73 protein-coding genes and 2 pseudogenes (2 of these 75 running past the window's edge) are annotated in these 115343 nt (G+C 71.0%); 24 read left to right on the forward strand and 51 right to left on the reverse strand.

Annotated elements, in window-relative coordinates; all coding sequences use genetic code 11:
• From ACWPN7_RS26620 to ACWPN7_RS26685, 14 genes and pseudogenes are all read right to left on the reverse strand, one after another.
• Positions 1 to 8354, reverse strand: partial view of an SDR family NAD(P)-dependent oxidoreductase gene (locus ACWPN7_RS26620; protein WP_492273511.1) — the beginning only. 13831 nt of this gene lie to the left of the window's left edge; only the first 8354 of its 22185 coding nucleotides appear in the window; the start codon lies at positions 8352 to 8354; the stop codon falls past the left edge of the window.
• A complete protein-coding gene (locus ACWPN7_RS26625) occupies positions 8351 to 8773 on the reverse strand; it encodes an acyl carrier protein (protein ID WP_492273512.1) in 423 nt (140 codons plus the stop codon). The genes ACWPN7_RS26620 and ACWPN7_RS26625 overlap by 4 nt, the downstream gene beginning before the upstream one ends.
• A 310-nt stretch (positions 8774 to 9083) precedes the next feature.
• Positions 9084 to 24752 (reverse strand): annotated as a pseudogene (locus ACWPN7_RS26630) (SDR family NAD(P)-dependent oxidoreductase); the annotation flags it as partial.
• A 42-nt stretch (positions 24753 to 24794) separates the two neighbouring features.
• On the reverse strand, positions 24795 to 26084 hold the full coding sequence (locus tag ACWPN7_RS26635; protein ID WP_451997038.1) for a flavin-containing monooxygenase: 1290 nt from the start codon (positions 26082 to 26084) through the stop codon (positions 24795 to 24797).
• Positions 26085 to 26117: 33 nt separating this feature from the next.
• A complete protein-coding gene (locus ACWPN7_RS26640; protein ID WP_349619259.1) occupies positions 26118 to 27527 on the reverse strand; it encodes an NAD(P)/FAD-dependent oxidoreductase in 1410 nt (469 codons plus the stop codon).
• Positions 27528 to 27577: 50 nt separating this feature from the next.
• Positions 27578 to 28594, reverse strand: coding sequence for a Pnap_2097 family protein (locus tag ACWPN7_RS26645; RefSeq protein ID WP_492273513.1), 1017 nt, complete (start codon positions 28592 to 28594; stop codon positions 27578 to 27580).
• 208 nt (positions 28595 to 28802) lie between these two features.
• Complete coding sequence (locus ACWPN7_RS26650; protein WP_459196217.1) at positions 28803 to 29585, reverse strand: enoyl-CoA hydratase-related protein; 783 nt, start codon at positions 29583 to 29585, stop codon at positions 28803 to 28805.
• A 12-nt stretch (positions 29586 to 29597) separates the two neighbouring features.
• Positions 29598 to 29861: a phosphopantetheine-binding protein gene (locus tag ACWPN7_RS26655; RefSeq protein ID WP_040137366.1), complete on the reverse strand. Its 264-nt coding sequence runs from the start codon at positions 29859 to 29861 to the stop codon at positions 29598 to 29600.
• Positions 29858 to 30250 (reverse strand): hypothetical protein, encoded by a 393-nt coding sequence (locus ACWPN7_RS26660; RefSeq protein ID WP_200775457.1) that lies wholly within the window; start codon positions 30248 to 30250, stop codon positions 29858 to 29860. Before ACWPN7_RS26660 ends, ACWPN7_RS26655 begins: the two co-directional genes overlap by 4 nt.
• Positions 30247 to 43197 carry an SDR family NAD(P)-dependent oxidoreductase gene (locus tag ACWPN7_RS26665; protein ID WP_459196218.1) on the reverse strand — a complete coding sequence of 4317 codons (12951 nt, stop codon included), beginning with the start codon at positions 43195 to 43197 and terminating at the stop codon, positions 30247 to 30249. Before ACWPN7_RS26665 ends, ACWPN7_RS26660 begins: the two co-directional genes overlap by 4 nt.
• 67 nt (positions 43198 to 43264) lie before the next feature.
• The gene (gene fabD, locus ACWPN7_RS26670; protein WP_492273514.1) at positions 43265 to 45964 is read right to left on the reverse strand and encodes an ACP S-malonyltransferase; all 2700 of its coding nucleotides are present in this window, start codon (positions 45962 to 45964) and stop codon (positions 43265 to 43267) included.
• 254 nt (positions 45965 to 46218) lie between these two features.
• Entirely contained in the window at positions 46219 to 46467 is a 249-nt protein-coding gene (locus ACWPN7_RS26675; protein ID WP_200776042.1) for a DUF6200 domain-containing protein, read from the reverse strand.
• A gap of 172 nt (positions 46468 to 46639) precedes the next feature.
• Positions 46640 to 46999 carry a DUF6312 domain-containing protein gene (locus ACWPN7_RS26680; RefSeq protein ID WP_200776043.1) on the reverse strand — a complete coding sequence of 120 codons (360 nt, stop codon included), beginning with the start codon at positions 46997 to 46999 and terminating at the stop codon, positions 46640 to 46642.
• Positions 47000 to 47300: 301 nt separating this feature from the next.
• Positions 47301 to 47450, reverse strand: coding sequence for a hypothetical protein (locus ACWPN7_RS26685; RefSeq protein ID WP_456529187.1), 150 nt, complete (start codon positions 47448 to 47450; stop codon positions 47301 to 47303).
• A gap of 149 nt (positions 47451 to 47599) precedes the next feature.
• Between ACWPN7_RS26685 and tauA the strand changes: the two genes are divergently transcribed.
• The 10 genes from tauA (at position 47600) to ACWPN7_RS26735 (ending at position 57238) form a co-directional block, all read left to right on the forward strand.
• Entirely contained in the window at positions 47600 to 48601 is a 1002-nt protein-coding gene (gene tauA, locus ACWPN7_RS26690; RefSeq protein ID WP_456521825.1) for a taurine ABC transporter substrate-binding protein, read from the forward strand.
• A 25-nt stretch (positions 48602 to 48626) separates the two neighbouring features.
• Positions 48627 to 49430: a taurine ABC transporter ATP-binding protein gene (locus ACWPN7_RS26695; protein ID WP_040137360.1), complete on the forward strand. Its 804-nt coding sequence runs from the start codon at positions 48627 to 48629 to the stop codon at positions 49428 to 49430.
• Entirely contained in the window at positions 49427 to 50281 is an 855-nt protein-coding gene (locus tag ACWPN7_RS26700; protein ID WP_040137359.1) for an ABC transporter permease subunit, read from the forward strand. Before ACWPN7_RS26695 ends, ACWPN7_RS26700 begins: the two co-directional genes overlap by 4 nt.
• Positions 50282 to 50309: 28 nt before the next feature.
• Complete coding sequence (gene betC / locus ACWPN7_RS26705; RefSeq protein WP_459196220.1) at positions 50310 to 51875, forward strand: choline-sulfatase; 1566 nt, start codon at positions 50310 to 50312, stop codon at positions 51873 to 51875.
• A 30-nt stretch (positions 51876 to 51905) separates the two neighbouring features.
• The gene (gene tauD / locus ACWPN7_RS26710) at positions 51906 to 52763 is read left to right on the forward strand and encodes a taurine dioxygenase (RefSeq protein ID WP_040137357.1); all 858 of its coding nucleotides are present in this window, start codon (positions 51906 to 51908) and stop codon (positions 52761 to 52763) included.
• Between the two features lie 46 nt (positions 52764 to 52809).
• Positions 52810 to 53796: an aliphatic sulfonate ABC transporter substrate-binding protein gene (locus ACWPN7_RS26715; protein ID WP_103039410.1), complete on the forward strand. Its 987-nt coding sequence runs from the start codon at positions 52810 to 52812 to the stop codon at positions 53794 to 53796.
• Positions 53797 to 53808: 12 nt separating this feature from the next.
• Positions 53809 to 54657 carry an ABC transporter permease gene (locus tag ACWPN7_RS26720; RefSeq protein WP_137118704.1) on the forward strand — a complete coding sequence of 283 codons (849 nt, stop codon included), beginning with the start codon at positions 53809 to 53811 and terminating at the stop codon, positions 54655 to 54657.
• 4 nt (positions 54658 to 54661) lie between these two features.
• Positions 54662 to 55435: an ABC transporter ATP-binding protein gene (locus tag ACWPN7_RS26725; protein ID WP_459196221.1), complete on the forward strand. Its 774-nt coding sequence runs from the start codon at positions 54662 to 54664 to the stop codon at positions 55433 to 55435.
• A gap of 217 nt (positions 55436 to 55652) precedes the next feature.
• Positions 55653 to 56567, forward strand: a complete 915-nt coding sequence (locus ACWPN7_RS26730; RefSeq protein ID WP_459196222.1) for an aldo/keto reductase — start codon at positions 55653 to 55655, stop codon at positions 56565 to 56567.
• Positions 56567 to 57238 (forward strand): DUF6064 family protein, encoded by a 672-nt coding sequence (locus ACWPN7_RS26735; protein WP_459196223.1) that lies wholly within the window; start codon positions 56567 to 56569, stop codon positions 57236 to 57238. The genes ACWPN7_RS26730 and ACWPN7_RS26735 overlap by 1 nt, the downstream gene beginning before the upstream one ends.
• Before the next feature lie 48 nt (positions 57239 to 57286).
• Here the strand turns inward: ACWPN7_RS26735 and ACWPN7_RS26740 are convergent, their stop codons facing one another.
• From ACWPN7_RS26740 to ACWPN7_RS26775, 8 genes are all read right to left on the reverse strand, one after another.
• Positions 57287 to 59203, reverse strand: a complete 1917-nt coding sequence (locus ACWPN7_RS26740; RefSeq protein ID WP_459196224.1) for a nitric oxide reductase activation protein NorD — start codon at positions 59201 to 59203, stop codon at positions 57287 to 57289.
• 21 nt (positions 59204 to 59224) lie between these two features.
• Complete coding sequence (locus ACWPN7_RS26745) at positions 59225 to 60037, reverse strand: CbbQ/NirQ/NorQ/GpvN family protein (RefSeq protein ID WP_035684008.1); 813 nt, start codon at positions 60035 to 60037, stop codon at positions 59225 to 59227.
• Between the two features lie 88 nt (positions 60038 to 60125).
• On the reverse strand, positions 60126 to 61478 hold the full coding sequence (locus tag ACWPN7_RS26750) for a cbb3-type cytochrome c oxidase subunit I (RefSeq protein ID WP_459196225.1): 1353 nt from the start codon (positions 61476 to 61478) through the stop codon (positions 60126 to 60128).
• 16 nt (positions 61479 to 61494) lie between these two features.
• Entirely contained in the window at positions 61495 to 61947 is a 453-nt protein-coding gene (locus tag ACWPN7_RS26755) for a c-type cytochrome (RefSeq protein ID WP_040137349.1), read from the reverse strand.
• A gap of 304 nt (positions 61948 to 62251) precedes the next feature.
• Complete coding sequence (locus tag ACWPN7_RS26760; RefSeq protein ID WP_103039405.1) at positions 62252 to 63124, reverse strand: ParB/RepB/Spo0J family partition protein; 873 nt, start codon at positions 63122 to 63124, stop codon at positions 62252 to 62254.
• Positions 63114 to 64133, reverse strand: a complete 1020-nt coding sequence (locus ACWPN7_RS26765; RefSeq protein ID WP_040137347.1) for an AAA family ATPase — start codon at positions 64131 to 64133, stop codon at positions 63114 to 63116. The genes ACWPN7_RS26760 and ACWPN7_RS26765 overlap by 11 nt, the downstream gene beginning before the upstream one ends.
• A gap of 98 nt (positions 64134 to 64231) precedes the next feature.
• The gene (locus tag ACWPN7_RS26770) at positions 64232 to 64816 is read right to left on the reverse strand and encodes a hypothetical protein (protein ID WP_459196226.1); all 585 of its coding nucleotides are present in this window, start codon (positions 64814 to 64816) and stop codon (positions 64232 to 64234) included.
• A gap of 10 nt (positions 64817 to 64826) precedes the next feature.
• Positions 64827 to 65666 (reverse strand): helix-turn-helix domain-containing protein, encoded by an 840-nt coding sequence (locus ACWPN7_RS26775; protein ID WP_459196227.1) that lies wholly within the window; start codon positions 65664 to 65666, stop codon positions 64827 to 64829.
• A 749-nt stretch (positions 65667 to 66415) separates the two neighbouring features.
• On the opposite strand from ACWPN7_RS26775, the gene ACWPN7_RS26780 reads away from it, so the two are divergent.
• Positions 66416 to 67714, forward strand: a complete 1299-nt coding sequence (locus ACWPN7_RS26780) for a plasmid replication protein (protein WP_456524457.1) — start codon at positions 66416 to 66418, stop codon at positions 67712 to 67714.
• A 61-nt stretch (positions 67715 to 67775) separates the two neighbouring features.
• On the opposite strand, the gene ACWPN7_RS26785 is transcribed toward ACWPN7_RS26780, so the two are convergent.
• Entirely contained in the window at positions 67776 to 68132 is a 357-nt protein-coding gene (locus tag ACWPN7_RS26785; RefSeq protein ID WP_040137720.1) for a helix-turn-helix domain-containing protein, read from the reverse strand.
• Positions 68133 to 68300: 168 nt separating this feature from the next.
• Positions 68301 to 68921, reverse strand: a complete 621-nt coding sequence (locus tag ACWPN7_RS26790; protein ID WP_459196228.1) for a TetR/AcrR family transcriptional regulator — start codon at positions 68919 to 68921, stop codon at positions 68301 to 68303.
• 76 nt (positions 68922 to 68997) lie between these two features.
• On the opposite strand from ACWPN7_RS26790, the gene ACWPN7_RS26795 reads away from it, so the two are divergent.
• Both ACWPN7_RS26795 and ACWPN7_RS26800 read left to right on the forward strand, forming a co-directional pair.
• Positions 68998 to 70221, forward strand: a complete 1224-nt coding sequence (locus ACWPN7_RS26795) for a serine hydrolase domain-containing protein (protein ID WP_456510814.1) — start codon at positions 68998 to 69000, stop codon at positions 70219 to 70221.
• A 189-nt stretch (positions 70222 to 70410) separates the two neighbouring features.
• Positions 70411 to 70617 (forward strand): hypothetical protein, encoded by a 207-nt coding sequence (locus ACWPN7_RS26800; protein ID WP_040137717.1) that lies wholly within the window; start codon positions 70411 to 70413, stop codon positions 70615 to 70617.
• Positions 70618 to 70658: 41 nt separating this feature from the next.
• Here ACWPN7_RS26800 and ACWPN7_RS26805 read toward each other — a convergent pair whose 3' ends face one another.
• The 11 genes from ACWPN7_RS26805 to dapA form a co-directional block, all read right to left on the reverse strand.
• A complete protein-coding gene (locus tag ACWPN7_RS26805; protein ID WP_456524454.1) occupies positions 70659 to 72206 on the reverse strand; it encodes a PepSY-associated TM helix domain-containing protein in 1548 nt (515 codons plus the stop codon).
• Positions 72203 to 72493, reverse strand: coding sequence for a hypothetical protein (locus ACWPN7_RS26810; RefSeq protein WP_051658698.1), 291 nt, complete (start codon positions 72491 to 72493; stop codon positions 72203 to 72205). The genes ACWPN7_RS26805 and ACWPN7_RS26810 overlap by 4 nt, the downstream gene beginning before the upstream one ends.
• Positions 72490 to 74967 (reverse strand): TonB-dependent siderophore receptor, encoded by a 2478-nt coding sequence (locus ACWPN7_RS26815; RefSeq protein ID WP_459196229.1) that lies wholly within the window; start codon positions 74965 to 74967, stop codon positions 72490 to 72492. The genes ACWPN7_RS26810 and ACWPN7_RS26815 overlap by 4 nt, the downstream gene beginning before the upstream one ends.
• Positions 74968 to 75141: 174 nt before the next feature.
• Positions 75142 to 76164: a FecR family protein gene (locus ACWPN7_RS26820; protein WP_459196230.1), complete on the reverse strand. Its 1023-nt coding sequence runs from the start codon at positions 76162 to 76164 to the stop codon at positions 75142 to 75144.
• On the reverse strand, positions 76161 to 76736 hold the full coding sequence (locus ACWPN7_RS26825; protein WP_407824724.1) for an RNA polymerase sigma factor: 576 nt from the start codon (positions 76734 to 76736) through the stop codon (positions 76161 to 76163). Before ACWPN7_RS26825 ends, ACWPN7_RS26820 begins: the two co-directional genes overlap by 4 nt.
• Positions 76737 to 76954: 218 nt before the next feature.
• Positions 76955 to 77371, reverse strand: coding sequence for a DUF3830 family protein (locus tag ACWPN7_RS26830; protein WP_040137713.1), 417 nt, complete (start codon positions 77369 to 77371; stop codon positions 76955 to 76957).
• 96 nt (positions 77372 to 77467) lie between these two features.
• Positions 77468 to 78892 (reverse strand): dihydropyrimidinase, encoded by a 1425-nt coding sequence (gene hydA, locus ACWPN7_RS26835; protein WP_040137712.1) that lies wholly within the window; start codon positions 78890 to 78892, stop codon positions 77468 to 77470.
• A 145-nt stretch (positions 78893 to 79037) separates the two neighbouring features.
• Positions 79038 to 79721: a GntR family transcriptional regulator gene (locus ACWPN7_RS26840; RefSeq protein ID WP_459196231.1), complete on the reverse strand. Its 684-nt coding sequence runs from the start codon at positions 79719 to 79721 to the stop codon at positions 79038 to 79040.
• Positions 79722 to 79731: 10 nt separating this feature from the next.
• Complete coding sequence (locus ACWPN7_RS26845) at positions 79732 to 80427, reverse strand: amino acid ABC transporter permease (protein WP_094305872.1); 696 nt, start codon at positions 80425 to 80427, stop codon at positions 79732 to 79734.
• Positions 80428 to 80499: 72 nt separating this feature from the next.
• Positions 80500 to 81327, reverse strand: coding sequence for an ABC transporter substrate-binding protein (locus ACWPN7_RS26850; protein ID WP_040137710.1), 828 nt, complete (start codon positions 81325 to 81327; stop codon positions 80500 to 80502).
• Positions 81328 to 81361: 34 nt separating this feature from the next.
• Complete coding sequence (gene dapA, locus ACWPN7_RS26855) at positions 81362 to 82255, reverse strand: 4-hydroxy-tetrahydrodipicolinate synthase (protein WP_040137709.1); 894 nt, start codon at positions 82253 to 82255, stop codon at positions 81362 to 81364.
• A 139-nt stretch (positions 82256 to 82394) separates the two neighbouring features.
• Between dapA and ACWPN7_RS26860 the strand changes: the two genes are divergently transcribed.
• The 3 genes from ACWPN7_RS26860 to ACWPN7_RS26870 all read left to right on the forward strand — a co-directional run bounded on the left by ACWPN7_RS26860 (position 82395) and on the right by ACWPN7_RS26870 (position 86930).
• Positions 82395 to 85349 carry an FAD-dependent oxidoreductase gene (locus ACWPN7_RS26860; protein ID WP_459196232.1) on the forward strand — a complete coding sequence of 985 codons (2955 nt, stop codon included), beginning with the start codon at positions 82395 to 82397 and terminating at the stop codon, positions 85347 to 85349.
• A gap of 62 nt (positions 85350 to 85411) precedes the next feature.
• Positions 85412 to 86140, forward strand: a complete 729-nt coding sequence (locus tag ACWPN7_RS26865) for an amino acid ABC transporter ATP-binding protein (RefSeq protein ID WP_407824727.1) — start codon at positions 85412 to 85414, stop codon at positions 86138 to 86140.
• 112 nt (positions 86141 to 86252) lie between these two features.
• On the forward strand, positions 86253 to 86930 hold the full coding sequence (locus ACWPN7_RS26870; protein WP_081863413.1) for a GntR family transcriptional regulator: 678 nt from the start codon (positions 86253 to 86255) through the stop codon (positions 86928 to 86930).
• A 6-nt stretch (positions 86931 to 86936) separates the two neighbouring features.
• On the opposite strand, the gene xylB is transcribed toward ACWPN7_RS26870, so the two are convergent.
• The 7 genes from xylB to ACWPN7_RS26905 form a co-directional block, all read right to left on the reverse strand.
• Positions 86937 to 88412, reverse strand: a complete 1476-nt coding sequence (gene xylB / locus ACWPN7_RS26875) for a xylulokinase (RefSeq protein WP_459196233.1) — start codon at positions 88410 to 88412, stop codon at positions 86937 to 86939.
• Positions 88413 to 88440: 28 nt separating this feature from the next.
• Positions 88441 to 89748, reverse strand: a complete 1308-nt coding sequence (gene xylA / locus ACWPN7_RS26880; RefSeq protein WP_459196234.1) for a xylose isomerase — start codon at positions 89746 to 89748, stop codon at positions 88441 to 88443.
• Between the two features lie 11 nt (positions 89749 to 89759).
• Positions 89760 to 90935, reverse strand: a complete 1176-nt coding sequence (locus tag ACWPN7_RS26885; protein WP_459196235.1) for a Gfo/Idh/MocA family protein — start codon at positions 90933 to 90935, stop codon at positions 89760 to 89762.
• A 13-nt stretch (positions 90936 to 90948) separates the two neighbouring features.
• Positions 90949 to 92004, reverse strand: coding sequence for a sugar phosphate isomerase/epimerase family protein (locus ACWPN7_RS26890; RefSeq protein ID WP_459196236.1), 1056 nt, complete (start codon positions 92002 to 92004; stop codon positions 90949 to 90951).
• 78 nt (positions 92005 to 92082) lie between these two features.
• Positions 92083 to 93036, reverse strand: coding sequence for a substrate-binding domain-containing protein (locus ACWPN7_RS26895; protein ID WP_040137702.1), 954 nt, complete (start codon positions 93034 to 93036; stop codon positions 92083 to 92085).
• Positions 93037 to 93063: 27 nt separating this feature from the next.
• Positions 93064 to 94068, reverse strand: a complete 1005-nt coding sequence (locus tag ACWPN7_RS26900) for an ABC transporter permease (protein WP_454019923.1) — start codon at positions 94066 to 94068, stop codon at positions 93064 to 93066.
• Entirely contained in the window at positions 94046 to 95605 is a 1560-nt protein-coding gene (locus ACWPN7_RS26905) for a sugar ABC transporter ATP-binding protein (protein ID WP_349619233.1), read from the reverse strand. Before ACWPN7_RS26905 ends, ACWPN7_RS26900 begins: the two co-directional genes overlap by 23 nt.
• A 189-nt stretch (positions 95606 to 95794) precedes the next feature.
• Between ACWPN7_RS26905 and ACWPN7_RS26910 the strand changes: the two genes are divergently transcribed.
• Complete coding sequence (locus ACWPN7_RS26910; RefSeq protein WP_451996504.1) at positions 95795 to 96973, forward strand: ROK family protein; 1179 nt, start codon at positions 95795 to 95797, stop codon at positions 96971 to 96973.
• 112 nt (positions 96974 to 97085) lie between these two features.
• Here ACWPN7_RS26910 and ACWPN7_RS26915 read toward each other — a convergent pair whose 3' ends face one another.
• The 8 genes and pseudogenes from ACWPN7_RS26915 to ACWPN7_RS26950 form a co-directional block, all read right to left on the reverse strand.
• Complete coding sequence (locus tag ACWPN7_RS26915; RefSeq protein ID WP_040137700.1) at positions 97086 to 97388, reverse strand: PAAR domain-containing protein; 303 nt, start codon at positions 97386 to 97388, stop codon at positions 97086 to 97088.
• Positions 97385 to 98629 carry a type VI secretion system-associated protein TagF gene (gene tagF, locus ACWPN7_RS26920; RefSeq protein WP_492273515.1) on the reverse strand — a complete coding sequence of 415 codons (1245 nt, stop codon included), beginning with the start codon at positions 98627 to 98629 and terminating at the stop codon, positions 97385 to 97387. Before tagF ends, ACWPN7_RS26915 begins: the two co-directional genes overlap by 4 nt.
• Positions 98611 to 99366: a type VI secretion IcmF C-terminal domain-containing protein gene (locus tag ACWPN7_RS26925; protein ID WP_492273531.1), complete on the reverse strand. Its 756-nt coding sequence runs from the start codon at positions 99364 to 99366 to the stop codon at positions 98611 to 98613. Before ACWPN7_RS26925 ends, tagF begins: the two co-directional genes overlap by 19 nt.
• 378 nt (positions 99367 to 99744) lie before the next feature.
• Positions 99745 to 102174: pseudogene (gene tssM / locus ACWPN7_RS26930) on the reverse strand (type VI secretion system membrane subunit TssM); the annotation flags it as partial.
• Positions 102175 to 102244: 70 nt separating this feature from the next.
• On the reverse strand, positions 102245 to 103819 hold the full coding sequence (gene icmH, locus ACWPN7_RS26935) for a type IVB secretion system protein IcmH/DotU (RefSeq protein WP_407824736.1): 1575 nt from the start codon (positions 103817 to 103819) through the stop codon (positions 102245 to 102247).
• A gap of 6 nt (positions 103820 to 103825) precedes the next feature.
• On the reverse strand, positions 103826 to 105160 hold the full coding sequence (gene tssK, locus ACWPN7_RS26940; RefSeq protein WP_103039389.1) for a type VI secretion system baseplate subunit TssK: 1335 nt from the start codon (positions 105158 to 105160) through the stop codon (positions 103826 to 103828).
• Positions 105161 to 105204: 44 nt separating this feature from the next.
• Complete coding sequence (gene tagH / locus ACWPN7_RS26945; protein WP_459196239.1) at positions 105205 to 106473, reverse strand: type VI secretion system-associated FHA domain protein TagH; 1269 nt, start codon at positions 106471 to 106473, stop codon at positions 105205 to 105207.
• Positions 106470 to 107102: a DUF6931 family protein gene (locus tag ACWPN7_RS26950; protein ID WP_459196240.1), complete on the reverse strand. Its 633-nt coding sequence runs from the start codon at positions 107100 to 107102 to the stop codon at positions 106470 to 106472. Before ACWPN7_RS26950 ends, tagH begins: the two co-directional genes overlap by 4 nt.
• A 319-nt stretch (positions 107103 to 107421) precedes the next feature.
• Here ACWPN7_RS26950 and tssB point away from each other — a divergent pair, with 319 nt between their 5' ends.
• The 7 genes from tssB to ACWPN7_RS26985 are packed head-to-tail and all read left to right on the forward strand — an operon-like array spanning position 107422 to position 114623.
• Entirely contained in the window at positions 107422 to 107955 is a 534-nt protein-coding gene (gene tssB / locus ACWPN7_RS26955; RefSeq protein ID WP_103039386.1) for a type VI secretion system contractile sheath small subunit, read from the forward strand.
• The gene (gene tssC / locus ACWPN7_RS26960) at positions 107952 to 109457 is read left to right on the forward strand and encodes a type VI secretion system contractile sheath large subunit (RefSeq protein ID WP_201043561.1); all 1506 of its coding nucleotides are present in this window, start codon (positions 107952 to 107954) and stop codon (positions 109455 to 109457) included. Before tssB ends, tssC (ACWPN7_RS26960) begins: the two co-directional genes overlap by 4 nt.
• Before the next feature lie 3 nt (positions 109458 to 109460).
• Positions 109461 to 110861, forward strand: coding sequence for a type VI secretion system contractile sheath large subunit (gene tssC / locus ACWPN7_RS26965; RefSeq protein ID WP_459196241.1), 1401 nt, complete (start codon positions 109461 to 109463; stop codon positions 110859 to 110861).
• Positions 110862 to 110903: 42 nt separating this feature from the next.
• Positions 110904 to 111404 (forward strand): type VI secretion system baseplate subunit TssE, encoded by a 501-nt coding sequence (gene tssE / locus ACWPN7_RS26970; protein WP_040137693.1) that lies wholly within the window; start codon positions 110904 to 110906, stop codon positions 111402 to 111404.
• Entirely contained in the window at positions 111401 to 113212 is a 1812-nt protein-coding gene (gene tssF, locus ACWPN7_RS26975) for a type VI secretion system baseplate subunit TssF (protein WP_459196242.1), read from the forward strand. Before tssE ends, tssF begins: the two co-directional genes overlap by 4 nt.
• On the forward strand, positions 113176 to 114192 hold the full coding sequence (tssG, locus tag ACWPN7_RS26980; RefSeq protein ID WP_459196243.1) for a type VI secretion system baseplate subunit TssG: 1017 nt from the start codon (positions 113176 to 113178) through the stop codon (positions 114190 to 114192). The genes tssF and tssG overlap by 37 nt, the downstream gene beginning before the upstream one ends.
• A gap of 20 nt (positions 114193 to 114212) precedes the next feature.
• Positions 114213 to 114623 (forward strand): hypothetical protein, encoded by a 411-nt coding sequence (locus ACWPN7_RS26985; protein WP_459196244.1) that lies wholly within the window; start codon positions 114213 to 114215, stop codon positions 114621 to 114623.
• Between the two features lie 597 nt (positions 114624 to 115220).
• Here ACWPN7_RS26985 and ACWPN7_RS26990 read toward each other — a convergent pair.
• Positions 115221 to 115343 carry the 3' end of a hypothetical protein gene (locus ACWPN7_RS26990; RefSeq protein ID WP_459196245.1) on the reverse strand. It continues 516 nt past the right edge of the window, so only the last 123 of its 639 coding nucleotides appear in the window; its start codon lies off the right edge, out of view — the gene reads right to left on this strand; its stop codon occupies positions 115221 to 115223.

Here is a 115343-nt window from a genome sequence, read left to right on the forward strand (position 1 = left end):
CCGATGCCGGCGGGCACCGGAAGGCCACCCGCGTCGGCGGTGATCAGCGGAACGACGCACTGCAACGCCCCGTCCAGCAGAGCCGGATGCAACTCCACCCCTTCGCCGCCCGCCGGGAAGCCCGCTGGAACGTCCGCCGAAATGTCCGCCGCGGGCGCATCCTCGGCGAGGCGCAGGCGTGCCAGAAGCTCGCCCTCCCCCAGATGCACGGATTCGACCGTCCGGTAGGACGGGCCGCAGGTCAGCCCCTGCCGGCCGAGCCGGTCGTAGAAGTCCTCCGCCGTCAGCACGGTGGGGCACGCCGCGGCGACGGCCGCCACCGCAAGCGGGGTGGAGCCGGGCGCTTCGGCGGCGTCCGGGAATTCGGCCCGCCCGTGAACGCGCCGCCGCCCCGCCGCGTCGTGCGACGCCAGCTCGGCCAGGGTGGCGGTCCCGGCCCCTGTCCGGGTCAGGGACAGCGCGACCGCGCGTCCGGCGGTCTCCAGGACGAGCGGTTCCGGCCAGACCACCGACCGGATGTGCCGCGCGCGGCGTCCGGCCAGGGCGCAGGCGGCGCGGATCATCTCCAGGCAGGCCGCGCCGGGAAGCACGGCGGTGCCGTGGATGCGATGGTCGCGCAGCAGCGGGGTGCCCGCGGCCAGCGTCGCGGCGAAGCTCAGCCCGCCGAAGCCCGACATGTTGCGATGAACCAGCGGATGCAGCGCCGCCATCCCGGCTTCCGCCGGGCGAGGGAGGCGGATCCAATGGCGCTCCCCGGCGAATTTCTGCCCCGGCAGGGACAGCGGGCGTCGCCCCCGGTTGACCGGCAGCCGGCGCCAGTCCACCGCGGCACCGTCCGCCCATGCCCGCGCCAGCACCGCCAGATCGCCGGACGCCAGCGCCGCGTCGATGCGGGCCTGCAGGCGCCGGGCGTCCTCGCCGCGTGGCGGCTCGGCGGCGCCCGCGTCGCCGGTGACGAGATCCGCCACCGGGCGCCCGGCGGCGATCTCCTCCAGCTTGCGGCACAGGCCGTCCAGGCTGTCGGCAAGGACGACCAGCCGTGAATCCAGCGCGTTGCGGCCGCATTGCAGGGTGAACGCGACGTCGGCCAGGTCGGGGACCGGCGTTTCGCGCAGGCGGGCGGCCAGGGCCGCCGCCATGGCCGGAATCCGGTCGGCGGAGGGGGCGGACAGGGGGATGAGATGCGGTCCGGCGGCTAGGGCGGGCGATGCCGCGGCCTCGGGCGGCTCCTCGACCACCAGATGGGCGTTGGCGCCCCCGGCCCCGAACGAGCTGATGCCGGCGCGGCGCGGCGCCGCGGCGCCGTCCCCCGCATCGGGCCGCCGCCAGGGTTCGAGCCGCGTCTGAAGGGCGAAGGGCGATCCGGCGAAATCGATCCTGGGATTGACCGGCTCGGCGTTCAGCGTGGGGACCAGCAGGCCGTGCCTCATCATCATCACGACCTTGATCAGGCCGGCCACCCCCGCCGCCGATTCCAGATGGCCGATGTTCGACTTGAGCGAGCCCAGCGCACAGGGCGCGGAACGGTCCCCGCCGCGGGCGAAGGCGCGCGTCAGCGCGGCAACCTCGATCGGGTCGCCCAGCACCGTTCCGGTGCCGTGGGCCTCCAGATAGCCGACCGTCGCCGGATCGACGCCGGCATGCTCCAGCGCGTCGGCCACCAGCCGGGCCTGGGCGTTGGGGCTGGGCACCGTGAAGCCGCTGGTCCGCCCCCCCGCGTTGACCGCAGACCCGAGGATCACGGCGTCGATCCGGTCGCCGTCGGCCAGCGCGCGGGACAGCGGCTTCAGCAGCACCGCCCCGACCCCCTCGCCGTCCACGAACCCGTCCGCGGCGGCGCCGAAGCTGTGGCAGCGGTCGCCGCGCGACAGCATGTTCATCGCCGACATGCGGATGTAGTGCAGCGGGTGCAGGATCAGGTTCACCCCGCCCGCCACGGCGACCGCGCATTCGCCGCGGCGCAGGCTTTCGCAGGCGAGGTGGACCGCGGTCAGCGACGAGGAGCAGGCGGTGTCCACCGCCATGCTCGGCCCCTGGAGATCGAGGGTGTAGGAGACGCGGTTGGCCACCGACCAGTGGGCCGACAGCGCGTCGGCGGCTCCCCCCGCCGCCGCCGGGCGGTGGACGAAGGCTTCCGCGCCGAGGAGGCCGTAATGCGTGTTCATGACGCCGACGAACACGCCGGCGCGGCGCTCCACCGCGTCGAGGGCGACGGATGTGCAGCCGGCGTCCTCCAGCAGCGACCAGACGGTTTCCAGGAACAGCCGCTCCTGCGGGTCCATCCGCGCCGCCTCGCGCGGGGAAATCCCGAAGAAGCGGGCGTCGAACCGGTCGGCATCGTCGAGGAACCCGCCCCACCGCGTGTAGGATTTTCCGGGCTCCGTCGCGTCGGGGTCGAAATGATCCGGCCAGCGCCAGCGCTCGGGCGGAACCTCGCGGATACTGCTGCGGCCCTGCGCCAGGTTGGTCCACAGCGCGTCCGGAGTGGCGGCGCCGGGAAAGCGTCCGGCCATGCCGATGACGGCGATGGCTTCGTCGCGGGCCGCCGCGGCCGGCGGGGAGGCGGCCGGGGAGGCGGGCGGCTCCGCCGCCGCGGACTGGGGGGCGGGGACGGACAGGGACGGCGCCAGCAGGGCGGCGAAGCGCGCCGGGTGGTCGTTCAGAAGGCGCGCGGCGAGCGCGGCGACGGTGTTCGTTTCGAACAGGAGGCTGGACGGAAGACGGCCGAAATCCTGCTCCAGACGCTTGCCGACGTCCATCACCACCAGGGAATCCACCCCGTAGCGGTCGAAGGTCTGGTCGTCGCGGATGCGTCCGGGGGCGATCTTCAGAACCGCCGCCAGATGCGCGCGGACATGGTCGCGCGCCGCGTCCTCCAGGCCGCCGGAGACGGGGGCGGGGGCGGGGGCGGAGGCGGGAGCGGGGTCCGCCCTCCTCTCCTCCGGGCGCGCCGCAGCCAGGGCGCCGGCCTCGTTCCCGGTCTCCCCGCTGCTCGGCGCCAGCACCACGCCGTCGCTCCAGCCGGCCAGCACCCGGCTTCCGGGATCGGTTGCGGCGTCTCCCGCGATGGCGGCGTCCGGCGCTCCGAGCACCGTGACTTCCGCGAACCCGGCGTGGTCGAGCTGGGACCTCCAGGCCCCCTCCGGCAGCAGCGGCGAGCCGGGAAGGCGGCAGCCGGCGTCCTCGAACAGCCACCAGCCCGTCGTCTGGCCGAAGGTGACCGTCGCGAAGTCGCGGCGCTCGACCGCCTCGTTCAGCACCAGCAGGCCGTTGCGGCGCAGCAGCCGCTTCAGCCGGCGCAGGGTGGCGGAGATGCGGCGGGTGGCGTGGACGACGTTGGTTCCCACGATCAGGTCGAAGGAATCCGCGTCGAACCCCTGCTCCTCGGGCTCCTGCTCCAGGTCGAAGGTGCGGAACTCCAGCGCCTCCCCGTAGCCGGCGAAACGCGCGCGGGCGTGGTTGAGGAAGGCCGGGGAAATGTCGGTGTAGCAGTAGCTGATCCGGTCGGTCAGGCCCGACAGGGCGGCCAGAACCGCCGCCGATGTGCCGCCCGTGCCCGCCCCGACCTCCAGAATCCGCAGCCGCCCGGCGAAGCCTGCGTCCAGATGCCCCCGGACGAAGGCGGCGATCACCGCGGCGGTGACGCCGTTCATGTGATCGGCGACGGCGTTCCCCTGATAGATCCCGGCCACCGCATCGATGGAACCGTCGGGGAACAGCACTCCCATGGGATCGGCGCGTCCGGCCAGCACCGCGGTCAGGATGCGGGCGCAGTCCCGCAGCAGCGACAGATGGACGGCGACCTCGGGATGGCGGATGGCGGCGGCGTCGCGCCGCGCGTCGAGACCGGCCAGCCGGTCCGCCAGCCCCGGCTCGTCCAGGCCGGGCGCGCCGGCATAGACGGCCTCCGCCCCCTCCCCGGCGACCGTCACGAATCCGGCACGCCGCAGCGCGTCGAGGAGTGCGTCGAACAGCCGCTCGAACCGCGGCACCACGCCCAGCCGTTCCGCCAGCGACGCGCGCGTCGCGGCGTCGCCCGGCCGCCGGAACAGGCCGGCGTCGCGCATCGCGCGCAGCAGCGTCCAGCCGGTCAGCTCCTCCACCGCCCGGATCGCCGTGGAGCAGGCGGCGGCGGCGGCGCGGGACATGGGCACCGGCGTCACCGCCAGCGCGCTCCGGGCCGGGCCGGGCGGCAGGCTGGCGGGCCGCAGCGTGGCGCGCTGCGCGGAGTCGATGCCCATGTCGCTGGTGCCGCGCGCGGACAGGCGGACGGCGGCGACCTGGGCCACGCCGAGCGCCAGCGCGCGTTCGACCGCGGCCATGCCCTCCGCCGCGGAAATCGACCCGACGCCGAGATCGGCCAGCCGGCGGCGGTAGTCTTCCCCCGCGACGATGCCGGTTTCGCCCCAGTAGCCCCAGTTGACGACGGTCACCGGGAAGGGTGCGGCGGCGGCGAAGGCGCGGGCGTGGGTGTCGGCGAACACGCTGCCGGCGGCGTAGTTGCTCTGCCCGCGCGCGCAGACGAAGGACTGGGCCGACGAGAAGAAGGCCATGAAGTCCAGCGGCTCGCCGCGCAGCGCGTCGCAGAACACCGCCGTGCCCGCGACCTTGGCGGCCATGACGGCGGTGAGGGCCGCTTCGTCCAGCCGGTCCAGCGCCCGGTCGTCGAGCACCAGGGCCGAATGGACGGCGCCGTGGATCGCGCCGAACCGCCGCCGGGTCTCGCGCACCGCGGCCGCCATGGCCGCCGGGTCGGTCACGTCGGCGGACAGGTAGACGGCGCTCCCCCCGGCCCCGGCGATGGCGTCGAGCCGCTCGCGGATCGCCCCGTCCAGCGGGCGCCGTCCGATCCAGGCCAGCCGGGCGCCATGGACGGCGGCCAGATGCCGGCTCAGCGCGAAGCCCAGCCCGCCGGCCCCGCCGACGATCAGATAGACTCCGCCCGTCCGGAACGGTCCCTTCGCGCCGGGCGCGGGCGGCAGGGCCGCCGGCACCAGCCAGCGCCGGTACCACAGCCCCTGCCGCAGGATCAGGTCGTCGCCCGAGTCCGGAGCGATGGCCAGGATGGCCGCGGCGGCCTCCGGGTCTCCGGGAACGGCGTCGAGGCAGGCGACCGTCCAGGCCGGCCGCTCCCGCGCGACCGAGAGCGCCAGCCCGCGGGCGGACGCGCCGTCGGGATGCACGGGCGGCGCCCAGCCCGGCGCGTGCGCGCCCTGCGTGATCACCGTGACGCCGAGCCGCCGGTCGTCGTAGCCCAGGCGGCCCAACGCCTTGAACAGCCGGAACAGCGACAGGACGCCCCGTTCCTGCCCGTCGGCCAAGCCGGCGGCGGAATCGGAAGCGGTCACGAACAGGATCTCGCCGATCTCCCCGGCTCCCACGAGCGCCCCCCCAAGCGCTTCTGCGGCGTCCGGCGCCACGGGCAGCGCCACGCGCAGGACCCGACGCCCGGCCAGCCGGCGCTCCAGCGCCTCGGCCAGCGCCCCGTCGAGGCCGCGGCCGTCCGCCGGGGCGACCAGCAGCACGGCCTTCCGCCGCTCGCCCGCCGCCCGCGGCTGATGCTCCGACCAGCAGGGCTGGAAGAACAGGCCGTCCAGCGGGTCGTGCCCTTCCCGCAGCGCGACTCCCTGCAGTCGCAAGCTGACCCGGCCCGCCTCGTCCAGCACGGCGACCGTGTAGCGGTCGGCGCCGGTGCGGCGGACATGGGCGAAGGCGCGGGATGGCGGCGCGCCGAGGATGTCGACGGAAGCCACCGCGAAGGGAAGCAGCGGAGGTGCGCCGGAACGGTCCGGGTCCGCGGCGAGCAGCCCGGCGATGGCCTGGAGGGCGCCGTCCAGCACGCCCAGCCGGTCGCCCCGCCCGCCAAGGTCCGGCTGCTCCAGCTCCGCGAGCGTCTCGCCCTCGCCGACCCAGAGCCGGCGCAGGGCGCGGTAATAAGGTCCGTAGGCGATCCCGGCCCGCTCGAACCGCTCGTAGAGCGCTTCACCTTCGAGCGGAGTGCCGGCCCGCCCGCGCAGGGCGTCGGGGTCTTGCGCGGACTCGTCGCCAACCGCTGGGCCAACCGCCGGGCCGGCCGTCACCCAGGCTTCCGCGTGATCGACCGTCTCCTCTCCCCGGCGGGTGAAGAGGCGCAGCCGCACGCCCGCCTCCTCTCCGGCGCGCGACAGGCCGATGAACAGGTCGTCCGGCCCGGAGAGGGTCAGCAGCCGCAGCCATGCGAGGTTCGACACCCGGAACGGGGGGTGCAGGCCGAAGGCCGCATCCATCGCGGCGACCGCAAGCTCCAGGGTCGCCACGCCGGGCAGCGCGACGCGCCCGCCCACTTGGTGGTCGCCCAGCCATGGCTCGGCGGGGTCCAGCCGCAAGCGGAACACCAGCTCCGGCCCATCGAGGCTGCGGGCATCGAGACGCAGCCCCGGCGCGCCCGCGGCGGGCGTCCAGTCCGCTTCCAGCGGGTCCGCCGGAAGCCAGTGGCGTTCCCGGGCGAAGGGATAATGCGGCAGGTCGATCAGCGGCGGGCGGTCGGACGGTGCAACCAGCGCCCGCCAGTCCACCTCCGCCCCGCCGGCCCAGCGCCGGGCCAGCTCCCAGCGCTCGCCGTCACCCCGGCCCGCCACGGCGTCCCCGGCGGCATCCCCGGCGGCCACACGCTCCAGCGCCGCCACGGCCTCCTCCAGCGAGTCCGCGACGAAGGCGACGCGGTGCTCCAGCGGCTCCCGCCCGACCTGCAGGGTCCAGGCCAGGGACGCCAGACGCAGGCCGGGATCAAGGGCGGCGGCGGCGTCGGGGTCCGCCAGATGATCGCGCAGTCGGCGCGCGTGCTGCGACAGCGCGTCCTCCGTCGCCGCCGACAGGACGACGATCCCGAGGGTGCCGGCCAGGGCCGCCGCGCCCGGCACCGCGCCCTCCCCGTCCCATCCGGGAAACTCCTCGACCACGAGGTGGGCGTTGGCCCCGCCGGCCCCGAAGGAGCTGACCGCGGCGCGGCGCCGATCCACCCCCGCGTCCCCGCCCTCCGGCGGCTGCGGAAGAGGCCAGGAGGCGAGATGGCGCTGAACGACGAAGGGCGACCGGGCGATGTCCATCTTCGGGTTCAGGGTGTCGGCGTGCAGCGTCGGCACCAGTTCGCCGTGCCGCATCTGCAGCAGCACCTTGGTGAGCCCGGCGATGCCCGCCGCCGATTCCAGATGGCCGATGTTGGACTTGACCGACCCGATGGCGCAGAAGCCGGTGTCCCCGGTGAAGCCGCGCCAGGCGCGGGTCAGCGCCGCGATCTCGATCGGGTCGCCCAGCGCGGTCCCGGTCCCGTGCGCCTCCACATAGCCGATGCTGCGCGGGTCGATCCCGGCGTCGTCCAGCGCCGCCGTGATCAGGCCGGCCTGCGCCGCCGGGTTCGGCACGGTGTAGCCGCCGGTCTTGCCCCCCGCGTTGATCGCGGTGCCGAGGATCACCCCATGGATGCGGTCGCCGTCCGCGATCGCCTGGGGCAGGGGCTTCAGCAGCACGGCCCCGACCCCTTCGCCGTCGACGAAGCCGTCGGCGTCGGCGCTGAAGGCCTTGCAGCGGTCGTCCGCCGTCAGCATGCGCAGACGGCACAGCCGGCGGTAATGGCTGGGATGCAGGATCAGGTTCACCCCGCCGGCGATGGCCGCGTCGCACTCGCCCGCCCGCAGACTCTGGCAGGCGAGATGGATGGCGGTCAGCGACGAGGAGCAGGCGGTGTCCACGGCGATGCTCGGGCCGCGGAAGTCGAAGCAGTAGGAGACGCGGTTGGCGACGGCGTGATGGTCGGAGAAGCCAGCCCCCCCGGCGCCGCGGAACTGCGCCTCCAGCCCGAGCGCGCCGTAATGGCCGTTCATCACGCCGGCGAACACGCCGACGCGCGAGTCCGCCCCGGACAGGGCCGCACGGGTGTAGCCGGCGTTCTCCAGCACCATCCACACGGTTTCCAGGAACAGGCGCTCCTGCGGGTCCATCACCTCCGCCTCGCGCGGCGACAGGCCGAACAGCAGGGGGTCGAAGCGGTCCACCCCGTCGAGGAAGCCGCCCCAGCGCGAATAGCTCCCGCCCTCGCCCAGGCGGTCGGCCGAGAAGTCGCGGCGCCAGTCCCAGCGGTCGCGCGGAATCTCGGTGACGCAGTTGTCGCCGCGCCGCAGCCTCTCCCAGAACCGTTCCAGCGTCGGCGCGCCGGGATAGCGGCCCGCGATCCCGACGATCGCCACATCGCGTCCGGCGGCGTCCGACAGCTCCTCCAGCAGGCCGGCGAGCATGTCGCGCCGGGCGTCGCCGTCACCGTTGCCGTCGCTCGGATCGTCGGGCAGGACATGGGAGGAGGATTGATCGTAGGGGCTCAACGCAGGCTCCTTCTGCCGAGCATCTGCCGCAGCAGCTGCTCCACCTTGTCGTCAGGGAGATTTTCCACCCGCGCGCGCATCGCGGACCGGCTCCGCTCGTCCGGCCGCCGCCGGGGCTGGTTCGACCGCGCCGCCTGGGCCAGGGCAACGGAAGACGGGGCGACGGAGGACGGGGCGGCCGGGGCCGGTGGAATGGAGGTCGGCGAAATGGGAGCCGGCGAAGCGGAGACCGCGACCGGCAGCGGCTCCACCGGTGCGGGGGCGGGAGCCGCCGCCGGGGACAGCAGGCGGGCCAGCGTCTCGCCATGGGTCGCCAGCAGATGGTCGGCCAGCTTCGCCGCGGTCGGATGCTCGAACAGCAGCGTCGCCGGCACCGGCCCCAGATCCTGCTCGAACCGGCCGTTGATGGTCAGCGCCACCAGCGAGTTCGACGCCGTGGACCTCGAAGGTCTGGTTGGTGCGGATCTGCGCGGGATCGATCTTCAGGACCTCGCCGAGGACGCCGCGCACATAGTCGGTCACCCGGCCAGGAAGCCCCGCGCCGTCCGTCTCGCCCCCCGTTCCGGGGACCGCTGCGTCGGCCGCCCGCGTCACCACCGCCGTCGCGGGCGGCGGCACGGCCCCCGCCGGCTGCGACGCGGCGTCCCGCGAGGCGAGCAGGACGATCTGCGTGCCGCGACCCGGCTTGCCGTCGGGCAGGTCGAAGCAGCGGACGCCGGAGAAGCCCTGCCCGTCCAGAATCCGGCGCCAGCCCGCCTCGTCGAGCAGCGGCGTGTGCGGGATGCGTTCGGCGGGATCGTCGAACGCCCACCACCCGCCGGTCAGGCCGAAGGTCAGCGTGGCGAAGTCCCGGATGCGGCAGCCCTCGTTGAGGATCAGCACGCCGCCCGGCTTGAGCAGGCGCCGCACCCGGTCGAGCGTGCGGCGGATGTCGCGGGTGGCGTGCAGCACGTTGCTGGCGATCACCGCGTCGGCGCTGCCTTCGGGAACGGCGGCGATGCCGTCGTCGCGGTCGACGTCGAGTTCCGCGAATTCCAGGAACGGATAGGCGGCTGCAAAGCGGGTCCGCCCATGATCGGTGAAGGCCTTCGACAGGTCGGTGTAGAGGTAGCGCAGGGGACGGCCCAGCGCCGCCAGCCGTTCGAGGACGAAGGCGCTCGTCCCGCCGGTGCCCGCCCCGATCTCGACCACCAGGGGCCGCTCCGCCGTCGAGCCGCCGACCACGCCCGCCGCCGCCGAGGCGGCCAGACGGTGGAAGTAGTCGGCCACGCAGTCGCCGCGGTAGATGCCTTCGAGAAGGTCCATGCGGCCCTGCGGGAACATCACGTCCATGTGCCCGCGGCGACCGGTCAGAACCTCCGGATAGGCATCGACGCAGGCCCGGAGCAGGGTGACATGGGGCCGGGCGACCGGATGCTCGTCGCCGAAGCGGGCGACGGCCTCCGCGAGCGCGGCGCGCCCGGAGTCCGGCGGCTCGTCCGGCGATCCCACCGCCGCGCCTCCCCGCAACCGGCCATCCTCCAGACGGCAGAGGCCGGCCCGCAGCAGGATGTCGATCAGGCCGTCGAACAGCCGGCGGTAGGACGGCAGGATGCCCAGCCGGCGGAACAGCCCTTCGACCGTCTCCTCCGCATCCGGTGCGGCGAAGGCGCCCATGCGGCGCAGCGCGTCGTGCACCAGCCTTGCGGCCAGCCCGTCCAGCGCCCGCGAGGCCCGCTCGTAACCCAGGAGCTGGCCCTCATCGACCGCCGGACTCTCGATCCGCAGGGTGGAAACCGCGGCCTCCCCGGCGGCGCCGGTCATGCTGCGGCGCAGCTCCTCGCTGGCCCACACCGCCATGACCTGGACCTCGTCGTGGGCCAGCACGCGGTCGACCGCGTCGGCGCCCTGGCGCGGCGTGATCGAGCCGAGCCCCAGCGCCGCCATGCGGCGGGCGTAATCGGAGGAGGCCACCACGCCGACCGTCCCCCAATAGCCCCAGTTGACGATGCGGACCGGGTATCCGGCCTTGCGGGCCAGCCAGCGCGCGAAGGCGTCGTTGAAGGTGGAGGCCGCGGCGTAGTTGCTCTGGCCGGCGCTGCCCTCGAAGGACTGCGCCGAGGAGAAGAACATCATGACGTCGAGCGGCGCCCCGCCCAGCGCGTGCTGGAGCCGGACCGCGCCGTGCAGCTTCGGCCCGAGCGCCGCGAGGAAGGCGTCCTCGGACATGTTCTGGAGCGTGCGGTCTTCCAGGACCAGCGCGGAATGGATGACGCCGTGGATGGTGCCGAACCGCCGCCGCGCCTGCTCCACCGCCTGGACCGCCCCGTCGCCGCGGGCGATGTCGGCCTGGACGTACAGCACCTCGCCGCCGGCGGCCTCGATCTCCGCGGCCAGCCGCCTGCGCCGCTCGTCCAGGGGGCCGCGGCCGACCCAGACCAGCTTCGCCCGGGCCCGGGCGGCGAGATGGCGGCTGATCTCGACGCCGATCCCGCCGGCCCCGCCGACGATCAGGTAGGTGCCGCCGACCCGCCAGGGCGTTTCCCGGACCGGCTCCAGCCGCGCCTCCACCAGGACCCGCACGTAACGCCGCCCGCCGCGCAGGGCGACATCCTCGCCGCGGCCGAGCGGCGGTTCGGCGTCCAGCGCGTCCAGCCAGCGCGCGGGGGCGGTCTCGGCCCGGCTGACGTCCAGGCAGGCGACCTGCCAGCGGCCGAACTCCTTGGCCACCGCCTTGGCGAGGCCGTGCAGCCCGGCGGCCATCGGGTTGAGGCGCTCGTCACCGGTCACGTCATGGACATCGGCGGTCAGCACGCCGAGGCGGAGCGGATGGGTCGCCAGACCGGCCTCGCCCAGCGCCTTGACGGTGCGGAACAGCGACAGGAGCCCGCGCTCCTGCGCAGGGTGCGCGTCGCCGGTCCGGATGGCCTCCTCCGCGGTGCCCGGAGCGACGCCGGACAGATGGTAGACGCGGTCCGGGGCGGCCTGCGCGATGCGGCGGCGGAGCACGCCGTCGAAATCCGGCTCGCCGGCCACCAGAACGGTCACGTCGTCGCCCGGGTGGCGCGCCCGCAAGGCGTCGCCCAGGTCGGGGCCTTCCGGGGACCGGATCACCAGCACGCGACGCGGGCCGGAAACGGCCTCGGGCCGCCACGGGCGTTCGCCGGCCGGACGCTCGACCCAGCCCGGACGATAGAAGAAGCCTTCCAGCGGATCGCGCATCGGACGCAGGGTCACGTCGGCCATGCGCACGCAGGGCCGCCCCTCGCGGTCGAGCAGGGTCACGTCGAAGCGCTGCGGGCCGGCCAGCCGCAGGTGGGCGAAGCCGCCGCTCGGCGTGGCGCGGAGCACGTCCACCGCATCCACCGAGAAGGGCAGCAGCACGCCCGTTCCGCCCTCCTCGCGCACGAAGCCGGCGATGCCCTGGAGCGCGGAGTCCATCGGCCCCGGATGCAGCGGACGGCCCGCGCCGCCCCCGTCCACGGGAAGCAGTTCCACCAGCGATTCGTCGCGGCTTCCCCAGACCCGGCCGATCCCGCGGAAGTATCCCGCGTAATCGACGCCCAGCCGGCTGTAGTCCTCATAGACCCGCGCGCCGTCGAGGGTCCGCGGCAGGCGGCGCTTCAGCGTCTCCACATCGACGGCCTGATCCGCCGCAACGTCCAGCGGCCGGATCTCGCCGCGGGCGTGGACCACCGGCTGCTCGCCTTCCCCGGTCCCGGTGATCGCGAAGGAGGTGATCGCGAAGGAGGTGATCGCGAAGGACGTGATCGCGAAGGACAGGCCGTCCTCCCGGCGGGACAGAGTCACGCGCAGCCCGGCCCCGGCACCCGACACCTCCATGGGCTGCAGCCAGTGCACGCGGGAAAGCCGCAGCGGGCGGTCGCCCAGCACCCGCGCCGCCGCCGCGTGCGCCAGCTCCAGATAGCCGACCCCCGGCACGATCCCGCGGCCCAGCACCCGGTGGTCGCGCACCAGCGGGTCGTCCACCGGTATCCGGCGCAGGAAGCTCAACCCCCCGTCCAGGCTGGCGGCGAAGTCGGGGACCAGACCGGCGCCGTCCGCGGCATCGCCGGAACGGACCGCCAGCGACGGGGCGGTCGGCAATGGGGCCGCCGGCTCGGGAGCGATCCAATGGCGGTCGCCGGCGAAGGGATACGTCGGAAGCGCGATGCGCCGGGCCGCGACGCCGTCGAAGAGGGCCTTCCAGTCCGGGTCGAAGCCATGGACGTAGGCATCGGCCAGCCGCTCCAGCGCCGCACGGTCCGCCGCGGGGACCGGGAGCCCGGCGGGCAGGTTCGGCACCACCCCGGCGCCGTCGCCACCGTCGTGACGGAAGCCGCCATCCGGCGTCCGGCCGTCCGCCAGCGCGCCCAGGCCGGCCACGAGTTCCGCGCAGTCGCGCACGACCAGCGCCGCGCGCACGGCGAAGTGGCTGCGCCCCGCCGACAGGGTGACGGCGACATCCTCCAGGGCCGCGTCGCGTCCCGGCCCCTCCAGCCAGACCGCGAGATCGGCGGCGCGCCGCTGCAGGGCCGGGGCGGTCTTCGCCGACAGCGGGACGAGGCACAGGGGCAGACGGCGGCCAGCGACGGGCCGCTCCGGCGCTTCCTCGATCACCGCGTGGGCGTTGGTCCCGCTGAAGCCGAAGGAACTGACCGCGGCCATGCGGCGGTGCCCGGCGGGTGGGGTCCAATCCTCCGCCGCCGTGCAGACCCGGAAGGGGCTGTCCGCGAAATCGATGTGCGGGTTTGGTTGCGTGTAGTGCAGCGACGGCGGCAGCTTGCGGTGCTTCAGCGCCAGCAGCACCTTGATCACCGCCGCGACGCCCGCGGCCATGTTGGAATGGCCGATGTTGGTCTTCACCGAGCCGATCGGGATTGAACCGGCGGGAATCGAACCGGCGGGGTGGGGCCCGCGGTCGCCCGCGGCTCCGAAGGCCTCCGTCAGGCCCTTGATCTCGATCGGGTCGCCGAGCGCGGTTCCGGTGCCATGCGCCTCGACATAGGAAACGGCGCGCGGATCGATGCCGGCGCGTCGGTGCACCTCGCGGATCAGCCGCGCCTGCGAGCGCGCGCTGGGCGCGGAGATGCCGTTGGTCTTGCCGTCCTGGTTGCAGGCGATGCCGCGGATGACGCCGTGGATGGGGTCGCCGTCCGCCAGCGCCCGGTCGAGCGCCTTCAGCACGACCACACCCACGCCCTCGCCCATCACGATCCCGTCGGCAGCGGCGTCGAAGCTGCGGCAGCGCCCGGTCGGCGACAGCACCCCCGCCTTGCCGCTGACCACGTTCAGGTCGGGGGTCACCATCAGGAAGACCCCGCCGGCCAGCGCCATGTCGCAGTCGCCGGCGGCGATCCCGCGGCAGGCCAGCGCGATCGACACCAGCGACGACGAACAGGCGGAATCGACCGCCACGCTGGGCCCCTGGAGGTCGAGGAAATAGGCGATGCGGCCGGCCAGCACGCTGTTCGACAGGCCGGTGAGCGCGTGCGCCGTGCGGCGGCTGCCGACCAGCCGGGCGTAATCGCCCGTGTTGGCGCCGACGAAGACCCCGCAGCGGCTCCCCGCCAGCGCGCGGTCGCCGTAGCCGGCGTTCTCCAGCGCCTTCCAGGATTCCTCCAGGAACAGCCGCTGCTCGGGGTTGATCATCTCCGCTTCGAGCGGGGAGATGTTGAAGAAGGCGGCGTCGAACCGGTCGATTCCGTCGAGGCACCCGGCCCGGCGGCTGCCGCCGGTGGCGTCCCAGCGCTCCGCCGGGACCTCGCCGACGCTGTCCACGCCGTCCATGAGGTTGCGCCAGAAGTGGTCGGCGTCCGGCGCGCCCGGAAAGCGGCAGGACAGGCCGATGACGGCGATCGGCGTGTCCACCGCGGCCCGAACCGGCGCGGCCTGAACCGGTGGGGCCTGAACCGGCGGGGCCTGAACCGGCGGGGCTGCCGCCGGCTCCTCCACGCGGGGGGCGGGCACGGGCGCGGCGGTCTGCGGCCCGGGCCGCAGGGCGAGGCGGGCGCGGGCGGGGGGATGCGCGTCCAGCACCGGACCCTGTATCCGGTCCGCCGCCGGAATCGGGCGGCCAACCAACTGCACCCGCGGCGGCCGGGCGGGTTCCGCTGCGCGAGTGGCTGCGGCCACCGGAGCAATCGGCGCCGGCACGGACGGATGGCGCGCCGCCAGGGCCCCGCGCAGGGCGTCGGCCAAGGCCGCCGGGGTCGGGTGGTCGTAGAGCGCCGCTGCGTCCAGCTCCAGCCCGAAGGCCCGGTTGACCTCCCGGATGATCTCCACGCCGCTGATGGAATCCACGCCCATCTCGGCGAAGGTCGCCGCGGGAACGATCTGGTCGAGATGGACGATGTCGCGCAGGATGCCGGACAGCCTGGACGGTATCGCGTCCAGGTCGGCGGGCGGCGGAGCGGACGGTGCGGGTGGTGCCGGCACGACTGGGGTCACCGCCGCGGGAGCCGGCAGGGCGGTTTCGAGGGCGGATTCCAGGGCAACCCCGATGGCCGCTTCGAGGGCCGCTTCGAGGGCCGCCGGGGTCGGGTGGTCGTAGAGCGCCGCCGCGTCCAGCTCCAGCCCGAAGGCGCGGTTGACCTCCCGGATGATCTCCACGCCGCTGATGGAATCCACGCCCATCTCGGCGAAGGTCGCCGCGGGAGCGATCTGGTCGAGATGGACGATGTCGCGCAGGATGCCGGACAGCGTCGCCGACACCGCCTTTGCCCCGGCTCCGGCGGGGAGCCGCCGCGGCTCCGGCACCGCCGGAGGCGGAACCGCCGGTGACGGCAGGGGGCTGGCGCTTCCAGCCGCAGGCCGAAGGGCGATGCGCCCCGGGCGCGGCGGCGCCGCAGGGATGACCGCGGTGGGAGCGGCGACGGGCCGCGGCGCCTCGACGGGAACCGGCGGGACGGGGCGGGCCTGAAGTTGGGCTGCGGGTTGGGCCGGGGTATCCATGGTGGGCGTTTCCGGGATCAACGGGTAGCGCGCTCCGGCGAACGGATAGCTTGGCAGCGGCACGCGTCGGGCGCCCGTGACGGTCCAATCCGCGGCACCGCCCGCCGCCCAGCGGCGCGCCGCGGCATCGAGCGCACTGCCGGTCGTCCCGCACACCGCCGGCAGGGCGCCGGTTTCCGGCAGGCCCCGCAAGGCCGCGGCGAGCGTCCGCCGGTCACCGGCGATCACCGCCAGCCGGGCCGCCATCGGCTCCCGCCCGGTGGTCAGGGTGTGGCTGATGTCCCGCAGCGCCGGCAGATCGTCGCCGGCCCGCTCGATGAAGGCAGCGACATCCCGGGCGAGCGCGCGCAGATGGGTGTCGTCCCGCGCCGCAAGAGAGAATATCCACGGCCCGGCATCCGCCACCGGCGGGTGCGCCGTCCGCGGCGCCTCCCCGATCACCACATGGGCGTTGGTGCCGCCGAAACCGAAGGAGCTGACCCCCGCCCGCCGCGGCCGTCCGTCCGCCGGCCAGGGCTGGGTGCCGCGGACGATGCGGAACGGAGTGCCCGAGAGCTGGATCAGCGGGTTGACCTGGTCGAGGTTGGGCGTTCCCGGCAGCGTGCCGTGGCGCATCGCCATTACCACCTTGACGATGCCGGCGATGCCGGCGGCCGGCTCCAGATGGCCGATGTTGGTCTTGACCGAACCGATCCCGCAACTGTCCGGCGCATCGCTTCCGCCGGCGCGCATGCGGGCGAAGGCCGTGCGGATGCCGTCGATCTCCACCGGATCGCCGAGCCGGGTGCCGGTGCCGTGCAGTTCGAGGAAGCCGATGGCGTCGGCCCCGATGCCGGCGTCGGCCACGGCGGCCTCGATCAGCGCGGCCTGCGCCTGCGCGTTGGGCGCCGTGAGCGAGGTGGCCTTGCCCCCGTGGTTCACGGCGCTGCCGAGGATCACCCCGTGGACGTGGTCGCGATCGGCCAGCGCGGCGGCCAGCGGCTTCAGCACCAGCACGCAGACGCCCTCGCCCTTGACGAAGCCGTCGGCGGTGGAGTCGAAGGTGCGGCAGCGACCCCGGGGCGACAGGATTCCCATCTGGCTGGCTGCGATCATCCCCTCGGCGGAGGTGATGAGGCTGACGCCGCCGGCCAGGGCCATCTCGCATTCGCCGTCGCGCAGCAGGCGCACCGCCCGGTCCACCGCCACCAGGCTTGACGAGCAGGCGGTGTCCAGAACCTCCGCCGATCCGCGCAGATCGAAGAAGCGCGCCACGCGCTCCGCCAGATGGGCGGGGCGGCACAGGTCGGACTGGCTGTCGGCGATCTGCGCGCCGGCGAACACGGCCACCCGCCGCCCGGCCAGCGCGGAGGCGCGGTAGCCGGCGTCCTCCACCGCCTTCCAGCAGGTTTCCAAGAACAGCCGCTCCTGCGGGGCCATCCGCAGGGCGTCGGACGGCGACAGGCCGAAGAAGTCCGCCTCGAAACGGTCGGCGCCCTCGATGAATCCGCCCCAGCGGGAGACCGACCGGCCCCGCGCCACCTCCGGCCCGCCGTAGTCCCGCCGCCAGTCCCAGCGCTCCGCCGGGATTTCGCCGATCAGGTCGCGGCAGGCCTCCAGGTTGCGCCAGAAGCCGTCGATGTCCGGCGAGCCGGGGAAACGGCCGCTCATGCCGACGATGGCGATGGCACCGGAGGGGGCATCCGGAGCGGCGCCGAGAAGCGGCGCGGACGGTTCGCTCCGCGGCGGCGGGGTTTCGGAGAGGACGGGCGCGGTCACCGCGGGGGCCTCGACCGGAGCCTCGTCCGAAGCGGGAGCCGGCGGGGCGTAGCGCGCGTCCAGAACCGCCGGCCATTCCGCCAGGATGTGGCGGGTCAGGCTGTCGAGGTCGCCGTGGCTGAAGAAGGTGGTGGGCGACAGCGCGATGCCGAGGCCGGCGTTGAGCCGGTCCGCCAGATCGGACAGCATCAGGGAATCCAGCCCCAGGTCGCCCAGATGGCCGGCCCTCTCCACCGTTTCCACCGGCACCGACGCGCTCTGCGCGATGCCGTGCAGGATGTCCCGGCGCAGGCGGTCGGCAATCGGCGCGCCGTCGGTGGGCGGCGCGGTCGGCGGAACGGGGGTAGCGGCCGGCGGGGCGGCCGCGGCCCGGCGGGGGCCGGCGATGCCGCGCGTCGCGAACAGGCGGGCGGCGCGCTCCGGCTCGCCCTTCAGCAACAGGACGTTGCTTCGGCCGGACCGCAGGACCCGGTCGAAAAGCTCCGCCCCCTCCGCCGATTCCAGGGCGGCGAGGCCGGCGGTGCGGAGATAGAGATCCTCCGCCGCCGCCTCGGTGTGCATTCCCCCGTCCCGCCACAGCGGCCAGCCGATGGAGAGGGTCCGGCCCTGCCGCCGGCCGCGCTGCCGCTCGCCCTCGCGCCAGAGGCCCCAAGCGGACTGGAAGCGGTTCGCGACCGCGTAGTCGCACTGTCCGAAATCGCCCAGCTCCGCCGAGACGGACGAGAACACCGCGAAGAAGTCCAGCGGCAGGTCCGCGGTCGCGCGGTCCAGCGCCACCGTGCCGTCCAGCTTGGGCGCCAGCGTGGCGGCGAACTCCTCCGGCGTCTTGGCGGTCAGCGGACGCCCGGTGAAGGCGCCCGCCGCGTGGATCACCCCGTGCAGGGCGCCGAAGCGCTCCACCACCTCGGCGACCGCCGCGCCCAGGGACGCCGCGTCGGTGACGTCGGCCTGCCGGTAGCTGAAGACCGGCCCGGCCAGGGACACCGCCTCCGGCGCGGAACGCCCGACCAGCACCACCTGCCCGGCTCCGCGCGCCGCCAGATGGCGCGCCATGATCCGGCCCAGAGCCCCGGCGCCGCCGGTGATCAGGTAGACGCCGCCCGTCCGGATGGCCACGCCGTCGCCACTTGGCGCCAGCGCCGTGGACACCGGCCCCAGGACCGCCAGTGTCCGGACGCGGCGCACCACGGTGCCGCCCTCCCCGCCGCCCGGCTTCAGCCGGTAGGCGACCTCGGGCTCCGGCGACGCCAGCTCCCCGCACAGCCGGGCCGCCAAAGCCGCATCCCCGATCGACGGGTCCACGCGCAGGCAGGTCACGCCGAGGTTGGGCAGCAGCGGCTTGACCGACGGTGCGTAGGCCGCCACCGCGTCGAAGACGGCCGCGCCCGCGTCGGCGGAATCCTCGGTGCCGCGCCACACGAACAGCAGCCGGACGAGGTCCCGGTGCCCGGCGTCGATCACCGCCCGCAGGATGTGCCGGACGGCATGGATCCCCTGCACCGCCGGGTCCGTCGGCAGGCGCCCGGCCCAGGCCACCACGATGGCCGCCGGCCCCGCACCGCGCGACACCGCGTCCTGGATCAGCGACCGGTAATGGGCGGCGTCCGCCGGATCGATCTCCGCCCGTCCGCCGCCGTGACGCAGGGCCGTCCCCGGCGTCACCAGAAGCGCCGGTCCGAGCCCGCCGGCCAGACGGTCACCGGCCAAACGATCGCCAGCCAAGCGATCATCGGCGTCGAACAGCCAGACCGGGCCGGCATCCCTGCCGTCTGCCGGCGGGACCGGCGGCGCATCCTGCCACCGCGCCTCGGCGGCCAGGATCGCGACCCCACCCTCTCCGGCGGCCACCGGCGGCGACGCCGGTGGACGGACCGGCGTTCCGGCCGCGGCACGGAAGGCGCTGCGGGACAGCGGATAGGTCGGAAGGGACGCGAAGCGGGCGCCGCTCCCCTCGTTCAGCCGCTCCCAGTCGGGATCGGAGCCGATCACGTAGAGCTGGGCCAGAGCCGACGCCTTCTCGCGCCGACCGGCCTCGTCCAGGTCCGGCGCCCGCAGATCCGCGACGAGCTGCCGGCACACCGCACCCAGCACCGCGTTCTCGGCGGCCCGCCCAACCCAGGCGAGATCCGCCGCCCCCCGCTCCAACACCGCGTCGAGCAGCCCGCACAGATGGTCGTGGTCGCGGACGACCAGAGCCGCGCGCTCGGCGAAATGCATCCGCCCGACCTGGAGGGTGCGGGCGATGTCGGCCATCGGCACCGCCGCTCCCGGCCCATCCAGCCAGCCGCGCAGATCGGCGAGGCGGCGGCGCAGCGCCTCCGGCTTGCGGGCCGAGACCGGCAGCACGGACCACGGTTGTTCCGCCGGGCGGTCGGGAAGGGCCGGCGCCTCCTCGATCACCACATGGGCGTTGGTGCCGCTGAAGCCGAAGGAGCTGACCGCGGCCCGCCGCGGCCCGCCGCCCGCCGGCCAGTCGCGGCTGACGGTGTTGACGAAGAAGGGACTGGAGGCGAAGTCGATCTGCTCGTTGGGCCGTTCGAAGTTCAGCGAGGCCGGGATGCGGCGGTGCGTCAGCGACAGCAGCGCCTTGACGAAGCCGGTGATCCCGGCCGCCGTCGCGGCGTGCCCGATGTTGGTCTTGACCGATCCCAGGGCGCAGAACTGGCGGCGGTCGGTGAAGGCGCGGAAGCTGCGGGTCAGCGCTTCCACCTCGATGGGATCGCCGAGGCTGGTGCCGGTGCCGTGGGCCTCGACGCTGCCGATGGTCCCGGGATCGATCCCGAAGCGGCGGTAGACGGACTCCGTCAGGGCCGCCTGGGCCAGCGGGTTCGGCGCGGTGATTCCGTTGGTGCGTCCGTCCTGGTTGACGCCGGTGGCCTTGATCACGCCCAGGATGTTGTCGCCGTCGGCGACCGCGCGGGCGAGCGGCTTGAGGACCACCGCCGCCACCGCCTCACCGGCGACGAAGCCGTCCGCGCCGGCGTCGAACGCCTTGCAGCGCCCGTCCGGAGCCAGCATGCGGCCGTTGCTGGCCAGGATGTGGAAGGTCGGGGTGACGTTCAGGAACGCTCCGCCGGCCAGGACGATGTCCGTCTCGCCGGCCAGCAGGCTCTGGCAGCCGAGATGGATGGCGACCAGCGAGGAGGAGCAGGCGGTCTCCACCGCGAGGCTCGGCCCGTCGAGGTCCAGCAGATAGGAGATGCGGGCGGCCAGGACCGAGCTGGTGTTCCCCCAGAAGGACTGCGCCCCCATGGGCACGCCGTTCTGGATCATCCAGGTCAGGTAGTCGCCGCCGCCCGCCCCGACGAAGACGCCGCAGCGCAGGCCGCCGCAGCCGGGCCGCGCGTAGCCCGCATCCTCCAGCGCCGCCCAGGCCTGCTCCAGGAACAGCCGGTGCTGCGGGTCCGACAGCTCCGCCTCGCGCCCGGTGATGTTGAAGAACTCCGCGTCGAACAGGTCCACGGCGTCGAGGAAGCCGCCGCGGGTGGTGTAGGTGCGATCGAGCTTGCGGGGATCGGGGTCGTAGTGGGACTCCGCCGGCCAGCGGTCGGGCGGAACCTCGCCGATGGCGCAGCGCCCGGCGTCCAGCATCTCCCAGAACGCCTCGACGCTCGCCGCGCCGGGGAATCGCCCGGCCATGCCGATCACCGCGATGTCGGACGAGGCTGGTTGGGACGGCGCCAATTGGGACGGCCCCAACTGGGACGACAGCGGGGCCGCGACGGCTGAAACGGCGGCCGCTGCGGGCTTTACGGCGGGCGTTCCGGCGGCGATGCCGAGCCGCTGCGCCAGGGCCGCCCCGTGGGTCGCCCCGAGGTGACGGCTCAGCCGGTCGATGGAGGCGTGCTCGAACAGGACGGTCGGCTTCAGGGAAACGCCCAGCTCGCCGGCCAGCGCCGCCACCACCTCGCTCCCGACGAAGCTGTCCAGCCCGTATTCGAAGAAGGGGCGGCTGGTGTCGATGCGCTCGGCGCTCTCGTCCAGGGAGCGGCACACCTGATCCAGGATGCGGGCGCGGATCGCCTGGACGAGCGGGTCCCGCAGCGCCGCGGACGGCTCGGCCACCGGCGCGGGCGGCGCCGGCTCGGCCACGGGAGGAGGGGGAGCCGCCGATGGTTCGATCACCCCGTCGCTGTCCGCCGCCAGGATGCACTGGACGTGCGCGTCGCCCTGCCCGTCGCCGGTCACGCGAAGCCCGTGGAAGCCCCGCTCCGCGAGCACGCGGCGCCATCCCGCCACGTCGAGCAGCGGCGAGCCGCCCAGCCGCAGGTCGCGGTCGCGCCACAGCCACCAGCCGTCGAGAAGGCCGAAGGTGATCGCCAGGAAGGTCTGCGCCGCCGTGGCCTCGCACAGGACCAGCCGCCCGCCCGGCTTGAGCAGCGCCTTCGCATGGCCGACCGCGGCCCTGACGTCGCTGGTGGCGTGCAGGACGTTGGACGCCACCACCACGTCGAAGGACCCGGGTTCGAAGCCCTGCGCCGCCGGGTCCCGCTCGATGTCCAGCGTCTGGAACACCAGCTCCGCGCCGCTCCGCGCGAAGCGCTGCCGGCCGTGCCGCAGGAAACCGCGGGACACGTCGGTGTAGACGTAGCGCACGCGGCGCCCCCAGGGGGCCAGCGCCTCCAGCACCGGTTCGGTGGTGGCGCCGGTGCCCGCCCCGATCTCCAGCACCGACAGCGCGCCGTCCGGCGTCCCCTCCAGCCGCTCGCGGATCGTCCGGGCCACCGCCTCGTTGAAGGGGCGGGTCAGCGCCCCGCCCTGGTAGACCGGCTTGACCAGCCGCAGGGTGCCGTCGGGGAACAGGACGTCCGATGCGGCGGTGCGGCCCGCCAGGAGGTCGGGAATCGCCAGGGCGCCGTGACGCGCCAGACGGAGATGCGCGTGCAGCTCCGGCGGATGCCCGGCGAGGAAGGCGTCCTCGTCCATGGGCCAGGGGGCCGGCGCCGCGTCGACGATGCCCGCGGCGGCGATCCGCTCGCCGTCGCGGCGGAGCAGACCGCCGGCGATCAGCCGCCCGATCAGGGCGTCGAAGACCGGCTCCGCCGCCGGAACCAGCCCGATCGACCGCCGGAGCCGGGCCGGGTCGTGGCTCTCGCCCGGACGGACGAAGACACCCATCGCCCGGAAGGCCGCCCCGAGCAGCCAGATGCACACCTCTTCGAGCCGGGAAACCAGGGTCCGGTAGGCCGGAGCGTCGAGCGTCGGGAGCCTGTTCCCTCCCTCCGCCCCTGCGGCGGCGGGCCGGGGGTCCGACGCCGGGGCCGCGCCCGCGGCCTTGAACCAGTGGCGCGTGCGGGCGAACGGGTAGCCGGGGAGACGGAGCCGGCGCGGGGCGGTTCCCCGATGCAGGGCCGCCCAGTCCACCGCCCCGCCGGCAACCCAGCGCGCCGCGACGGCGTCCGGCCCGGTGGCCGGCGGGACGGACGGTCCGTCATCCCTTCCGCCGTCCGTCGTTCCGCTGTTTACGGCTCCGCGATGAATCCCGGAGCCGGCGGTGCCGCCCCGCAGGCCCCGCAGCGTCGCGCGAAGCTCCGCCATGTCGCGCGCCACGAAGGCCAGCCGATGCTCCAGCGCCTCGCGGCCCGCCTGCAGCGTCCAGGCGATGTCAGCCAGACCGTGGCCAGCGGAATCCGGGCCGTCGAGATGGTCGAGCAGGGCCGCGGCCTGGGCGTCGAGCCGGTCGCCGCTGCGCGCCGACAGCACGATCACCTGTGGGCCTCGGCCGGGCGACCCGGCGCCCGCCGGCATCGGCGGTGGCTCCTCGACCACCACATGGCCGTTGGCGCCCCCGAAGCCGAAGGAGCTGATGCCGGCGCGCCGCGGCCACGGGCGGGCGGTCGCCGGATCGTTGGCCACAGGCCAGGCCGTGGCTTCGGCGGCCAGCCGGAACGGCGTGCCCCGGAGGTCGATCGCCGGATTGACCCGGTCGAGATGAAGGCTCGCCGGGATGCGGCCATGGCGCATGGACAGCAGGACCTTGGCCAGCGCCGCGATGCCGGAGGCGGTTTCCAGGCTGCCGACATTGGACTTGACCGATCCCACCACGCAGTGGGGCTGGTCCGGCGGCGCCGCGCCGCGCTGCCGGCGGAGCGTCGCGAAGGCGCGGACAAGCGCCTCGGCCTCAACGCGGTCGCCCAGCTCGGAGCCGATGCCGTAAGCCTCGATGCAGGTGATGGAGGCCGGATCGATGCCGGCGTCGGCATAGGCCCTGACCAGCACGTCGGTCTGCGCCTCGCCGCTCGGGCTGGTCAGGGAGCCGGCGCGGCCGCCGTGGTTGACGGCGCTGCCGAGGATCACCCCATGGATGGGGTCGCCGTCGGCGAGGGCCTTGTCCAACGGCTTCAGGACGATCGCACCGACGCCTTCACCGCGGACGAAGCCGTCGGCTCCGGCGGCGAAGGGGCGGCAGCGCCCGGACGCGCTCAGCATGCCGGCCTTGCGGAAGGCGTCCGACACCCGGTCGTGCAGCACGAGGTTGGCGCCGCCCACGATCGCCATGGTGCAGTCGCCGGCGGCCAGCGCGCGGACCGCGTTGTGCAACGCCACCAGCACGCTGGAGCAGGCGGTGTTGACCACCTCGCTCGGCCCCTTGAGATCGAGCGTGTGGGAAATGCGGTTGGCCGCGATGGAATGGGCCATGCCGGTCGCCATGAACGGATCGACCGCCGCCGAGCCGGCGATGCTGAGGTCGAGATAGTCGGTGGTGGCGATGCCGACGAACACGCCGGTCGACGTCCCGGCAAGGCTGGAGGGCGTGATCGCCGCGTCCTCCAGCGCATGCCAGACGGCCTGCAGCAGCAGACGCTGCTGCGGGTCCATGGCCGCGGCCTCCCGCGGGGAAATGCGGAAGAAGGCGGCGTCGAAACGGTCGACGTCGGCGATCAGGGCGCCCCGTCCCGGCAGGCCGCGCTCCGCCGCCGGAGCATCGACCAGATCCGTGCCCGCCGCGAGGTGCCCCCAGAACGCGCCCAGGTCGGGCGAGCCCGGCAGCACCGCCGCCATGCCGACGACCGCCACGCCGGACCCGTGCGCCGTTGTTGACGCCGTTGCCGACGCCGCTGCCGGCGCTCTCGCCGGAACCGGCGGAGGGGCGACCGGCGGCGGAACCGGAGAGCCCGCCCGCTTCTCGGCGTTCCGCCAGAGATTCTCCATGTCGAACCCGCCGCCCGCCGCAGGCCCGGCCTCCCGGCGCGGTCGCAGCGGCGGCTCCACCGGGCCGGAAGCGGGCGCAGGGGCCGCGCCGGCCGGCGCCGCGCCCAGCCCGGCCCGGACCAGGGCCGCGCCGTGGTTGTCCACCACATGGGCGACGACGCCCCGCAGATCGCGGAACTCGAACAGCACGGTCGGCGACAGCTCGATGCCGAAGCGATCCTGGAGCCGCCCGGTGAATTCGGAAGCGATGATGGAGTTCAGGCCGTAATCGGCCACGGGCCGGCGCAAATCCAGATCGTCCGGCGCGATGCCCAGAAGGTCGCCGGCCATCGCGGCGAACACCGCCTCGAAGGCGTTGCGGAGGCCCGCATCACCGGGCGCGTTCCGCGGCCCGTCCGTCGCGGACCCCGCCACCGCCGCATCGGCCGCAAGCCCGGTGGCCGGTTCGGCGGCCGGTTCGACGGGCGGAGTCAGGGCCGCCTGGAGCAAGGTCACCGCCTCGTCCTCGGAGATTTCGAGAGTGGCCGTGCGTTCCAGAATGTCGCGTATGTCCATTGCCTCTCGACCCCATCCCTCCCAGCCCGCGAAACCGGCGGCTCAGCCTTCCAGCTTGGTCCGCAGGAAGTTGAGCAGCTTGATGAATTTCCAAAGATCGACTTCGATGTCGTGCCGATCGGAGCGCAGGAAGTGGTCCTGGCCGAGGTCGGGGCCGGGGCCGCGGCACATCTCGCGGACGACCCTGAAGCTCGGCGTCTGCCGCTCCATGGCGTGCACGTAGGCGGACAGCATGGCGCTGCTCGCGTTCGAGACGTTGCCGAAGCCGCCGGCGGCGTTCCGCGTGCCGACGAAGCACAGCGTCTCGTGGTCCGGGTGGAAGATCGCGGCGAAAAGCTCGGGCCGCAGCCCCCGCCACGTCACCAGACCCTCGGGCAGGAACGGGCAGGACATGCGGTAGCCGGTGGCGTAGACGATGACGTCCACCTCGGCGCGGCTGCCGTCGGCGAACAGCACGCTGTCGCCCTGCAATTCCCGGACGTCGGGCTTCGCCACGATGTCGCCGTGGGCGATGTGGTGGAGCACCAGCGAGTTCATGATGGGATGGGACTGGTCGACACCGTAGTCCGGTTTCGGCAGCCCGTAATCGGACGGGTCGCAGCCGACCAGCTTCAGCACTTCGCCGACATGGGCCCACAGCTCGTTCCGGTCGGCGAAGCGGCGCGGGAGATCCATCAGCCAGTCCTGCGTGGGCCGCCCGTCCACAAACTTGGGCATGTAGTGGTAGGGACGCCGCGTGCTGTGATGGACGGTCTTCGCCACCGCAGTGGCGTCCACCGCGATGTCGCACCCCGAATTGCCGCCGCCAACCACCAGGACGCGCTTGCCGCGCAGGATGTCGGCGCCGAGATAATCGGCGGCGTGCAGGGAGGTGCCCCGGAATTCTCCGGGATAGGACGGCGTCCGCGGCTCCCGCTGGAGGCCCGTGGCCACGAACAGGCCGGCATACCGCTTCTCGACCCCGTCGGTGGTGGTGACCCGCCAGCGGCGCCCCTCCGGCTGCACGGCTTCGACGCGGCTTCCGAACCGGGCGTGCTCGTAGAGGCCGAAATGCCGCGCCATGTCGCGGAGGTAGGCCAGGAACAGGCGGTGGTTCGGATAGACCGGATAGTCGTCCGGCATCGGATAGTCGCTGAACTGGGTGTTCTTCTTCGACGAGATCAGATGGGTGGATTCATAGACCCGGCCGGCCCTGGTCCCGAAGTTCCACACGCCGCCGAAATCGCCCTCCTGCTCGATGACTTCGAACGGGATGCCGTTCTGCTTGAAGGTCTTGGCCAGACCGATGCCGGACGGCCCGCCGCCGATGATGCCGTAAATGTCTTCAGCCATAGTCGTCTGCCACATGCTGCCGGATGACGGGGTTTAGCGGGACGGCGCCGGCACGACGCCGGGAACCGGTCGGGGGGCGCGGAACATCCGCCAGAAGGCGCGCCGCATCAGCCTGCCGTTCAGCACCTCGGCCGGCGGCTTGATCATGTGCATCACCTCCATGAGCCCGCGGGCGAGTTCCGGGTCCTCGGCCGCCATGCGGTTGATCGCGACGGAGAAGCGGCGGAACAGCCAGAGCCACGGCTCGCGCAGGAGCCAGCGCTGGAACCGGGACTGCACGGCGATGGTCGTGCCGGGCCACAGCGAATCCCCCAGCGCCGCCATGATCCAGGGCGTGGCGTAGACCTCCCGCGGCAAGCGCTGGAGATGGCTGCGCACCGCCGCGGACAGCGGGTCGGGTCCCGAAGCCCGCGCCAGCGAATCGCCCAGCGTGAGGGCGCTCAGCGCCGCCAGCGTGATGCCCTGGCCGTAGATCGGGTTGAGCGTGCCGACCACGTCGCCCATCGGCAGGTAGCGGTCCGGGAGGTTCGGCACCCGCTCGAAATGGCGGACCCGGTTGGGCGCCTGCCGGAAGGTGTAGATCGGCGACAGCGGCTTGGCCGCGCTGAACCAGGCATGGAATTCCGGGGTGCGCAGCGACTTCGCAAGCTCCAGGAATCCCGCGTCGTCGTCGGGCACGGACTTCAGGCCGATGGTCGCCAGGCCGCCGATGTAGCGGTCGCCCTCGATGGGGAAGATCGCCGCGCTCAGCGGATCGTCCGGCGCCTTCGGCTGCGTCGAGATCAGCTTCCAGCCGGGGGACGCGTCCTTCGGGGCCTCGTACCAGCGGCAGCTGTAGGCGAGGTGGCAATCGACCACGCTTTCCGGCGGCGCGGCGCAGCCGATCTCCTCCAGCCACTTCAGGGAGGCCGACGCACGGCCGCTGGTGTCGACGACGAGGTCGCCGTAGATTTCGCTGTCCCCGCTGTCGCGGGCGACCCGCACCCCGGTGACCGCCCGGCGGGAGGGATCGGTCAGCAACCCCTTGACCGCGCAGCCCTCCTCCATGCGCACGTTGGGCAGGCGCAGCAGGTGGTCGCGCACATGCCAGTCGAGAAGCGCGCGCGTGCTGCCCCGCACCAGCAGCCGGTCGGAGGTGTAGTCGGGCAGCCAGCCGAACGGCCCGTTGACCCGCGCCCCTTCCGACCACTGGAAGCAGACGGCTCCCGCCGCCTCCAGGTCCGGTCCGAGCCCGGGAAACAGGCGTTCGAGTTCCATCCGCCCGCGGGCGAGGATCAGGTGGACGTGCCAGCCCTGCGGCTGCCCTTTGCGCAACGCCGGCCCGTCGCCGTAACGGTCGCGCTCCAGAACGGTGACATGGGCGAAGGATTCGGAAAGCACCCGCGCGGCCAGCATTCCGGAAATGCTTCCGCCGATGACGATGGCATGGTTACCGATCGGCATGTCGAACATCCTTGTCGTCGAGCCGGCGTGTCCGGCGGAAAGCCGGGCGATCAGGGTTTCCCGAGCCAGTGGAAGGCGTGGGCGCTTGAGGGCCGGACCAGTTGCTTGATGGTGAAGAGATCCGCGATCCGGACGCCGTCGCTGTTGCGCAGGAGCGTCGCCATGGTCGCGACGCGCTGGCCGTCGAGCCACTCCCTGGACCGCAGGACGTAGGTCAGCCGCTCGCCGGCATCGGCGTTGCCGTAGTAGAAGACGTCCCGCGCGCAGGTGACGCTTGCCAGGGCCCAGTCGTCGCCGCGCTCGAGCTGTCCGACCTCCGCTCCGGCCTCCGCGTTGAAGAAGGCGCGCTCGCCGATGTCGGCGATGCGGTGGTACGACGCGAAGTAGAGCAGCCCGACACCGTTGAGGTCGCAGTAGGGATCGACCTCGTGCTCCAGCGTGAAGAGGGAGTCCTCGGTCCAGTGGAAGGGATGGCCCCCGAGGACGAGCGCCGGGCCGGACACCAGCGCCATGCCGTCCAGGGCGCGCGCCTTGACCTGCTGGTACTGCTGGCCAAGCGGCGGCAGGACGTGGTGCTGCGGGCTGCGGGCCCTCTCCATGCCCAGCGGGGCCGAGCGGGCGAGACCCTTGTTGTCGGTGTGCCGCGCGACGAAGGCCGATACCATCGACACCCGCACCGAGGCCTCGGGCTTGGAGAAGGTGGTTTCGCTGAAGTAGCGGCGGTCGCCGAAGCGGCTGAGGGCCGGGTGGACGGCCAACGCGTCGCCCTCGCCGAACTCACCGAGATGGCCGGAGGCGACGATCCGCATGCGCAGGAAACTGGCGTAAAGCCGATCGGCCGAGCGGTCGAGGATGGCCTGGGAAGGAACGCCGAGATCATTGCAGATCATGCGCCAATGGATGTCGCCCGCTTCTTTCGCAAGCCATCGTTCGGACATCGCTCCGGAAAGGATTTGGGGCATGCCCATGACGACGCCGAGCGGAATTGGCATGCGCTCGGGGAGAGTGCGGCTGTAACCGATATCGTCACCAAGCCGGATATCCTGCAATTTCTCGATCAGATGCATGGCGAGTCCTCCCACAATGCATAGATTTATATACGTATAGACTTATGCGTGCGTGTATGTGCATTGTGATATGCATCCTATCAGAGAAATTTTGATCGTTCTATGCGAAAAATCATTCCTCTATCACGTAATATTGCACACAAATGCGCTAATTACATGACCAACACTCAACTCATACATATGCCCGTCATACCGGAGCGGGAAACGTTCAAGGACGGTTCCAAGGGAATCTCTGGTAGCGGACGTAATCGGTGATGGCCTCACGGACCCGGGCGTCCGCCATCAGCCGGTCGGTCTCCATGACGGCCCGTTCTTCCCGCTCCGGATCGATCGCCCCGATGGCGCGGAAGTAGCGTTTGATATCGCCGACGGTGGCGGGGGCCAGCCGCCCGGCCTTGACCGACAGACGGCGCAGAACCTCCTCCGGGGTTTCCGTCACCTGATCCACCAGCCCCAGGGACAAGGCCTCCGGCGCGGCGATCAGCTCCGTCGTCAATGCCAGCCGGTACGCCGCCTGGAAGCCCGTGCGCCGGAGCACATAGAGGCCGACGCAGGCCGGGACGAGGCCCCAGACCGCTTCCGGCAGGCTGAACTGCGAGCGCGGCGTGGCCACGGCGACGTCGCTCGCCGCCACGAAGCCGAGGCCACCGGCCATGGCGGCGCCGTCCACCACGGCAACCACCAGGCGCGGGAACAGCGTCAGGCGCCGCAGCGTCTCGATGTACAGCCGTGCCGAATGGTCCGGCTCCGGCCCGCCGCCCGGCCGGTCGCCGGCTTCCAGGAGATCCTGAAGGTCCAGGCCCTTGCAGAAGACGCCGTCGCGGCCTTCGATGACCACCAGACGGGGCCGGGATTCGGCCTCGATCCGGTCGAGCACGGCGTTCAGCTCGGCCAGCAGGCGCATGTTGAACGCGTTTCCGCGCCCTGGCCGGTCGAAGGTGACGGTGGCCCGGTCGGCATCGTCCCGGACGAGCAGCGTCGTTTCGGTCATGGTCCTGTCCGGTCAGCGGCGGCAGCGGGCGAAAAGAAGGTCGGCCAGCGCGCCGATGTTGGGGACGGCGGCGAACGCCACCAGCGGGGTCAGCCCGTCCAGCCGGTTCTCCGCGATCAGCTCCTCCATGGTCATGGTCAGGATGTCGGTGCGGTCGATCGAATCGGCGCCCAGCTGCTTCAGATGCACCGTCTCGGTGACGGCTTCGGGAGGCACGTGTGGCAGCACCCGCGCGATCTGCGCCCGGATCACGTCGAGGACATGGTCCCGGCTCATCGGCCGTCCCCCTGGGAGGCGGCGGTGTCCGCGGGCACCCGGTGCATGACGATCTCCGACCCGTTGGACGACCGGAACACCGCCGTGCGGAGGTCGACCGACAGGATCTGGTTTCCGCTGTCCGTTCCCGCGAGCCCCGGCACGGACGACTCCGTGAAGTGGAACTGCATGACCGCGTCCTCGACGGTCCACGTGCCGCGCGAGTGGAACGGAGACTGGTTTTCGCCCATGGTGATCGTGCCGTCCGTCGAGAACGTCATGTCCGGGCGAAAGACGGAGATGTACGACATGTCCATCCCCTTGTTGGTCTCTTCCGCCGAGAACGTTCCGGTCAGCAGCGTGATGAGTTGCTCGGTGTCGGGCAGGGTGCCCCCCGATGTGTCCGTCATGATCCTTCATTCCCGTCCTGTTGAAAGAGGGTGGCCCCGGCCACCCGGATGCCGGCGGAGATCCCCGTGCCGTTGGCCGGTCCCCGCCCCTTCAGCGCCGCCAGCGCGTCGTCGGGGCCAAGGTTGCCGCTTCTCAGCCGGCGCACGAGGAACCGGAGGTCTCCGGCCTCCGCCGCCGCGGCCGGCACCGGATCGGGCGCCGGGTCCGGCACCGCCCAGCAGCGCTGCCGGGCGAAGGGATAGGTCGGCAGGGACACCCGCCGCGGCGGGCGCCCCGCATGGAGCAGCCGCCAGTCCACCTTGACCGGCTCGCGCACCCACAGGGCGGCGAGCCCGGCCAGGTCGCCGGCGGCGATCAGACGCCGCGCCCGCTCGGCACCGCCGCCGGACGAGCCGCCTTCCCCCGCCGCGGCCGGGCGGTCGAGCACCGAACCGGACCACAGCCCGTCCGCCGCAGCATCCCCGCGGGCGAATCTCCGGAGACGGTCCAGCCATTCCTCGGGCGTTTCGGCCACGATGGCGAGGCGCAGGTCGAGGGCGTCCCGCCCGACCTGGAGCGTGAAGGCGATGTCCGCCAGCGGCGGCGGCGCGGTCGCGCCATCGCCGAACCGCTCGACGAAGCGCGCGGCCAGCTCGGCGAGCCCGCGCTCGTCCCGGGCCGACAAGGGCAGGAGCTGCGGCCCCTCGCCCGCCGAACGGACGGGATCGGCGTGGCGCTCCAGGACCAGATGCGCGTTGGAGCCGCCCGCCCCGAAGGAGCTGACCGCGGCGCGAAGCGGCCCGGCGCCGGACGGCCAGTCGGCCAGCTCCCGCTGCACGCGGAAGCGCGTCCCCTGCCAGTCGATGCGCGGGTTCAGCCGCTCGGCGTGCAGGGAGGGCGCGAGCTGCCGGTGCTGGAGTTGCAGCACCGCCTTGGTCACCGCGGCGATGCCCGCCGCCGATTCCAGATGGCCGATGTTGGACTTGACCGAGCCGATGGCGCAGGGCGCCCCGCCGCCGCCCGTCGCGTCGTCCGTTCCGACGGCCACGCCGGCCCCACTGGCCCCACCGAAGGCGAGGGTCAGGGCGCGCAGCTCGATGGGATCGCCCAGGGCCGTGCCGGTGCCGTGCGCCTCGACATAGCCGATGCTGCCCGGCTCCACCCCGGCCTTCTCCAGGCAGCCGCGGATCAGGGCGGCCTGGGCCCGCGGATTCGGCACCGTATAGCCCTGCGCCCGCCCGCCGTGATTGACCGCCGAGGCCCGGATCACGGCGAGGATGCGGTCGCCGTCGGCCAGGGCGTCCGCCAGCCGCTTGAGCACCACCGCGCCCACGCCCTCGCCGGGCACGTAGCCGTCTCCGCCCTCGCCGAAGCTGCGGCAGCGCCCGTCGCTGGACAGGAACCCCTCGCGGGCGAGATAGCGGTACTTGTTCGGGTGGAGGGAGAGGTTCACGCCGCCCGCGATGGCGATCCGGCATTCCCCCCGCTCCAGGCTGGCCCCGGCCAGATGAACGCTGGTCAGCGAGGACGAGCACATGGTGTCGACGGCCATGCTCGGCCCCCCGGCGTCCAGGAAATAGGACACGCGGTTGGCGATCGACGCGAAGGAGGAGCCCAGCGGTCGCGGCGCGCTGCGCTCCGTTCCGGGCACGCCGTAGAGCTGGTAGTCGCTCCACATCACGCCGACGAAGACACCCACCGCGCCGCCGAAGCGGTCCTGAAGCTCCGCCCGCGAATAGCCGGCGTCCTCCAGGGCGGTCCAGGCCGTCTCCAGGAACAGGCGCTCCTGAGGGTCCATCACCGCCGCCTCGCGCGGCGCGATGTTGAAGAACAGCGGATCGAAACGGTCCACGCCGTCGAGGAAGGACCCCCACCGGCCACGCGCCGCAGCCCCCTTGCCGCTCTCCGCTTCGCCATAACGCCGGGCATCCCAGCGGTCGGCGGGAATCTCGCGGACCAGATCCCGCCCCTGCTTCAGGTTCTCCCAGAAGGCGTCGACGTCGGGAGAGCCGGGATAGCGCCCCGCGAGGCCGACGATGGCGATTCCGTCCACCGCCGCCGGTGGGCGAGCGGTTCCGACCGGCACCGCGCCGGAAGCTACCGCCGCCGGAGGCGGAGCGGCATCGGCCGCCGGAACGGCGGCGGATGGCGGCGGCGCGAAGCGGTCGCCATGCTCCGCCGCCAGGAAGCCCGCCAGACGCCCGATCGTCGGATGCTCGAACAGCAGCGTTTCCGGAAGATCGCCGAACCGCTTGCGCAGCTGACCGGTCAGCGTCGCCACCAGAATGGAGTCGATGCCGAACTGCTCGAAGGGCTGGTCGGTGCCGAGCCGGCCCGGCGGCAGCTTCAGCGCCTCGGCGAGGAAGGCGCGCACCCACGCCTCCGCCCGTTCCCCAACATCCTCGGCACGGACCGGCGCCGCGGGCGTTGCGGACGGGGCAGCCAGTACCGTTTCCCCGCCATCATCCGCGGAACCATCACCCCCTGCACCGTCGCCGACCCGGTCGAGGAAGGCGCGCAGCCGCGCCGCGTCCCCGGTCAGCACGGCACGCCGGACGGACGCCGAAGCGAGGGCCGCCTCGAAGGCGCGAAGGCCGCCCTCGCTGGACATCGGGGCGAGACCGGCCTCGCGGGCCAGCTGCGCGCGGGCCGCGGGCGTCACGGCGATCCCGCCGCCATCCCACAACGGCCAGGAAAGGGAAAGCGTTCGGCCCCGCCGCCGCCCCTGCCGGCGCTGTTCCTCGCGCCAGTCCGCGAAGCCGTCGAGGAAACGGTTGGCGAAGGCGTAGGCGGCCTGCCCCCGGTTCCCCGCCTGCCCCGCCAGCGACGAGAACAGGACGAAGACATCCAGCGGGGCGTCGCCGATGGCCGCGTCGAGATTGACCGCGCCCAGCGCCTTGGGTCCGAACACCGCGGCGACATCCTCCTCCGTCCGGCTGAGCAGGGAACCGTCGCGGACGACGCCCGCGGCGTGCAGCACGCCGTTGATCCGGCCGAACCGCCGCCGCACCTCGGCCACGGCCGCCGCCGTCTGGACCGGGTCGGCGACGTCGGCCTTCACGTGATGGATCGACGCCCCCCGGCCCCTCAGTTCCTCAAGCCAAAGCCGCCGCTCCGCGTCGGGGTCGCTGCGGCCCAGAAGCACCACCGTGGCGCCGGAGCCGAGCGCCAAATGCTCCGCGAAGATCCGGCCCAGCCCACCGAGACCGCCGCTGATCACCGTGACGGCGCCGCTCCGCAGAGCGGCGGGCAGCGCGGCGGCTGGCACCACGGTCGCGGCGACCTCGCGCAGGCGGCGAACCCTGCGCCGCTCCCCCTCGACGAGGATTTCGGCGGCGAGCGGTCCCCGGTCGCGCAGTTCGCGGTCGAGCAGCCCGGCCAGTTCGCCGGGGGCCGCGCCCTCCGGCCCGGTGACGGCGATGGTCTGGCCGCTCCAGCCCGGCAACTCCTTGACCAGCGACCCGAACAGCGCCGGCAGCGCCGCGAACAGCGGCGGCAACGGTCCGCCGTCCCCGGCCAGCGCGGCGACGACGCGCACCGCCGCGCCGCGCCGCGCCAAGCTGCGGATCACCCCCAGCAGGGGATACACCATGGCGTCCAGCTCGCCCGGCCCGACGTCCGCCCGCCAGACCTGGACCAGCGCGGCGGGGCGCAGCCCGCCGGTCTCCAGCCGGTCGAGCAGAGCGTCGAATCGCCCGGGCGCGGCGTCGCCCGCGGGAACCGCGATCACCGGCCAGCGGGCGTCGAGCGTCCGGCCCAGCCGCTCCGCCAGGGCACCGTCGCGGTCCAGCACCAGGACGGCGCCGGGCGGCAGGGCCGGCGTCGCGCCGGTGTCCGGCGGGGCGTCCAGCCACACCGGCTCGGCATGCAGCACCGCCGGCCGGCCCGCCGCTTCCGGCAGGCGCGCCACCGACACCCCGTCGAGCCAAGCCAGCAGGGCGCCGGAGGGATCGCCGATCCGGACATCGAACCGCAGGCGTCCGTCCTGCTCGCCGAGCGCCCGCGCATGGACCAGACAGGGCGCGCGCAGCGGCCCGGTCCAGCCGAGGCGCGCGACGCCCTGCGGCACCAGGACATCGCGGTCGCCGGTCCCGACCAGGGCCGCCAGCGCCTGGAAGGCGCCGTCCAGCAGGGCGGGATGCAGCACCGCGTCGGCTGCCCCGGCCGGTTCCTCCGGCGGGTTCAGGCGGGCCAGCACCTCCCCGTCGCCGCGCAGCAGATGGTCGATGACGCGCAGCGCCGGACCGTGGCGAAGGCCGCGCGCCTCCAGCAGGACGTGGCAGGCCGCGGCGTCCAGCCGCTCCGCGCAGCGCCCGCGCACGGCGTCGAGGTCGAGCGGCTCGGGCGGTGAAAACGGCTCGGGCGGCGGCGCGCCGAAGCCGAGGCGAAGATACGGCGCCCCGTCGCCGTCGCCATTGCACAGCTCGCAGGACCGGCCGTCCGCGGACGGCCGCGCGACCAGCTCCACCGGCCCTTCCCCGGCCTCGACCGGACGCAGCCACGACACCTCCACGACGCCTTGCGGGCCGGCGCCCGTCCCTTCACCGGTCGCGGCGCGCGCCATCTCCAGCAGCACCGCGCCGGGCAGGATGCGGCGCCCGGCGACGCGATGGTCGCGCAGCCAGAGCGACTCCGGCGCAACCGTCAGACGAACCGCGGCGGGGCGCGCCCGCCGCGCCGGGGGCCAGTAACGCTCCTCGGCGAAGGGATAGCCGGGAAGCCCGATGCGGCGCGCGGCACCCGCCGGGAACAGGCGCGCGGCGTCCGGCACGCTTCCCTGGACATAGCGCGTCGCCAGATCCCGGAGCACCGCCCGGTCGCCGTCCGCGCCACCGATGGCTTCGGCACCGATGGCCTCGGCACCGCCCGGCGTGCCCCCCTCCAGCCGCCCGGCCAGTTCGGCGAGGCTGCCGGCCACCACGGCGAAGCGCACCGGGAAATGGCTGCGCCCGACGAGCAGGGTGTAGGCCACGTCCGCCGCGCGGGCGTCGGTCCGCCGCCTCAGCCAGCCGGCGAACCCGGCCAGAAGCGTCCGCAGGGCCGGTTCGGTCTTGGCGGAGAAGCAGAACAGATGCGCCGCCGCCGCCGGGACCGCGGCGGTCGCGCGCGGCGGCGGTTCCTCGATCACCGCGTGGGCGTTGGTGCCGCTGAAGCCGAAGGAACTCACCGCCGCGCGCCGCGGCAGCGGGCCGGCGGGCCAGTCGCGGGGCCGGTCGACGATGAAGAACGGGCTCCCGGCGAAATCGATGTGCGTGTTCGGCCGGTCCAGATGCAGGCTGGCCGGCAGCCGGCCGTGGCGCATGGCCAGCAGGATCTTGATGACCCCGGCCACCCCGGCGGCGGTGACGGTGTGGCCGATGTTGGTCTTGACCGACCCCACCCCGCAGAAGCCGCGCCGGTCGGTGAAGGACCGGAAGGCCGCGGTCAGCGCCTCGATCTCGATGGGGTCGCCGAGGCGGGTTCCGGTGCCATGGCACTCGACATAGCCGATGGTCGCCGGATCGATGCCGCCGCGCTCGTAGACCGCGCGCTCCAGCGCGGTCTGGGAGGCGACGCTGGGGGCGGTGATCCCGTTGGTCTTGCCGTCCTGGTTGACGCCGATGGCGCGGATCACGCCATGGATCGGGTCGCCGTCCGCCAGCGCCCGGTCGAGCGGCTTGAGCACCAGTGCCGCGACGCCCTCGCCCGGCACGAAGCCGTCCGCCCGGTCGTCGAAGCTATGGCACAGCCCGGTCGGCGACAACATGCCGGCGCTGGCGCACAGCGCCTGGAAGCGCGGCGTGGTGTTGATGAAGACGCCGCCGACGATGGCCGCCTCGCAATCGCCGTCGGCGAGGCTGCGGCAGGCCTGGTGCATGGCGACCAGCGACGACGAGCAGGCGGTGCCGACGGCCAGCGCCGGCCCCTTCAGATTGAGGAGATAGGCAATGCGCGCGGCGCAGACCGACGCCTCGTTGCCGGTGAAGGCGAAGCCCTCCAGCGGCAACCCGCCGTCGAGCAGCGTCTCGGTGTAGTCGCCCGTCCCGCCGCCCAGGAACACGCCCCAGTTCCGCCCGCCCAGACTGTCGGGGGCGATGCCGGCGTCCTCGATGGCGTGCCAGCAGGACTGGAGGAACAGCCGCTGCTGCGGGTCCATCATCTCCGCCTCGCGGCCGGAAACGTTGAAGAACATCGGGTCGAACCGGTCGATGCCCGCGAGGAAGGCGCCGTGGCGGTAGGCCGCCGCCGCGGGCCCCTCGTCCGAAGTCCAGCGGTCGGGCGGAACGCCGCCGACCGAGCAGACCCCCGCCGCGAGATTGTCCCAGAAGGCGTCGAGATCCGCCGCCCCCGGAAAGCGCCCGGCCATCCCAATGACGGCGACCGCTCCGCCGCGCGCTGCCGGCTCCAGAACGGCGGCGACGGGAGGGACGGCGGCGGCGGCGGACATGCCGGCGGGAAGCGCCGGCTCGTCCATGCGCAGGACGACCTTGCCCATGTTGGCCGCCCCGTCGAGCCGCCGCAGGGCCTCCGCGACCGCGCCGAAGGGTAGGATACGGTCCACCGCCGGGACGAGGGCCCCGGCCTCGGCCAGGGTCACCATCGTCTCCAGCAGCGGCGGGGCCAGTTCCGGCCGCTCCAGAAGGGCGCGCCGGGCGTCGAGGGTGATGAAGGTCTGGTTGTGGACGAACCCGCTGAGATCCAGACCGCCCGCGGCCCGCAGGCCGGTCATCGCCAGCTCGACGTAGCGCCCGCCGGGAGCCAGTGCGTCGATCCCCCATTGCATGGCCGGCAGCGGCAGGGTGTTCAGCACGACATCGACGCCGCGCCCGCCGGTCGCCGCGCGCACCGCCGCCTTGAAATCCGGCTGCCGGTAATCCAGCACGACCTCCACGCCGATCCGGCGGAGATGATCGCGCTTGGCGTCGCTGCCGGCGGTGCCGATCACCCGAGCCCCGGCCCGCCGCGCGAGCTGGACGGCGACCAGCCCCAGCCCGCCCGCCGCCGTCTGGATGAGCACCCAGTCGCCGGCGGCGAGCGCGGCGCGGCGGAACGCCATCTCCGCGGTCACGAAGGCGACCGGCAGAGCGGAGGCCGCCGCGAAATCGAGATTGGCGGGCTTGCGGACGACGTAGGCGGCCCGCGTCGTCGCCACGCTCCGCAGCCCGCCCAGGGTGGCGCCGGTCAGGGCGACCACGGCGTCCCCCGGACGCAACCCGGTGACCGCCGGCCCCACCCGGTGCACCAGCCCCGCGACCTCGAACCCCGGCGCGAAGGGAAAGTCGGGCATGCTGGGATACAGGCCCTTGACGCACAGCAGGTCGCCGAAGTTGAGCGCCGCAGCCCGGACCAGGATCTGCACCTCGTCCACCAACGGATCGGGCAGCGGTCCGAGCGGCTCCAGCGCCACGTCCCCGATGGCCCCCGGCCCCCGGATCACCGCGGCCAGGGGACCGGACGGCCCCTCCGCCGGGGCGGCCACCACGGGCGCCGGCTCCGGCGCCGACGACGGGGCGGCGGGCTGTTGCGGCGCCGGCCCGGCGAGGCGGGCGGCCACGGCGTCGCCGTTCGCGGACACCAGATGCGCGGCCAGCGACCGGATGGTCGGGTGGTCGAAGACCAGCGTGGTGCGCAGCGGCGTTCCCAGCCGCTCTCCCACCTTGCGCACCAGATCGACGCCCACCAGGGAATCGACGCCATAGTCGGAGAAGGCCCTCTCCCGGTCCAGGTCGGCGAGCCCGATCCCGGTGGCCTCGGCCAGCGCCTCCCCGACCGCCTGCTCCGCCAACGTCTGCGGATCCGGCAACATCTGCGGATCCGGCCGGTCCGGGGCGGGCGAACCGCCGGAGACGGCGGAGCGGGCCACCGCGGCGGCAGCGGTCGCGGGCACCTGCGGCGACGCGGCGAGCGGGGCGTCACCGGCGATTCCGTCGCTCACCGCGACGACGACGCATTGCGCCAGATGCTCGCCGCACCCCGTGGGAGCGGTCAGCAGCTTGACCTGGGTGAAGCCTTCCGCGTGCAGCGCCCGCCGCCAGAGATCGGGACTGAGCAGCGGGCCGTGCGGCATCCGCCGGTGCCCGTCCCCGTAGGCCCACCAGCCGTCGAGCAGGCCGAAGGTGGCGGTGAGGAAGACCTTGTTGTCGGCGGCCTCGCCCAGAACCAGCACCCCGCCGGGCTTCAGCAGCCATTTCAGGTGCCGCAGCGTCCGTCCGATGTCGGCGGTGGCGTGGAGCACGTTCGCCGCCACCACCACGTCCACGCCGCCCCGCTCGTAACCCTGCCCGCCCGGATGGGCCGCGACGTCCAGCGTCCGGAAGTCGGTGAAGGGGTAGGACGCGCCGAACCGCTCCCGGCCCTCGCGCAGGAAGCTGAGCGACAGGTCGGTGTAGAGGTAGCGCAGGCGCGCCGCGGCGGCGTCGCCGGTTGCCGAGACCGCCGGCAGCACCGAAGCGGAAGTCCCGCCGGTCCCCGCCCCCGCCTCCAGGATGGTGGAGGTCCGCTCATCCCCGTCGCGGCGGCGCAGCGCGTCCAGCACCGCGCGCACGGTCGCGGCGATCAGGTCGTTGTAGGCGTCCGCGGTGGCGTGGCCGCGGTAGATCCCCGCCACCAGCCCGCGCCGCCCCTCCCCGAACAGCACGTCGGTTCCGGCGGCCTTGCCAGCCAGCACGTCGGGCAGCGCGTCCAGGCAATGCGCCAGCAGGCGCGCATGCCCGGCCAGCGGCGGCACCTCCCGCCCCAGCGCGGCGAGCCGCGCCGACGCGGTCGCCTTCTCGTCCGCCGTGACCGTCTTTCCCTGCGCCACGGCGGCCCGCATGGCCGCCGTCAGCCGGTCGAACCGGGCGTCGGTCGCCTGCCCTTCGAGGCGGTCCAGGACCGCGGCGAATCCGGCCCGCCCGATGGCCTCCATGGCGGTGAACGCCGCCGCCGTTTCCTGGAACCGGTCGGGACCGAAGCAGCCGGCGGCCAGCGCCTCCAGCCCGCCGAGGTCGGGCGGAACCGGCGGCGCGCTCGCTTCGGCGGTCCGGCCCGTCTCCACCCCCATCGCCTCCAGGACCGGCGCGTCGGCCTTGATCGCGACGACCTGCCCGACCGGCCCGGCCAGCAGACGGGGGAGCAGCCGCATCCCCTCCGCGGTGGCGATCGAATGGATCCCGGATCGGGCGAGCCGTTCACGGATGGCCTCCCCGGCGACGACGCCGACCTCGCCCCAATAGCCCCAGTTCACCGTCCGCACGGAGAAGGGCCGCGTCGCCGCCAGCCGCGCGGCGAAGGCGTCCTCGAAGGCGGAAGCGGCGGCGTAGTTGGTCTGCCCGGCGTTGCCGAGAAAGGACAGGGCGGAGGAATAGAACAGCATGAAGTCGAGCGGCTGACCCGCCACCGCGGCGGCCAGGGCGGCGCAGCCCGCCACCTTCGGGTCGAGCGCCCGGCGGAACGTCGCCTCGTCCATCGCCGGAAAGGCGCGGTCGGCCAGCGCCAGGGCGGAATGGACCACGCCGCGCAGCGGGCCGAACGCCGCCACGCCGTCCCGCACCGCCGCGGCGATCCCCGCCGCGTCGGCGACGTCGGCCTGGGCATAGTGCCAGCGGCCGCCGGCCTCGGCGATGCGGGCCAGCGCCTCCCGCGGCCCGTCCTCCAGGGCCCGGCGCCCGACGATGACCAGACGGACGTCCCGGCCGGCGCGGGCGAAGGCCACCGCCGTTTCCAGCCCGATGCCGGACGCGCCGCCGACGATCAGGTAGGCTCCGTCCGGACGCAACCGCAGCGGCGCCTCCGGCAGGCGCAGGGACTCCAGCCGGCGGACATGGCAACCGTCGGGGCGGATCGCGAGGATCGGCGGCGGCCCGGGCGGGGGGGCGCGGAACAGTCCGTCGAGCAGCCAGTCCGGCGGCGCCGCGGCGTCGAACTCCGCCGGCAGGTCCAGGCAGGCGCACGCCATCTCCGGCACCTCGCGGGCCAGGGAGGTGACCAGACCGACGGCGGAGGCCCCCGGCGGCAAGGGCCGGTCGTCCGGAGCGACGGCGAAGACGCCGTTGGTGACCACCCGCAGGACGGACGGCCAGCCCCGCCGCTCCAGCCGCTTCAGCAGGGCGAACAGAGCCATCACCCCCGTCCGCTGGCTGTCCGCCAGGGCCGCGGGGTCCTCCGGATCGACGTCCGGCGGCACCAGCGCGCCCAGGAACCACAGGCCGGCGGGCCGTTCGCCGCCCGCCAGGACTGCCTCCAGCCCCGCCGGATCGTCGGTGAAGACCGGACGGGCACGCTCCCCCACCCGCCCGGCGATCCCCGACGCCACCGCCTCCGCCCAGCGCGGCGCGACGATCAGGATGGGTCCGGCGCCGGAAGCGGCGGAGCTTTCCACGCGCTCCACCGGCACCGGAACCCAGAAGGGCCGGTAGGCGATCGGCGCGTCCGCGCTGCGGCGCACCGCGAGGTCCCGGACGGCGGCGAAGCGGTGTCCCGCCTCGTCCAGCAGGTCGATGTCGAAACGGGGGGCCGGGCCGTCGGCGGTCTTGCGCACCATGGCCCGGCACCGGTCCGGCACCGGCGCGGCGAGCGCGAGCGACCCCAGATCCACCGGCATGGCGCCGGGCTCCGCCAGGGTCGCCGCGGCGGCCTGGAAGGCGCCGTCGAGCAGATAGGCCAGCGGGGCGACGCCGGGAAGGGCCGCCACCGAACCGGGAGCGAGCCGGAGTTCGGCGACCGCGCGCGCTCCGTCGCACCGCAGGCCGTGGATCACCCGGAAAGCCGGCCCGTAGTCGATGCCCGCCTCGGCGAAGCGCCCGTACAGGGCATCGGGATCGATGGTCGGCAGGCTCCGCAGGTCGGATTCGGGAATAGCGGCCGGGAGCGCTTCCGACTGTCCGTCCGCGGTGGCCAGGCGCCCGCTCACATGGGAAACCGAGCGCGCCGGATCACCGGAGAGGATGTCGAACCGCCCACCGTCGCACCGGACGTCGAACGGCACGAATGCCCCCGGCACGCCGATCGGCCGCAGCCACGCCACGTCGCGCAGCCCGCGCACCTCCGGTCCCGCCGCCCGCAGGGCCAGGGCAAGGCTGGCCGCGCCCGGCAAGATGGCCTGCCCGCGCACCCTGTGGTCCGCGACCACCGGGTCGGCGGCAAGGAGAACCGCCACGGCCGCCGGCGCGGGCACCGAAGGCAAAGGCGAAGGCGGCGCCGGCACGGTCCGGGCCGGAACGGAGGGTTCCCCGCCCCCGGGAAAATGGCCCAGCCCCTCCGCGTCCGACAGCCAGTGGCGGTTCGCGGCGAAGGGATAGGTCGGCAGGCCGACGCGCCGGCCCTCGGCGCCCCCCGGCAGCGGGGCACCGTCCTTGCTGCCAAGCCAGGCGGTCAGGGCGTCGCCCGCGGCCTCGGACGGGGGACCGTCCGGCGTGACCAGACCGACGTCGCCCCGCCCTTCCAGGAAGGCGTCGAGCGCGCGGCGCAGGCCCTCGGCATCCGCAGCGATCAGGGCGATGCGCCGCTCCAGCGCGTCCCGCCCGGTCCGCGCGGTGAAGGCGATGTCAGCGACGGCGGCCTCGACGCCGACGCCGCCGAGGAAATCCCGGTAGCGGCGGACCAGCGCCCGCAACCCCTCGCCGGTGCGGGCGGACAGCGGAACGATGTGGCACGTTCCGTCCGGCTCGGCCCGCGGCGAGGCCGGCAGATCGGGGGCGTCGCCGATCAGCAGGTGGGCGTTCGCCCCGCCGAATCCGAAGGAGCTGACACCGGCGATGCGCGGCCTTTCCCCGCGCGGCCAGGGGCAGGGCTCCGCCAGGACGGTGAAGGGGCTGCCGTCAAGGTCGATGCGCGGGTTGAGCGTCTCGAAGCCGTGCAGCGCGGGCATGCGGCCATGGCGGAGCATCAGCAGGATCTTGATGACCCCGGCGATGCCCGCCGCGCCTTCCAGATGCCCGATGTTGGTCTTCACCGAGCCCAGACGGCACCACGGTCCGGCGGGCACCGCGCCGCCGCCGCGCCGCAGGCGGGAGAAGGCCCGCCGCAGGGCGTTGACCTCGATGGGATCGCCCAGCGGCGTGCCGGTGCCGTGGGCCTCGATGCAGTCCACCTCCGCCGGATCGACCCCGGCGGCGCGCAGGGCCGCCATGATCACCTTGGCCTGGGCGAAGGCGTTGGGCGAGGTCAGGTTGCGCACCCGTCCGCCATGGTTGACGGCGACGCCGCGGATGACGCCGAGAACGCGATCCCCGTCGGCCACCGCCCGGTCGAGCGGCTTCAGCAGGATGTAGCCGGCCCCCTCGCCGCGCACGTAGCCGTCCGCCCCGGCGTCGAACACGCTGCACCGGCCGCGCGGCGACAGCATGCCCAGCCGGCTGAACGGGACGTAGCGTTCCGGACTGCACATGACGTTGATGCCGCCGGCCAGGGCCATGGAGCACTCGCCCGTCTGGAGCGAGCGGACGGCGTGATGCACCGCGAACAGCGAACTCGAACAGGCGGTGTCGACCGACAGGCTGGGGCCGTGCAGGTCGAAGAAGTAGGAAACCCGGTTGGGAATGATGGTGTTGGCGGTGCCGGTCAGGAAATGGCCTTCCCCCCGCCGGGCATAGCGGTCCTGAAGCTCCTTGTAGTCGTAGTTGCACACGCCGACGAACACGCCGACGTCCGACCCGGCCAGCCGGGACGGCGCATAACCGGCATCCTCGAAGCAGGCCCAGGACAGTTCGAGCGTCAGGCGCTGCTGCGGGTCCATCAGCGCCGCCTCCTTGGGCGACACCTTGAACAGGCCCGCGTCGAACCGGTCGACCCCGTCCATGAAGGCGCCCCAGCGGCATTCCGGCGGGGCGCTGCCGGCAGCGCCCGCGTCGCAGCGCGTCCAGTCCCAGCGGTCGCCGGGGATCTCGCTCACGGCGCAACGGCCGCTGTCCAGCAGCCGCCAGAAGGCGTCGCCGTCGGCCGCTCCGGGAAACCGGCAGGCCATCCCGATCACGGCGATCGTGCCGCCGCTCATGCTCGCATCCGTCACGCCCCGATCCTCCCCAGAGCCGCCGTTCCCAAGGACGCCTTGTCCGGGCGGAGTCCCGACATCCCGCTCAGCCCCTGCCGCCCGTTCCCAGCGCATCGACCAGCGCCTGCAGGCATTCCAGATCGCGTCCGAAGCGGTTCATCGCGATCACGGCCCGCCCGGCATCGTTCAACTGGTATTTGACGAAGGTGCCGAGGGTGCCCGACGGCCCGGCATCCAGGTAGCGGCGGGGCCGCGCCTCCGCCTCCATCCGCAGCACTGCCTCGCCGAAACGCACGGGCTGGCGGACGGCGCGCCACAGGCTGTCCGGTCCCACCGCCGGGACCCAGCCGATCCCGGCGGGCGAGAACAGCGGCAGGCGCGGCGCCTTGACGGCGAGGCCGGCGGCGAGACGGCGGAACTCGTCCTCCGCCGCGTCGATCAGCGCGCTGTGCAGGCCGATCCGGGCCGGAAGGATCTGGGCGGTCACGTCGCACTGCCGCAGACGCGCCGCCGCGCGGCGGACGGCGGACGCCGCTCCGGTCACCAGGAAATGCCGGTGGAAATGGACCGCCGCCACCGTGCAGCCATCGAACAGGTCGGGGCGCCGCTCCACCAGATCGGGATGGTCCAGCACCGCCAGAAGCCCCGCCGCGGGCGTCAGCCGCTGGAACAGGCGCGCCGTCTCGGCGGCGAAACCGATCCCGTCCTCCAGCGCGACCGCGCCGGACACCACGGCGGCGGCGATCTCCCCCACCCCGTAGCCCACCAGCAGGTCCGGAACGATCCCCCGCTCCTCCAGCACCGCCGCCAGGGCATGGCCGATGGCGACGAGCGCGACGCTGGCCGCGGCGGGATCGTCGAACGGCTCGCTCGCCGCCGCACCGCGGTAGAGCTGGTCGGTCAGCCGCAGGCCGTCCCCGGCCAGACGGGCGCACCGGTCCATCGCACCGCGGAAGACCGCGTCGCCGGCGTAGAGCGCCGCTCCCATCCGGAAATACTGCGACCCCTGGCCGCTGAGGAGGAAGGCGAGCCCGCCCGGCGGCGGCACCGCCGGCCGGGACGGGGCGGGAGGCTCCGGAACGGCGGCGGGTGCGGGGGCCGGCACGGGATCGGGAGCGATCGGCATCGGGGACTGGCGGATCTGGGCGATCATCCGCGTCAGCACCTGCCCCGGACCGGTCTCCACGAATTGGGGATCGGCGGTCGCGATCATGTAGGACACGGACTCGTACCAGCGGACCGAACTGGAAATCTGGCGCGCCAGGCAGCCGCGGATGTCATCCGGGTCGTAGGGCCTCGCCGTGTGGTTGGCGATCACCGGGATGGCCGGCGGCGCGAAGGCGAAGCTGCCCATGAAGGCGGCGAACTCCCGTTCCGCCTCCGTCATGTAGCGCGAATGGAACGCCGCGCTGACGTTGAGCTGGATGTACTTGGCGCCGGCCTGCCGGAACACCGGTTCGGCGCGCGGGATGTCCTCGACCGGGCCGGCGATCACCGTCTGCGTCGGGGTGTTGAGGTTGGCGACGTCGATGGAGGAGAGGCCGTTCCGCTCCAGCAGCCGCGCGATGTCGTCGGGCGGCAGGTCGATGACCGCCGCCATCGCGCCGCGCCGCGCCTGCTTCATCAACTGGCCGCGCTTGGCGACCAGCCGCAGGCCGGTTTCGAAATCGAAGACCCCGGCGGCCAGCAGCGCGTTGTATTCGCCCAGGCTGTGCCCGGCGACCAGATCGGGCCGGACGCCGCCGTCGGCCACCGCCGCCAGATGCGTCAGGGCGTTGACGACGAACAGCGCGGGCTGGGTGTATTCGGTCTGGGCGAGCCGGCGGTCGGGGTCCTCCAGGCACAAGGTTCTCAGCGAATAGCCGAGGATTTCGTCGGCCTTGGCCACCAGCGCGGGATAACGGTCGAACAGCGCCGCCCCCATGCCCTTCTGCTGCGAGCCCTGGCCGGGAAACACATGGGCGACCGCCTGGGCTTGGGCGACCGCCTGGGCTGCCGGATTGCGCCCAATCGCGGGGGGCGCCGCGGCCGGACGCGTGTTGCCGAGATCGCCGAGCATCGTCTGGATCATGTCCGCCCTCGCCGGCGCGTCGTTGATGAAGAAATGGCCGCCGGCCAGGCTGCGGGCGCGGAATTCCGCCCGTGTCAGCTCGCCCCAGGCCTGGAAGCCCGCGTCGCCCACCTGCTCGTCGGCCGTGCCGCGAAACGCGCTGATCGGGCAATCGAGGGGAGGCCGCGGCTCGTGCCGGTATTGTTCGAGCACGGTCAGATCGGCACGGATCACCGGCAGATAGAAGCGCATCAGTTCGGGGTCGTTCCGCACCGGCTCGGGAATGCCGCCGAACAGGAGCTGCAGCTTGTCGAGAAAGACCGAATCGGACAGCGCGCTCAGCAGGGGCGGCACGCGGGCGACGTGCGGCGCCTCACGGCCCGAAACGAAAAGGCGCGCGGCCCGGGGTTTCCCCGCGGCCCGGAGGGCGTGCGCCACCTCGAAGGCGAGAAGGCTGCCCATGCTGTGGCCGAACAGGGCATAGGGAACGTCCAGCAGCGTGGACATCCCATCGACGATGGCGTCCACCAGCGGCTGCAGGCGCGTTTCCAGCGGTTCCCGCAGCCTCGTTTCATGTCCGGGAAGCTGGATCGCGCACAGGTCGACCGTGGGCGGAAGGTGGTCCCGCCAGCTTACGAAGGCGGACGCACCGCGTCCCGCGTAGGAAAAACAGAACAGGCGGACTTCCGGGGACGCGACCGGCTTCGAATTGAGAATCCACGGATTGCCGCTCACCAGCCCTTCTCCAACTGCGATTTGGCTCGCGCCGCGATGTGACCATGTGCATCGCGGCAGGCCGGGGTCGGACGCCACAGGCACCGACCGGACATGCAAAGACCGTCGCTCGGCCGAAGGCGCGAGCGTGGGCACACGCCCCCGGCCGGCGCTCCGCAGGGCGTCGCTTCGGATTTTGGTGATGTGCGGACAGCCCGCCGTCAGTCAGGCTGCCCGCGGGAAGGAATCCAGTGCCCAACCGTCACCGGACGTGATCACCAGAAGGAGCCGTCCGACTTGGCGCTGGTGATCACGACGACGGGCTGCGACTTGATGCCGGCGGCCTGCAACTCCTCGAGCGTTTCCAGGACGACCTCGACCAGAGGCCCTTGCCCCTTGCGCAGCGCTTTGATGTCCCTGGACTTCTGATCGGGGAGATCGATGAAGACGATCTCGTTGCTCGGGATGCTCTCGTCGTCCGCCTTGTCGTCCAACGCGACCGACACCGTCTTCCTGACAGCCATGTTCCACTCCGTTCAAGGGCCACTGGCACCGGCATCCGCGCGGGAGCCGTACCGCTCGACAAAAATCCCCCCTCGGCGCCTCTCCATCGGAAGCGCGACGCGATGCGTGCCCCCGCTGCGGGTTCCGGCGGTTTCCGCCGGCGCAGTCCGGAGCGTCGAATCGGACGGCCGGTCAGTCGTAGGATCGGCGCTGCCGGTACGAACCGTCCGTGCGCGACTCGCTGAACCGCTTGCGGCCCTTGCCGAAGGCGTGAACCACGTTGGATCCCACGTCCAGCAGCCACCCATTGTTCTGGTCACGGTTGGACCGGTTGTGGACGTTGAGATAGGCCTCCAGCATCGTGTGCTGAGCCTCGACGAGACGGCGGACGAACCGTTCCGACTTCTCCACGAAGCTTTTTCCGTCGTCGTCCTCGTCGTCTTTGTCGTCGTCGTCCAGAGAGCAGATGTCCCGGGTGGACAGCTTCCCATCGGAAGCGATCGACAGGACGGAAATACGCTTCACCGCTTCGTCAAGTTTGATCTTGGGCATGATCCTACCTTCCCAGGAATTTGCAAAGGATTGTAACTTCGATCATCAGAATACTCAATAGAAACTTCAGCAACATGCAAATGTAATTAATAATCACACCAGATATCCTTCAATATAAAATGACGACAATAGTATTCATTGAGTGATCATCTCCAAGGCGCATGGCGAAGGACGCGGCTGAACCGTGCCGGCTGGAGCACCGCCGAGACGCTCCCCAGTGTCGGCCCGCCTTTGACGACTTGCCGCCGGCCTGTTGCAGGGAGGTTCGACAGGTCGGGACGATGCCTTTCCCAGTCACCGTTCACACGACGCGGACGGACTTCGGGCGTCCGAAATCGAGCATGCGGTTGAGAGCCTCGACGGCGACCGCGATTGCGATGGCTTGCGCCCCTTCGGTGTGGGAGCGCAGGGCGTCGCCGTGGTCGTCGGGGACAGCCGGGGCTGGGCGCATTCTCATTTTCACATTATTATGATGCTGTATGTGGAAAAATAATACACAGCGCTCCCGCTTCCCTGTTGCTTATTTCCCTTCTTAATATGTAGAGTTTCTCACCGGCGCACGATCCTGCCGCCGGGTGAAGACGGGGGAAACACGCGACCATGAAACAGTTCCTGCCCTCCATCGCCCTGTTCGCGCTGGCCACCCTGGCGCCGATGTCCGCCGAAGCCGCCGGCAAGATCGTCGTCGCCTACCAGACCGACGCGCTGCCGTCGTCGGTGGCGATTGCCAACGGGGACTTCGCCAAGGCGACCGGCGCCGAGATCGATTTCCGCAAGTTCAATTCGGGCGCCGACATCTTCGCCGCCATCGCGGCGGGCGACGTCCAGGTCGGCTATGTCGGCTCCAGCCCCTTCGCCGCCGCGGTCAGCCGCGGGCTGGACGTGAAGGCCTTCTACCTCGCCAGCGCCTCCGGCACCGACGAGGCGCTGGTGGTCCGCAACGGCTCCGGAATCGAGACGCCCGCCGATCTGAAGGGCAAGAAGCTGGCCGCCGCCCCGGTCTCGACCGACCATTACCAGCTCCTCGCCGTGCTGAAGCAGGAGAAGCTGAGCGAGCGCGACGCCCAGGTCTTCGCCATCCCGCAGCCCGACATCGTCGCGGCCTGGAACCGCGGCGACCTGGACGGCGCCTTCGTCTGGGACCCGGCGCTGACCGAGCTGAAGAAGACCGGCAAGGTCCTGCTGACCTCCCGGCAGGTAGCCGACCGCGGCGCCCCGACCTTCACCGCCTGGGTCGCCACCGCCGCCTTCGCCAAGGAGAACCCGGCGTTCCTGAAGAGCTTCGCCGGGGTGGTGGAGCGCTACAGCGTCTCCTTCCGCGACGACAAGGCCGCCTGGGGACCGGAATCGCCGAACGCCAAGACGCTGGCCGGGCTTCTCGGCGGCACGCCGTCCGATCAGGCGGCGGCGCTGAACAACCTGTCGCTGATCCCGGCCAAGCAGCAGGCCACCAAGGACTGGCTGGACGGCGGCGAGAACAGCGGCACCGCCAAAATCCTGAAGGAAACCGCCGAGTTCCTGAAGGAGCAGAAGAAGGTCTCCACCGTGCTGCCCAGCTACGGCGGCTTCGTCACGGCGGACCACGTCAAGGCCCTGCCCTGACGCGCGGCCGGACGGGAGGCCCGCCATGCTCCGGGTGCAGAACGCCAGCGTGTTCTTTCCTGGCCGTGACGGCGGGGTGATCCACGCGCTGGACCGCGCGTCGCTGGAGATCGACGCCAACAGCATCGTCGTCGCGCTGGGGGCGTCGGGCTGCGGCAAATCCACGCTGCTGAACGCCATCGCCGGCTTCCTTCCCCTGTCGGACGGCAGCATCACGCTGGACGGGCAGCCGGTGGAGCGCCCCGGCGCCGACCGCGGCGTGGTGTTCCAGAAGGACACGCTGCTGCCCTGGAAGAGCGTGCTGGACAATGTGGCGCTGGGTCTGGATTTCGCCGGCCTCCCCCTGCGGGAGCGGCGGGACCGCGCCGCCGAGCTGCTGCGCCTCGTCGGGCTGGAGGGCTTCGCCAAGGCCGCCCCGCACGAGCTGTCCGGCGGCATGCGCCAGCGCGTCGGCATCGCCCGCGCGCTGGCCACCGACCCGAAGATCCTGCTGATGGACGAGCCGTTCGGCGCGCTCGACAGCCTGACGCGGGAGCAGATGCAGGAACTGCTGGTCGACGTCTGGGCGCGCACCGGCAAGCGCATCTTCTTCATCACCCACTCCATCGAGGAGGCGCTGTTCCTCGGCACGACGGTGGTGGTGATGTCGCCGCGCCCCGGCCGGATCGTGGCGCGCTTCGACCTCGACTTCGTCCGGCGCTTTGCCGCCGAACGGGACGTACGCGCCATCCTGTCCGACCCGGACTTCGGGGACCTGCACAACCGCATCCGCGATCTCGTCCATCGTCCGCATCACGCGACGGTCCACCGCGGGGAGACGCTGCAATGACCGACGCCGCCCGCACGACCACCGAACCCCTCGCGGTCCCCGCCGCCCGGCCCCGGACCGTCGCCCTGCGGCCTTTCGGGCTGGACGGCGCGCGGACCGGTCCGATCAGCGCGGTCACCGGCCTCCTGTTGATCGCCGCATGGTTTCTGGTGTCGCATTACCGGCTGGTGACGCCGCTGTTCCTGCCGGCACCGGGGGAGGTGGTCGCCCAGTTCCTCGCCATCCTGGAGGACGGTTACGCCGGCGCCACGCTTGGGGAGCATGTGTCGGCCAGCCTGCTGCGCATCCTCGCCGCGGCGCTGATCGCGGCGTCGCTGGGCATCCCGCTGGGGCTGACGATGGGGCTGAACCGCTGGGCCAAGGGCGTCCTCGACACCCCCATCGAGTTCTACTGGCCGCTGCCGCCGCTGGCCTATCTGCCGCTGATGATCATCTGGCTGGGCATCGGGGAGGTGTCGAAGATCGCCCTGCTGACGCTGGCGATGTTCGCCCCGATCTGCCTGTCGGCGCAGGCCGGCGTGCGGTCGCTGCCCATCGAGCGGGTCAACGCCGCGCTGTCGCTGGGGGCCACGCGCTGGCAGCTCTTCCGCGCCATCGTGCTGCCCAGCGCCCTGCCGGAGATCCTGACCGGCCTGCGCATCGCCATCGGCGTCGGCTGGAGCACGCTGGTCGCCGCGGAGCTGATCGCGGCGACGCGCGGCATCGGCTTCATGATCATGTCCGCCTCGCATTTCCTGGCCACCGACGTGGTGTTCGTCGGCATCGGCATCATCGCCGCCTGGGCCTTCGCCTTTTCCTACGGGATGCGCCTGCTGGAATCCTGGCTGGTGCCGTGGAAGGGCAAGACCTGACGCTTTCCCGAACCGGAGTGCCTTAACCGTGTCGCGGCCCCCCAACATCCTGTTCATCATGGCCGACCAGATGGCGGCCCCCGCCCTGCCCTTCCACGGTCATCCGGTCGTCAAGACGCCGAACCTGTCGCGGCTGGCCGCGGAAGGCGTGGTGTTCGACAACGCCTACTGCAACTACCCGCTCTGCGCGCCGTCGCGCTTCGCGCTGCTGTCGGGGCGGCTGCCCTCGGCCATCGGCGCCTTCGACAACGCGGCGGAGTTCGCCTCCTCCGTGCCGACCTTCGTGCATTACGCCCGCGCCGCCGGTTACCGCACCTGCCTGTCGGGCAAGATGCATTTCGTCGGCGCCGATCAGCTCCACGGCTTCGAGGAGCGGCTGACCACCGACGTCTATCCCGCCGATTTCGGCTGGACGCCCGATTGGGGGAACGGGGCGCTGGCCTACGACTGGTCGCATCACATGGCGAGCGTGGTCGAGGCCGGCCCCTGCCACCGCAGCCTGCAGATCGACTTCGACGAGGAGACTGCGCATCAGGCGGTGCAGAAGATCTACGATTACGGCCGCACCGCAGCCAACACGGCGGACGAGGCCCCCTTCCTGCTGGCGGTGTCCTTCACCCACCCGCACGACCCCTTCAACTGCCTGCCCGAGCATTGGGACCTCTACGACCACGCGGCGATCGACCTGCCGTCGGTGCCGGCCATCCCGCCGGAGCGGCTCGATCCGCACAGTCGGCGGCTCCACTACATGGACGGGCTGCACCGCTACGACCTGACAGAGGAGCGGGTGCGCACCGCCCGCCACGCCTATTACGGCTCCATCAGCTATGTGGACGAGCTGGTCGGGCGCCTGCTGACCGCGCTGGAGCGGGCCGGGCTGGCCGAAGACACTATCATCGTCTTCACCGGCGACCATGGCGAGATGCTGGGCGAGCGGGGCATGTGGTACAAGATGACCTTCTTCGAATGGTCGTCCCGCGTGCCGCTGCTGGTGCACGCTCCGGGACGCTGGGCGGCGCGGCGGGTGTCGGCCCCGGTGTCGCACGTCGATCTGTTCCCCACCATCCTCGACCTGCTCGACGGCCGGGCGCCGCTGCCGGTCGACCCGTTCGACGGCGAAAGCCTGCTGCCTCTGCTCGCCGGTTCGGCGCGCGGCGCCGGCCGCACCATCTTCGCGGAGTATCTGGGGGAAGGGACGCTGAACCCCGCCTTCATGGTGCGGCGCGGCCGCTACAAATACATCGCCTGCGACGGCGACCCGCCGCAGCTCTACGATCTGGAGGCCGACCCGAAGGAGCTGGTCAACCGCGCCGGCGCGCGCGATCTCGCCGCCATCGAGGCCGATCTGTCCGCATCGGTCGCTCGGCGCTGGAACGCGCCGGCCCTGCGCCGGGCGGTGATCGAGAGCCAGAACCGGCGGCTGTTCGTCCACAAGGTGCTGCTGACCGGGCGCCACACGCCCTGGGATTTCCAACCCCACCGCAACGCCGCCACCTCCTACGTCCGCAATTTCGGGGTCGCCGAGGACACGCTGAAGGCGCTGGCCCGCCTGCCCGCGGTGGAGCCGGTGGCGCCCGACCGTCCCGGCGCCTGACCTTTCCTGTCCGCATCTGAGGGAACCGCCATGCCCGACATTTCGCTGCCCAGCCTGTCCATCACCCCCGTCAGCCCGGCCATCGGCGCGCGGGTGGAGGGGCTGGACCTCACCCATCCGCTGAGCGACGCGGAGGCCGCCGCGCTGGAGCGCGCGCTGGTCACCCATCAGGTGCTGTTCTTCGAGAACCAACCGCTGACGCCCGCGGCGCAACGCGCCTTCGCCGCCCGCTTCGGCAGCCTGCACGTCCACCCCGTCTACCCCAACGTGCCCGAGCAGCCGGAGATCATGGTGCTCGACACCGGGCCGCACAACGTGACGGACAACGACGTCTGGCACACCGATGTGACCTGCATCGAGACGCCGCCGGCCATCGTGGCGCTGTCGGGCAAGCGAATCCCGCCCAACGGCGGCGACACCGTGTGGGCCAGCAACATCGCCGCCTACAACGGCCTGTCGGAACCGCTGCGCCGCCTGCTCGACCCGCTGAGCGCGCTGCACGACTTCACCAAATCCTTTCCCGAATGGCGGCACAGCGGCGATCTGGAGACGCACGCCCGCTGGCGCGCGGCCCGCGACCGCCACCCGCCGGTGACCCACCCGGTGGTCCGCGTCCATCCGGTGAGCGGCGCCAAGGCGCTGTTCGTGAACGAGAACTTCACCGCGCGCATCGTCGGGCTGAGCGACCGCGAGAGCGCGGCCATCCTCGACCTGCTGTTCGACCACATCAGCCGCCCGGAATTCACCGTGCGCTGGCGGTGGAAGGCCGACGACCTCGTGCTGTGGGACAACCGCTCCACCCAGCATTACGCGGTGAACGACTATCTGCCGCACAGCCGCCTGATGCACCGCGCCACCGTTCTGGGCGACCGGCCCGTCGGACCCTGAGCAAACCTCTCATAACAATATCAAATCCCTAGGGAGAAATCTGACCGTGACGAGCCTGTTCCCGCGCCGCGCCGTGCTCGGCGCCCTGTTCGCCGCCGCCCTGTCCAGCCTTCTGCCGGGCGCTGCCCGCGCCGCCGACAAAGTGACGGAGATCCGCCTCGACTACGCCTACTACAACCCGGTCAGCCTCGTGCTGAAGGAAAAGGGCTGGCTGGAGGAGGAGCTGAAGAAGGACGGGATCGCCGTGCGCTGGGTGCTCAGCCTCGGTTCCAACAAGGCGCTGGAGTTCCTGAACGCCGGCAGCCTGGATTTCGGCTCGACCGCCGGGGCGGCGGCGCTGATCGCGCGGATCAACGGCAATCCCATCAAATCGGTCTACGTCTATTCCAAGCCGGAATGGACCGCCCTGGTCACCGGCCCGAACAGCGCCATCACGAAGGTCGAGGACCTGAAGGGCAAGCGCGTCGCCGTCACCCGCGGCACCGACCCGCACATCTTCCTGGTCCGCACGCTCGCCCGGCACAAGCTGACCGACAAGGACATCAAGCTGGTCCTGCTGCAGCACCAGGACGGCCGGCTGGCGCTGGAGAAGGGCGATGTGGACGCCTGGGCGGGGCTCGACCCGCTGATGGCCCAGGCGGAGATCGACAACGGCGCCACGCTGTTCTACCGCAACGCCGCCGCCAACACATGGGGCGTGCTGAACGTGCGGGAGGAGTTCGCCACACAGCAGCCGGAGCTGGTCGCCCGCGTGCTGCGCGCCTATGAGAAGGCCCGCGCCCACGCGCTCGCCAACCCGGCGGAGCTGAAGACGACCATCGCCACCGCGGCGAAACTGTCGGAGCCGGTGGCCGCCCGCCAGTTGGAACGCACCGACCTCAGCCACAGCGCCATCGGCGCGGAGCAGGCCGACACCATCCTCCAGGCCGGCCTCGCCCTTCAGGAGAGCGGCGTTCTGGGCGCCGAGGTGGACGTGAAAGGTGCGGTGGCGGCGCTGATCGACCCGTCCTTCTCCAAGGCGCTGACCCAGTAAGGGGGTGGTTCCGTGGCCGTCATCGAACCGGCGCTGGACCGGCAAGAATCCGGCGCCGTTTCCCTTCCGGAGGCATCCGGTGCAGCGCCGCGCCGCCGCTGGCTGGACTGGCTGGCCGGCCTGATCGTCCCGCTGGCCCTGGCGCTCGGCTGGGAGGTCGCGGTGGCGCAGGGCTGGGCCAATGGGCGCCTGCTGCCGCCGCCCAGCCGCATCCTGTCCACCCTGTGGGGCCTGTGGCGGTCCGGCGACCTGATCACCCATGTGCTGGCGACGCTGGGCCGGGTGGGGCTGGGCTTCCTGTTCGGGGTGCTGGCGGGGACGGTGCTGGGGGCGCTCACCGGCTATCTGAGCTGGGCGCGCCGCCTGCTCGACCCCACCCTGCAGGCGCTGCGCTCCATCCCGTCGATCGCCTGGGTGCCGCTGTTCATTCTGTGGTTCGGCATCTTCGAGACCTCGAAGGTCATCCTGATCGCGGTCGGCGTCTTCTTTCCCATCTATCTGGCCCTGTCCGGCGCCATCCTGGACGTGGACCGCAAGCTGGTGGAGGTCGGGCGCATCTTCCGCCTGTCGGGGCCGGCGCTGGTGTGGCGCATCCTGCTGCCGGCGACCCTGCCCGCCTATGCGCTGGCGCTGCGCGCCGGTTTGGGGCTCGGCTGGATGTTCGTGGTGGCGGCGGAGTTCATGGGGGCCAGCGAGGGGCTGGGCTTCCTGCTGACCGACGGGCAGATGACCGGCCAGCCGGCGACCATCCTCGCCTCCATCGTCGCCTTCGCGGTGCTGGGCAAGCTGACCGACGGGCTGCTGGCCGCCCTGTCCCGCCCGCTCCTGCGCTGGCAGGATTCCTTCAAGCCGGAGGGTTGAGCCGATGCTGCGCATCGACGGATTGAGCAAGCGCTACCCCAACGGCCATCTGGCGCTGGAGGAAATCGGGCTGGAGGTGGCGCCGGGGGAAATCCTCGGCGTCGTCGGCGGCTCCGGCTGCGGCAAGAGCACGCTGCTGCGGCTGATCGCCGGGCTGGAGGCGCCGACCGCCGGGGAGGTCGTGCTGAACGGCCGGCCGGCCCGCGGCCCGCGCGACGAGATCGGTTTCGTCTTCCAGGAGCCGCGGCTGATGCCCTGGCTGCGCATCCGCGACAACGTCGCCTTCGGCATCCGCCACCTGCCGAAGGCGGAACGCGAGGCCCGCACGGTGCAGGCGCTGGCGCGCGTCGGCCTCGCCGACTTCGCCGGGGCGTGGCCGCGCGAACTGTCCGGTGGCATGGCCCAGCGCGCGGCCCTGGCCCGCGCGCTGGTCGGGCGGCCCTCTGTCCTGCTGCTCGACGAGCCCTTCTCGGCGCTGGACGCGCTGACCCGCTACGACCTGCAGGACCATCTGCTGAGCCTGTGGGCCTACGACCGCCCGACGCTGATCCTGGTCACCCACGACATCGAGGAGGCGCTTGTCCTGGCCGATCGCGTCGTGGTGATGCTGCCCCGTCCGGGCCGGGTGCTGACCATCGCGACACCGCCGCTGTCACGCCCGCGCGATCGCACCGACCCGTTGTTCGAGGTCTGGAAGCACCGCCTGCTCGCCGACCTCAGCCGGGCGTTCCGCCACCGCATCAGCGGCGAGGAGGCGTTCCCCGCCGCCGCCATCTGACCGCTGTCCCATTCGTTGCGAAGACGCGCCAAATAACACAGATAATCATGGCAATCGTTCAAATATAAGAAAAATCTTAAGTGGGATCACTCTCTGTGTTGTCAGGTTGCTATCGGGGAAGGGAGGATGGATTTCACCGAAGGCAAGGCTTTGCGCACCGGCACCGTGCAGGTGCCTCGTCGAGAGCGCGGCGGCACGGAGACGACAGGGAGGGAGCATGAGAGCGACACGACGCGCCGTTCTGCGCGGCGTTCTGGCCGGAGCCGCGCTGATGATGCCGCTGCGCGTCCAGGCACAGAGCGGAGAAGCGCCGGTTCGACGCATTCCATCCTCGGGAGAGGCCATTCCTCCCGTGGGCCTGGGCACTTGGATCACCTTCAACGTCGGTGATGATGCCGAACTGCGCACGGAATGCGCGGCGGTCATGCGGGCCTTCTTCGAGATGGGGGGCCGGATGATCGACTCCTCGCCCATGTATGGGTCCTCCCAGGCGGTGGTCGGTGATGGACTCCGGACGCTGGAGCACCCCTCCACCCTGTTCGCCGCGGACAAGGTCTGGATTTCCTCGGGCACGCGCGGGCCGTCGCAGATCGAGGAGTCGCGCCGCCTGTGGGACGTGCCGCGCTTCGACCTGCTTCAGGTGCACAACCTGCTGTCCTGGGAGGAGCATCTCAAGACGCTGTTCGCCATGAAGGCGGCGGGTCAACTCCGCTACGTCGGCATCACGACGTCGGAAGGGCGGCGCCACGACCTGTTCGAGGAGATCATGCGCCGGCAGCCTCTCGACTTCGTGCAGCTCACCTACAACATCGTCGACCGCGAGGCGGAGGAGCGCATCCTGCCCCTGGCGGCGGACCGCGGAATCGGTGTGATCGTCAACCGCCCGTTTCAGCAGGGCGTGCTGCTCCGCCGGCTGTCGGGCCGCCCCCTGCCCTCCTGGGCCGCCGACATCGGCGCGTCCAGCTGGGCGCAGTTCGTCCTGAAATTCATCATCTCCCATCCCGCCGTGACCGTGGCCATCCCGGCGACCAGCCAGGTCGCGCATGTGCGCGAGAACATGGCCGCGATGGCCGGGCCGATGCCCGACGCCGCGATGCGACGGCGCATGGCCGACCATGTCAGGGGCCTCTGATGCCGGAGTGGTGGACCTATTCGACCGAGGACTTTCTGCTCTTCAGCCCCCGCACCTACTGGCGGCTGATCGAACGGCACAACGAGGCGCTCTGGCCGGCGCATGTCCTGATGCTGCTGCTCGGCGTGGTCATTCTGCTGTGGCTCGTCCGGCCCCGCCCATGGTCGCACCGGGTGATCGCTGGGACCCTGGCCGTGCTGTGGGCGTGGTTGGCCTGGAGCTTCCTCTGGGAGCGCTACGCCACCATCAACTGGGCCGCACCCTATGTGGCGCCGTTTTTCGCGCTTCAGGCCATCCTGCTGGCCTTGGTCGGTGGCCGGCTTCGCTGGTCGCTCTCATGGACCGGACGGGCGCTCGCGGGGCTTGCGCTGTTCCTCTATGCGCTTGCCCTGCACCCCCTCGCGGCACTCCTCGCGGGACGGCCCCTGCGCGGCGCCGAGGTCTTCGGCATCACCCCGGACCCGACCGCGATCGCCACCATTGGCCTGGTCATGATGGCGGACGGGCGATGGGCATGGTCGCTGCTCGCCGTGCCGATGGCGTGGTGCCTCGCCAGCTGGGCGACCTTGCACAGCATGGAGGCACCGGAACAATGGGCGCTTCTCGGGGCGGCGCTGGTTGCCCTCCTCCCCGTCATGCGTCGGCGGACTGCCCGTGATGCCGGGCCGTGATGCCGGGTCGTGACGCCCACCGCGGATCGTCGAGGCCCGCAGTTCCGCCTATCCCACCACTTGCCGGTACAGCGCCGGCAACGCCTTCGTCAAATGCGTGACCTGCGGGAAGATCGCGTAGCCGCCACGGCCGAACAGGTAGGGGAAATAGTCGCGCGCCTCGGCGTCCACGGTGATGCCGAACAAGGCGATGCCCTGGCGGCGGGCCTCCTGGATCGCCACGCGGGTGTCCTCGATGCCGTAACGTCCCTCGTAATGGTCCACGTCGTTGGGCTTGCCGTCCGACAGCAAGATGAGCAGGCGGTGGCGGTTGGGCCGTTCCGCCAGACGCGCGGCGGTGTGGCGCAGAGCCGCCCCCATGCGGGTGTAATGGCCGGGCTTCAGCGCCTGGACACGCCGCTGCACCCGGGCGTTCAAGGGCTCGTCGAACTCCTTGACCGTCTGCACCCGCACCCAGTCGCGCTTCTTCGAGGTGAAGGCGAAGATGGCGTGCGGGTCGCCGCAGGCGTTCAGCCCGTTGGACAGGGCCAGCAGAGCTTCCTTCTCGACGTCCAGCACGCGGTGCCCGTCCACCCAGCCGTCGGTGGACAGCGAGGTGTCGACCAGCACCGCCACCGCCAGATCGCGCGCGGCGTTGCGCGCCGCCTGATAGACGCGGTCGCTGCCCGCCCCGCCCGCGCGCTGGTCGGCGCAGCGGCGCACCAGGGCGGTGAGGTCGAGGTCGTCGCCGTCCGGCTGGCCGGTGAAGACCATGCGCTTGGGGCGCAGCGCCTCGAACTGGCGGCGGACCTGCCGGATGCGGCGCAGGGCGGCCTCGTCGGGCGCCCAGTCCTCGCCGTCCTCCGGCGCCGGTTCGGCGACGACTCGGCAATGGGCGGGGTGATAAGCGCGGCGGCGATGATCCCATTCCGGATAGGTCAGCACCGCCGTCAGCGGCGCCGCCTCCACGGCGGCGGGCGCCAGATCGAGATCGAGCTTCAGCCGGGTCGAGGGCTTGCGCTGATGCTGGGCGAGCGCGATCTCCTCCATGTCGTCGGCGGCCTGACGGGCGGCGTCCTCGTCGTCGTCATCGACCGGGCGGGGGATGTTCAACATCTCCGCCAGACCGAAGATCTTCTCGAAGCGGTTCAGCATCAGCGGGTCCTCACGCTGCACCTGATCGCTGTCGCACCGCGTCGCCTTGCGACGCTGGCCGTCGCTCTCGGAGGAGGGCGCCGCGGCTTCGTCCTCCGCTGCGGCATCGGGAGCGGGTGGCGCGCCGGATGGCACGGGACCCGAAACCTCACCCCACAGGGGCACCGGCAGGAACGGCTTGTAGCCGGCCGGGGCGGCGAAACGCGCCAGCGGAACCGTCCCGTCCAGGACCGCGCCGCCGTCGCCGTCGCCGTCGCCCAGCAGGGCCAGCACCGCCGCTTCCACCATCGCCTCGTCCTTCGGCAGGGAGCGCTTGGGCCGGACGGCGAGCAGCGCCGCGCACAGCTCACCATGCAGGCGGGCCAAACCCGGCCAGCGCATGAGAACCCGCGCGGTGGTCGCCCGGGCCTGCCGCAGCGCCCGCACATCATCTCGCAACGGATCGGCGATAACCTCGCCGTCGGCCTCGGCGTGGGCGAAATAGGCGGCCAGCCATTCGTAGAGCCGCTCGTTCAGCGCCGCGTCGGGAAACACGTCGAGCAGGGTGGGCAGTTGAAGAACGTCGCCGTCCAGCGCCGGCCGCTCCAGCCGTTCGGTGCCGAGGCCGATCCGCTCCAGCAGCGACAGCCGGTGGCCGGAGGACGCCCGCGCGGCGGCGGCCAGCCGCACGCCCCGGTCGCCGCCCAGCCCGCGGAAGAACACCGCCAGCCGGGGCCGGATCGCCTCCAGCGTCACCGCGGCATCCGGATGGTGCGGCAGGCTCGACCGGCCGCCGACCAAGCGGTGCCAGTGGCGGCCGATGAACTCCTCGGGCTCAAGCAGCGACAGCATGGTCCGTTCCCCTTGTTTCGCTTACCCGAGGGCGATGTCGGCGACGCGCAGCAGCGCCTGCCGGACGTCGGCGTCATCGGTCAGCGGTTCGATCAGCGCGGTGCGGATCGCCCGCTCGGGCTTGACGCCGGAGCGGATCAGCGTGGCGCAGTAGACGAGCAGGCGGGTGGAGACGCCTTCCTCAAGGTCCTGACCCTTCAGGGCGCGCAGCGCGCCGGCCAGACGGACCAGCGGGGCGACGCGCCCCTCCGGCAGGCCGCTCTCGCGGGCGACGATGACGGCCTCGTCCTCCGGCGCCGGGAAGTCGAATTCGATGGCAAGGAACCGCTGGCGCGTGCTGGGCTTCAGGGTCTTCAGGACGTTCTGGTAACCGGGGTTGTAGGACACCACCAGCATGAAGTCGTCCGGCGCCTCCAGCAGTTCGCCGGTGCGGTCGAGCGGCAGCAGGCGGCGGTCGTCGGTCAGCGGGTGCAGCACGACGGTCACGTCCTTGCGCGCCTCCACCACCTCGTCGAGGTAGCAGACGGCGCCCTCGCGCACGGCGCGGGTCAGCGGGCCGTCCGCCCACACCGTGTCGCCGCCCTTGAGCAGATAGCGGCCCGTCAGGTCGGCGGCGGTCAGGTCGTCGTGGCAGGACACGGTGTAGAGGGGACGACCCAGCCGGGCCGCCATGTGCGAGACGAAGCGCGTCTTGCCACAGCCCGTCGGCCCCTTCAGCAGCAGCGGCAGGCGGTGGCGGAAGGCGTGCTCGAACAGCTCGCACTCGTCGCCGACGGCCTTGTAGTAGGGAATGTCGAGGTCGTCCGCGACGGCCTTCAGGGCGCTGCGGGTCATGGGTGTCTCCTCGAAAGCGAAAGGCGAAAGCGGAAGGCGGGAAAGAGAGGCCCCCTCCCCCGGCGCGCGGAGGAGGGGAAGGTCCTGATCACTCGGCGGGCTGGACAGCGGCGCCGATCCCGGTGGTCTTCCGGGAGGCGGGCACCGGCCCGAGCAGAGCGTAGAGATAGAGGACGGCGCCGATGAACACCGCCGCACCGGCGGCCAGACGCACCCAGTAGAAGGGGGCGATCTCCGCCTGGACGGTCATATAGTCCATGCCCATCACGCGCTGCAGGTGGACCTGCACGACCCCGGCGAAGGTCAGGGCGAAGGTCATCACCGTCATGCCGCCGGTCATCAGCCAGAAGCTGGCCTTGTTGAGGGTCTGGTGGTAGGGGGCGACGCCGCGCAGATGCGGCATGGCGTAGCTGAAGATGGCGAGGTTGATCATCACATAGGCGCCGAAGAAGGCGAGATGCCCGTGCGCCGCCGTCACCTGCGTGCCGTGGGTGTAGTAGTTGACCCAGGACAGCGTGTGCAGGAAGCCCCAGACGCCGGCGCCGAAGAAGGCGGTCACCGCGCAGCCGACCGACCACAGCAGGGCAGCCTTGTTCGGGTGATCGCGCCCGCCCTTCAGCACCATCTTCACGGCGAAGACGACCATGAAGAAGAAGGGGGCGACCTCCAGGGTCGAGAACAGCGAGCCGATCCACTGCCAGTAGCCCGGCGTGCCGATCCAGTAGTAATGGTGCCCGGTGCCCAGCAGGCCGGAGAACAGGGCCAGCCCGACGATGGCGTAGAGCCATTTCTCGACGATCTCGCGGTCGACGCCGGTCATCTTGATCATCAGGAAGGCGAGGATCGAGGCCATCACCAGCTCCCACACGCCCTCGACCCAGAGATGGACGACGTACCACCAGTACATCTTGTCCAGCGCGAGGTTGGTCGGGTTGTAGAAGGAGAACAGGAAGAACAGCGCGATGCCCCACAGCCCCATCACCAGGATGTTGGTGATGACCGTGCGCCGGCCCTTCAGCACCGTCATGGAGATGTTGTAGAGGAACATCAGCGCGACGACGACGATGGCGACCTTGATCCAGGTCGGCTGTTCCAGAAACTCGCGCCCCTCGTGGATGCGGAAGACGTAGCCGACGACGGCGGCCAGCGCGCCGAACATGAACAGGCCGAACTGGATGTAGGCCAGCTTCGGGCTGTGCAGCTCGCGCTCCGCCTCCTCGGGAATCAGATAGTAGGCAGCACCGAAGAAGCCCATCAGCAGCCAGACGATCAGCGCGTTGGTGTGGATCATCCGCAGGATGTTGAAGGGCAGCAGTTCCGACAGGAGGTTGGGCAGCACATAGACCGTGCCGGCCAGCAGGCCGACCAGGAGCTGCACGCCGAACAGGGCCAACGCGCCGTAGAAGTAGGGCAGCGCGACCTTTTGGGATTCGTATTTCATGGCCTTTCGTCCTTCGTCAGCCGGAAATCTTGGGCGGCCAGTTCTGGGTGTTGATGCGGCTGGTCCACTCCAGGAAGGCGGCGAGGTCGTTGACCTCCTGCTCCGTCAGATTGAACTGCGGCATCTGGCGCCGGCCCTCGACGCCGCTGGGCTGCGCGGCCATCCAGCCGGCCAGAGCGGCGCGAGCGCCCTCCGCGTCCTTGTCACCGCCGTAGCGGATCCAGACATTGCCCAGTTCCGGCGCGAAATAGGCGCCCTCGCCCAGCAGCGTGTGGCAGTTGATGCAGGAGTTTTTTTCCCACACATGCTTGCCGCGGGCGACGCTCTCGGTCAGGCCCTTGCTGTCGGTGCCGGTGTTGACGACATAGATGTGGCTTGCCGCCGTCAGCGAGACGAAGGCGGCGAAGAAGAAGAGCGATCCGCCGTAAAAAATGTTTCGGGCGGCCGCTTTGGTGAAGCGTTCCGTCATGCGTTCGTTTCTCCTGGGTCAGGCCCCCGAGTCAGACCTTCGTGGAACGGAGGGGCCTCGAGCGGCGTTGGCCGTGCGCCATGCCGGAGAAAGTTGACTGATTTGGTGCGACTATCCTTGACGGCGGTCAAGCGGACGGCCGCGTTTCGAACGCGAGGGGTCGACGGTCTTTTGTGACGATCGGTGCCGGGGAAGAACCGGGCATGTGGGACGTCCCACATGCCCGGTTCGTGATGCCCGGTCTTTGAAAACACGAGAGGCGCTCCGCCGATGTGGGACGTCCCACATCAGGGGCCGAGCATACTCAGTCGGCGCCCTGGAGAATGGCGTCGATTTCCGCGCGGAGCTGGAGCAGGCGCTCGCGGTGCGCGGTGTCGAGCAGGTGGCGCTGTTCGCGCACGACGGCCACGTCGCGGATGATGCGCTTGACGCTCGCCTGGAGTGTGCGTTCCGGATCGTGCGGTCCGGCTTCGCGGACGGAAGGGGATTGCCCTTGCGCGTGGTCGCGCTTGGCCTGCCGGACAGCCTTGACGGAGGCTCCCTCCTTCGCCTGTTCCCACAGCGCCGGACGCAGGTCATCGGGAGCGGCGGCGATCTCGATCAGCACCGACCGGGACACCCGCGTGCAGGACGCCGCGTACTCCTCCAGCATGTCCGCCGGCAAGGTCAGGATGGCCAGCAGCTTGGTGATGTCGGTGCGGTCCTTGCCGACCACCGCGGCCAGCTCGTCGTGGGTGTAGCCGTGCTTCTCCACCAGACGGGCGAGGGCGGCCGCATACTCCACCGCGTTGAGATCGACGCGCTGGACGTTGTCGATCAGCCCGATCTCGTCCGGGTCGCCGGAGGTGAGAATGGCGAAGACCGTCTTGCGGCCGAGGATCTCATGGGCACGCACCCGGCGCTCGCCGCCGATGAGCAGATAGTCGCCCTGCGGCAGCGGCCGGACGAGGATCGGGTTCTGCAAGCCGTAACGGTCGATGGACGCGGCCAAGCTGCGCAGCTCCGCCTCGTCGAAGTGGCGGCGCGGCTGGTCGGGATTGCGGTGCACCCGGTCGATGTCCAGCTCCACCACATGCGGGAAGCCGGCCGACGTGCCGAACAGCTTGTCGGTGCCGATCGACAGGGTAGAGGTGCCGCCCAGCAGCTCCTTCGTCTTGCGCTCGAACTTACGCGACATGGCTCGTCTCCCGCTGCGTGGCGTAGGCGCGGATCTGGCGGGCCACCTCGCGGAAGGTCTCCGCCCCCGGGGCGCCCGGATCGCCGGCCAGCGTGATCATGCCGGCGGCCGCAGCCTTGCCGTAGACCGTGGCACGCGGGATCGGGGGGAACACCGGAACCTGCTCGGCGTAGGATTCACGCAGCTCCTGAAGCGTCGCGCGGTCCTGGGTCAGGCGCTCGTTGTACATGGTGGGGATGATGCCGGCGATCTTCAGTCGGGGATTCACGCGGCGGCGAATGCGGGTGATCGTGTCCACAAGCCGCTTCACGCCCAGCAGGGACAGCGCCTCGGTCTGAACCGGCACCAGGACCAGTTCGGCCGCCGACAGGGCGTTGGCCGTGACCAGCCCCAAATTGGGCGCGCAGTCCATCACCACGAAGTCGTAGGAGGCGCGGACCTCGTCGAGCTTCTCGCGCAGCACGAGCCCGCCGGTGGAGTCGGCGGCCAGCTCGACGTCGGCGTCGGCCAGCGAAAGGCCCGCCGGGACGAGATCGAGCCCGCGTTCCCCGGTCGGAACGATCACCGACGAGATCGGCTCGTCGGAGCGGAGCACGAAATAAAGCGTCTTGCGCCGCTGCTCCAGATCGACGATGGCGGCGTTGCCGACGCCGACATGGACCGTCGCGTTGCTCTGGGAGTCGCAATCGATCAGCAGCACCCGCGCGCCCCCCTCCGTCAGGGCATAGGCGAGATTCACCGCCGTGGCGGTCTTCCCCACGCCCCCCTTCTGGTTGGCGATCGCCAGGAAGGTCGCCGAGCGTGGCCGGTCTTCCGTGGTCTGGTCCACCAGGAAATCCTGCACCTGTTGGGGGATGCGCTCCGCCCCGCCTTCCCAGCGGCTGATCTTCGCCTTCGTGTAGCTGCGGCCGAGCTGATCGTTGAGCCAATCGGCAAATTGCGTCTGGTTTTCCCCACGGCGCTCGCGCAATTGGCGCATGTCGTCCCCACCAAGCGGCGGCATCGTCATCCCCTTCGTTCGGTTTCGGGGATTCTGCGCAAGTTGCCGGAACTTTGTCAATGGACGCCCACCCAGTTGCCGGAACTGAACGCGCGGGCCACGCCCGGTCACTCCATCCCGCGGACGGGGATCACCTCGCCCTGGCAAGCTCCGGCGATCGCTCGCAGCCGCTGCGCCAGGACACGCTCCCGCGCGCAGGCCTCCTCGCACAGGGCCCGCATCTCGGCGATGCTCGGCCGCCACTTCTTCGTCCGGCGCCAGGCGCGCGCCGCCGCGTCGATGGCCCAGACCGGGAATTCGCCGAGATCCTCGACCCAGTCCATGGCCACCAGCTGCTCGACGTCGGGCGTCAAGCCCTTGGCCGGGAAATGCGACAGCAAAGCCAGCACGCGGCCGAGCAGACGATCGGGCTCGGCCGGAGCCAGGATGGAGTCTTCCAGTTCGCTCAGCATCCGCCGCGCCATGGCGGCTTGCCGGGCCGAAAGGGTCGCCGGTGGAAACCAGGTTTCCTGAAGCCCTTCGAAACCGTTGTCGCCGAAGCGCGGGCGGTGTTCCAGGTGACCGGTGGTCAGGACCTCCCGCAACGCCTCCGGAAAGGCGGCGACGAGGAGCCGGGACCGCTCCGCCGGCGCCATCGTCGGATCGAAGGGCAGCGGGGACCGCCCCGGCAGGGGCATCACAGCAACGGACATCGGGACCTCCTCAGAAACGGGGGCGGGTGTGGGACGGGGTGTTCCGGGTGTCCTTCAGGCGGGCGTCCTTCAGGCGATCGGCGACGGCCATCCAGGCGTTGACGCGCTGTTCGGCCACGCTTTGGCGGCCGTGGCCGACACCGGGGATGGTGCCGGGAATGGTGCCGGGGATGGCGCCCGCAGCCGGTGGGGCGGTTTTGTCCGCGGGGGCCTTGCCGGCCGCCACGTCCTGGGACAGCCAAGCCCTCCAGGCGGCCGATATGTCGCGGTAGCGATAGCCGTGCGCCTGACAGCGCAGGACGAACCCCTCGACGTGCCGGCCGAGGTCGACGGTGCCGAACCGGCTTCGGGCCCAGGTGAAATCTCCGGCGGTGGGCATCCAATCCTCAGGAACATCGCGCACCGGCTGGCGCCCGCCCGAAGCGTGCGAGTCCGGAATCTGTTCGGGATGGAGCTGTTCCTGACTCGGTGTTGGACAGGGGGCGTTCGCCGGCGAGTCATCCCTGTCATGGTCCCGGACAGGGCGGGGCTGGGGCTGCGTCGCGGCCTCGTTCTGGGCGATGCGCAGCCGGTACAGGCAGGACAGCCGGGAGCCGTCGCGGCCGCGGCGGTGCTCGATGCCGACCAGCCCCATGTCGTCGAGACGCTGCAGGATGCGGTTGATGGTCGGGCGCGAGCGTTTCAGCTTTGCGGCAAGCGTCGACTGCGACGGCCAGCAGACGCCGTTCTCGTCGGCGAAGGTGGCGAGCGCCGCCAGGACCGCGAATCCGTCGGCGTCGAGATCGGGGTGGTCGAGCCACCAGGCGGGGATCTTTCCCCAACGGCTGGCGGTGTCGGTCGTGCTGGTCATCCGGGACTCCGGCAAAAGCGTGAAACCGGCATGGGCCGGCGGTCTTGCGGGCAGGATTCCCCGACGGCACCGGAGTCTCCAAAGCGCGCCCGTCTCCTATCGGCAGGTGGCGGGCGCGTTTGTGGTAGGTGTCAGGCGCGCTTGCGGAGGTCGCAGGCGCGTCTCATGCAGGCGGCAGGCGCGGACATGAAGGTCGCAGGCGCGGTTGACGGCGCGAATCGGGACGGGCTGAAACGCGCCTGCAACCTATCGAGTTGCCGCACCGGCGCGGAGCGCGCCCGTTCCTGTAGGTCACAGGCGCCTTTGGCGGCGTGTTGCTGTAGGACACAGGCGCGTTCGAATCGCCGGCGGCCATGAAGGCGTCAGGCGCGTTTCGAATCGCCGGATTCTCTAGGTGGCAGGCGCGTTTCGCGATTGCGGAGTGGCAGTAGGTGTCAGGCGCGCTCGAACCCGATGCCCCGGTTGCAGCCGGAGCAGGACTCCGGTCGGCTACGGTTGTGCCCCGGAGCCGTGACCGGTTGGCCGTCACCCGGCCTTGCCGAGGGACGGATGTCCGATTCGCAGCCAAGCCGGGCCGTCGTCCGACAAACGCGCCTGTGACCTACTGCTTGCGCGCCTGTCGCCTCCTGGAAGCGCGCCTGCCACCTACCGGATGCGCGCCTGCCACCTATGGAACCGTGCGCGACGTCGTTGCGTTGAACGGCGGAAGCGGCATAGGCTTGGTGTTCAGGATTGCGGAGAGGCACCAGATGTCGGGGCAGATCGTCGTCAAGCAGCGCCGTACGGAGACGCAGGGGCAGACTCTCCAGGGCACGCTGTTCGAGCACATCGACACCACCACGGGCCGGCGGCACAGCGTCAACATGGTCTCCCTGTACGATCTGGCCCCGAAATACGTGTTTGACAGCCCCGAATCGAAAGCCAACGGACAGGCGGCGCACAACCTGGAGCCCAGGGACCCCGCGGCCCAGGATGACCGCCTGCCGATGATCCACCGCCAGTTCTCCTTCGCCGACCAGATCTACCACCTCACGGTCGTGCCGGCGCGCATCCAGCGCCGGGTGAAGGGCAGGGACGGCCGTTTCGTCCGCGATTCCAGCGGAGCCCACGTGGTGGAGGAGATCGACGCCTATCCGGGCGAGCGCGAACAGATCATCGAGGACGTGATCCGCAAGCTGGCCTCGGACCCGGCGCGCCTGTCGGTGGACAACGGGGAGGCGATCCTGCGCTTCTCCCTCTACGAGATCTGGCAGGAGCTGCGCTCCGTCCGGCACACCCTCAGCATTCCCGAGATCAAGGAGGCGCTGATGGTCATGCGGCGCTGCACGATTCAGATCGAGCGCCGCGGCCGCCGCAAGGTGATGATGGACTCCGGCATTTTCGCCGGTCTCGGGCTGCGGCAGCGTCCCAACGAGACGGACGACGCCGACGACGCGTCGATTCTCGATGACGAGAGCGGCGATGCGGAAACCTTCGTGCAGTTCAACATGATGCTGCGCGAGGCGATCCGCCGGGTCGACTGGCATTCGATCTCCTACGAAGCCCTGATGAAGATCCGCAACCCGTTCTCGCGCTGGCTGTTCAAGCGCATCGCCGAGACGTTGCGGCAGGACCCCTCGCAGTCGGTCGTGCCGATCACCGCCCGCGACATCATCCGTGATTCCGGGATGGCGGAGTGGTCGCGATTCCGCGACATGCGGCTGCGGATTCACGATGTCGTCAAGGCGCTCGCCGATACGCAGATCGGGGCGCTCGACCGCATCGAGATCGAGGAGATCAAGGAAGGGCGGAAGTACGTCGACGTCGAGTACAACCTCTACCCCTCGCAGTCCTTCCTCGACCAGATCCGTCGCGCGGTGGCCGAGCGCTCGGTCAACGAGCGCGAACTCACCCTGGTGGTCAACAACGACGACCTCGATGAAGCCGGTCGTCCCAAGCGCTTCGTTCCCGTCACCCCGGAAACCGCCAGCCAGAGCCGCCGCCGCCGCCGGGCCGCGCTGCCGAAGGGGAGCGACGGGCAGATGCCTCTGCTGGACATCGTCAAGTAAGACCGGGGTCAAGTAAGAGCGGGTCGGGGTGGCGTCTTCCCGGCCCCGATCCGGCACAGGGTCAGGAGAGGCGGGGGTCGATGGCGCCCTGGTCCTTCCTGTCCGCGTAGCGCCGCATGTTTTCCGGATCGAAGATGACCTTGGCGGCTTCGCGGAAGGTCTCCTTCTCGTTCATGCCTTCCTCGTCGAAGAAGGACATCACGCGCTCGATGAACCACATCTGGTCGATCTGCAGCACCTGCGCGAGTTTCGGCGCGGTGTAGAGCGGCACGCGGGAGCGCTTCTTTTCGATCATGGTGATGAAGTTGGAATTCTTGTAACCAATGAGGCCGGCGAGTTGAACTTGCGATAGCCCCAGTTCCTCACGGCGTTCGCGAACGATGTCGCCCGGATGGGTGAGGTGCCTCAAGTCGGCCATAATTCTTGCTCTCATGGTTGGGTGCGCCTCAGTGAGCGCTTCGTAACTAAGTATGCGCTCAGGAGATACGCTTTCAACATCAAAAAGCGGTCTCCGGGGGACGTTGGCGCACAAATTGGCGGAAGCAGCCGTGGTGGCGCCGAAATGCCGTGTGGATGTCGAGAAACGCTACGCGCGATGCCGCTCGATCTCGGCAACGGCATGGTCGGAAAGCGCTGACAGGGCCTCGGTGGGGGCGCCGTCCTGCGCCTGCACGGACATGCCCTGGATCATCGCACCGACGAAGCGCGCGAGGGAGGCCGCATTGGTCTCCCCCTTCAACTGCCCTTCGGAGATGCCGCGCTCGATGCGCGCCCGGATGAGGTTGATCGTCGCGGTGCGCAGGCCGGCAACATGACGCGCCACGGGGGCGTTTTCCGTCGCGCAGGTCAGCACGGCCGTTGAAACCATGCAGCCATGCGGGCGGTCGCGTCTGGTGAAGTCCCGGGCCGAGTCCCGAAGGACCCGCGTCAGCGCGACCACGGCATCGCCCTCTTCCAGGGCCGCCGCCGTCGAAGCGCCGACGGTGGCCTGATACCACTCCAGCGCTTCGCGATAGAGATCGGCCTTCGAGGCAAAGGCGGCGTAAAGACTTTGCGGCGTGATGCCCATCGCCGCCGTCAGATCGGCGATGGAGGCGCCTTCATAGCCCAGCCGCCAGAAGGTGTCCGCGGCTTTGGCCAGCGCCTCGTCCCGGTCGAAGGCGCGCGGGCGGCCGCGCGGTCGCGGCGTCGGCGCGTTATTTTTCATAACGGTCACTCTGGAAATAGTCCCCGGACTGCGTTATTCAGGAGTGATCGCTCCATATATACGGGGTTTCACCGGCATGCGCATCCCCCTTGTCGCCGCTGCACTCGCCATCGCCAGTTCAGCCGTCGCCAGTCCGGCCTTCACCAGTCCGGCCTTGGCCCAACCGGCCAACGACCCCGCGATGGAGGCCCGTCTCGATCCGGTGATCGACAGAGCGCTGTCCGAGAAGCGGATTGTCGGTGCGGTCGTCCTGGTCGCGAAGGACGGCAGGATCGTCTATCACCGCGCCGCCGGTCATGCCGACCGGGAAGCCGGCGTCAAAATGCGTGAGGACGCGATCTTCCGCCTGGCCTCCGTCACCAAGCCGTTTGTGACCGCGGCCGCCATGCGGCTTGTCGAGGACGGACGGCTGGACCTCGACGCGCCCGTCACACGCTGGCTGCCGGATTTCCGCCCCGCCTTGCCGGACGGCTCGATCCCGGCGATCACCATACGCCAGCTGCTGACCCACACATCGGGGCTGGGCTACGGCTTCCTCGAACCGGCGGACGGGCCGTATCACAAGCTGAACGTCTCGGACGGGCTCGACCAGCCGGGGCTTTCGCTGGCCGAGAACCTGACCCGCCTGTCGGCCGCTCCGTTGAATTTTGCGCCCGGCACAGGCTGGCGATATTCCCTCGGCATCGATGTGCTCGGCGGCGTTCTGGAAAAGGTCGAAGGGCGGAGCCTTTCCGACATCGTCCGCGACGACGTGACGGCGCCGCTCGGCATCGACGACACCGGCTTCTCGGTGCGCGACGTCTCCCGGCTTGCCAGAGCTTATGCGGACGGCAACCCGGAGCCGGTGGCGATGGCGGACGGGCAGGCCGTTCCGTTGATGGGGCTTGCCGCGACCTTCGCGCCGTCCCGGATTCTCGACCCCAAGTCCTACCCGTCGGGTGGTGCGGGCATGGCAGGGACGGCGCCGGATGTTCTTCGCTTTCTCGAAGCGATCCGCACCGGCGGTTCGCCGATCCTCAAACCCGAGACGGTCGCGCTGATGACCAGCGATCAGGTCGGCACGACGGCGAAGACGCAGGGGCCGGGGTGGGGCTTCGGCTATGGCTGGGCGGTTCTGGACGATCCGGCGCGGACGGGCACGCCGCAGGCCGCCGGGACGCTGCAATGGGGGGGCGCCTACGGACACTCCTGGTTCATCGATCGCCAGAACGGCCTCTCGGTCGTTGCCCTGACGAACACCGCGTTCGAAGGCATGGCCGGGGCGTTTCCGACCGAGGTCAGGAACGCCGTCTACAAGTAGCCCCGGCGCGAGGGGTGGCTGAACCGATCCGGGCGCCCCTCCCGCGTTTCCGGGAGCGCCGGAAACACGCTCCACCCAGGCGCGACGGGGCGCAAAATTTTCGCACCATTAAAGGGTGCAACACCGGCCGTTCTATGATAGGTTTCTATTCCTTGTGCGAGATACTTGTTCATAGAGAGGCTGAAAATTATGACTGTGAACCTTGAAGCCGCCTCAGCCACCCTCCCGGCCGTCATTGTCGAGGCCGTTCGCTTGCATCTGATCGCCGCCGGAGTGATCGCCCCGGACCACCCGTTCGACGCCGGATCGGCCCTGGATGGCGCTGACGAGACCGGCGTCAGCCTGGGGCACATGGCGCAGCAGATCGCCATCTTCGGTGCCGGTCTGTATGATTGAGGCGGCAGAACGTGACGGTCGGGCCGCGCCCTTGTCCGTCGTTACGATGCGGGCGCCGATGCCGATGGCAGCGGCCGGTCGCTGCGCCGGTGCGCCCCGCGGAACCGGCGCCGGGCCAGCAGGGCGAACAGGGCGCCCGTCGCCAGGGCGGTCAGGTCGATGCCGGCCACCCCCCACAGCCCGCGCGCCAGCGTCACCCCGAGATGGGCGTTGCTGGTCAGGGCGTTCATCAGCGGCAGGGCGGCCCACAGCAGAGCCGCCACCGCCAGTTGCTCGCCCCAGGCGCGCTGGACGCCGCGCAGCGCCGGGTGCAGGGCCGTGAGAAACCACGCGGCGAAGAAGGCGAGGGCCTCGAAGGTCTCCCGGCCGGCCAGTCCGGCGGGCAGCAGCCGGTTGGCCCAGAAATAGGCGGCGATGGCGATGGGCAGCCCGACCATCACCGCCAGATTGGCGCCGTCGGCCAGACGCAGTCCGAAGGATGGGGTCGCCTCGCGCTTGCGCCGCTTGATGATCCAATAGACCTGCCCGGTGCCGATCATCGCGGTGCCGGCCAGCCCGCACAGGATCATCGCCAGCCGCAGCGGCGTGTCGGCGAAGCGCATCATGTGCAGGCCGTAGGCGCCGGCCCGCGTCGCGGCGGCTCCGCCCATCCCCTCCCAGACCTCGCGCACCGCGCCGGTCGTGCCGTCGAACAGGATGGCTTCCGGCGTGATCACCACCCGGTCGGAGTCGGTGCGCTTGAGAAGGATGGTGGCGGCGTCGTCGCCCGGGTTGTCGATGACGATCCATCCCGGCCGCCCACCGTCCCACCGCCATGCCGCCTCCGCCAGCAGCGGTTCGATGGCGGTGAGGGGGGCGGCCCGTCCCGCGGCGGCCGGCGGCGGCGGTTCGGCGTAGACCGCCGTGTTGAAGGCCGCCGGCCGGTCGCCGAAGGCCGCCTGCAGGCCCCAGGGCATGTAGAGCAGCATCAGCGGCACCAGCCCGGTCACGGTGATCAGCGCGTGGTAGGGCAGCACGATGATGCCCAAGGCGTTGTGGACATCCATCCACAGCCGCGTGCGCGACCGTCCGGGGCGGAAGGCGAAGAAGTCCCAGAAGACCCGCCGGTGGATGACGAATCCGGTGATCAGCGCCACCAGCAGGGCCACCCCGGCGGCGCCGATCAGGTAACGCCCCACCAGGCCGGGAACGCGCAGGTCGAAGTGGAAGTAGTAGAGGAAGTCGCCGCCAAAGGTCGCCCGCGCCTGCACCGGGCGGCCGTCGTCCGGCTCCAGCCACAGCTTGCGGAAGGCGGGCTGTATCCCGGGCGGGTTGTAGACGTAGACCTGGGTCGCGGTTCGCCGCTCGTCCGGCAGCGTGATCAGCCAGCGGCGGGCCTGCGGCGCCTCGCGCGACAGGGTGGCGATCGCCGCCGCAGCCGCGTCGGGGCTGTTGGTCGCTTCGACCCGCTCGGGCTGCATCCAGCGGGTGATCTCGAAGCGGGCGTAGGCGGTGGTTCCGGTCAGGAAGACGCAGAACAGCAGCCAGCCGACCACCAGCCCGCCCCAATTGTGCAGCCACGTCATCGACAGGCGGAAACTGCCGTTCATACCCCGGTTCCCGTCATGCTTTTCAACAGTGAGACCGCCGCCCAAATTGCCGCCGTCAGGCCGGCGGTCCAGGCCAGGGCGCGCCGGGCGCTGGCCGCGGCGAACACCAGCACCACGGTCAGGACGCAGGGCAGCAGCGCCGCCATGGTGGCGGTCAACACCGCCTCCGCCCGGTCCTGCACGGCCGGCAGCGCCAGGGACAGCGCCGCCGCCGTTCCCGCCGCCAGGGCGTAGCCGCCGCCGACAGCGGTCACGACCCGCAGCGCGATCTCGGTCTTCCGCGTCACCAGGAATACTTCAGCGAGCCGATCACGGTGCGGCGCAGGCCGTAATAGCAGTTGGTCGCCCGCGAGCAGGCCGCGACATACTCCTTGTCGAAGAGGTTGCTGGCGTTGATCGCCGCCTGAATGCCCTGAAGCTGCGGGTTCAGATAGGACAGGTCGTAGCGCAGGGCGGCGTCGACCAACGTGTGCGCCGGCACCTTGAAGCTGTTGGCCGGATCGCCGTAGGTGAAGCCGACGTAGCGCAGGCCGAGCCCGCCGCCCAGGCCGGCCAGCGGGCCGTCCTGCACCGTGTAGTCGCCCCAGGCCGAGGCCGAATGGGTCGGCACGGCGACCGGCCGCTTGCCGCGGTCGGCGCCGTTGCTCTTCGTCACCTCGGCGTCGAGGAAGGTGTAGCTGGCCACCGCGTTCAGCCCGGCGGCGAGGCTGACGCGCGCCTCCGCCTCGAAGCCGCGGGAACGGACCTCGCCGGTCTGGATGTTGTAGTTGGTGTGCAGCGGGTCGGCGGTGGTGACGTTCTGCTGGGTGATGGTGAAGGCCGACAGGGTGAACAGGCTGCCGGAGCCCGGCGGCTCGTACTTCAGCCCGGCCTCGTACTGCTGGCCGGTGGTCGGCTCGAACGGGTTGCCGAAGAAGTCGCTGCCGGACGTCGGCTCGAAGGATTCCGAATAGCTGGCGTAGGGCGCCAAGCCGTTGTCGAACAGGTAGAGCGCGCCGACGCGGCCGGTGAAGGCGTCGTCCTGCTGCGACGTCCGCCCCTGGTTCAGCCGGTTGCGCTGCTGCGTCTCGGCCCAGTCCTTGCGCCCGCCCAGCAGGACGGCGAGCCCGCCCCACCGGATCTGGTCCTGGGCGTAGACGCCGGTCTGAGTGATGCGGGTGGCGGTGCTCTGGTAGATCGGCGGGGTGGCGATCGGCAGCCCGTAGACCGGGTTGAACAGGTCGAGGTTCGGCGCCGCCGCCTGCCCGCGCAGCGTGTCGCTCCTCAGCCGCTGATGGTCGACGCCGGCCAGCACGGTGTGGCGCAGCGGACCGGTGTGGACGGTTACCTGGACCTGGTTGTCAACGGTCAGGTCGTAGGCGCGCTCGCGGGCCGAGAAGGTGGTGCGCCGCGTGGTGCGCTGGTCGGGCAGCAGGCCGGACGCGTAGACCTGCTTGAGGTCGAGGTCGTTGTGCAGGTAGCGGGCGTTCTGCCGCACCGTCCAGCGCTCGTCGAACCGGTGTTCGAAGCGATAGCCGACGCTCATGGTCTTGCGGTCCCAGGTGTTGAAGTTGGGATCGCCCGTGAAGAGCTTGGTCGGCAGCGTGCCGTTGGGGTTGGGCAGCACGGTGCCCTGGGCCGGCAGGTAGTTCAGCGGCGAATCGTCGTAATTGTCGCGCTGGTAGAGGCCGATCAAGGTCAGGCTGGTTTCGTCGGTCGGCCGGATGGTCACCGTCGGGGCGGCGGCCAGCCGGCGGCGCTCCGCGATGTCGGTCTGGGTGTCGCTGTCCAGCGCGACGCCGGCGAACCGGTAGGAGAGCCGGCCGTCGCCGGTCGCGTCGCCGCCGATGTCCAGCGCGGCCTGCTTGCGGCCCTGGTTGCCCGCCTGCAGCAGGATTTCATGCCGGGCGTCGGGGGAGGGCTGCTTGGTCACCATGTTGACCAGACCGCCGGGGCTGGTCTGGCCGAACAGCACCGAGGCCGGGCCCTTCAGCACCTCGACCCGCTCGAACAGGTACGGGTCGATGCCGGAGGTCAGGAAGCCGCTGCCCTTCAGCCGCAGCCCGTCGAGATACTCGTTGAAGGACACGCCGGTGGTGCCGTTGCCGCCGAAGCCGCGCACCGAGATGCCGTCGCCGCCGAAGGAGGAGGAGCCGCCGTTGCGGGCGGTGGTGACGCCGGAGGTGTAGTTCAGGACGTCGGCCAGACTGCGCGCCGCCTGGGCGTCCATCTGGTCGCGGGTGACGACGGAGATCGACTGCGGCGTTTCCAGGATCGGCGTGTCGGTCTTGGTGGCGGTGGCGCTCTGGCGGGCGGCGTAGCCCATGACCGGGCCGGTCGCCCGCTCGCGCGTGCCCTCGACGGTCACCGGGTCCAGCACCGTCTCGCCGGCTTGCTGCCGCGACAGCACGGCGCGGCCGGGGCCGGTCATCTGGTACGACACGCCGGTGCCGGACAGCAGGCGGCGCAGCGCCTCGTCGGCGCTCATGGTTCCTGACACGCCGGGCGAGGACAGGCCGCGCGCGACCTCGGCCGGGAAGCCGACCTCCCAGCCGCTGGCCGCGCTGAAGGCGTTGAGGGCCGTGACCAGCCCCTGCGGAGCGATGTCGAAGCGCTGCCCCGTCACTTGCCCAGACGCTTGGGCCACCTGCCCGCCGGTCTTCGCCGACGCCGCCAGGGCGGTGCTTCCCGCCGCCACACCCAAACCGGCCACCGCCGACGACAGCAACGCCGCCCGCAGCAGGGCCGTCCCCCGACGCCCCCGCGCACCCCGATCCATCATCCCCGCACCCATCGTAACGCATTCCCCATGATCGCGACGTATCGACCGGCCGGAGCGCGCCGCTTGTTGCAATTGCGACGCATTCCTAATGGCCGTGCCGACCTGACGTTCGGGGATCGTGAAAAGCGGAATTTTTTTTTGGAGAGGTTTCGTGGGTCGGAAAAGCCGGTGGACTCAGGGGCGCGGGCGCAGGATCAGCAGGGCGTCGGACACCCGCAGAGTCTCGGCCCGCACGAGCCCGGCCAGGGCCGTCGCCGTCCGCGCCGGATCGTCCAGCCGGTAATTTCCGGTGATCCGGCGGTCGGCGAGGGAGTCGGGAACCAGGATCAGCCCCGGATAATAGCGGTCCAGCTCATCCAGAACCTCGCCCAGGGGGCGGTCCTCGAAGACCAGCCGGCCATCGACCCAGCCGAGCGCCGCGGAGAGGTCGGCGGGGTGCTCCACGCCGACGCCCGACGCCGTGACCACCACCTCCTCGCCCGCACGCAGCCGAACGGCGGGGCCCCCGGGACGCGCGACGTCCACGGTGCCGTGGCGCACCGTTACCGTCACCCGGTCGTCTAGGTAACGGACGGCGAAGGCGGTGCCGACCACGGTCACCACGGCGGGACCGGCCGCGACCCGGAAGGGGCGGGCGGGGTCGGGCGTCACCTCGAAGAAGGCGGCCCCGCGCAGCAACCGGGTCCGCCGCTCGCCCCCCTCGACGTCGGTGGCGAGCGCCGTCCCGGTGTCCATCAGCACCCGCGATCCGTCGGCCAATTGCAGACGCTCCTGCACGCCGGTCGCGGTGCGGTGGTCGGCCTGCAGGCGCAGCGGCAGGTCGGCGGCCAGGCCGAGACCGACCGCCACCAGGAGTCCCGCCGCCCACGCCATCGCCCGGCCCGCCAGCGGCCGGGAACGGCGCGACGGTCGAAGGGAGACCGTCGGCGCGGCTTCGCGCGGCGCCGCGTTAGGAACCGTTGTGGCCACCAGCGCTTCGGTGAGGAGGGGCGAGGCCCACATGTCCTGCGCCAGCGCCCAGGCGCGGGCGTTGCGGGGATCGGCGGCGCACCAGTCGGCGCAGGCCCGCCGGCACTCGTCGCCCGCGTCCTCCGCCTGCAGACGGATGAACCAGTCGAGCGCCTGCTCCAGCGGTAAGGAGGGGTCGGTGTCGTCAGGCATGGGGCCGGGCATGGGGGTCGCGGGTGGTGCCGTCACGGTTTGTCTCTTTGTAAGACGTTCGGGCCGGCGGAAACCCGCAATCCTTCCCGGTCAAGCCGGGCGAACACCTCCAGACAGGCCAGCAGGGCGGCCTTCAGGTCCTTCTGCACGGTGCTGACCGAGACGTCGAGCCGCTCGGCGATCTCCGCGTGGGACAGCCCTTCCATCCGGTTCAGCAGAAGAATGCGGCGCTGCCGCTCGGACAGGGTCGCCAGCGCGGCGTTCATCCGGGCCAGCCGCTGGCGGTCGCCGGCCTGGGTTTCCGGGGAGGGCAGGGGGGCGGCAACCTCCTCCACGCCTTCGACGGTGGTGTCCTGCACGACCACCCCGGCGAGCCTGCGCTCCCGCCGCAGATGGTCGAAGGCCAGATTGCGCGCCGTCTGGAACAGGAAGGGCAGGGGATGATCCACCGGCCGGTCGCGTTCCGCCGCCCTCACCTTGAGATAGGCCTCGTGCGCCAGATCCTCGGCGGTGGCGGCGCTGCCAACCATGCGGGAGAGCAGGCGGACCAGCGTGCTCCGGTGTCCCATGAACAGAGCGTCGAGCGACGGCTTGGCGGTGTCAGCCATGCACCACCGGACCGGGAACCGGTGCTTTCACGCGGTGCGGATCGGGCCTGCGATGCTGATCGGGCATGGCGTCGCCCCGTTGCTCCACGGAAAAGCGGCGTGGCCGCGCCATGACCGGCTCATGGCGGCGGCAATATACTTAGAATGCGTATCATTCGCAATGATATGTTCCGCTGGGGACCCGCCGTGCGCCGGGGCACGGCGGGTCCCGGCGCGCGTCAGCGGGCCAGTTCGAAGCGGATCGGCTGCGCGCCCTGCCACAGGGTGCGCTTGCCGAGTTCGGCCAGATTTTCCAGCCCTTCGGTGATGGTGATGAAGTGGTTGCCGGCGAGCTGGCCCATCTTGCTGGAGAACTGGACGCCGCCGTAGGCCAGCAGGATCTCGGTCTCGCTGATGCCGCCCGGATAGAGGATGATCTGGCCCGGCGCCGGGTGGCTGGTGTGGTTCTCGTAACCGAGGCCGAAATCGGTGTCGCCCAGCGGAATCCACACGCCTTCGCCGCTCCAGCGGACATGGACGATCTGGCCCTCGTAGGGCAGCAGGCTGCGGAACTTGGCGCAGGTCTTCGGCGCTGCCGCCGACTCGAAGCGGGCGCCGAAGGTGAAGGGGCCGGCGGTGATGGTCAGGGCGTCCATGGTGTGGCGGTCCTCATTTCTTGGTTTCTCATAGGCCCCACCCTAAACCCTCTCCGGCCCGGTGGGGGAGGGGCAGGGTGGGGGGAATGTGCTTTCTCAGACCGCGGCCACCTTCGGCCGGGCCAGATCCGGCGTGTCGCAGCGCAGGAAGGCGCCGCGGCCGGGCTGCGCCACGCAGGTGCCGCCCTCCACCACGACTTCGCCGCGCGACAGCACGGTCTCCGGCCAGCCGGTCACCTCCAGCCCCTCGTAGGGGGTGTAGTCGACGTTGTGGTGCAGCATGGCGTTGGTGATGGTGACCTTGCGGTCCGGGTCGTAGATCACGATGTCGGCGTCGGCACCGATGGCGAGGCTGCCCTTGCGCGGGTGCAGGCCGTACATCTTGGCCGGGTTGGTCGAGGACAGCTCGACGAAGCGCTGGAGGCTGATGCGGCCCTTCTTGACGCCTTCCGAGAACAGGATCGGCAGCCGCGTCTCGATGCCTGGCACGCCGTTGGGGATCCAGTTGAAGGGCGTGTTGGCGCCGTGCAGCATCTTGCCCTTGGGGTCCTGGTAGCGGAACGGCGCGTGATCGGACGACACGATGTGGAAGGTGCCGCCGGCCAGCGCGTCCCAGACCGCCGCCTGGTTGGCCTTGTCGCGCGGCGGCGGGCTGCAGATGCACTTGGCCCCCTCCATGCCATGGCCGTGCAGGTCGTGCTCGGTCAGCACCATGTATTGCGGGCAGGTCTCGGCGTAGATGCGCATGCCGCGGCCCTGCGCCCAATGGATCTGCTCGATCGCCTCGCGGCCCGAGACGTGGACGATCAGGATCGGCACGTCGGCCAGTTCGGCCATGGCGATGGCGCGGTGGGTCGCCTCGCGCTCCACCAGCATCGGCCGGGAATCGGCGTGGTAGCGCGGCGCGGTGTGGCCGGCGGCGAGCAGCTTGTCGGTCAGCCAGCCGATGAAGTCGGCGTTCTCGGCGTGGATCATCGCCATGGCGCCGTCGCGCCGGGCGACGCTCAGCAGCTCCAGCACCTGCCGGTCGTTCAGCTTCATGTCGTCGTAGGTCATGTAGATCTTGAACGACGTGTAGCCGTCATGGATCAGCGCCGGCAGGTCCTGGCCGAGAAGCTGGTCGGTCGGATCGCTGACGATGAGGTGGAAGGCGTAGTCGATCACCGCCTTGCCGTCGGCCCGCCGGTGGTAGTCGGTCACCGCGTCGCGCAGCGACTGACCCTTGAACTGGCAGGCGAAGGGGATGACCGTCGTGGTGCCGCCGCAGGCCGCCGAGCGCGTGCCGGTCTCGAAATCGTCGGCCGACTGCGAGCCGTCGCTGGTCGGCTGGTCGAGGTGGCAATGGCCGTCGACGCCGCCGGGCAGCACCAGCTTGCCGGTCGCGTCGATCTCGCGGGCGCCCGGACCGAGCCCGGTGCCGATGGCGGCGATGCGGCCGCCGATCACGCCGAGGTCGGCGGCGAACACGTCGGACGCGGTGGCCAGCGTGCCATGGCGGATCACGGTGTCGAACTGCGGCATGGAACTCTCCCTCGGTCCCGAAGGACGGGTTTTGCGGTTGCTGGTTTATACCGTCGCGACTGCGGCGGCGCGCCCACATGGGCGCGGAAAAGCCTGCGTGGCGTTTGAACGCAATACGACACGCCAATTCATTGGCGTGTCGGTACTACAAAAAATAGCCGCCCGGATTGGCCTCGGCGGCGATGGCGCGGCGGGCGTCGTCCTGGAGGTTGCGCAGATGCGCCAGCATGGCGGCCTTGGCCTCGGCGGCGTCCCGCCGCTCGACCGCCTCCAGCACCGCCCGGTGCTCCGTGTCGATCTCGCCCTTGCGGTGGAAGGCGCTGGAGATGCGGAACAGGCGGGCGACGACGCGCATCCGCGTGATGGTCTCGGCCAGCGTCGCGTTGCCGCTGACGCGGGCGAAGAAGCTGTGGAAATGGTTGTCGTAGAGCCAGTGCTGCATGTCATCCTCGCTGCCGTCCAGCGATTCGAGCCCGCGCCGCAGCTCGGCGAGGTCGGCGTCGCCGACCAGCGGCACCGCCGTCTCGATGGCGTGGCACTCCAGCAGCTCGCGCATCTGCATGCATTCGAAGAACTCGCGGGCCGAGACGACGCGGACGCGGTAGCTGCGCTCGCTGGTGCGTTCCAGCAGCCCCTCGCCGACCAGCCGGACCAGCGCCTCGCGCATCGGCGTGCGCGACACGCTCAGCCGCTCGGCCAGCCGCCCCTCCGGCACCTCGGCGCCGCCGGGGATCTGGCGGCTGAGGATCAGCTCGCGCAGATGCCCGTAGGTCTGGTCGCCGAGGTTGGCGGGCCGGGGGAACAGCGGGTCGGCCGGAGAAGGGGTCATGACCGGAGCCTCACTGGCCGTCGACGATCGCGATGTTGCGGTAGGCGCGGCCGAAATGGCGCTCGATGCGGCGCTGGACGATGTCCCACAGCGAGGTCATCAGCAGGTAGTAGAGGGCGGCCACCGTGAACAGCTCCAGCACCATGAAGCGCTCCTGGATGAGCAGTTGGGTGCTGCGCAGCAGCTCCTCCATCGAGATGACGGAGGTGACCGAGGTCGTCTTCAGCAGCCCGTTCACGCTGTTGCCCAGCGCCGGGATGATGATGCGGATGGCCTGCGGCAGCACGATGTAGACCATCACCTGGGCCGAGTTCAGGCCGAGCGCGCGGCCGGCGTTGCTCTGCCCGGCGGCGACGCCGAGGATGCCGCCGCGGATGATCTCGGCCAGATAGGCGGCCTCGTTGAGGATCAGGCCGATCAGCGCGGATTCCGTCACCGACAGCTTGATGCCGATCTGCGGCAGGCCGGTGTAGATGATGATGAGCTGGACCAGCAGCGGCGTGCCGCGGAACACCCAGATGTAGGCCTGCGCCGCCGCCGATACCCAGCGGTAGGGCGACAGCCGCAGCAGCGCCAGCAGGCAGCCGACCACCAAGCCGCCAGCGATGCCCGCCAGCGTCAGCCACAGGGTCGTGATCGCTCCGCTGAGCAGATACCCGTTGAACAGGTAGTCGAAGAAGCCGTCCCAGTTCCAGCCGCTGGTCATTCCATCAACCTCTCGTTCTTATCCGCTGCGCGGGCGGCGGCCGGGACGAGCCCCGCCGCCGCCCGCACCCACTCACATGCCGGGGCCGTTGACCTTGAAAGCGCCGTCGTTGGGCAGCAGGCCGTACTCCTCCATCAGGGCCTTGTAGGAGCCGTCCTTCTGCATGTCGTTGAGGACGGCCACCACCGCCTCGCTCAGCGGCTTGCTCTTCATCGCCAGGGCGACGGGGGTCGGGAACAGGCCGTGCAGGGCGCGGTCGAAGTCGCCGCGCTTGCTGTATTCGGTCGCCGTCGGGTCGATGGCCACCGACGCCTCGGTCTGGCCGGCGCGCAGCGCCTGATAGGCCGTGGCGAAGTTGTCGAAGGTCTTGATCTCGATCGGCTTCAGACCCTTGGCGACAATCATCTTGTCGAGTTCGCGCAGCTTGCGCTCCTCGAAGCCGCCCAGCTCGACGCCGACCGGGCGGCCCGACAGGTCCTCCGGCTTGGTGATCTTCAGCGGGTTGCCCTTGGACACCGAGATGCTGATCGCCTGGGATTCATAGTTGATCATCGGCATCATCTTGGCCCGCTCCTCGGTCCAGAAGATGCCGGTGTTGATGAGGTCCCAGCGGCCGGCCTGGAGGCCGGGGATCATCGCCGAGAACTCGATGCGGACATATTCCGGGGTCAGGCAGAGCCGCTTGGCGATCTCGTTGCCCAGCGTGATGCGCATTCCCTTCAGCTGGCCGTTGGAGTCGACGAACTGCATCGGCGGCAGGGTCGGGTTGGTCGACATCACCAGCGTGCCGGGCTTGACCAGCTCGGAATCGGCCACCGCCGGCTTGCAGGCGGTTTGGGCAGCGGCCGGCAGCGTGAACAGGGTCAGGCCGGCGGCGATCAGCAGCGTACGAATGGTCATCGTGGTCACCTTCTCTCGTGTTCAGGCGAAGTGATCAGGCGAGGGAGTTGATCAGCCCGTAAGCCGCCAGATCGGCGCGCAGGGCCTCGGCATCGCCCGCCGGCAGCGGCAGGCGCGGCGCGCGCGGGTCGCCCACGGCCAGGCCCATCATGCCCAGCCCGGTCTTCGACGCGGCGACGTAGCGGTGGCCGCCGACCCAGCGGACGATCGGCAGCATCTTCTTGTAGAGCGCCAGCGCCTGGTCCTTGTCGTTGTGGTCGGCCACCAGCTCGAACAGCCGGGCCGAATCGCGCGGGATCAGGTTGGAGCAGACGGCGACCCAGCCCTGGGCGCCGAGCCAGAAGGATTCGTAGCCGAGGATGCCGGCGAACACCGTCATGCGGTCGCCGCACAGCTCGATGATGTCGCGGACCCGCGTCACCTCCAGCGTCGATTCCTTGATGTAGAGCACGTTGTCGATCTCGCTCAGCCGCGCGACGATCGGCGGGGTGAGGTCGACGTTGGCGGTCGCCGGGTTGTTGTAGATCATCACCGGCAGCGAGATCGCCTCGCCGATGCGGCGGTAATGCTCGAACAGCTCGTCGGGGGTGGGGGAGCTGTAATAGGGCGGGATCACCATGATCCCGTCGGCGCCCATCCGCTCCGCTTCCTTGGCGTGGGCGACGGCGTCGCGGGTCCATTCGGCGCCGGTGCCGATCAGCACCGGCACGCGGCCCGCCGACTCCTGCACGCAGATCTCGATGACCTGGGCCCGCTCCTCCGGGGTCATCGACAGGAACTCGCCGGTGCTGCCGAGCGGGATCAGCCCGTGGATGCCCTGCTCGATCTGCCAGTTCACCAGCTTCTTGAGGGCCGGAACGTCCACCGCACCACCGTCGGCGGTGAAGGGGGTGATGAGAACCGTGTAGGTGCCGCGCAATGCCGTCATGGGTTCCCCCAAGCTCCTGCCTAATTTTTGACCTTGCCTAAATACTACTCGTATACTATCTGTATACAGGAATCCAGCGCATTTTGACGCACCCTCGAAATGCCGCTTTCCACCGCAATCCGGACACAGCCGCCCGCCCATGCGCCTCGAACATCCAAGCGTCCGCCGCGACGGCGTCCTCATCGAGATCACCTATGACGGCGAGCGGATTCCCGCGCTGGCGGGGGAGACCGTGGCGGCCGCCCTGGCGGCGCATGGCGTCGCCGCCTACCGCCACACCCGCGACGGCGGGCGGCGCGGCCTCTATTGCGGGATGGGCGCCTGCTTCGAGTGCCTGGTGACGGTGGACGGCAAGGCCAGCCAGCGCGCCTGCCTGACCAAGGTGGCCGAGGGACAGGTCGTCCGTTCGCAGCCGCCGGCCGGCACCGCCGCCGATCCGCTGGCCCCGCTGGTGCCGCCGCCGGATGGCGCGGCGCCGGAGGAGCGGACGCCCGACCTTCTGGTGCTCGGCGCCGGCCCGGCCGGTCTGGCGGCGGCGGAAGCGGCGGCGCGGCGCGGCGCCGACGTGGTCGTGCTCGACGAGCGGCCACAGAGCGGCGGCCAGTATTTCAAGCCGCTGGCCCCGTCGCACCGCGCCGACCGGCCGACCGACCGCCAGTTCCGCGCCGGCCGCGCCCTGGTCGACGCGGCGCGGCTGGCCGGGGCGACGATCGTCCAGGAGGCGACGGTGTGGGGCGCCCACGCCCCCGACGAGGTCGTTGCCGTCGTCGCCGGGCGCGAGACCGTCTTCCGGCCGCGCCGGCTGGTGATCGCCAGCGGCGCCTACGAGCGGCCGGCGCCTTTCGCCGGCTGGACGCTGCCCGGCGTGATGACGACCGGGGCCGGGCAGACCCTGGCGCGCGCCTACCGGGTGGCGCCCGGCCGGCGGGTGGTGATCGCCGGCAACGGTCCGCTGAACCTGCAACTGGCCTGCGAGCTGGTGGAGGGCGGCGTCACGGTGGCCGCCGTGCTGGAAAGCGCGTCGCGCCCGTCGCCCGCCCAGTGGCGCGCCCTGTGGACGACCGTGCGGTCGGCCCCCGGCCTGATCGGCGACGGTGCCCGCTATCTGCTGCGGCTGCGGCGCGCCGGGGTGCCGGTGCTGTGGTCGCATGGGGTTGTCGCCGCAGAGGGCGCGGAGCGTCTGGAGGGAGTGCGCTACGCCCCGCTCGGCGCCGACGGCGCGCCGCGGCTGGGCGAGGCGGTCTCCGTTCCCGCCGACGCGCTGTGCCTGGGCTACGGCTTCATCCCCTCCACCGAGATCGCCCGTGCGCTCGGCTGCGCCCACCGGCTGGTCGACCGCCATCTCGGCTACCTCGCCACCGAGACGGCGGAGGACGGTGCCACCAGCCTGCCCGGCGTCTTCGCGGTCGGCGACGGCGTCGATCTCGGCGGGTCGAAGGTGGCGCAGGCGCGCGGAACCCTTGCCGGGATCGCCGCCGCCACCCAGCTGGGTTTCGCCGACACCGACCCGGAGCAGGGCCGGCGGGCGCGGACCGACCTGCGGCGGGCCGAGGGCTTCCAGGCGGCGCTGTGGTCGATCTACCAGGCGCCGCCGCTGCGCCTCGACGCCGTGCCGGACGAGGCGGTGCTGTGCCGCTGCGAGGAGGTCACCTTCGGGCAGGTCCGCGCCGAGATCGCCGCCGGCCATGACAGCCTCGCCGCGTTGAAGCGCAACACCCGGCTCGGCATGGGCCGCTGCCAGGGCCGCTACTGCGCCGCGACCGCCGCCCTGCTGCTGGAGCAGGCCACCGGCCGGCCGCGCGCCGCCGACCAGTATCTGGCGCCGCGCCTGCCGGCCAAGCCGACGCCGGCCGGCGCCTTCGCCTTCGAGAAGCCGGAATGGGGTGGCCACCAGCGCGCCATCACCCCCAACCTCGCCCGCCCGCTGGAAGACGGCCCGCTGCCCGACCAGGAGGCCGAGATCCTGATCGTCGGCGGCGGCGTGGTCGGCGCCTGCCTCGCCTATTACCTGACCCAGGCCGGCCGCGACGTGCTGGTGGTCGAGCGCGGCGACACCAACCTGCAGGCGTCGGGGGCCAACGCCGGCAGCCTGCACGTTCAGCTGCTGTCCTTCGACTTCGGCGCCAAGGCCGAGGCGGGCGGCGGCCCGGCGGCGGCGACGCTGGCGCTCGGCCCGCGCTCCATCGCGCTGTGGCGCGACCTGGAGCGCGCCTGCGGCGCCGACTTCGAGCTGGCTGTCACCGGCGGCCTGATGGTCGCCGACAGCCCGGCCGGCATGGACTTCCTGCGCGCCAAGGCGGCGCTGGAGCGGCGGTACGGCGTCGAGAACGCCATCATCGACGCGGCCGAGCTGCGCCGCCTCGCCCCCGCCTTGTCGGAGGAGCTGGTCGGCGCCGAATACGCCCCGCAGGAGGGCAAGATCAACCCGCTGCGCGCCACCTACGCCGTGCTGGAGCAGGCGCGCCGCCAGGGCGCCCGCTTCCTGCGCGGGGTCAACGTCACCGGCATCGCCGCGGCGCCCGCGGTGGAGGGTGGCGGCTGGCGGGTAGAGACCCCGCGCTGCCGCATCCGCGCCAAGCAGATCATCAACGCCAGCGGCCCCTGGGCGCGCGAGACCGGGCGGCTGGTCGGCATCGACGTGCCGGTGCACAGCGCGCCCTTGCAGATGATCGTCACCGAGCCGGCGCCCAAGCTGGTCAGCCAGCTCGTCGCCCACGCCGACCGCCATCTCAGCCTGAAGCAGGCGGTCACCGGCGGGCTGATCATCGGCGGCGCCTGGACCGCCGTCTTCGACCCGGCGCGCCGCTTCAACACGGTGTCGCGCTCCAGCATCGAGGGCAACCTGTGGGTCGCCCGCCATGTGCTGCCGCAGATCGCCGGGCTGCATGTGGTGCGCGCCTGGGCGGCGATGAACATCAACATCGACGGCGCGCCGATCATCGGCCCGGTGCCCGGCCTGCCCGGCTTCTTCAACACGGTGACGTCGAACGGCTACACGCTGGCCCCGGTCGTCGCCCGCATGACCGCCGACCTGCTGCTGGACGGCCGCACTGACATCGACCCGACGCCCTTCCTGCTCGACCGGTTCCGCTGAGCGCCCCTTCCCATCCAACGCCCGGCGCCGCAGCGGCGCCGCCCATCCGCAAGAGAAGCCGCATGATCGCCATCGAGAACGTCAGCAAGCACTACGGCACCTTCCAGGTCCTGAAGAACTGCACGACCACCGTGCGGAAGGGGGAGGTCGTGGTGGTCTGCGGCCCCTCCGGCTCGGGAAAGTCGACGCTGATCAAGTGCGTCAACGGGCTGGAGCCCTTCCAGTCCGGCCGCATCCAGGTGGACGGCATCGACGTCGGCGGGCGGAGCACCAACATGACGGCGCTGCGCGCCCGCGTCGGCATGGTGTTCCAGAATTTCGAGCTGTTCCCCCACCTGACCATCATGCAGAACCTGACCCTGTCGCAGCGCAAGGTGCTGGGCCGCGCGACGGCGGAGGCCGAGGCCAAGGGCGAGGCGCTGCTGACGCGGGTCGGGCTGGGCAATCAGGCGCACAAGTTCCCCGGCCAGCTCTCCGGCGGTCAACAGCAGCGCGTCGCCATCGCCCGCGCGCTGGCGATGGACCCGATCGCCATCCTGTTCGACGAGCCGACCTCGGCGCTCGACCCGGAGATGATCAACGAGGTGCTCGACGTCATGGTCGAACTGGCCAACGAGGGCATGACGATGATCTGCGTCACCCATGAGATGGGCTTCGCCCGCAAGGTCGCCCACCGGGTGATCTTCATGGACCATGGCAGCATCATCGAGGACTGCACCAAGGCCGAATTCTTCGAAACCCAGCGCTCGGAGCGCGCCACCCAGTTCCTCGCCAAGATCCTGCAACACTGAGGAGAGCGTCGCGCCGCATCCCGCCATCCGGACGGATCGTCGAGAAGCTTTGCAGGACAACGATTCGTCTGCTTTGTTAGGAAGAAATCAGCGTCAGGTGGCAGGACTTGGTATGAGCACGGACATGGACGGCCCGAAAACCGCGAGCCCGGCAACCGCCGGCGTGAATCTGGCGAGCATGGCCTACCGGACCATCCTGGAGATGATCCTCGACCGCCGCATCCCCAGCGGCGAGGTGATCGTCGAGGACCGGCTGGCCACCGCGCTCAGCATCTCGCGCACGCCGATCCGCGAGGCGCTGGTCCGGCTGGCCAGCGAGGGGCTGATCCGCAAGGAGTTCAACCGCCCCTACCGGGTGCGCGAGGTCTCCAACCGCGAATATTTCCAGAGCATGCGCCTGCGCGAGATCCTGGAGGGGGAGGCGATCGCCGCCGCCGCGTCGCGGATCGACCCGGTCCGCCTGCAGGCGGTGAAGGCCGAGATGCTGCGGCTGCGCGACGAGCCCAAGATCCGCTTCGAGGACCATTGGGCGGCCGACGAGGAGCTGCACACCCTGATCGCCGAGGCGTCCGGCAACGCCGTGCTGGCGCAGATCATCCGCGACCTGCGGGTGACCACCCGCCTGTTCGAGCTGTCCGGCCTGCCGTCGCGCATCCGTCCCGACTGCGACGAGCATCTCGACGTCATCTCTGCCCTGGAGACCGGCGACCCGGCGCAGGCGCGCGCCGCCATGGAGGGGCACATCCGCAGCCTCGCCAAGGACGTGCTCGGCGAGATCGCCAAGAGCTGAGAAGCGTCAGGCCCCGTCGGCCTCGCGGAAGGCCGCGCTGAGGTCGCCGTAGAGGCGGCGGAACAGGCGGCGGCGCGGTGCCAAGGCAGCGGCCAGGGCCGGGTCCGGCTCCACGGTGTGGCGGATCTCCAGGGGTCGGCACACGGTTTCCGGGTCCTCGCCCGTCACGGCGAGGCGCGCCAGACGGGCCGCCCCGAAGGCCGGTCCGACCTCGCCCCCCGCCGGGTAGTCGAGCGGCCGGCCGAGCGCGCTGGCCAGAATGCGGCCCCACAGGGCGCTGCGCGCGCCGCCGCCGATCACCAGGAACCGCTCGACGCGCCCGCCGGCCTCTTCCAGGGCGTCCAGCCCGTCGGCGAAGGCGAAGGCCACGCCCTCCAGCACCGCGCGGGCGAGCGCCCCGCGGTCGGTGTCGTGGGTCAGGCCGAAGAAAACACCCTTGGCGTGCGGGTCGTTGTGCGGCGTGCGCTCCCCCGACAGGTAAGGCAGGAAGACCGGGGCGCTGGAGTCGCCGCCATACGCTTCGGCCTCGCGCAGCAGCGCCGCCTCGTCCGCGGCGCCGGTCAGGCGGGCGGCGAAGGACAGGCAGCTTGCCGCGCTCAGCATCACCGACATCTGGTGCCAGCGGCCGGGCAGGGCGTGGCAGAAGGCGTGCACCCCGCGCTCGGGATTGGGGGCGAAGCGGTCGCCGCTGACGAACAGCACGCCCGAGGTGCCCAGCGACAGGAAGGCGCTGCCCGGCGCCACCACCCCGACCCCCACGGCACCGGCGGCGTTGTCGCCGGCCCCGGCCGCCACCACGGTTCCCGGCGGAACACCCCAGTCGGCGGCGACCTCCGCCCGCAATGTGCCGGTGGGCTGGCACCCTTCGTACAGTTTCGGCATGTGCGCCTCGCCGAGCCCCGTGGCGGCCAGCAGCTCGTCCGACCACGCGCGCCGGCCGACGTCCAGCCACAGCGTGCCGGCGGAATCCGACAGGTCCGATGCGTGGTCGCCGGTCATGCGCAGGCGCAGCCAGTCCTTGGGCAGCAGCACCTTGGCGACCTCCTTGAACCGCTTCGGCTCGTGCGCCGCGACCCACAGCAGCTTGGGCGCGGTGAAGCCGGGCATGGCGCGGTTGCCGGCGATGGCGCGCAGGTTGGGGGCGCGGCGCTCCAGCTCCGCGCATTCGGCGCCGCTGCGCCCGTCGTTCCACAGGATGGCCGGGCGCAGCACGCGGTCCTGCCGGTCGAGCAGGGTCGCCCCGTGCATCTGCCCCGACAGCCCGATCCCCCGCACCGCCGCCATCGCGGCGGGATAAGCGGCGCGCAGGCCGGCGACGGCGCGCCCGGTGGCGGCCCACCAGTCCTCCGGGTCCTGCTCCGACCACAGCGGGTGCGGGCGGCTGACCTCCAACGGCGCGGTGGACTGGCCGACGAGGCGTTGCGCCGCGTCGACCAGCACCGCCTTGACGCCGGACGTCCCCAGGTCGATGCCGAGATACATGGGCCCTCCCCCCAATCAGCCGGCAGCCTCAGACGAGGCGGTTCACCAGATTCTCCAGCATCTCCTGCCGGCCTGACCGTGGCCGGGGATCGAGACCGAGGCCGGCGTCCGCCGCGCCGGCCAGATCCAGCCCACCGAGGAGCTTTTGGCCGAGATCACCGTTCCAGCCGGCGTAGCGCTCCGCGCGCAGGTGGTGCAGCCGGCCGTCCTCGACGAGGCGCGCCCCGGCCAGCAGCGCGCGGGCCAGCGTGTCGATGCCGCCGACATGGGCGTGCAGAAGGTCGTCCGGCTCGATGCTCTGGCGCCGGATCTTGGCGTCGAAATTGAAGCCGCCGGTGGTGAATCCACCAGTCTCCAGGATGCGCGCCATGGGCAGTGCCAGCTCCACATGGTCGTTGGGGAACTGGTCGGTGTCCCAGCCGTTCTGCGGGTCGCCCCGGTTCATGTCGATGGAGCCGAAGACGCCCAGCGCCAGCGCCGTCGCCACCTCGTGCTCGAAGCTGTGGCCGGCCAGGGTGGCGTGGTTCACCTCGATGTTGACGGCGACCTCCGTCTCCAGCCCGTAGCGCTTCAGGAAGCCGTAGACCGTCGCCACATCGTGGTCGTACTGGTGCTTGGTCGGCTCCATGGGCTTGGGCTCGATCAGGATGGTGCCGGTGAAGCCGATCTTGTGCTTGTGCTCGACCACCATCGTCAGGAAGCGGCCGAGCTGGTCCAGCTCGCGCGCCATGTCGGTGTTGAGCAGCGTGTCGTAGCCCTCGCGCCCGCCCCACAGCACGTAATTGACGCCGCCCAGCCGGTGCGTCGCCTCCAGCGCGTCGCGCACCTGGGCCGCGGCGCAGGCAAAGACTTCCGGGTCGGGGTTGGTGGCCGCGCCAGCCATGTAGCGGGGGTGGGAGAACAGGTTGGCGGTGCCCCACAGCAGCTTGACGCCGCTGCGCTCGATGCAGCCCTGCAACCGCTCGGTCAGGCGGGCGAAGGTGGCCTGGGTTTCCCGCAGCGAGCCCATCTCGGGCGCCACGTCGCGGTCGTGGAAGGTGAAGAAGGGCGCGCCGAGCTTTTCGAACAGCTCGAACGCCACGTCCATCTTCGCCTCGGCCAGCGCCACCGGATCGCCGCTGCCCATCCAGGGCCGGTCCAGCGTGCCGCCGCCGAAGGGATCGGAGCCGGGCCAGCAGAAGCTGTGCCAGTAGCAGACGGCGACGCGCAGGTGATCGGCCATGCGCCGGCCCAGGACCATGCGGTCGGGGTCGTACCAGCGGTAGGCGAGCGGGGTGTCGCTGTCCGGCCCCTCGTAGCGGATGCGCTCGACGCCGGTGAAATAGGCTTCGGTCATGGCAAATCCTTTCAAATCTCGACCCAGGCGGCGTCCCGGCGGCTCGATTCCACGGCGGCGTGGATGAAGCGCACGCCGCGCACGCCGTCCCGGACGGTGGGGACGAGGGCCGCCTGCTCACCGGCGGCGGCACCGCCCATGCGGGCGACGATCAGGTCGGCGGTGTCGCGGTAGATCTGGGCGAAGCCTTCCAGATAGCCTTCGGGATGGCCTGACGGGATGCGCGTGGCGTGCGCCGCCGCCCCGTCCGATCCGGGGCCGCCGCGGGTGATGGTGCGCGGCGGCTCGCCGAGCGGGCTGAAGCGCAGGTGGTTCGGTTGCTCCTGGAACCACTCCAGCCCGCCCTTGTCGCCGTAGACGCGCAGGCGCAGCCCATTCTCATGGCCGGGCGCCACTTGGCTGGCCCATAGCATGCCCCGCGCGCCGTTGCCGAAGCGCAGCATCATGTGCGCGTTGTCGTCGAGCCGGCGGCCCTCCACGAAGGCCGTCAGGTCGGCGGCGAGCCGCGTGCAGCGCAGGCCGGTGACGAACTCCGCCAGCTGGAAGGCGTGGGTGCCGATGTCGCCGACGCAGCCGGCGATGCCGCTGCGCGCCGGGTCGGTCCGCCATTCCGCCTGCTTCTGCCCGCTCTCTTCCAGCCGGGTGCTCAGCCAGTCCTGCGGGTATTCGACCTGAACGACGCGGAGGGCGCCCAGGTCACCGGCCGCCACCATGGCGCGGGCCTGCCGCACCATCGGGTAGCCGGTGTAGTTGTGGGTCAGCGCGAAGACGAGGCCGCTGCGCTCCACCGCCGCCGCCAGATCTTCCGCGTCCTCCACCGTGGTGGTCAGCGGCTTGTCGCAGATGACGTGGATGCCCGCCTCCAGGAACGCCTTGGCGGCGTCGTGGTGCAGGTGGTTGGGCGTGACGATGCTGACCACGTCGATGCCGTCGTCGCGCACCGCCTCGGCCCGCGCCATCTCCGCGAAGCTGGCGTAGCAGCGCTCCGGCGGCAGGAACAGGTCGGCGCCGCTGGCCCGTGCCCGCTCCGGATCGGAGGACAGCGCCCCGGCCCGCAGCTCGTAACGGTCGTCGAGGCGGGCGGCGATGCGGTGCACCGCCCCGATGAAGGCGCCCCGCCCGCCGCCGACCATGCCCAGGCGCAGCCGGCGGTTCGGCCCGGAGGCCGTCTTCCCTTCGATGGTCATGATCTCCTCCCGCTCAGCCGATGCCGAGCATGCGCCGGTTGCCCGCCTCGTCAGTGCCGGCCCCGGCGAAGTCGTCGAAGGCTTTTTCGGTCACCCGGATGATGTGCGCGTCGATGAATTGCGCGCCTTCGGCGGCCCCCTGCTCTGGGTGCTTCATGGCGCATTCCCACTCCAGCACCGCCCAGCCATCGAAGCCGTACTGGGTCAGCTTGGAGAAGATGCCGCCGAAATCGACCTGTCCATCGCCGAGCGAGCGGAAGCGCCCGGCCCGGCCGATCCAGGGCTGGTAGCCGGAATAGACGCCCTGGCGTGGGGACGGGTTGAACTCCGCGTCCTTGACGTGGAACATCTTGATCCGCTCGTGATAGACGTCGATGTAGCCGAGATAGTCGAGCTGCTGCAGCACGAAGTGGCTGGGGTCGTAGAGGATGTTGCAGCGCGGATGGTTGCCGACGCGCTCCAGGAACATTTCGAAGGTGGCTCCGTCGAACAGGTCCTCGCCGGGATGGATCTCGTAGCAGAGGTCCACCCCCGCCGCGTCGAAGGCGTCGAGGATCGGCCGCCAGCGCCGCGCCAGCTCGTCGAAGGCGGTTTCGATCAGCCCCGCCGGGCGCTGCGGCCAGGGGTAGACGTAGGGCCAGGCCAGCGCGCCGGAGAAAGTGACGTGTGCCGTCAGCCCCAGGTTGGCCGAGGCCTTGGCCGCCATCAGCAGCTGGTTGACCGCCCATTCCTGCCGGGCCTTCGGGTTGCCGCGCACCTCCGGTGCGGCGAAGCCGTCGAACGCCTCGTCATAGGCCGGGTGCACGGCGACGAGCTGCCCCTGGAGATGGGTGGACAGCTCGGTGATCTGCACGCCGGCCTCGGCCAGCACGCCCTTCACCTCGTCGCAATAGCCCTTGCTCTCGGCGGCCCGGGCGAGGTCGAACAGGCGGCCGTCCCAGGACGGAATCTGCACGCCCTTGAAGCCCAGCCCGGCGGCCCAGGCGCCGATGGCCGGTAGGCTGTTGAACGGCGCCGCGTCCCCCGCGAACTGCGCGAGGAAGATCGCCGGCCCCTTGATCGTCTTCATGGCGGGTTTCTCCATGAGTGTGTTGGTGCCCCCTCCACCGCCAAAGGCGGGGGAGGGCCAGGGAGGGGGCAGAGGTTCTTAGAACGGCGAGTCCGGGTAGTAGTATTTCGCGGCGTTCTCCGGGGTCACCAGCGTCGCCTCGATGATGTATTCCTTCTGGATCGGCGCCTTCTCCACCAGATGCTTGGCGGTGATCTCCATGGCTTCGGCGATCATCGCGGGCGGGTAGAGGACGTCGGCGGGGACCAGCACGTCCTTGTCCATGACGCGCTTGATCATGTCCTTCATGCCGGCGCCGCCCAGGATGAACATCTCCTTCTCGCGGCCGGCCTGCTTGACGGCCTCGATGACGCCGAGCGCGATGTCGTCGTCCTGCGCCCACACCGCGTCGATCTTCGGGAAGCGGGACAGGAAGTCCTGCATCACCTTGAAGCCGTCATCGCGGTTCCAGTTGGCGTACTGCATCCCCAGCACCTTGATCTGGGTGCCCTCGATCTCCTTCATGAAGGCATCGACGCGCTGGTTGTCGATCACGGTCGGGATGCCGCGCAGCACCACGATGTCGCCCTTGCCGCCCATCTTCTCCTTCATGAACCGGGCGGAGACCTCGCCCATCTGCGGGTTGTTGCCGGCGACGTAGAGATCCTGGATCGACGGGTCGGTCAGGCCGCGGTCCACCACCGTGACGAACTTGCCGGCCTGCTTGACGGCGCGCACGGGGTCGGTCATCGGCGCGGATTCGAAGGGCAGGATGACCAGCGCGTCGATCCGCTGCACCGAGACCAGATCCTCCAGGTCGTTGGCCTGACGGCCGACGTCGCGGGCGGTGACGATCACCACGTCGAGGTTCGGGTACTGCTTCTCAAGCCGCTTCTCGGCCTGCTGGGCGTGCCAGTTGAGGCCGCCGGCCCAGCCGTGCGTCGCGGCGGGGATGGACACGCCCATCTTGATCTTCTGCTGCGCCCAGCTGGCGACCGGCGCCACCATCAGGCCCGCGGCCAGCGCCGCGGCCAGACCGAAACGGAACGTCATGGTCGATTCCTCCCTCTTCGTGTTTTTTCAGCGACGCGCCACGGTCCCCCGTTGCAGGAGCACTGCGACGATGATGATCACCCCCTGGATGGTGCCGTTCAGGTAGACGCTGATGGCGCCGGTCAGGTTGAGGATGTTGTCGATCAGCGTGAGCATGACGGCGCCCACCACCGTTCCCCAGATGCGGCCGTAACCGCCCTTCAGCATGGTGCCGCCGATGATGACGGCGGCGATGGCCTCCAGCTCCCACAGCAGGCCCGTGGTGGCCGAGGCCGAGCCCAGCCGCGGCACGTAGATCACCACCGCGATGGCGACGCAGATGCCCTGGAGCACGAAGGCCAGCAGCTTGACCCGGTCCACGTTGATCGCCGAATAGCGCGCCACGTCCTCGCTGGAGCCGATGGCGGCGCAGTAGCGGCCGAAGCGCGTGCGGTACATGATCAGCGCGCCGATCAGCGCCACCACCGCGAAGGCCAGGATCGGGTAGGAGATGCCGAAGACGCCGCCGTAATAGACGGGCCGGTAGATCGTGCGGATCTCCGAATTCAACGACAGCGTGCCGCCGTCGGCGATGTAGGTGACCAGGGATCGGAAGATGCCCATGGTCCCCAGCGTGACGATGAACGCCTCCATTCTCCCCTTGGTCACCAGCAGCCCGTTGACCAGCCCCGCCGCCAACCCAAGCCCCAGCGCCACCAGGACGCCGACCAGGATGACTGGCAGTCCGGCGCCCATGGAGCCGACCAGCGCGTTCATCACCACGATCATCACGCCTGACGCGAAGGCGGCCAGCGAGCCGACCGACAGGTCGATCCCGCCGGCGGTGATGACGAAGGTGGCCCCCACCGCGATGATGCCGATGAAGGCGGTGCGGGTCAGCACGTTGCCGATGTTGCCGGGGCTGAGGAACACCGGGTTGACGATGGTGCCCAGCACGATCAGCGCCGCCAGCGCCAGGAACGGCCCGTAGAGTTTCAGATCGAAGCCGGAGGAGGGCTTCCGCGCGGCCTCAGGCATGACCGACGGCGTCATGCGCGTCTCCTTTTGGTGTGAAGCCTTTCAGGTCATCGACCGGGCGGCCTTTCAGGCCGGTGGCGTAGCGGACGATCTCGCCCTCCTCGACGTCGGCCCCCTCCAGGATGCCGGTCACCACGCCGGAGCGCATGACCACCACCCGGTGCGACAGCCCGATGATCTCGGGCATTTCCGAGGAGATCAAAATCACCGACCCGCCCCGATGGGCGAACTCGTGCAGGAACCGGTAGATCTGCTGCTTGGTCCCGATGTCGATGCCGCGCGTCGGCTCGTCGACGATCAGGATCTCCGGATCGACCTGCATGGTCTTGGCGAGCAGCAGCTTCTGCTGGTTGCCGCCGCTCAGGCTGCCGACCGGCACGTCCAGCGTCCGGACGCGGATGTCGAACTCCGTCACCGCGCGCTCCAGCGCCGCGGCCTCCCGCCGCTCGTCGACGAAGACCCGGCCGTAGCGGTCCAGCGCCAGCAGCGTCAGGTTCGGCTGCAAACCTTTGGCCAGCAGCAGGCCCTTGCCCTTGCGGTCCTCGGTCAGGTAGGCGATGCCGGCTGCCACCGCGTCCTCCAGGCGGCGGACGCGCAGCGGCTCCCCGTTGCGGGACAGCGTGCCGGCGGTGCGGCGGCGCAGGCCGAGCAGTCCTTCCGCCAGCTCCGTCCGTCCGGCGCCGATCAGCCCGGCGAAGCCCAAAATCTCGCCGCGGCGCAGGTCGAAGCCGGCGCCCCGCACCCAGCCGGGAACGTCGATCCCCCGCGCCTCCAGCACCACGGGCGCGTCCGGCGCCGGCGGCGTCTTGGCCGGAAACAGGTCGCTGATCGCCCGCCCGACCATCAGCTGGGCGATGCCGTCCTCCGTCAATTCGGCGGTCGGGCGGGTGGCGATGTGGTGGCCGTCGCGCAGAACGGTCACCCGGTCGGTGATGGCGCGCACCTCGTCCAGCTTGTGGGAGGTGTAGACGATCCCCACCCCCTGGGCGCGCAGCCGGCGGATCAGGCCGAACAGCACGGCGGACTCGGTGCCGGTCAGCACCGCCGTGGGCTCGTCCATGATGAGGACGCGGACCTCGCGCGACATCGCCTTGGCGATCTCGACCATCTGCCGCTCCGACACGGCGAGGTCGCGCACCCGCGCGCGGGGGTCCACCGGGCATTCCAGCTCGGCCAGGACGGCGCGTGACCGCTCGCGCATGGCGCGCTTGTCGAGGAACGGGCCGCGCCGCAGCTCGCGCCCGAGAAAGATGTTTTCCTCGACCGTCAGGTGTTCGGCGAGGTTGAATTCCTGGTGGATCAGCACGACGCCCACCGCCTCGGCGGTGCCGATGCCGGAAAAGTTCATCGGGCGCCCATCCACGCGCACGGCGCCCGAGGTCGGCTGGTGAAAGCCGGACAGAATCTTCATCAGCGTCGATTTGCCGGCCCCGTTCTCGCCGACCAGGGCGTGCACCTCACCGCGCTGGACGGTGAAATCCACCCCATGGAGGACCTCGACGGGCCCAAAGCTCTTCGTGACGCCGAACGCTGCCAAAAGCGGCTCGGCCATGGGGTCGCCCCCTCCCTGGATTGCGGCTTCTCATGTGGCCGCGAATTAGATAGACGGTCTAACAAATGGAAGCGTATGATTCGAATCAGCCCGCGTCAAGCCATGTCGGGGCGACATTCCCCACCTTTTCGGTGTATGCCCCGCCCGGCGCCCAACGATTGCCGCCGGACGCGCGAGACAGGAATCCGCATGCTGCCAAGGGTCAACTCGGCCGCGATCCGCCGCCTCAACATGGTCCGCGTCTTCCACGCGCTGCGGGAGAACCCGAGCTGCGCGCAGCGCGACCTCAGCCGGCTGACCGGCCTGGACAAGGCGACGACCTCGGCCATCGTGGCGCAGATGATCGAGGACGGGCTGGTCGAGCGGAGCGAGGCGCCGCGCGCCCGCCGCATCGGGCGGCCGGAAACCGCGCTCGGCATCGCCCCGTCGGCCGGGCTGCTGGTGGGCGCCCGGCTGGAGCCGGGAACGATCCGCATCGTCTCCACCACGCTGGCCGGCACGGTGGTGGAGCAGTCGCAGATCGCCGGCAGCACCGACCTCGCCGCGGCGCTGCGCCACCTGCACGAGGGGATCGACGCGGTCGTCGCGGCGAGCCGGCCGGAGGGCGGAGCGGCAGCGCCGCCCTTGCGCGGCATCGGCGTCGGCATTCCGGCGCTGATGGACCGCGAGGGCCGGCTCGTGCTCGCGCCCAACCTGGGCTGGCGCGACACGCCGATCCGCCCGCTGCTGGAGGAGGCGCTGGGCGCGCCGGTCCATGTCGACAACGACACCAAGGCCGCCGCCATGGCCGAGCGGCTGTTCGGCGCCTGCCGGGGGGTGGAGGACTTCGTCTATCTGACCGGCCATTCGGGCGTCGGCGGCGGGCTGTTCCTCGGCGGACGGCTGTACCGCGGCGCGCAGGGCTTCGCCGGGGAGATCGGGCATCTGACCGTCGTGCCGGGCGGGCGCCCCTGCGGGTGCGGCAAGCGGGGGTGCCTGGAAACCTACGTCTCCGAAACCTCGATCCTCGCCCAGGCCGGCGAGCGTGGGCGAGCACTGCCCGACCTCTGGGCCGCCGCCACCGCGGCGCGCAACGGCGATCCGGTCGTGCGGACGTTGCTGGAAGAGGCGGGTTCACACCTCGGTTGCGCGCTGTCGCATCTGGTCAATCTGGCGAATCCGGGCCTGGTGGTGCTGGGTGGCAACCTGTCGATCGTCGCGGAGTTCATTCTTCCGGCGCTGAACGCCGCCCTCGACGAGCACGCGCTGGAACCGTTGCGCCGCGACCTGCGGCTTGTGGTCTCCCCACTCGGCCCGGACGCCGTTCCCATGGGGGGCATCGCGCTGGCAATGGATGGCTTCCTGTCGGTGCCGAGTCCGATCCTGTAGGTGTCTCGTGTGTCGGCACCAAGCAGCGATGCACACCCCGTTGCGGCTGCGCCCATGGACCGCTGGTCCCGTGGCGGTTGACGTTGCCCTCGGTCCTGCTGCAATCGGTTGCTCAGCCTCCGATCAGCACGGTTGGAAGCCCGACCATGATCGTACCGCCGTGCAGCGTCGGGTCGGTCATCCGTGCTTGCGGGCTGCCGCCGACCAGGACCGTGGCGCTGCCCCCGGCGATGGTGTCCGGTGGGCCGACGCAGACCGCGAGATCGCCCACACGCGCGGCGGGCAGGCCGCCGATCAGGACGTTGACCGCGCCGGGGCCGACGATCGGTCCGCCCACATGCGGAACCGGCACCACCGCCGGGGTTGCCATGGGGCACAGGTGCATGTCGGTGCAGCGCGCGGCGGGCTTGGTCATGGTGAGGCAACCTCCACCGCGACGACGGTGATGTTGTCGGGGGCACCAATCTCCCGCACGATGCCGACCAAGTGCGCAGGAAGACGGTCTACGGGCTGGCTTGCGGCGATCCGGCCGATGTCCGCGTCGGGCAGAACCTTGGTCAATCCGTCGCTGCACAGAAGGAACAGGTCGCCAGGGGCCAATTCGCCCTGGATGACGTCCAGGAACAGGGTGTCCGCCGCGCCGACGGCGCGGGTGACTTCGTTCCCGCGAGGGTGGTGCGCGGCATCGCACGAGGCGAGGTCGCCGGCTTCGACCATGGCTTGGACGACGCTGTGGTCGGTCGTGAGCTGCTCCAGCACTCCGGCCCTCAGCCGATAAAGCCGGCTGTCGCCGGCCCAGACGGCGGCGAAATGCCGCCCGAACACCAGCAGGGCCACCAGGGTGCAGGCCATCGCCGTGGGCGCCTCGTGCAACTCCGCATTGGCCGAACGCAGGATGCGGCCGACGTCGTGGAGGAGGGTTTGCGCCGATGTGGCGGGGGCGAGGGCGCCCAGCCGGCCGATCACCAGCCGGCTCGCCCGATCTCCGGCGTCCAGCCCCCCCAGCCCATCGGCGACGGCCCAGAGACCCAGATCCGGGCGGTCGAGCATGGCATCCTCGTTCCGCGTTCGGACGGTTCCGGGATCGGTCGCGGCGGCGGAGCGGATGGGAAACAGAACGGCCCCTCCGGTGAGCATGGCGACAAAGGCCTGTGAGTCCGGGAGCCCGGTGTGGACCGTGGGCGGATGATCCGCAATCCACCACCAGGACCGGCCCGCTTCGGCCATGTGTGGCGCCGATGGAAGGTTCGTCAGGGCGGCGGCCAGCTCCTCCGGCTCTCCGCCCCGGTCCAGGACATCGAGCAGCATGGCCTCGGCATGGTCGAACCAGCCGCTGCCTGCGCCATCGCTCGATACGGCCACCAGGGTCAGAGGGAACGCGCGCCCGGCGTTGTCGATGCTCGGAACGAGGAGACCGCACAGGGCTTGGGGGCCGGCCACGTCCGGACCCAGGGCGAAACGCCAGACGGGAGCGGCCGCGAAGACACGCCCCCAGCGCTCCTCCGGACCCCCGTCCAGCCAACACCGGCTGTCCGCGACGACCCGTGACAGCCAACCGTCCCACACCTCCCGAAAGCCCGGCGGCAGGGACCGCGCCACGAAATCTCCACGCGCCGGCAGTTTTCCGAAAAAGCCGCTCAAAGGTTCGGAGGGCATTGGAACTGCTCCATGTCGGGCAGTGAGAAGGGATTGACGATGCTGCTCGCGCGCAGCTCGAACGAAGCCGACATGCCGCCGCCGGCGAAGGTGACGATGGCGCGGTCGGGTCCGCGCGGCTCGAACCGCGCTTCGCGGAACAGGCGGAAGACCGACCAGGGGCCGCTGGCGCTGCGGGCCTGAACCTTGTTCGGGGTGTCGGTGGTGCCGCCGGCAACGAAGGTCACGGCGGAAACGTTGGTGCTGATCGGCATCGGCCATTGCACCGTAACGCCCCGGTTGACGCCGGCCTGGAACGTGACGAGCTGCCCTTCCAGATCGATCTCCACCGTCTCGATCCGCGGATCGATGGTGCGTGGCGTGAGCGTGAACTTGACGTCCGGGCGGGGGCTGCCCGTGGCGAAGAAGGCTTCGCGGATGGTGGCGGCGCGGCGGAACTGCTCCAGCACCGGTTCGGACAGGTCCAGGTCCATGCCGCCGATGCGCTGCCAACGCCAGGGCTGGCGCGTGGTGTCCACGTACGGCTTCAGGTTCGCGTTGAAGAAGCTGTCGATCAGGCCGCTCGGCGCGAACAGACGGGCGAAATCGTCCACCGCCGCCTCGTTCCGGCTGCTTGGTTGCAGCGGATAGCGTCCCTTGACCGCGCGCTCGCAGAAAGGCACCACGGAGGCTTGCCAGACCGTGTTGATCTGCGTGCGCAAACTGCCCAGCGCCGCGACCGACGTCTGCTGCCCCATGCCGCCGATCCAGCTTCGCAGCGGCTCCGGCAGGGTCGCGGCGGTGGCGGCGAGTTGCTGGCCGAGGCGCACGGCGGCGGCCTTGTCGCCCTCTCCCTGGCCCGGCAGGCCGGCCACGCGGCTCACCTGCTGGTAGAGGCCGTCGAGGGAGGCCAGCACCTGGTCCAGGCCCGCCGGTCCGCCGCTGCGTCCGAAGGCGAGATCGCGCAAGGTCTGGAAGCGGTCGCTGACCGGTTGGCCGGGCTTGCCGCCCGTTTTCAACCCGAACTGTTCCGCCAGCCCGGCGAGCCGTTGCCCGGCCTGCGTCTGGCCGGCGGCCTGCTGGGCGGCATCGACGGGGTTGGCCGCCGGGGGCGCCGTGGCCAGATCCGTCTCGCGCGCCACGGCCTGGACCAGCGTGCGGACGGGGGACATCGGACCGGCCGCGGCGTTCAGAACGGTCGCGGCCTCGTCCACGCTGCGGAACCGCGCCAGCGACAGGTCGGCCAGCAACCCGTCCCAGTTCCGGGCGAACTCGTTGTAATAGAGGGTCAGCACCTCGCCCTAAATCCGCGCGACGCCGTCACGGCCGGCGGCCGCGGTCTGTGGCCCCAGCGTCTGCGGTCCCAGCACCCAGGCGTCCCCGGCGATGCGCTCCGCAACGCCCCCGAGATTGGGCAGGAACGCCTCGTGGAAGCCCTTGTGGGTGAACAGGCCGGGCATTCCCGCGGTCAACGGCTGGTTGGACTGGCGGATGAAGACCTGTGCGCCGGCCGGGCCCGCATGGTCGATGACGCGCCATTCCGGAGGCGCCTTCTCCTCGGCGGCACGGCGGACGATGCGGTAGGCCCGCGCGGATGGAGACTCGCGCAGCAGCGTGGCGCGGACCTGGGCCACCAGCGGCTCGTCCAGAGGAAGGGCCATTGGCGGCTTCGCCAGAAGAGTGTCGAGGTGGGCCGCCAGCCGTGACCGCACGGATTCGCTGTCGGTGCCCCGGTAGGTGGCGGCCCAGTCGAGCGCCATCCACTCCTTGACCAGCGCCGCATCCAGCGTCGGCCCGTCCTTCCGCCCGACCCCGCCGAGCATCAGATACGCCTTCAATCCCTCATAGAGCAGGTCCGGGCGGTCCATGGCGCCGCGCAAACGGTACTCCATCAACAGAAGCAGGTGCGGGTAGAAGAGATGGTCGAGCGCACGGTGATACGCCTCGTCCGCGGCGGGGGACAGCTTGTCGCCCTGGTGCAGGCCGAAGCGCATGGACACGGGGGTCGGCCCCGCCATCCCCTCCGTCCCGACGGTGAGTCCGCGCAACCGGTCGAGTATGTCGAGGATGAGGTCCTGCTCGCCCAGCATCGGCGGATTGCCGTCCGAGTTGCCGAGAAGCGCCCTGGTCTTGTCGAGTTCCGCTTCCACACGCTCGGCCAGGGACGTGTTCCGCTGGTAGCTGAGAGCCGATGCGCCGATGCCGGCCAGCGTCACCAGGGCCGCCGCCGCCCAAGCGCCGCGACGGACCCGGCGGTTCCGCTTCTCCACCCGCGGATCGCGCCCGACGAGGCCGGCTTCGCCGAACACGACCTCGCGCAGCAAGCGCGTCAGGAAGAAACTCCGCCCGCTCGGACCGGCGCCGGCCGGGGCCGGGGCGGTCAGTCCGAACGTGCCGGCCATGGCCGCCATGAGGCGGTCGATGGGCGCGCCGGTCTGCGTCGCGCTGGTGAAATAGACGCCGCGCAGCATCAGCCTGGGCTCGTACCGGGACGGCTGGAAGACGGCGGTCAGGAAGTCCGCGACCGGTTCCTTCAGCGACGCGAACTGCGCCGGGAAACCGAACACCAGGTTGCGGCGCTCGGCGAGCGATTCGGCGTTCAGGCGCTCCAGCACGCGTGTCTGCAGGCGCTCCGTCAGGGCGTCGAGGTCGGCGGGCAGGCGATCCAGCGGGCCCGCCTCCTCCAAGGGCAGGGTGACGCCCCACACCTGCTCCCGCTCGTCCTTGCCGAGATCGGCGAAGAACTCGGTGAATCCGACGACGAGGTCGAGCTTGGTGAACAGCACATAGACGGGGAGCCGCACGCCAAGCCGCTCATACAGCTGGTTCAGGCGCTGGCGGACGGCGGCGGCGTGGGCGTTGCGGACCGCGGGGCTCGCGGCGCCGAGTTCCGCCAGGCTGATGGCGACCAGGGCGCCGTTGACGGGCTGGCGGGGGCGGGTGCGTTTCAGCAGGTCGAGAAATCCGAGCCATGCGCCCGCGTCGACCGCCGCGTGGCTGTCCTGGGTGGTGTAGCGGCCGGCGGTGTCCAGCAGGACGGCCTCGTCCGCGAACCACCAGTCGCAGTTGCGGGTGCCCCCGACTCCGCGAACCGACGCCGACCCGTTGTCGGCGGCGAGCGGAAAGCGCAGGCCGGCGTTCAGCAGGGCTGTCGTTTTCCCCGACCCCGGCGGACCGATCAGCACGTACCAGGGAAGGTCGTAGATCGCGCCGGCGCCCTTGCCGTTGCGGCGCAGCCGGTCGAGAGCGTCGTTCAGCCGCTCCTGAAGCGTGGCGATCTCGTCCGCGGTGGCGACGGCCGGCTCGTCCGGGGAGAGCGCGGCGATGCCCTGGACCATCGCCGCCGCGCGCCGCCGCTTGCGCAGGACGGAGAGGGCGAGCGCCGCCGCCCAGGCGAGCAGCGCGACCAGGATGACCGCCAGCCGCACCGCGTCGTCCTCGAACGGGCGCGCGTCGCCAACGCCGATCAGCGGTCCGGCAAACCACAGGAGCGCGCCCAGCAGGGCCACCCCGAGCAGGGAGAAGAACCATCGGGAGCGCAACGCGGAGGCAAGGCGGCCCATCATCCGTGACCCTTTGCAATGCCGCACCCCGCCGCTGGGGAATGGGTGGGGGCGTGGTTCAGCGGTCCGCGGTTCATCGGTTTGCCACGGCAGGCGGGCTTTCAGCCCGAATGAGGATGTCCGTGCGGCGGTTCTCTTCGCGGCCTTCGGCGTCGTTGTTGGACGCGACGGGCTCCAGATCGGCCTTGCCGTCCGCGGACAGGCGGGCGGGGGCTGACATCAGCCTTGCCAGATGGTCGCGCACCGCTTCGGCCCGCGCCTTGGACAGGTGCCAGTTGGACGGAAAACGGACCGTGCGGATCGGAACGTTGTCGGTGTGGCCGACCACCTGGACCAAGCCCGGTTCCCCCTCCAGCGCCTGTCCAATGCGGTCCAGCAACGCATAGGTCTGCTTTTCGACCGAGGCGCTGCCGGAGCGGAACATGCTGCCCGCGCGCATGCGGATCACCAGCCCGTCCGGCGCGTCGTGCAGGCTTACCAGCCCTTGCCGGACTTCGGGTTCCAGGAAGCCGCGGATCTGGGCGAAGGGGGGAGGCGGCGCGGGAGCGGCGATCCTCTGCGATGGCCGCGGAGCAGGATCGGCGGGGCGCTCGGCCGGTGGCGCGGGGACGCTGGCCTGAGAGGCCGCCGTCGGGCGGCTGAGTTGCGGGGGCGAGCGCGGCGGCAGCCGCACCAGCTCGGCCAAGGTCCGGTCGGTGCGGTCGTTGAGCGCGAAGGAAAAGCCGACATGCGCGGCCAGCAGCAGGGCGGCGGCACCCACCCCGATCACCCACAGGGGCACGCCCGTGGAGGTCGTGCGGTGGGGCATTGCGACCCCGCGCCAACGGCTGGACAGATCGCGCTCGCCGGTCCCGCGCAGTTCCGCGATGGACCGGTAGACGGTGTCGCGGGTGCGCGCCAGCTCCGACTGGCCGCGCGGCGACAGGCGGTATTGCCCCTCGAACCCGAGGGACAGGCACAGGTACAGCAATTCCAGAAGGTCGCGGTTGGCCGCCGGTTGGCGCATCAGGGGTTCCAGCAGCCGGTAGAAGCGTTCGCCGCCGGTCACCTCGTTGTGGAAGCTGCTGACCATGCTGGCGGCGGCCCAGGGGCTGCGGTTGCCCCAGGGGGTGTTCAGCACGATGTCGTCGATGGTCGCGCAGAGCGCGTAATGCGCCGTCCGCACCGTCTCCCGCGGGGTTCCCTGAGCCGTCGCACGGCCTTCGAAGTCCCGGAGCGCGGCGACGGTCTGGGCGCGCACCTGCTCGATCGGCACGGACATGCTGGCCGTGCGCAGGCGGGAGACGAGGCCCAGGAGCGGAGCCGCGGCGGCGGCCAGCGGGTTGACGCCGGTGTGGGGCAGCGCGATGGCCTCGCCGCCCGGCGAAGCGACCGGAGCGCGCCCCTGTTCGGCAGCGGCGTGCAGCCGCCCCCGGAAGCCGCCCTGGGAGCCGCCGGATGGGCCGCCGGACGCGCCGGGCGGGGCCGCGCCCGGTTGCGGGCCGGTCGGCGGGGACAGGGTGGGGTCCGACGGCGGTGGAGGGGCGGCCGTGGGGGACCCGGCACGGCGCGGCGATGCCCCGCCGGTGTTGAGGCCGGTGTTGAGGTTGACGGGATTGAAGATCGTCTTGTCGGCGTCCTCGATGCCGAAGGGATCGTCTTCGTTCATCGCGCATTATCCTCTGATGGCCCACAGCTCCATGACGATCTGCGGGAACTCGCCGGAGAGGTGGATGGCCAGCCCTCCGGACGTGCCGAGCTGCCTCCACATCGCCCCGCCGCGGTCGAGCGCGAAGTAGACCGATCCGGCGTTGAAGGGGATTTGCCGTGGCGCCACGGGCAAGGGGTCCGTGCCGATGCCGGGCAGTGCGCTCATCACCAGATCGCGGATCAGCTCCACCGGGCCGATCTTCACCTGAAGGGGAAAGTTGCGGCGCAACTGCTCGGTCGGCATGTCGGCCCGCACGGCCAGGACGAAGCTCGCCGCGTCGATCAGGCTGCGGTCGGGAATGGCGGCCACGCGGATGCCGTAGCGGCGGTCCTGCAGCGGAATGGGGATGGCGGTCTGTTCCAGGACGGCGCTCAGCAGCCGGCGCAATTCGGCGACCACCGGCTGGAAGCTCATCTGAAGGTCGTCGTGGCGGTATGGCTCGAACTTCGGCGGACGGCGGCCCCGGTCGTTGAAGGTGGCCAGCTCCCCGGCCATCTGCACGAAGAGGCTGTACAGGCCCTCCGGGTGCAGGCGCGCTTGCGCATCGTGGTGGGCAAGCAACGGGCCGTAGCGGTTGCACAGCTGCAGCATCAGGAAGTCGGCGACCTCCGCCGCGCCCCCCGCGCCGGCCTGCCCCAGCCGGTTGGCCAGCACCTCCGCGCGCTGGCCGATCAGCCCGTGCATCTCGGCCAGGAAGCCGGTCAGTTGCGGGGCCGCGGCGCAGACCAGGCTTGGCGGGATGTAGTGCCGGTCGAGCACGATGCCGCGACCGGCCGGCACCTCCACGATGCGCGCGACGCCGATGCAGGCGTAGCCGGAGCGCTCCTCGTTCGCCAACATCAGGCGCAGGCGCAACTGGCCGACCTGGAGCTGGGCGATCGCGTTGGACGCGGCGACGGCGTCCTTCGCCTCGAACGGCGTGGCCGCGTAGCGGGTGATCGCCTCTTCGTGCGGCGGCAGGGCGACGTCGGCGCGCCCGGGGGAGCGCAGGGGCAGGGCGATGTACACGACGGCGTTGCGAACGGACTCCGCCGGCTCGATCGGCGTCGGCAAGGGCGCCTGTTCGGGCAGCTGGAAGGGCGTCCCGTCGGGCAGAACCCCCCGGGCGCGGCGCAGCGCCAGCTTTCCGGTGCCCAGGAGATCGCGGTCGATCTCCAACTCCGTGACGCCCCAGCCATACGCGCATAACGCATTCGTCCGCGCGTCCACCAGCGCTTCGACGTAGCGGTCGAACTGCTGGAAGTGCTGGGCGCGCAGGAACATGCCCTCCGACCAGACGATCTTGTTGTCCCAGACCATGGGCGGCGACCTTTCCGTCTTTCGTCCCCGCGCGTCCGTCGGCCTCAGCGTCGTTCGGACGTTTTGGTGTGCGTCACGTAGGCGCGTCCGAACGCCCGCCCGAAGGAACCGAGAAGATCCTCCTCAAGCCCGGCAAGGACGCGCTTGTAGTGACGTTCGTAATGGTCCCAGCACTGGGCCTTGCGCGCTCCGGGCAGCAGGTGGGTGATTCCGCCGCCGGACTCCGCCGCCTGCGCCACGGCTTCGGGATCGAACTCCTTGACGAGCGCCGTGACCGCCTTCTGCACGGCGGCCATCATGGCCATCTCGTGCGAGCGCAGGTCGTCCAGCGCCTGCCGCATGGCGTCGTCCGGCGGCATGTACCCGCGGCCGGTGGGGCGCACCATGCGGGCCAGGGCCTCGTCCGGGTCGGGGACGAACTTCAGGGGGTTGTTGTCCACCGCCTGGATCATCGTGTGATCGACGTTGAAGGTGGCCTTCACCGTGGCCCGGCTGCGCAGAAGCTGGGTGAGGCCCAGCACCCCCGTCCGGTAGACCGTGGCGACGGTGCGGATCGTGGCGGCGCGTTCCGCTGGGCTCAGGGGACCGAGGTCTATGCCCAGCCCGTCCAGAAAAGCCTCCCACAGCGGATCGTCCTTCGCATCCGGCGTTCCGCCCGCCGCGGCCGGCGGAACGGTGCCCGGGACCGGCGGGGCCGGCCGGGGCGGCTCCGCAACGGACGTTGCGGGTGGGTGTGGAGCGGCGGCGTCTTCGTCTTCGTCCCAGTCGGGCGGAATGAAGGACGATGCCGATAGCGCCGCATCGGCGGTGGGGTCCGGCATGCGGAAGCAACTGGTCTCCGGCGGGGCATGGTCGGGTTGGGGCCAGCCGCCCGGCTTCGCCGACGGGGCCGTCCGGCCGAAGGGCCGCGGGTCCTCGAAGGGATCCGGTGCCGGGGGCAAGGCCGGTGCTTGTGCCGGGATTGCCGCCGGGGCTCCTGCGGGGATCATCGCGATGCTGACCACGACGTCGTAAGTGCCGACGCGCAGCAGGTCGCCGTCCTGAAGCACCGCGCTGTTGCGGTTGCCCAGAGGTTTCGAGCCGTTGTTGATGTACACCCCGTTGGTGCTGGTGTCGGTCAGGATCCAGTCGGGTCCGTCGCGTTCGATGATGCAGTGGCATTTCGAAACATGGCGGTCCGGATCGGGAAGCACCCACGAGTTGCCGGGTTTGCGGCCGATGGTGAACGGCAGGCCATCCGGCTGCGCCGACGGACAATCCATGTCGGCCGACTGATGGCTGACGACCTGGAGCGTGACGCGGGACAACGTCATCGGGCGTCTCCTTCCCCGGCGCCGCCCGCTCCGGACCCGCTCAAGGTTTCGGTCAGGCGGCCGTTGCCCCCCGCGGCGATGTCCAGGCCGCTGTCCAGAAAGGCCGCCAGCCGTTGGTTCCCCTGTTCGGGCTGCCGGGTCACCGCCGCCAGGATCACCGCCGCGGCGACGGCCTTGCCCGCCAGCCCGTCCGGGGCCGGGACATCGGGCGCGCCGGGGGGCGCCATGCTGCCGCCGGACCAGAAGGCGCCGACGGCGGCCCAACTGGCCGCGTGCTGGAAGTCGGTCGCCTGGGCGCTGGCGTAGGCAGCGCGGCGGTTGGCGTCGCTGGGCTGGAACACCCACGCGCGGGCGGCCTCCAGGGCGGACAGGACCGGCTCCGGCGCGTCGGGGGGCAGGGTGGCCCTTATGCAGACGCAGGCCCACCAGACCGCCTCCCGCGGCGGCAGGGCGTGGGCCAGAACCCGCACCGCGTCGGCGCGCCGGCCGGCGCCGATCAGCGCCGCAAGATAATCGGTCGGCGATTGGTCCGGGGCAAGCAGAAGCCGGGCCGCGTCATCGAGCGTGCAGAGATCCGCCACGTCACGGGCCTGCCGCTGACGAATCTTCCTCAGGGGTGCGGCGGTCATCCCCATGCCTGCTCCTGCTCGATCTTCTGCCGTGATGATCGTCGAGTAGCAGTATTCCCGAACGAAACCGGCGTTTCTATTGTCAGACGGTGTTAAGCCGCGAATGTGCCAATAACTCGTTAGTGCTGATTACCCCTTAGACGCACTTTGACGAGTCGATTATCGAAGACACAATTGGCGGTCCTTTTTAAGGTTTGTAGACGTATGGCCGATCGGTAAACAAATAGGCGAAATTTCTCAATAATGGCGCGGACGCGGCGGTGCTGCGGATCGAACCCGATCCGGCCGTCCATTCGAATGAACTCTCCTGGGAGGACTCATGGACAGCGTTCACGACAAGCTATCGCGCGTCCGCAAGCCGCGCGTCCACATCAGCTATCAGGTCGAGACGGAAGGGGCGGAGGTCGAACGCGAACTGCCCTTCGTCGTCGGCGTCCTGGGCGATTTCTCCGGAAATCCGGCGCAACCGCCCAAGCCGCTCAGCGAACGGCGCTTTTCCGAGATCGACCGCGACAGCTTCGACAAGGTCATGGCGGCGATGACGCCCGGCGTGAAGATGCGTGTGCCCAACACCTTGCGGGATGACGGAAGCGAGATGGCGGTCGAGCTGAACTTCCGCTCGATGGAGGATTTCGAGCCGGCCCGCATCGTCGAACAGGTGCAGGCGCTGAGGGCGCTGCTGGAGACGCGCAACCGGCTGCGCGACCTGCTGTCCAAGGCCGACCGTTCGGAGAACCTGGAGGAACTGCTCGACCACATCCTGCAGGACAACGCCGAGTTGCGCCGTCTGTCCGGGGAACTGGGCATTCCCGGCGGTGACCAACAGACAGGCGGAGAAGGAGAGCGGGGATGAGCAACCTGACCCAAGCCGGCGCGGAGCCCGGCGGCGCTCCCGTTCCCACCACCGCCCCGGCGATGCCCAGTCTGCTCGACCAAGCGATCCAGGCGACGCGGCAGACCGAACCCGACCGGACCCAGGCGCTTCTGTCCACCCTGACGGAGGAAGCGCTGAAGGGCACCGTTGTCTACGACCGCAACCTGACGGTCACGCTGAACAAGGCCATCGACGCCATCGACGCGACGATCTCGCGGCAGCTTGCCGCCATCATGCACCATCCGGACTTCCTGAAGCTGGAGGGAAGCTGGCGTGGCCTGAACCATCTGGTGAAGAACAGCGAGACGGGCACGTCGCTCAAGATCCGCGTGATGCACATCACCAAGCGCGAGCTGTTCAAGGACCTGGACCGCGCCGTCGAGTTCGACCAGAGCACCACCTTCAAGAAGCTCTACGAGAACGAGTTCGGCATGTCCGGCGGGCAGCCCTACGGCGCGCTGATCGGCGACTATGAGTTCACCAACCATCCGGAGGACATCCAGCTCCTGTCCTCCATGTCCAACGTGGCGGCGGCGTCCTTCGCTCCCTTCGTGACGGCCGCGGGCCCGAAGCTGTTCGGGTTCGAGGATTACCGCGACCTCGCCAAGCCGCGCGACCTCGCCAAGATCTTCGACTCGGTCGAATACGCGAAGTGGAGGGCCTTCCGGGAGTCGGAGGACTCGCGCTTCGTCGTCCTGACCATGCCGCGCGTGCTGGCGCGCCTGCCCTACGGGGCGGAGACCCGGCCCGTGGAGGAGTTCAAGTACGAGGAGGCGCCCGGCGACGCCGCGGGGCAGCCGCAGCCGATGGAGCACGGCAATTACTGCTGGATGAACACCGCCTATGTGATGGGGACCAAGCTGACCGACGCCTTCGCCAAGACGGGCTTCTGCACCACCATCCGCGGGGCGGAGAACGGCGGGCGGGTGGACGGGCTGCCCGTGCACCAGTTCGTGACCGACGAAGGCGACCGGGACATGAAGTGCCCGACCGAGATCGCCATCACCGACCGGCGCGAGGCGGAGCTGTCCAAGCTGGGCTTCCTGCCGCTGTGCCACTACAAGAACACCGAATACGCCGTCTTCTTCGGCGGGCAGACAGCCCAGAAGCCCAAGCAGTACGACCGTCCGGAGGCGACCGCCAACGCCGCCATCTCCGCCCGGCTGCCCTACGTCATGGCGACCTCCCGCTTCGCCCATTACCTGAAGGTCATGGCGCGGGACAAGATCGGGTCCTTCATGGAGGCCACCGACTGCGAGGACTGGCTGAACCGCTGGATCATGAACTACGTCAACGCCAACCCGGATTCGAGCGCCGAGATGCGGGCCAAATACCCGTTGCGCGACGCGCGGGTGGAGGTGAAGGAGATTCCCGGAAAGCCCGGCTCCTACAACGCGGTGGCGTGGTTGCGGCCGTGGCTGCAGATGGAAGAGCTGAACGCCTCCATGCGTCTGGTCGCCCGCGTGCCCAAGCGGTCGTAAGGGATGGACGATGCGTGCGGCGGCCTGGAGGTCGCACCGACTCCCATCGCACCGCCCCGCGACCGGGATCGCCTCCGCGCCGAGGTGGACCGGCTGATCGCGGCCATCGACGAGGCGTTGACGGACCAAGTCAACGCCATTCTGCACCACCCGCGCTTTCAAAGACTGGAGGCCGGGTGGCGCAGCCTGCATCTGCTGGTGCAGGCCGCGGCCGGGGTGGAGGGTGCCAAGATCCGCGTCCTTCCCGTCTCCTGGGCGGAGGTCTGCCGCGATCTGGAGCGCGCGGCCGATTTTGACCAGAGCGTGCTGTTCGCCCGCATCTATTCCGACGAGTTCGGCATGCCGGGCGGCGAGCCCTACGGCCTGCTGATCGGCGATTACGAGGTGCAGAATCGGTTCGGTCCCGGCCACGCCAGCGACGACGTGGCGGCGCTGGGCGGTCTGTCGGCCATCACGGCGGCGGCCTTCGCGCCCATGATCCTGGGCTGCGCGCCGGCCACGCTCGGGGTTGAGCGCTTCTCGGACCTGACGCCCAACACGGATCTCTCGTCGGTCTTCCAGGGGGCGGAACACGCGCGCTTTGCCCGGTTCCAGGCGCAGGAGGACGCGCGCTTCCTCGGCCTCGCCCTGCCGCGCGTGCTGGTGCGGGCGCCCTACGCCGACGATGGCACGCGCTGCGACGGCTTCCGTTTCCGGGAAAACGCGGAGGCCCCGGACGGGCGGGAACTGTTGTGGGGCAACGCGGCCTTCGCCTTCGGCGCGGTCGTGCTGCGCGCCTTCGCCAACCATGGCTGGCTCGCCGACATCCGCGGGGCGCGGCTGGACGAGTTGGCCGGCGGGCTGGTCACCCATCTGCCGCGCGCCGACTTCGCGACCGACCGCCGGGGCGTGGCGGTGCGGGCGCCGCTGGAGATCGGTTTGACGGAACGGCAGGAACGGGCGCTCAGCGAACAGGGGCTGCTGCCGCTGGCGCGGGCGCGCGAGACGCCTTATTGCGTGTTCAACAGCTGCCAGTCTGTGCAGCAGCCGGCTGGCCACCTGAACGATGCGGCGGGGGCGAACGCCCGGCTTTCGGCGCTGCTGTCGGCGATGCTCTGCGTCAGCCGCTTCGCCCATTTCATCAAGGTGCTGGCGCGGGACCGTGTCGGCAGCGTTTCCACCCCGGAACAGTGCCAGGCGTGGATCGAGGATTGGCTGCGTGGCTATGTCATGGGGAACGACGACGCCTCGGTCGAGATGAAGGCGCGCTACCCGCTGCGCGACGGGCGCGTGCAGGTCGTCGAACCGCCCGGCCGCCCCGGCCATTTCGAATGCATCATCCACTTGCAGCCGCATTTCCAGTTCGAACAGGCGGTGGCGAGCTTCCGCCTGACCACCCGCGTCGCCGCGCGCGCCGGATCTTAAAAGGGCCAGATCATAAAAGGGATGAATCCCGATGGAGGCGTCATGAGCATCGTCGACCGTGGATTGCTGCCCTCCGTGCTCGACCGGCTTCTGGAACCGGCGCCCAAGCCCGGCCAGCCCGACCCCAAGGCGCGTGGGCAGAGCATCCGCGAGCTGCGCGCCAGCCTCAGCCGCGATCTGGAAGCCCTGCTGAACGCGCGCCGCCGCTGCCTCGGCTGGCCGACGGAGTTCGAGGAGCTGGAGGCGTCGCTGCTGGCCTACGGCCTGCCGGACATGGGCGGCACCGATCTGGCGGTCGCGGAGGCGCAGGAAGCCTTCTGCCGCGCCATGGAGCAGACCATCCGGCTGATGGAGCCGCGCTACGTCTCGGTGCGGGTGGAGCTGCTGTCGAAGACCGACCCGCTGGACCCGACCTTGCGATTCCGCATCAACGCGCTGGTGTATGCGGAGCCGACGCCGGAGCCGCTGGTGCTCGACTCCGTGTTCGATCCCGCCACGCGGCGCCACAAGATCGGGCGGAACCAGACTGGGAAAGGCGCATGAGCGACGATCTCATCGCCTACTACAATCAGGAACTCGTCCATCTGCGGCGCTCCGCGGCGGAGTTCGCCAAGGCGCATCCCGTCCAGGCCGGCCGGCTGCGCCTGACCGGCGACGCGGTGGAGGACCCGCACGTCGCCCGGCTGATGGAGGCCTTCGCCTACCTCGCCGCACGGGTCCGGCTGAAGCTGGACGACGACTTTCCGCAACTGACCGAGGCGCTGTTGGGGGTGCTGTACCCGCACTATCTGGCACCGCTCCCCTCGGCCGCCGTGGTGCGCTTCACCAGCGTGCCGGACCTGATCGAGCCCGCGGTTCTGCCGGTCGGCAGCGCGCTGAACAGCGAAGCGGTGGAGGGCGAGGTCTGCACCTTCCGAACCTGCTGCCCGGTGACGTTGTGGCCGGTGGCGCTGGAGTCCGCCGTGCTCGCCGGACGGCCGATCGCGGCTCCGGAGAATCCGTGGGCGCGCGGCGCGGTGTCGGTGCTGCGGCTGACCTTCCGCACGCTGATGCCGGAGACGCCGTTTTCGTCGCTGGCGCCCGACCGCCTGCGCCTGTTCCTGCGCGGCGCGCCGGAGCGGGTGTTTCCGCTCTACGACCTGATGGCCGGCCATGTGCTCTCCATCGCGGTGGCGGAGGACGCGTCCGATCCGGCGCCGGTCATCCTGGGTCCGGAAGCGGTCCGGCCGGTGGGCTTCGACCCCGACGAGGCCATGCTGCCGGCCGACCCGCGCACGGCCCCCGGCTACCGCCTGCTGACCAAGTACTTCGCCTATCCGGAGAGCTTCCAGTTCTTCGACCTGACCGGCCTGGCCGAGCGGGCGCGGCGGACGAAGGGGACCACGCTGTCGGTCTTCCTCTATCTGGACAAGGCGCGGCCGGAGTTGGAACGGGCGGTCAGTGTGGAGAACTTCGCGCTCGGCTGCACGCCGGTGATCAACCTGTTCTCCCAGAAGGCGGAGCCGATCCCGCTGACCCACCGGCAGACCGAATACCGCGTCGTGCCCGACGCGCGCCGGCCGCGCGGGACAGAGGTCTACGGCATCGACCGCGTCACCGCCGCCGCCCCGGACGGCCGGCGCACGGAGTTCCTGCCCTTCTACGGAACCCGCCACGCGGGCGCGCCCGAGGGGCGGTTCTGGCATGCGACGCGCCGCGCGGCCGGGCCGGTGAATCCCGGCAGCGAGCTGTACGTGTCGCTGGTGGACCTGGGGTTCGACCCCGCGGCACCGGCCGGGCATGTGCTGTCGCTGGACCTGACCTGCCTGAACCGGGATCTGCCGGGCAAGCTGCCCTTCGGCGGCGGAAATCCGCGCCTGACACCCGTCCAGGGCATGGCCGCGGTGGACAGCATCGACTGCCTGACGCCGCCGTCGCGCACCCTGCGGCCGTCGGAGCTGGGGCAGAACCGCTGGCGGCTGATCTCCCACCTCAGCCTCAACCACCTGTCGCTGACGGGTGAGGGGGCGGCGGAGCATCTGCGCGAGATCCTGGCGCTGTACGACCTGCGCCGCACGCCGGAGACTGCCGCCATCATCGACGGCATCGTGGGGCTCGGCGCCCGGCCCGCCGCGGCGCGGGCGCCGCAGGGGGGCCTGCTGGCGCTGTGCCGGGGCGTGGACGTGGCGTTGGACCTGGACCCGGCGCGCTATTCGGGGACGTCCATGCTGCTGTTCGCGGCGGTGCTGGAACGGTTCCTGGCGCTGCACGCGGCGATCAACAGCTTCACGCGCCTGACCCTGCGCGCGAAGGACCATGGGGGAGTGCTGAAGCAATGGCCGGCGCGCGCGGGCGAGCGGATTCTCCTGTAACCGACGAGCTGGAGGCGGAGCCCTGGCGCTTCGACTTCGTCCAGGCGGTGCGCCTGCTGGAAGCGGCGGCGCGCGCCGTCGGGCGCGACCGGCGGGTGATGGACGGCGACCACCTGCGCGCGGAGGACGCGGTGCGCTTCCGCAGCCTCGACACGCTGGTCTATCCCGCCGCGGAAGTACCGCGCGTGGACCGGCATGAGGACGGCGTGGACATGGCCGTGTCGGTGCTGGGCCTGACGGGACCGCTCGGCGTGCTGCCGCAGCACTACACGGCCTTTGTCCACGAATGCCGCCGCTCGCACAACCCGGCGCTGGCCGACTTCCTCGACATCTTCCACCACCGCATCCTGTCGCTGTTCGCGCGGGCGGCCGGCAAATACCACCTCGGGCTGTCCGTAGAGCGCGCCGCCACGGCGGAGGAGCCGGACCCGATCACCGCCGTTCTGCAAGCCCTGGTTGGCGTGCAGGGCATGGCGCCCCCGCTGGCGCCGACGCTGGTGCATTACGCCGGCCACCTGTCGCAGCGTCGCGCCTCCGCCGCCGCCCTGGAGGCGATGCTGTCCGGCGACCTCGGCCTGCCCGTGCGCATCGAACAATTCCAGGGCGCGTGGCTGACGTTGCCGGAGACGGAGCAGTCCCGCCTGGGCGAGGCCTTCTGCACGCTGGGTGTGGATGCCATGGCCGGCGAACGCGCCTGGGACGTGCAGAGCCGGTTCCGCGTGGTGATCGGGCCGGTGTCGTATACGGATTTTGACTCGCTGCTGCCCGGCGGCGCGCGGCTGGAGCGCGTAGCCGCCCTGACCCGCTTCCAGGTGGGCGAGGCGCTGAACTTCGACGTGCAGCTTATCCTGAAGCGCGATGAGGTGCCGGAGTGCCGGTTGGCGGAGGCCGGCGCCTTTCAGCCAAGGCTCGGGTGGAACATGTGGCTGAAGGGCGGGGAGTTCGAGGCGGACGCCGGAGACGCGGTGTTCGCGCGCTGATGTCTTGCTGGGAGGGTGGAATGTCTCTTGACGCCAGGGCGAATGACACCGTCGCCAAAATCGTTGCCGAGATCACCGGAAAGCGTGTGACGCCGGAGGTTCTGGAGATCGTCCGGGACGAGGTGATGGCGTATATGGGGAAGGTGCCGACGGCGGATCTGCGGCGTGAAGGCCCGAAGCATTTCGTCCGGAGGGTCGTTGCATCCGGTGGCTTTGTTGGAATGCTATACAGCATCGGGAAGAGGGTCAGCGATCATGAGCAAAAGATGCAGGCGGCGCAGCCGATGAAAAGCTCGCTCGGTTATGTTGATTTGGCGATTGCCGTGGTGGTGGTCGCATTTATCCTGCATTTCTTCTATGACGATTTTGCAAAAATCTGGAAGGAAAAGGTCGAGGAACTCAAGGAAGCGATGCAGGGCATACGGCCATAACAGGCACGCCGTCCGCTGCGGTGGCTGTGCGGTGCATGCGTATCTCTGATTGGGCCTTGCTGGGCGGATTGTGCAGACCCGTTGTCGTGCACAATGAGGAAAATCCTGGATTTTCTGTTTGGTGACAGCGTGTTGACGGTGTTTGTACGTGTGCTGCCGTTGTGCAGCCGATGCACAACGATTCGTGTGCGTGGTAATTGGCTTCATGCATCCGGTGCAAGGCGTGCACCGTCATGCATCACTCCATCAGGGTGGCTTCGGTCGGGAGCTTCGCGGTAATGATGGGGCCGACCCTGGGCATGGTTCGGCCGATGGCGGGAGCAGAGTAGCGAAGCCGCGGAAACGAAGCAAGAACGACGACTTTCCGGCTCAGGGCAACCGGGGCCGGTCAACCGCCCGAGCCGATGAGGCGCCTGTTGCTTCTCCTCCCCGGTGCTCGGAGCCGTCCGCGAAGGGGATGAGCGCCGAAGGCGGACCTGCCCTGCCGGGCGGAACGCCCCCTCACCCACCCCTCTCTCAGGGGGGAGAGGGCTTTCCCGCCTCATGTCACGTCAGACGTTAACCTGACGTCGGTGCCCTGAATTCTTCCACGGGCCATCACCGATTGGGGAAGATTACGGAACGGAACTGGTTGCGGCCGGCCATCACGGTGTATTCGACCTGGGTCGGCTGGTCGCTGGCCTTTTCGTTGCGAACGCCTTGGTCGTAGATCAGGCGCAC

The organism is Azospirillum sp. UENF 312511, from assembly GCF_058780635.1.

What these genes read in the sequence shown, in the direction of transcription:
- ACWPN7_RS26895 (WP_040137702.1), bottom strand. Translation starts at nt 93,036, where the DNA reads ATGACGTTCCGTTTCGGTCTGGCCGCGGCGCTGGCCGCGGGCCTGATG.
- ACWPN7_RS26780 (WP_456524457.1), top strand. Translation starts at nt 66,416, where the DNA reads ATGTCGGGGCAGATCGTCGTCAAGCAGCGCCGTACGGAGACGCAGGGG.
- ACWPN7_RS26890 (WP_459196236.1), bottom strand. Translation starts at nt 92,004, where the DNA reads ATGAAGACGATCAAGGGGCCGGCGATCTTCCTCGCGCAGTTCGCGGGG.
- tagH (WP_459196239.1), bottom strand. Translation starts at nt 106,473, where the DNA reads ATGACGTTGTCCCGCGTCACGCTCCAGGTCGTCAGCCATCAGTCGGCC.
- ACWPN7_RS26645 (WP_492273513.1), bottom strand. Translation starts at nt 28,594, where the DNA reads ATGCATCTGATCGAGAAATTGCAGGATATCCGGCTTGGTGACGATATC.
- ACWPN7_RS26865 (WP_407824727.1), top strand. Translation starts at nt 85,412, where the DNA reads ATGATCGCCATCGAGAACGTCAGCAAGCACTACGGCACCTTCCAGGTC.
- tauA (WP_456521825.1), top strand. Translation starts at nt 47,600, where the DNA reads ATGAAACAGTTCCTGCCCTCCATCGCCCTGTTCGCGCTGGCCACCCTG.
- ACWPN7_RS26825 (WP_407824724.1), bottom strand. Translation starts at nt 76,736, where the DNA reads ATGGCTGACACCGCCAAGCCGTCGCTCGACGCTCTGTTCATGGGACAC.
- ACWPN7_RS26790 (WP_459196228.1), bottom strand. Translation starts at nt 68,921, where the DNA reads ATGAAAAATAACGCGCCGACGCCGCGACCGCGCGGCCGCCCGCGCGCC.
- ACWPN7_RS26745 (WP_035684008.1), bottom strand. Translation starts at nt 60,037, where the DNA reads ATGACCCGCAGCGCCCTGAAGGCCGTCGCGGACGACCTCGACATTCCC.
- ACWPN7_RS26950 (WP_459196240.1), bottom strand. Translation starts at nt 107,102, where the DNA reads ATGACCGCCGCACCCCTGAGGAAGATTCGTCAGCGGCAGGCCCGTGAC.
- ACWPN7_RS26845 (WP_094305872.1), bottom strand. Translation starts at nt 80,427, where the DNA reads ATGACCAGCGGCTGGAACTGGGACGGCTTCTTCGACTACCTGTTCAAC.
- ACWPN7_RS26815 (WP_459196229.1), bottom strand. Translation starts at nt 74,967, where the DNA reads ATGATGGATCGGGGTGCGCGGGGGCGTCGGGGGACGGCCCTGCTGCGG.
- ACWPN7_RS26850 (WP_040137710.1), bottom strand. Translation starts at nt 81,327, where the DNA reads ATGACCATTCGTACGCTGCTGATCGCCGCCGGCCTGACCCTGTTCACG.
- ACWPN7_RS26765 (WP_040137347.1), bottom strand. Translation starts at nt 64,133, where the DNA reads ATGACGATGCCGCCGCTTGGTGGGGACGACATGCGCCAATTGCGCGAG.
- tssB (WP_103039386.1), top strand. Translation starts at nt 107,422, where the DNA reads ATGGACAGCGTTCACGACAAGCTATCGCGCGTCCGCAAGCCGCGCGTC.
- ACWPN7_RS26740 (WP_459196224.1), bottom strand. Translation starts at nt 59,203, where the DNA reads ATGCTGTCGCTGCTTGAGCCCGAGGAGTTCATCGGCCGCCACTGGCAC.
- ACWPN7_RS26840 (WP_459196231.1), bottom strand. Translation starts at nt 79,721, where the DNA reads ATGACCCCTTCTCCGGCCGACCCGCTGTTCCCCCGGCCCGCCAACCTC.
- ACWPN7_RS26700 (WP_040137359.1), top strand. Translation starts at nt 49,427, where the DNA reads ATGACCGACGCCGCCCGCACGACCACCGAACCCCTCGCGGTCCCCGCC.
- xylA (WP_459196234.1), bottom strand. Translation starts at nt 89,748, where the DNA reads ATGACCGAAGCCTATTTCACCGGCGTCGAGCGCATCCGCTACGAGGGG.
- ACWPN7_RS26675 (WP_200776042.1), bottom strand. Translation starts at nt 46,467, where the DNA reads ATGGCTGTCAGGAAGACGGTGTCGGTCGCGTTGGACGACAAGGCGGAC.
- ACWPN7_RS26770 (WP_459196226.1), bottom strand. Translation starts at nt 64,816, where the DNA reads ATGTCCGTTGCTGTGATGCCCCTGCCGGGGCGGTCCCCGCTGCCCTTC.
- tssG (WP_459196243.1), top strand. Translation starts at nt 113,176, where the DNA reads ATGGCCGGCGCGCGCGGGCGAGCGGATTCTCCTGTAACCGACGAGCTG.
- ACWPN7_RS26760 (WP_103039405.1), bottom strand. Translation starts at nt 63,124, where the DNA reads ATGTCGCGTAAGTTCGAGCGCAAGACGAAGGAGCTGCTGGGCGGCACC.
- tssC (WP_201043561.1), top strand. Translation starts at nt 107,952, where the DNA reads ATGAGCAACCTGACCCAAGCCGGCGCGGAGCCCGGCGGCGCTCCCGTT.
- ACWPN7_RS26730 (WP_459196222.1), top strand. Translation starts at nt 55,653, where the DNA reads ATGAGAGCGACACGACGCGCCGTTCTGCGCGGCGTTCTGGCCGGAGCC.
- ACWPN7_RS26685 (WP_456529187.1), bottom strand. Translation starts at nt 47,450, where the DNA reads ATGCGCCCAGCCCCGGCTGTCCCCGACGACCACGGCGACGCCCTGCGC.
- ACWPN7_RS26775 (WP_459196227.1), bottom strand. Translation starts at nt 65,666, where the DNA reads ATGACCAGCACGACCGACACCGCCAGCCGTTGGGGAAAGATCCCCGCC.
- ACWPN7_RS26925 (WP_492273531.1), bottom strand. Translation starts at nt 99,366, where the DNA reads ATGGGGCAGCAGACGTCGGTCGCGGCGCTGGGCAGTTTGCGCACGCAG.
- tssC (WP_459196241.1), top strand. Translation starts at nt 109,461, where the DNA reads ATGGACGATGCGTGCGGCGGCCTGGAGGTCGCACCGACTCCCATCGCA.
- ACWPN7_RS26885 (WP_459196235.1), bottom strand. Translation starts at nt 90,935, where the DNA reads ATGACCATCGAAGGGAAGACGGCCTCCGGGCCGAACCGCCGGCTGCGC.
- ACWPN7_RS26915 (WP_040137700.1), bottom strand. Translation starts at nt 97,388, where the DNA reads ATGACCAAGCCCGCCGCGCGCTGCACCGACATGCACCTGTGCCCCATG.
- xylB (WP_459196233.1), bottom strand. Translation starts at nt 88,412, where the DNA reads ATGTATCTCGGCATCGACCTGGGGACGTCCGGCGTCAAGGCGGTGCTG.
- ACWPN7_RS26800 (WP_040137717.1), top strand. Translation starts at nt 70,411, where the DNA reads ATGACTGTGAACCTTGAAGCCGCCTCAGCCACCCTCCCGGCCGTCATT.
- ACWPN7_RS26985 (WP_459196244.1), top strand. Translation starts at nt 114,213, where the DNA reads ATGTCTCTTGACGCCAGGGCGAATGACACCGTCGCCAAAATCGTTGCC.
- ACWPN7_RS26860 (WP_459196232.1), top strand. Translation starts at nt 82,395, where the DNA reads ATGCGCCTCGAACATCCAAGCGTCCGCCGCGACGGCGTCCTCATCGAG.
- ACWPN7_RS26910 (WP_451996504.1), top strand. Translation starts at nt 95,795, where the DNA reads ATGCTGCCAAGGGTCAACTCGGCCGCGATCCGCCGCCTCAACATGGTC.
- ACWPN7_RS26830 (WP_040137713.1), bottom strand. Translation starts at nt 77,371, where the DNA reads ATGGACGCCCTGACCATCACCGCCGGCCCCTTCACCTTCGGCGCCCGC.
- ACWPN7_RS26795 (WP_456510814.1), top strand. Translation starts at nt 68,998, where the DNA reads ATGCGCATCCCCCTTGTCGCCGCTGCACTCGCCATCGCCAGTTCAGCC.
- tssE (WP_040137693.1), top strand. Translation starts at nt 110,904, where the DNA reads ATGAGCATCGTCGACCGTGGATTGCTGCCCTCCGTGCTCGACCGGCTT.
- icmH (WP_407824736.1), bottom strand. Translation starts at nt 103,819, where the DNA reads ATGAACGAAGACGATCCCTTCGGCATCGAGGACGCCGACAAGACGATC.
- tssK (WP_103039389.1), bottom strand. Translation starts at nt 105,160, where the DNA reads ATGGTCTGGGACAACAAGATCGTCTGGTCGGAGGGCATGTTCCTGCGC.
- ACWPN7_RS26660 (WP_200775457.1), bottom strand. Translation starts at nt 30,250, where the DNA reads ATGACGGACACATCGGGGGGCACCCTGCCCGACACCGAGCAACTCATC.
- ACWPN7_RS26750 (WP_459196225.1), bottom strand. Translation starts at nt 61,478, where the DNA reads ATGAAATACGAATCCCAAAAGGTCGCGCTGCCCTACTTCTACGGCGCG.
- ACWPN7_RS26870 (WP_081863413.1), top strand. Translation starts at nt 86,253, where the DNA reads ATGAGCACGGACATGGACGGCCCGAAAACCGCGAGCCCGGCAACCGCC.
- ACWPN7_RS26650 (WP_459196217.1), bottom strand. Translation starts at nt 29,585, where the DNA reads ATGACCGAAACGACGCTGCTCGTCCGGGACGATGCCGACCGGGCCACC.
- ACWPN7_RS26755 (WP_040137349.1), bottom strand. Translation starts at nt 61,947, where the DNA reads ATGACGGAACGCTTCACCAAAGCGGCCGCCCGAAACATTTTTTACGGC.
- ACWPN7_RS26905 (WP_349619233.1), bottom strand. Translation starts at nt 95,605, where the DNA reads ATGGCCGAGCCGCTTTTGGCAGCGTTCGGCGTCACGAAGAGCTTTGGG.
- tauD (WP_040137357.1), top strand. Translation starts at nt 51,906, where the DNA reads ATGCCCGACATTTCGCTGCCCAGCCTGTCCATCACCCCCGTCAGCCCG.
- ACWPN7_RS26785 (WP_040137720.1), bottom strand. Translation starts at nt 68,132, where the DNA reads ATGGCCGACTTGAGGCACCTCACCCATCCGGGCGACATCGTTCGCGAA.
- hydA (WP_040137712.1), bottom strand. Translation starts at nt 78,892, where the DNA reads ATGCCGCAGTTCGACACCGTGATCCGCCATGGCACGCTGGCCACCGCG.
- tssF (WP_459196242.1), top strand. Translation starts at nt 111,401, where the DNA reads ATGAGCGACGATCTCATCGCCTACTACAATCAGGAACTCGTCCATCTG.
- ACWPN7_RS26695 (WP_040137360.1), top strand. Translation starts at nt 48,627, where the DNA reads ATGCTCCGGGTGCAGAACGCCAGCGTGTTCTTTCCTGGCCGTGACGGC.
- ACWPN7_RS26725 (WP_459196221.1), top strand. Translation starts at nt 54,662, where the DNA reads ATGCTGCGCATCGACGGATTGAGCAAGCGCTACCCCAACGGCCATCTG.
- ACWPN7_RS26635 (WP_451997038.1), bottom strand. Translation starts at nt 26,084, where the DNA reads ATGGCTGAAGACATTTACGGCATCATCGGCGGCGGGCCGTCCGGCATC.
- ACWPN7_RS26680 (WP_200776043.1), bottom strand. Translation starts at nt 46,999, where the DNA reads ATGCCCAAGATCAAACTTGACGAAGCGGTGAAGCGTATTTCCGTCCTG.
- ACWPN7_RS26805 (WP_456524454.1), bottom strand. Translation starts at nt 72,206, where the DNA reads ATGAACGGCAGTTTCCGCCTGTCGATGACGTGGCTGCACAATTGGGGC.
- dapA (WP_040137709.1), bottom strand. Translation starts at nt 82,255, where the DNA reads ATGACGGCATTGCGCGGCACCTACACGGTTCTCATCACCCCCTTCACC.
- ACWPN7_RS26640 (WP_349619259.1), bottom strand. Translation starts at nt 27,527, where the DNA reads ATGCCGATCGGTAACCATGCCATCGTCATCGGCGGAAGCATTTCCGGA.
- ACWPN7_RS26655 (WP_040137366.1), bottom strand. Translation starts at nt 29,861, where the DNA reads ATGAGCCGGGACCATGTCCTCGACGTGATCCGGGCGCAGATCGCGCGG.
- tagF (WP_492273515.1), bottom strand. Translation starts at nt 98,629, where the DNA reads ATGCCCTCCGAACCTTTGAGCGGCTTTTTCGGAAAACTGCCGGCGCGT.
- ACWPN7_RS26900 (WP_454019923.1), bottom strand. Translation starts at nt 94,068, where the DNA reads ATGACGCCGTCGGTCATGCCTGAGGCCGCGCGGAAGCCCTCCTCCGGC.
- ACWPN7_RS26735 (WP_459196223.1), top strand. Translation starts at nt 56,567, where the DNA reads ATGCCGGAGTGGTGGACCTATTCGACCGAGGACTTTCTGCTCTTCAGC.